Genomic DNA, 114,131 nt, shown 5'->3' with positions numbered 1-114,131 from the left:
TTCATGGATGAGATCGGTGAGTTGCCGCTGGAGATGCAGGCATCCTTCCTGCGTGTACTCGAAACCGGCCGCTTCCGTCCGGTGGGTAGCCAGTCCGAACGGGAATCCGATTTTCGTCTGGTGGCCGCTACCAACAAAGACTTGGAAGAGATGGCTCGTCTCGGCCTGTTCCGCAGCGACCTGCTGTATCGACTACGCGGCGTGACCGTGACCTTGCCTCCGCTGCGCGATCGCCTGGAGGATTTGGAACTGCTGGCCCGCCACTATTTCGAAGCCGCCTGCAAGGAACTCGGCGTGGCCTGCAAGGAGATAAGCGATGAATTCTGGGCCACGCTGCATGCCTATCCGTGGCCGGGCAATGTCCGTGAGCTCAAGCACGCCGTGCGCCGTGCCCTTGCCGCTGCACAGGACGGCCCCATGATCTACAGCCGCCATCTGCCCACACAGGTGCGTATCAAGGCCGCGCAGGCCGGGCTGAACAACACGACCATGTCTCCCTCTGTTGCTCCTGCCGTTGCCGTGTTTCCCAAGCTCAAGGATTACCGCGACAAGGCGGAACGGGAATATGTGGAGATGCTGCTGGATCGCAGTGAGCGCAACATGAAAAAGGCCGCCGAAATCGCCGGGGTCTCGCGTGGATATCTATACGAATTGCTCAAGAAGCATGGGATGAAGCGGTAGGCTAGCTGTCGAGATATTCGCCCTGCAAATAGCCGATGAAATCAGTGACGCCCTTTGAGCGGGCTTCCACGTAGTTGGCCACGTACCGGGCATAGGTCATCTTGCGTCCGTAGATATTGTACTTGGTCTCGGGCGTGGCAAAATCCCAGCCGAAAAAGGCTCCCACTTTGGGATTGATGGGTTGCTCAAATTCCGGGAACGGATCACCCAAGGCGTCGAATGCCTCTGCAGGGGGCGGGGTCATGCCGAGGTGTTCCAGTATTCCCTTGGCCGCATGGTTCATGAGCCGAGGCCCGGGGTGGTTCACCGTGTTGTAGAGACGGCGACTTCCGAACTCCTCTTCGATCACATGCACATATTTGATGGGGGTGTGACTCTCTCGCTCCCGTTCCCGTTTGAGTGATGCTTCCACCAAGCCGGGCAAGTCGTATTTGGACTGCACATCCGAGCGCAGAAAGAGCATGACCGTTTCTTCGGGCGAGAGGCCCATGTCGATGTACGAATCAAGATGGGTGCACCGGTAGTTGAAGCCGCCTGCGCCACTCCACATGGGCCAGTAGCCGGTGAAGAACATGTTGGGAACGCACAGGTGCCGGGCGTTGGCTGGCAGTTTTCCGATCAGGACGTCTGAGGCGAGTTCATTCCATTTGGGCCCGAGATATTGATGCAGGAACAGCGAACAGCGTCCCAGTACATCATCAGGGACCGGCTCCCGGACATAGTTGGTGAACAGTCGGCAGTCATACTGCGCCGCGAATTCCGGGCATGCCATCAGCCGCTCGACCAGTGGTTCGCCCTGACAATTGGCGTGTACTATGCAGAGTTCTTTTGTCATCTGTTTTCCGGAACCTCTTGAAATATCCTGCAAAGAAATACCATGTCCGCGCCAGCCGTTCAACCACACGGTTTACACTGGGCTGGCGACAGTGTATCCACGCCCTACTAACGAAAATTCCATTCACGAGGATATAATGCAGAACCAATTTGACGCTGCCGTGGCAGCCATTCAGCCCGTTGACACTTCCCTCGCCGCCAAAGGCCAGGCCCATCTCGACAATCTGACCAAACCGCAGGGCAGCCTCGGTCGTCTCGAAGACCTCGCGCTCCAGATGTTCCTGATCAACCAGGGCGAGGGGCCCGCCGCCGACCCCATGCGTATCTACACCGTGGCAGGCGATCACGGCGTGGTCGAAGAGGGTGTCTCTCTCTTCCCGCAGGAAGTTACCCGTCAGATGATCCTCAATTTCCTCAACGGCGGTGCGGGCATCAATGTGCTCTCCAAGACCGCCGGAGCTGAACTCTACGTGGTGGACGCCGGTTCCTGCGGCGAAGGCTACGACGAACATCCCAACCTGATCCAGGCCAAGGTGGCTCCCGGCACTGCCAACCTCGCAGTCGGTCCGGCTATGACTCGCGAGCAGTGTCTCGAAGCGCTGCTGCTCGGTATTTCCCTCGCCGACCGCGCCCACGAGGACGGTGTTCGCACTCTCGGCACCGGCGACATGGGCATCGGCAACACCACGCCGTCCACCGCTCTCTACTGCGCGTATCTTGGTCTTGAGCCCGAGGCCATGACTGGTCCCGGCACCGGCCTCGACAAGAACGGCGTTGCTTCCAAGGCCGTTATCATCGGTCGCGGTCTCGAAACCAACAAGGCTGCCATCGAATCCGGCGACCCCGTAGCCATCCTCGCCGCCCTTGGCGGGCTTGAGATTGCAACCCTCGCAGGCCTCATCATCGGTGCGGCCAAGAATCGTCAGCTCGTCTGCGTTGACGGGTTTATTTCCACTGCCGCCTACACTGCCGCATGGAAGATCTGTCCGGCTGTGCAGGATTACTGTGTCATCAGTCACGCCTCCGCCGAGCCCGGTCATATCACCGCTGTAGAAGCCATGGGCCTCAGGCCGCTGCTCTCCCTCGGGTTCCGACTCGGTGAGGGAACCGGAGCCGCCTGCGCCATGTATCTCGTTCGTTCCGCCGCCGACATCTACAACAAGATGGCGACCTTTGCGGACGCGGGTGTAGCCGAAGCGACTGAGTAAGGAATGCCTCCGGCGGGCCGCTTCGCCAGCGGGGCGTCTCCGACGGCTTAAGAACCCTTTGAGAAAAGGGTTCTTATCTCTGCTGTCTTTATCCGTAACCCTCGAAGACTCGGGAACGGCTAAAGCAAGAATCTTCTAAACTTTTTGTAGCTCGCTTCGCTCGAGGATGAACGAGATTGGGAAGTTTTTAAATAAAAGTACTTTGCGGCGAAAGCCGCGAATGGGATTCTTAAGGCACTCGGCCTTAAGCCGGGTGCAGGGCAGGAAGCCCTGCTAGTCCATGCATAATTCCGCCCGTCAGGGCGGCTTCAAGTCCTGATTTCAAAATAAAAGAGCCCCGGAAGTATACGCTTCCGGGGCTCTTTGTCGTTTTTATGTCGCTGGCTAGTCAGCCTTGGCGAGGGGCCAGACCTCGTCGATCTTTTCGATGGTCTTGATGGTGATCTTCTTGAGCAGTTCGTCGGGCACCTCGGCGAGGTCCTTCTTGTTCTGCGAGGGAATGAGCACCTTCTTCATGCCGCGGGATACGGCGGCAAGAATCTTTTCCTTGATACCGCCGACGGGCAGTACGCGTCCGCGGAGCGAGATTTCGCCGGTCATGGCGACCTCGGGGTTGATGGGCGCGTCGGTCAGGGCGGAAATCAGGGCCGTGACCAGCGTGACACCGGCTGACGGACCGTCCTTGGGCGTGGCACCTGCGGGAACGTGTACGTGGATGTCCCGTTCGTCAACGAACTTGGGATCAATGCCGTACTCGTCGGCGCGGGCGCGGGCGATGGACAGAGCGGCCTGAGCCGACTCCTTCATCACTTCGCCGAGCTTACCGGTGAGGATCAACTTGCCCTTGCCGGGCATGGTGGTCACTTCGATGTGGAGCAGCTCGCCGCCGACAGGAGTCCAGGCGAGACCTACGGCAACGCCCGGAGGCAGTGCGGTTTCCTTCTCGTCATCGAGGAAGTGCGGCGGGCCAAGCAGCTTGTACAGGTTCTTGGCAGTGACCTTGAACGGTCCCTTTTCGCCTTCGGCCTTCTTGCGGGCCATCTTGCGGCACAGGGTGCCGATCTCGCGCTCCACGTTACGAAGGCCGGCCTCGCGGGTGTACTCGCGAACGACCTTGGAGACCAGCTTGTCGCTGATGACCAGCTCATCTTCCTTCAGGCCGTTTTCCTCGGTCTGACGGGGGATGATGTAGCGGCGCGTGATGACGGTCTTTTCGTGCTCGGTGTAACCGGGGATGCGGATGATCTCCATGCGGTCGCGGAGCGGGCCGGGGATGGAGTCGAGCATGTTGGCCGTGCAGATGAACATGACCTTGGACAGGTCGAAGGGCACGTTCAGATAGTAGTCGGTGAACGAGAAGTTCTGTTCCGGATCAAGCACTTCGAGAAGTGCGGAGGACGGATCGCCCCGGAAATCGGAACCGAGCTTGTCGATTTCATCGAGCATGATCACCGGATTGCGGGTGCCACACTGCTTGATGGCCTGAATGATGCGGCCCGGCATGGCGCCGATGTAGGTGCGGCGGTGACCACGAATCTCGGCTTCGTCACGCATGCCGCCAAGGGACATGCGATGGAACTTGCGGCCCAGAGAGCGTGCGATGGAACGACCAAGGGAGGTCTTACCCACGCCGGGAGGGCCTGCGAAGCAGAGGATGGGGCCTTTCATCTTCGGATTGAGCTTGCGTACGCTCAAGTATTCGAGGATGCGCTCCTTGACCTTCTCGAGGTCATAGTGATCGGTGTTGAGAATCTCTTCTGCCTTCTTGATGTCGAGACGGTCGCGGGAGAGCTTCTTCCACGGCAGCTCGATCATCCAGTCGAGGTAGGTGCGGATGACCGTGGCCTCGCTGGATTCGGCGTGCATGGATTCGAGACGGCGAAGCTGCTTGTGGGCTTCCTTCATCACTTCCTTGGGCATGCCGGATTTGATGATGCCCTGCTTGAGCTCTTCCATCTCCTCGGTTTCGTCGTTGTCGTCACCGAGTTCACGCTTGATGGCCTTCATCTGCTCGCGCAGGTAGAAGTCACGCTGAGCCTTGTCCATGCCTTCCTTGGCCATGGCCTGAATCTTGTTCTGCATGTTGGCCACTTCCACTTCCTTGAGAAGCTGGGAGTTGACCAGTTCCAGGCGGATCATGGGGTCCTGGCATTCCAGAATCTTCTGGGCAGCGTTGACCTTCATGCGCAGGTTGGAAGCGATGAGATCGGCCAGACGACCGGGGTCGCTGACGTTGTTCAGCACGGACATGATATCCTGCGAGGAGATGCCGCGCAGGGACAGGATGCGTTCGGACTGCTCGCGGGAGGAGCGGACCAGCGCTTCCTGCTCGCTGGTCAGGCTGGGAACTTCGGGCTCGATGATGGGTTCCAGCTCAGCGATGTGGTACGGCTCGTTGGCAGTAAATTTCTTGACCTTGGCGCGGGCCAGACCCTGCACGAGCACCTTGAGGCGGCCGTCGGGCATTTTGAGCATGCGCATGATCATACCCACGGTGCCGGTCAGGTAGAGATCTTCCTCAGCGGGATCTTCCACGGCCTCGTCTTTCTGGGTGAGGATCAGGATATAGCGGTCGTCGTTGAGGGAGGCGTCCACGGCCTGCACGGATTTCTCGCGGCCAACGAACAGGGGCAGGATCATGTAGTTGAAGACCACGATGTCGCGCACGGCCAGCACGGGCAGGACGGACGGGATATCCGAGGGATTGGGCGTAGCCAGATCTTCTCCGTCGGCGAACATGGCGGTGGAGCCGGGGCCGCCGGTCAGGGCTTCAATGATGTCCGGCAGGTCCTCGCCTTGTCCCGGACCCTGCGCCGGTTTCGGCGTGCTTTCGGGTTTGCGGACGGGCTGCTTCTTCTGTTGTGTATCCGGCTTTTTGCGCCTGATTTTCGCCGGTTTGATCGGCGATTTATTTTTCTTTTTGCTCAAGGGTATATCCTTTGATTGCAGTGAAAATGGGTCGGTTAAACCCAAATAAGTCGTAAAATCGGCTTGGCAAGTCCGATTTTCGTGTAATTTATAGAACTTTACGGCCGGACGTTGAAGCTGTCGATTATATCTTCGGCTTCGGACTCGGCGGAATCCACCTGAGTGACCCGTGCCAAGGGTGGTCCGTCATGCAAACGTTCTTTAAATTTAGCTAGTTGGGTGTCCTCTCCCAAGGCCAATCCTTCGACGTTGCCGTCGGATGTGTTGCGCACCCAGCCGGTCAGGCCGAGCTCCTTGGCCAAATCCTGGGTCCAGGCTCGAAACCAGACGCCCTGTACCTTGCCGTGTACGGTGAAATGCATCTGTTTCATATCCTGATCCCCTTTGGAGGTTAGAGTCGTCCCTGTTCGTTGAAGCTGTAGTAGTCGTGGTCCGTGACAACGAGGTGGTCCAGCAGCCGGATGTCCAGCCCTTCTGCCACTTCACGGATGCGGTCGGTGAGGAGCATGTCCTCGGTGGACGGATACGGATCGCCGCCGGGGTGATTGTGCGCCAGAATCAGGGATGTTGCCTCCAGCCGGAGTGCTGTCGCCATGATTTCGCGCGGGAAAACCGGGGTGGCATTGACCGTGCCCTTGGATACCTGCTCCCATGCGATGACCCGGTTTTTGTTGTCCAGAAAGGCGGCCCAGAATTCCTCGGTGCCTTTGTTGCCGATACGGGCCATGGCAGCCTTGGCAACATCGGCCGGATCAGACAGGGGCTGGCGGCTACGCGCACCTGCCTCGCCCAGACGGGCAAAGAGTTCCTGCATGAGCGCCCATTGCGCCTTGACGCCATCGCCCACGCCCTTGATGTCATCCAACTGATCGGGACGGGCCATGACAGCGTCTTTCAAAGAGCCGAACCGCTCGATGATGTCCTTGGCGAGCGGTTTGGTGTCCCTGCGCGGGATCACCAGAGCCAAGGCAAGCTCCAATACCTCATAATCCGCCAGGCTGCGCGGAGTCTGCAACAGCTTCTCCTTGAGCCGCTGGCGATGGCCGAGGTAATGTGGCTTTGCTTTCTCAGTCATATCGGGGATGTCAATCGCAGGAGTATTATTATCCGAGAATTATAACTCTAGAAGCGACGCTGTTGCCGTTTTGGCTGGAACAGGTCGATGAGGCCCGCGATGAGGATGTCGAGCACCTCTTCGTACTTGCGGGCACCGGTCTTGATGGAAAATTCGGCGTCGAGGGCGAGGTCGATCATACGCGCCACGCCTGCGCGGCCCAGTCGCTGGGCTACGGGTGTCTTCTTCTTGATAATGAAAGGGGCGCCCTTGGGCTGCTCGCCTCCCACAATCTGGCCGTACATGCGGGCCTGACTGGCCAGAAAACCGATGAGGTTGAACAGCATCTGGTCTTTGGCGGACTTGGCGTGGTCATCAATGACGCGCTTCCACACGGCTGCCTCGGCGCCGGGCTGGGCCAGCGCATCCATGAGGTCAAAGAAGGCCATCTCGCCGGTCTGGGCAATCAGGCCGATGTGCTCCTTGCGCACCATGCGTTCGTCGCCAGCGGCCAGTTCCATCTTGTCCAGTTCCAGCCGGGCTGCAACCGCATCCACGGGCAGGGCCTGTGTCAGTGCGCGGTCTGCGCCGGGCTCAAAGGTGATGTTGTTCTGCCGGGCCCAGTTGCGGACAAATTCGCCGAGAGAGCGGTAATCCAGTCCCTGCGATTCCCAGATCCATCCGTCCTTTTTGGCCTTCTTGAAAAGATTGCGGCGTGACAGAGTGGCCGGAACCGGAGCCTTCTTGGTCTTCCACTGTCCTTCGAGGCAGAAGATGGGGTAGATGTCCGAGCTGAGTCCTTTGACGCTGGCGTCCAGCTTGTCCCAGTGCTCGGCCTTGAGCGAGTGGGCGCGGCGGATGATCAGGGCCTTGGGCTCCGGAAACAGTGACTTGATGGTCAGGTCGGTCCAGAAGGTTTGCGGCAGCGGATCGTCATCGTCGCCCCAGAAGGTCTTGATGGTCCAGTCGTCCTTGCCGGTGGCCTTGAGCCGCTCGTTCACATGGGACTTGATCAGCTCGGGGTCCGGGCAGACAAGAAAGATATATTTGGGCCGATTCATACTGCGAACCGCCTAGTAGCCTTGGGACATTTTGTCGGCCAGTCGACGAATGCCGAGCTTGGTGACTTCGGCGTCCGCGTCGGCTTCCTCGCCAGAGTAAAAGGGCCAGGACTGGCTGATCTTGCCGGAACTCCACAACACGGAATCGTCCGTGGCGGATTTGACGGTGGCCTCGAAATCGAAAATGGCGCTGGACTGCAATGTCTCGTCGCTGGAACCGGAAACCGTGGTGGGGCGGTAGTACTTGATGATGCGAATACTGATCCACGCATCTGCCTCATGGCGATTGTCGGTCCAGGTAACTTCGCCTCGGTTGGTGAATTCGTCCTTGAGGAGCTTGCGAATACGCGGCTCCAACCACGTCAGCGTGGTGGGATTCTGCACGCCGGCGATGGCAAGTTTGCGATATTCCGGCTTGAGCACGAAATGGTTTTGCTCGCCAAAGCCATAGCCACACGCGGCGAGCAGAAGGGGCAGCAATAAAGCAATATATCGAAGGGATTTCATCCGTATTCTCCACAGATTGATGTCTTGGCGGAGAATGTACGTGGAAATGGGGGAAAGGTCTACTTTGAGGAGAGATGGTTGTACGTTATTTGGGTATTAAAAGCAGGAAATCAAATAAGGAAGCGGCTTATCAGCCGCGATTGACGGAAGAGGTTTGATTCGCCCCGTCCTGGGGCTCACCCCTTTGGGGCGTCGGTAAAGAACCGACGTCCAAATCTGCTGTCCTGCAGATTTGGCGGCCCTGAAGGCCGACTTCTTTTTGTCTTGCGCGACAAAAATGAAGCAAAAAACGCGCTTGAGTTGCTTGGCCGCCTCGTGATTCGTCGGCAAGGATCTGATCCAAGCTGGCAGCTTTTTGCTTGTGATGCTTCGCTGCGCTTCGCCACAATCAAAACAAGACGCTGCCTGTCGCTTGGTCAGTTTCTAAGCCGCTTGAATCAAGGGCTGGTGTAGGTCTTCGTGTGGAGATCGAAGTCATTGAGCGCCTTTAGCATTCTTTTGCTTAAACATACAAAGACCGGACTCAGCATTAAGCCCCATCGTGCTTAGAAGCTGACCAGATCGTTAGCCGTTAAATTTGGATAACTTATCGCAGCGACAAGTCGCGTAGCGCACCTCAAGGCTGACTGTCTGGATCAGATTCTCGCCCGACGGGGCAGCGGGGAGATCAAAAGCCGCGTTTCTTTGGTTCTTTCTTGGGGCGGCTCAGCCAAGAAAGAACCGCCGTCCGCGCAGGACGCCCCCGGCAGGGATAGCTTTGAAATCGGAGCCGAAGGCGACTTCATCATCTTTCTTTATTCCTTTCTCCCAATAAAAAAGGGCCGCCCAATCAGGCGGCCCTTCTTATATTCTAATCTTAACCAATCGCTAGTTAGCAACAATATTCACCAACTTGTTGGGAATCACGATAACCTTGCGAACGGTCTTGCCTTCGATGAACTTGGTGACATTCTCCTGTCCCAGCGCCATCTTCTCGGCGTCCTCTTTGGGCGCGTTGTTGGGGGCCTGGAACTTGCCGCGGACCTTGCCGTTGACCTGAACCACCATGGTGACTTCGTCCTTGACCAGAGCCTTCTCGTCAAAGGAGGGCCAAGCCTGCTTGGTGAGGCCGTCGGTGTGGCCCATGACCTGCCAGAGTTCCTCGCAGATGTGCGGAGCTACCGGAGCGAGCAGGGTGATTGCGGTTGCCACGGCAGAGGACAGGGCCTTGGGATCGGAATCGCCAAGCTTGTCCTTGAGCTGGTACATTTCGTTGACCAGTTCCATGATGGCCGCGATGACGGTGTTGAACTGGAACTCGTTCTCGATGTCGCGGGTGGCACGGCGGATGGTGTCGTGCTCCTTGAAGCGAAGCTGCTTGGCTTCCTCGGTCTGCGGATCGGAGAAGGAGCCGGCCAGCACGGGCTCGAGCTTGCCTTCCTGATCTTCCACCAGACGCCAGAGGCGGTTGAGGAAGCGGAATGCGCCTTCGATACCCTGATCGGACCACTCCAGTTCCTTGACCGGCGGGGAAGCGAACAGGATGAACAGACGGGTGGCGTCCGCGCCATAACGGTTGATCATGGCGTTGGGGTCAACCACGTTGCCCTTGGACTTGGACATCTTGCCGCCGTCCTTGAGCACCATGCCCTGAGTCAGCAGGTTGGCGAAAGGCTCGTCCACCTTGGCAAAGCCGCAATCGCGCAGGGCCTTGGTGAAGAAGCGGGAGTAGAGCAGATGCAGAATGGCGTGCTCGATACCGCCGATGTACTGGTCGACGTTCATCCAGTAGCTGGTGGCCTCATCGCTCATGGGCTCGGCTTCGTTGCGGGGATCGCAGTAACGCATGAAGTACCAGGAGGACTCGAAGAAGGTGTCGAAGGTGTCGGTCTCGCGACGGGCAGCCTTGCCACAGGTCGGGCATTCGCAGTTCACGAATTCTTCCATGGTGGGCAGCGGGGACTTGCCGTCCTTGCGTACCTGAGCGTTCTCCGGAAGCATGACCGGGAGCTGGTCCTCGGGGACCGGAACCGCACCACAGTCATCACAGTAGATGACCGGGATGGGAGCACCCCAGAAACGCTGACGGGAGACGTTCCAGTCGCGCAGACGGTAGTTGACTGCCATCTTGCCACGGCCGGACTTGTCCAGCTCTTCCACGATGGCCTTCTTGGCCGGTTCGTTCTCGGTGCCATCGAACTCACCAGAGTTCACGAGGATACCGGGATCGGTGTAGGCCTCGGTCATGTCTTCAACCTTGAGGACCTCGCCCTTTTCGGCCAGCTCTTTGGGGTTGATGACGACCTGCAGGGGCAGTTCGTACTTCTTGGCAAATTCAAAGTCGCGCTGATCGTGGGCGGGAACGGCCATGACTGCGCCGGTGCCGTAGCCCATCAGGACGAAGTTGGCGACGAAAATGGGGATGTCCTTACCGGTGACCGGGTTCACGCAGTACTTGCCGGTGAAGATGCCTTCTTTCTCAAGATCGTCGGCGCCGCGCTTGATGCGGTCCATGTTCTTGATGTTGTTGACGAAAGCTGCGATCTCTTCCTTGTTGTCGGCGTCGGCGATGAGCTCTTCCACCATGGGATGCTCGGCGGCAACGGACATGAAAGTCGCACCGTACAGGGTGTCGGGACGGGTGGTGAAGACGTCGATGGTCTTATCCATGTCCTTCACCTGGAAGGTCAGCTCAGCACCGTAGGACTTGCCGATCCAGTTGCGCTGCATGGTCAGCACGCGCTCGGGCCAGCCGCCTTCGAGGCTTTCGAGATCCTTGAGGAGCTCGTCGGCGTAGTCGGTGATGCGCAGGAACCACTGCTCCATGTCTTTCTGTTCGACTTCGGAGTCGCAGCGCCAGCACAGGCCTTCCTCGACCTGTTCGTTGGCCAGGACGGTGTTACAGGTGGGGCACCAGTTCTGCGGGGAGTCCTTGCGGTAGGCGAGGCCTTTCTCAAGGAACTTCAGGAAGAACTTCTGTTCCCACTTGTAGTACTCGGGACGGCAGGTCGCCATCTCGCGGCGCCAGTCGTAGGAGTAACCGAGACGCTGCAGCTGTTCGCGCATCTCGGAGATATTCTGGTAGGTCCACTCGGCGGGGTGGGTCTCGTTCTTGATGGCCGCGTTTTCAGCGGGCAGACCGAAGGCATCCCAACCCATGGGGTGCAGCACGTTGAAGCCCTGCATGGACTTGAAGCGTGCCACCACGTCGCCGATGGAGTAGTTGCGGACGTGGCCCATATGGATCTTGCCGGAGGGATAGGGGAACATCTCAAGCACGTAGTACTTGGGCTTGTCCGCATCGACCTCCACCTCAAAGCAGCCGGACTCGTTCCAGACCTGCTGCCATTTTTTCTCAATTTTTTCCGGATCGTATTTTCCTAAAGCCATTGTATTTCCCTTGTCGGCTAGTTGGAAAATGCGCGGTTAAGGCCGATGCCCTAGCCGCGCATTTGGAAACAGTGTTGTTCCGTTAAAACGTCTACTTCTTGAGCGTCTTGGCCGCGCCGTCGAGGATGCCGTTGACGAACCCGCGGGACTTGCCGTCGCCGAAGGTCTTGGACAACTCGATGGCCTCATTGATGGCGGCCTTGACCGGAATGTCGGTAAACATCATCTCGTAGAGCGAAAGTCGCAGGATGAAAAGTTCCATCAAAGCGATGCGCTCAATCTTCCAGTGCTGGGAGTGGGTCTCGATGGTCTTGTCGATCTCAGCCTTCTTGGCTTCGACACCCATGACCAGATCGCGGGCGAACTCACGTGCGGTCTCGGATTCCTGCTCCATCACCAACGGGTTGACGTCGAAGAAGGTTTCCATGTCCATGTCCGCGTCGCGGAAATGGGTCCCGTAGAGCACCTGAAATGCAAGGGTGCGTCCCACCCTGCGGATGCCGGGCCTGTTGCCCTTTTTGTTACCGGCCATGGATTAGAGCTGCTCCAGCACACGAATGGTTTCGAGCAGGGCGGAAGCTGCTTCAACGCCCTTGTTGCCAGCCTTGGAACCAGCGCGCTCAATGGCCTGGTCCAGAGAATCGCAGGTCAGCAGACCGAAGCCCATGGGGACGCCGGATTCCATGCTGGCCTGGGCAACGCCCTTAGCACATTCGTTGCAGACGTAGTCGAAGTGGGGAGTAGCGCCGCGGATGACAGCACCCAGAACGACAACGCCGTCATATTCGCCGGACTTGGCGAGCTTCTGAGCAGCGATGGGCAGCTCAAAGGCACCGGGTAGTCGGATCAGAGTCAGGTTTTCTTCGCTGCCGCCGTGGCGGACGAAGTAATCGGTGGCGCCGGAAACGAGGCGATCAACGATGAAATCGTTGAAGCGGGCGGCCACGATGGCGATTTTAAGACCCTGAGCGTTAAGCTGTCCTTCGATGGTCTTCACGGGCATGATAGTATCTCCCTATTATTATGATATATGCGGTGTTTTAAATTACCAGTTCTATAAAAGTCAAATACCGGCGACGTCCAAAAGGATCGTCGCCGGTGAATCAACTGTCTATGATTAATCTTCGTCGGCCTTGATCATGTGGTCCATCTTGTCGCGCTTGGTCTTGAGATACTTTTCGTTGATCTCGCAAGCACCGACTTCGATGGGCACACGCTCAACAACCTTGAGGCCGTAACCTTCGAGGCCGACCATCTTCTTGGGGTTGTTGGTCATGAGTCGCATGTTGGACACGCCGAGGGATACCAGAATCTGTGCGCCGGTACCGTACTCGCGCATATCCGGCGGAAAGCCGAGTTTCACGTTGGCTTCGACAGTGTCGTAGCCCTGATCCTGCAGGTGGTACGCCTTGATCTTGTTGCCGAGGCCGATGCCACGGCCTTCCTGGCGCATGTAGACGAGCACGCCCTTGCCTTCGTTGCGGATCATGCACATGGCGTCGGACAGCTGGGGGCCGCAGTCGCAGCGCAGAGAACCGAACACGTCACCGGTCAGGCACTCGGAGTGCACGCGGACCAGGGTCGGATCGTCAGGGGTGATGTCGCCCATGTACAGCGCGATGTGAGTCTTGCCGTCGGCTTCGGAATGGAAGGCGGCGGACTTGAAGTCGCCCCAGCGGGTGGGCAGGTTGGCCTCGGCCACCTTCTCCACGGACTGGCCGCCAAACTTCATGCGGTAGGCGATGAGGTCGGCAACGGAGCAGATCTTGAGGTCGTGCTTCTTGGCGTAAATTTCGAGGTCGGGCATACGAGCCATGGTGCCATCTTCGTTCATGATCTCGCAGATGACGCCTGCGGGCTTGAAGCCTGCCAGACGGGCGATGTCGGTGCCGCCTTCGGTCTGACCAGCGCGGACAAGAACGCCGCCGTCTTTGGCGCGGAGCGGGAAGATGTGGCCCGGGGTGACGATGGATTCGGGACCGGCGCCATCAGCCACGGCAGCCAGAATCGTGGTGGCACGGTCAGCGGCGGAGATGCCGGTGGTGACGCCTTCACGGGCTTCGATGGAAATGGTGAAGTTGGTGCCGAAACCGGACTCGTTCTTCTGTGCCATGAGTTCCAGGCCGAGGGCATCGGCCATGTGGTTGCTCATGGGCAGACAGATAAGGCCACGGCCATGGGTAGCCATGAAGTTGATGATTTCAGGGGTTACCGCTTCTGCGGCGCAGACGAGATCACCTTCGTTTTCGCGGTCCTCGTCATCCACCATGATGATCATTTTGCCTTGGCGGATATCCTCAATGGCTTCTTCAATAGTGCACAGTGCCATGCTCATTACCTCGTAAAAATATTTGCCCGCGATCGGTGGAATCTCAATGATCGATCTCCGCCCGCGCGGAACCAAACTACTTATCGTAAATGCCCGTGTCGGGAAAGAGGAAATTTACGGGCAAAAACGGTCGTCAAATCAAGCAGATATAGCGGCTTGTCGCAAAAAGGCCTTCACCGCGAAGGTTGCGACCACGGCATAGGTAGTCACTTTGGGCGGTTTGGCAAGGGCTACTTGAGCTTGAGCTGGGTCTCGCTGCTGGGGACATGGACCTCTATGCGGTTGCGGCCTTCTGCCTTGGCCCGGTACAGGGCACGGTCCGCATTCTGGATGAGCTTGTCCTTCATGTTGCCGCCCTTGGAGCGGAGCGGTTCGATGTCGGCCACGCCCGCGCTGATGGTGACGCGCACTTCGGGGCCGTCCATGACCATGTCGTTGACCTCGATGACATTGCGCAGCTTTTCGGCTGCCTGTCTTGCCTCCGGTGCCGTCTGGGAAGGGATGAGGATGGCGAACTCTTCTCCGCCGTATCGGGCGAGGATGTCTGAGGTGCGGATGTTGGCATTGAGCAGTCGGGCCACTTCCTTGAGGACCATGTCGCCGACGGGGTGTCCGTAGGTGTCGTTGACCTTCTTGAAGTGGTCGATGTCTATCAGGATCAGGGACAGGGTGGAGCCGTACCGTCGCGCCCGGTCCACTTCCTCGTCAAACCGGCGGAAGAAATGGCGTCGGTTGGACAGCCCGGTCAGTTCGTCGGTAACAGCCAGAACAGCAAGCTTTTCCTGAGCGAGGTAGAGTTGCTTTCGCAGGCGCAGGGAGAAGAAAGAGAAGGTCCCCAGAAGCAGTACCGTGGTCACGACTATGAGGCCAATGATGATGTGCTGGTTGGACCGCATGGCGTTTTTGACTTGTGTGATGTCCTTGGCCACGGAGATTCCGCCGCGCACGTCGCCCAATTTGTAATTCTGCTTGGCGTGACAGGGCAGGCAGTCCTGCGTGACAATCAGTGGGGCCATGTAGCGGAAGTAGGTCTTGCCGTCGCGTTCTTCCTCGGTGAAGGCCTCATCCTTGCCGCGCGAGAATTCTTCCAGCGCCTTTCGCTCGAATATGTCGGGCGTGTTGCCGGGGTTGAGCGGATTGAGACTGGTGATGCGGTACTGGAACAGGGAGTGGCGGTCTGCCAGTTCGGAAATTTCACGGGTCATCATGGCCGGATTGCGCTTGGTCAAGATGCGTCCGTCCTTGGTGACGATTTCGGGATTCTCCAGATACGGATTGGTCTCTACGCCCGGCTTTTTCTCGACGTACACGCCGCCGTGCATGGCATTCCACATGCGGGTCAGCACGATGCTTTGGAAGATGGCGCGTGCGTCGGTCTTGATCTGATCCTGAATCAGTTGCTTGTCATGAACATAGACACCGGCATAGAGGCCGGTCACGAAAATGGTGACCAGCAGGCTTACCTGGATCATGTACTGCACCCATCTGTGTTTGGTGCGGGAGCGGGAGGTGGGCGGTGTGTCCGTCATGTGTCAGTCGCTATTCAGGGTTTCGCAAGTTGCCAGAATCAAAAAGGCAATTCTCTTGTTCCGTCTCATAACCCTATATCATGACGGGCTTTGTGGGGAAGTATAACTTGGTCGATGCTGCAACAAAGTACCGGCCCGACGCGCTGGTGACGTCGGACCGGTTTTGCCTATGGCTCTGTTATTAAACAGATATCTATGCGCGAACCGAGCTGAGGGCGGGAGCCATGGGCCGCCCGAGTCCCGTTGCCGGGACGCCCCGTTCGTTGGCGAGCCTGTCGAGCAGGTTCATCTGTCTGCGTGAGAGCGCGCTGTTGTCGAGGTTGCGCCCTGCATCGTAGACGCCGACGATTTCCTCCACCACCGTGAGACTGTGGGCGCGTCGGTGCCACTTGCGAATGTTGAGATAGTCGGCTTCGTACTTGCCCTGGAAGAGCCAGCCACCGCAGCGTTCCACCAGTCGGCGGGAGACGCACAGGTTGAGCGGGTCGATGTTGCCCTGACGCACCAGAGAACCTTCGTCCTCCACCGGCAGATACGGCTTGTCAAAGGCAAGCTGCGTGTCGATGCGACCGATGACCATCTCCGCGTCGAAGTGACGCATGTACAGTCGGAGTGTGTACGGCTTGATGACGTTGTCATCGTCCAGAAAGATGAGCTTCTCGCCGCCAGCGACCTTGAGTAGGGTCTGGCGGATGCCGTTGCCCCAGTCGTTGTCCCGGGGCAGGTTGAAGCATTGCAGTGGATAGGCGGACTGCGGGCGAGTGCCCTTGACGCCGTCAAAGCCTATGATGATTTCCAGTTGTCCCAGTTCCAGCCCGGCGAACCGGCCAGCCTTTTCCACGGATGAAACCGCTTGTTGTAAAGCCTTGGGCCGCTTACCGGTGGAAGGGATGATGATCGAAAAGAGTATGCCGTCCCTGGCCATGATCTTCTCTCCCTCCCCGCGATCCTTGCGGGTTTGTAAGGGTAGCTCCCCAGCCCCCTGATATTTCAAATTGGCAGCCGGGTATATTTCGGCTGTTCACGAGTCGTATCGGACGGGTTTAAGGGAATCTTTAGAGGGTGTGGGTGTTTTTTTTGAGAAGAGGTAAGGAAGGCCGCCCTGAGCGGGCGGCGGTTATATGTAAGATGCGCGCTTTGCAAGCGCGAGAGCCGTCGCTTTCGCTCCTCCATGTCCTGCGCGGACGGCGGTTCTTTTTTGGCTGAGCCGCCCCAAAAAAGAACGAAAAAAGCGCGGCTTTTGATCGCCCCGCTGCCCCGTCGGGCGAGAATCTGATCCAGATAGTCAGCCTTGGGGTGCGCTGCGCGACTTGTCGCTGCCGATAGTTGTTCGGGTTCGGCGGCTAACGATCTGGTCAGCTTCTATGCACGATGGGGCTTAATGCTGAATCCGGTCTTTGTATGTTTAAGCAAAAGAATGCTAAAGGCGCTCAATGACTTCGATCTCCACACGAAGACCTACACCAGCCCTTGATTCAAGCGGCTTAGAAACTGACCAAGCGACAGGCAGCGTCTTGTTTTGATTGTGGCGAAGCGCAGCGAAGCATCACAAGCAAAAAGCTGCCAGCTTGGATCAGATTCTTGCCGACGAATCACGAGGCGGCCAAGCAACTCAAGCGCGTTTTTTGCTTCATTTTTGTCGCGCAAGACAAAAAGAAGTCGGCCTTCAGGGCCGAACCCCTCTTCCGTCTATCGCGGCTGATAAGCCGCCTCCAATTTTGATTTCTGCCTTTCCCTATCTCAAACAAAAAAGCCGCCCCAAAAGGGCGGCCTTCCATAATTCTTCAGCTTCATCAAAGAAAGAAACTAGAATCCATGCTCACGCAAGTAATCCATCGTGATCTTGGACTGCTTTGCTTCTTCCTTGGAACCGCCACCAACCCAAGGGGCGACCATTCTTTCAACATACTTACCGATAACATCAGTCTCCATGTTGACGTTGCGGCCGGCAACCCAACCGGAGATGGTGGTGGCTTTCTGGGTCTCGGGGATGATGTTCACTTCGAGCCAGTCAGGACCGCAGGCGTTCACTGTCAGGGAAATACCGTCCAGCGCAACGGATCCCTTGGGGATGACGTATTTGCCGTGAGCGGTATCAAAGGACAGCTTGTAGATGTTGGATTCACCGGCAGGGCGAACCTCTGCCACCTGTGCGAGGGCGTCGACGTGGCCGGAGACGATGTGCCCGCCAAAGCGGTCGCCCATGGCCATGGCGCGTTCGAGGTTGGCGGTGGAGCCGATCTTGAGTTCACCCAGTGAGGTGACGGACATGGTCTCGCGGGATGCGTAGGCCGTGAACCAGTTGTCGCCAAAGGTCTCTACCGTGAGACAGACACCGTTGACCGCAATGGATTCGCCCAGCTCGATCTCCGGGAGATCGAACAGTGCCTTGATGCGGAAGCGGGTTTCGGCGCCGCGATTATCGGCGGCCTCGATGCGGCCCATGCCCATGACGAGTCCTGTGAACATAATTACCTCGTAAAAGTTGCGTTGGCCGGGTTGTAGCAGGGAGCGGCGCGGGTGTAAATCGCGCCGGCTACTGCGGCATGAGGACCAGCATCATGTCCTTGCCGGTGCGCTCTGAGCGGGAAATACGGTAGTTGATCGCGTCGGCCATGCGGGCCTCGCCTCGACCGGAATAAGCGGCCGGAGCTGCATCGTCGCCAAGAATGCGCGGCGTCACGAAATGCACGATCTCGTCAGCCACAGACTGGGCAGCGCATTGCATGGCCAGCCCGCCACCGCCTTCTACCAATGTATAGTGGCAACCGATCTCGGCGCGCAGTCGCTCAAAACCGACAGAAAGCTTCAACTCTCCCGGTTCACCGGGCAGTGGCCAGACGCGGGTGCCTCGCTCTCGAAGTTTGTCAGCCAGAGGGGTGCGGGCCGTTTCATTATCGGTGAAGAAGATGGTCCGCTCCGGTCGGTCGCAGAGGATGGTGTAGTCGTTTGGTTCCTCTGGCAGATTGGAGGTGACGATCACTGCGTAGGGCTGCTCGAAATTATCGTCCAGATTGTCCAGTCGACAGGTGAGGCTCGGATTGTCTGCGCGGAAAGTCCCGCCGCCGACCACCACGGCATCGACCATGGACCGGAGCAGGTGTACCCGGTTGAAGGATTCCGGGCAGGAAACGGGCTCGGGCACGCGGTGACGCGAGGCGATCTTGCCGTCCAGCGTCGCGGCCATCTTGACGATGTTGTAGGTGGAGTGGGAATGCTGCCAGAGCAGGAAATCCGCGATGAGGTCCTTGCACTCCTGTTCGAGTACACCGGTCTCCACGCTGATACCGTGCTTCTCCAGCTTCTCCACGCCGCCAGCGGCCACGGGGTTGGGGTCGCGAGTGCCGATGAACACCTTGGCGATACCCGCCTCGATGATGGCCTCGGTGCAGGGCGGCGTCTTGCCGTGATGATTGCACGGCTCAAGGGTGACGTACATGGTCATGCCGGTGGGATCGATGCCCTTGGCGCGGGCAGTGGCCAGACATTCGCGCTCAGCGTGGAGCGCACCGTAGCGGGTATGCCAGCCGCCAGCCACGATAAAGCCTTCCTTGTCCACCAGCACGGCTCCCACGCAGGGATTGGGCGCAGTGGCACCACGTCCCTTGCGCGCCAGATCAATGGCGCAGGCCATGTGGTCTTCGTGGCTAGCTGTAGTCGCCCTGCATGTATACATAGTTCACTCCGGCCTCATCGAGCATGGCCTCGGACAGTTCGTCAGGGTAGTTCTCGGAAAAATAGATGTTCTGGACTTCGCAGTTGATCAGCATCTTGGTGCAGAGAATGCACGGCTTGGTGGTGCAGTAGATATCGCATCCCTTGAGATCGAGGCTGTGCGTGGCTGCCTGAATTATGACGTTCTGCTCGGCGTGAAGGCCGCGGCAAAGCTCGTGGCGCTCGCCGGATGGGATACCCATCTTGTCACGAATGCAGCCCACGTCTTCACAGTGGGCGATATTGGTGGGCACACCGTTGTAGCCGGTGGCCAGGACGCGTTTGTCCTTGACGGCAATGGCGCCTACGGCGCGGCGGGTGCAGGTGGAGCGTTGCGCCACAAGGTGGGCGATGCGCATGAAATAGTCGGGCCAGGGTAATCTTTCGTGCATGGTTATTCCTTCAATACACATTGGTGATTCGATGAGGAAAAGACCTACCACTTCTTGCCGCGAAAGGAAACGGCCAGGAAATGGCCGAAAAGTTAGAGTGTTGGGCGGAAATACTTGGATACGATCTGCTGGTATCGTGACATGCCGGTGGCATCCGGCTTTTGAATCTTCTTGAATGACTGCCTGAGGCTTTCGATCAAAGAGTCGTCTGTCTCCACGTTGAAACCGATGGACAACTCCACCGACCTCAATTAAAGGACCATCTCAAAGTCATTGGGGTTCACGTTCTCTTCAAGCATGAGGTAGAAGGCGGAGGACTTGGGAAAGACCAGCAAGTCGATCTCGCCGCCAACGAGCAGGTCTATGGCATTGATGTTGTCCGTGAGCCGGAAGGCCTTCTCAAGGTCGAGTTTCTGCATGTGTGCGACCTTTTCTGATCCGCTATTCACAATGGTGCCGACGCGGTATTGATTGGCATCGCTTACGGAGTTCAGCTCAATATTGCTGCTCTTGGCGGCAAGGAAACCCATGGTAGAGGTATAAATGGGGCCGATCCACTTGAACATGCTGTCGCGTTCTGTCGTACGCATGGTGCCCAAAATGATACCGCCTGGAGTTTCGGTGGCAAGGAGGATTGCATCCTTAAGCGGGAAGAGCTGTGCGTCGCCAGTCTCGAAGTGGATGCCGTTGTCAGCCATGATCTCAATCAGTACGTCGCCGATGATACCGGATGGCAGGCCGTCCTTGACGTCCTTCACCGGCGGGAGGTTGTTGGTCCACACTTTGAACTCCCCGGCCTGAGCACCAAGGGGAAGAATAATTGCGAATACGAGTATTGCTAATCTGACAATGAAGGACATGGTTCCACTTCTATCCCATAAAGCGACTATGTCGCAATAGTTACTGGTTTTATTTAAGGCTGTGTTTGTGAGGCCGAGCGCGTTCCCCCATCCATTCCTCAAGGGCTTACTGACGCATTCGCATCACTGTAGAATTGTTATCTCCAGCGGATATCATGGGCTATTATATTGCTTGTCGCCTATACAAAAGAAAAGGGATTGTCCTCACGGACAATCCCTGAAAAATGATGCGTCCCGGACCGGGACAGCGTGTTAAATGCCTCAGCCGCCACCGCCGCAGCCACCGCCCATGGGGGGCATGGCGCCGAGGTCCGGCATGCCGCCGCCAGAGCCTTCGGTCTGCACGGCGCAGGCACTCATGAGCTTGGCGACCTTCTCGGATTTACATTTGGGACACGGAGGCACGGCTTCCTGGCTGGAGACCAGTTCCTCGAACTCGTGGCCGCACTCTTCGCATTTGTATTCATAGATGGGCATACAGGTATTCCTCCCTTGCTATTGATGTGGCTGATGCACACCAAATGCGACTTCTTTGCACATTGTCAAGGAAACAGGCTTGCACTCGTTACACAAAATGTGCAAAAGTCTGTGCATGGTGTTGCACAAAAAAAGTGCTTTTGTTCTTTGAAAAGTGATGTTGATTCTTAAATATCAGTTGGTTACCTGTTTGGCACAGGGTGTGCTTGTTGATTGGTGAAAGAAGCGAAAACACACTCCTTCTTCTTCCTTCTGCAAGAAACCTTTTACGTATATAGGAGATTACCAATGACTAAAAAGAACATCACCATCACAGCATTGGCTGCCGTCCTCGTTATGGCTATGGCTGCTTTTTCTTTCGCCGGACCCGGCTATGGCAAGGGCTATGGACGCGGTTGCGGAGGCAACGGCTATGGCAACTCTCTTTACAGCCAGCTGACCCCTGAGAAGCAGGCTGCCGTGGACAAGATTTATGAAAAGTACTTCGGCCAGTTCCAGGAGCTTCGCACTGAGATGTGGACCAAGCACTCCACTCTGCAGGCCATGATCAACGGCGGAAACGCTGATGAGAAGGCGATTGGCAAGCTGACTGCTGATATTTCCAAGCTGCGCGACAAGATGGTCGATACCCGCCAGAACATGGCTGCCGAACTGGAAAAGGAAACCGGTGTCGTGGTTGGTAACGGCTTCGGCTCCTGCCCCCGATACGGTCAGGAATCCTGCCCAGGTTATGGCTCCGGTCAGGGTCGCGGTATGGGCCAGGGACAAGGCATGTACTAAAAAACTTTTCCGATAACCCCGGAAAACAGGATAAGGCGGGGCGGCTTTTCACGGGGAAAGGCCGCCCCGTTGTGATGTGAAAATAATGGACCGCAAGGTTGTGACGAAACAGCAATACTGACAGTGCCCGTCGTGAGGGAGACGGGAAACCCCATAACCCGGAGACCGTAATGCTTCGAAAAATCACATCTCTGACCAGCTTCATTTCCTTCATCGTCACGCTCATCACCAGCGTGGTGCTCTATGTCGTGCCCCAAGGCCGTGTCGCCTACTGGGCCGATTGGCATCTTATGGGCCTTTCCAAGGAACAGTGGGGTGACATCCATATCACCGTGGGAACTCTGTTCCTCGTGATGTTGTTCATCCACCTTTGGCTGAACTGGAAGCCCATCATGTCCTACATGAAAAACAAATCCCGCGAGATGGTGGTCATGACTGCGCCCATGATTATCAGCGTGCTCCTCACTCTTTTTGTTGCCGTGGGCACGCTCTTCCATCTTCCCCCCATGCAGCAGCTGCTGGATCTGGGGGCCTCCATCAAGGATGCCGCCGCAGAGACCTATGGCAATCCTCCCTATGGTCATGCAGAGCTCAGCCCTCTCAAGAAATTTTGCGGTTTCCTCGGTTTTGATGCCAAGGAAGCTCTGGCTGCCTTGCAACAGGCTGGCTATGAAGGGGTGACCCTTGAATCAAGGATTGTGGATATCGCCGCCTCCAAGGGCGTGAGCCCGCAACAGGTGCTCAATACGATTCGCGGCGCACTGGGTGGAGATCCCTTCGCCGGACTGCCGGCCATGCCGCCGGAAGGTACGGGCAAGCTCCGGTTCGCCGATCTCTGTACCTCTTTTGGCCTGCCTTTGGACGATGCGCTGAGCAAGCTGGCATCCCTTTCCATTCAGGCTGATGGAGACATGACAATGAAGGAAATCGGCAACAAGAACGGCATCAGCCCCAAGGAAGTATACAACGCCCTACGCGCCAAGTAGCAGGGCATAACGGAACGGAAGTTTATGGAAGTCCACTCCATCGGCAAGGAAAAAGGGCCTCTGGTGGCCCTTGTTCTGGCACTCATCGTGCTGGGTATCGGCAGTCTGTATCTGACGTGGCGGTCCATCGCGCACCAGCGCGAAATCGTCGAGGACCACATGATCATGACAGGCTCGTCCATCCTGCGTGGAGTGGACAACAATCTGAGCCGCATCATGCGTTCTTTGCGCATGAATCCGCAGGCCGTTCCCCTGTTTCCGGCCATGGCCGAGGAGCTTTTCACAGAACTCGCCTCCTCGGAAGATATCATGTTCATCACCCTGTACGGTGATGAAGGCCGTCCCATCGTTACTTCTGAAAGCGACAAGACCAAGCCCTCCATCAATCTGCCTGAGAACGTGACCCAGAATGTGGAAGCGGGCCGCGCCTGGCACGTCATGGCCGAATACGACAAGCATGATGTATTGATCTCCGGCCTCAAGGTGCAGCCCGGCATTTCCTCCCTCCTCGCGGGTGAAGTTCCGCGCGGCATGGGGATGGGCATGCGTCACGGCAAAGGGCAGGGTAAAGGCCGGGAAGAGAACGGCTTTACGGACGACCACGTCTACCTCGTAGTGGGGTTCAACGCGGAAAAGCATCTGGCCCAGTTTCGCCAGTACCGTCGCGCCGCCACCTATCAGACCGGTTACGTTTTTCTCGCAGCCGTAGTGCTCTGGTCTCTGGCCTTCGCCTATCTTCGTCGTCGTGGCGAGGGACGCAGGCTGATCCGGATGGAACGCTTCCAGAACAAGCTGCTCGACAACATGCCCGACGGCATCGTCACCCTGTCCGAGACAGGGGAGATCATGGCCGCCAACCATTCGGCCAAGCGTCTTCTTTCGCCAAAGGACGAGGACGGTGTGCCGGAAATCCTCGGCGCGAACTGGCAGGCTCTTCCCTTTGGTCGTGAGACCGGAGAGTCTCCGGAGTCCGCCGATTACCAGTGGCAGCAGTTCGACTATCAGGGCCGTCAGTTGGAAATCCTCTCGCTGCCCTTCCAGGAGCAGGGCGAGGACGATGCCTCTGATTTGGGCCAGAAGCTGGTGCTCATCCGTGACCGTACCGAGTTGCGCTCCCTTGAGGAAGATTTGAACGAGGCCAAGCGACTGGCCGCCATCGGCTCCCTGGCTGCAGGCGTGGCCCATGAGGTGCGCAACCCCTTAAGCTCCCTGCGCGGGTTTGCCCAACTCTTCGCCAACAAGCTCAAGGGACAGGCGCCCCTCGATCAGTACGCCACCACCATGGTGCAGGAGGCGGACCGCCTCAACCGCGTAGTCACGGACCTGCTGTATCTGGCTCGCCCGCGTCGTCTTGATCCCATGTCTCTTGATCTGGCTGAACTGGGCGATTCCATCAAGCAGCTCATGCGTTTTGATTTCGAGACCAAGCAGGCCGAACCTTTGTTCGACTTCGGCGCGGAGACGGCCTTTGCCGACCCGGATGCGCTCCGGCAGGTGCTGCTCAATCTGATCTCCAACAGCCTCGACGCCATTGTGGCTTGCGACAAGTGCGACAAGCCCGGCCACGTACGCCTCTTCTCCGAGCGAGATGAAAACGGCGTGTGGGTCATCGTGGAAGATGATGGTCCCGGCCTTGACCCGGAGATGGATGAGGATATTTTCAAGCCCTTTGTTACCGGCAAGAAGACCGGTACCGGACTTGGTCTTGCCATTGTCCAGAATATCATGCGTGCCCACAAGGGACAGGTCGTTGTGGACTCCCAGCCCGGCGAAGGCATGCGCGTGAAGCTCTTCTTCCCGAATGGTGAAACCCCTGCGGAGGGAGAGTTCGAATAAACCGTCGGTGACAACCGGCACATTGCTCTTTGCAGATAAAGTATTCAATCGGCTTACCCATTTCGTAAGCCGTAACGATAAGCAGAGCGGACTCCCTTATTCCCCGACCGCGTGAAGGCGCTGCCAAATAGTTTGGTAAAAGGGGGATGGGAACGGAGGCATCTTATGGATGATAGAATTGTACTGATAGTTGATGATGAGCCGGGTCACCGGATGATGGTTCGTGCCGTGTTGGAAGACGACGGCTGGCAGGTCCTTGAGGCCGACTCAGGTGAGCGCGCTTTGACGGTGCTGGCAGAGGAGGCCGAATCCGACACCTTCCCCGATGTCGCCATGGTCGACATGAAGATGCCGGGTATGGACGGCATGCAGCTGCTCAAGGAATTGCAGGTGCGCCGTCCGGGTATGCCCGTGGTCTTGCTGACTGCCTTTGGCAGCGTCGGCAGCGCCGTGGACGCCATGAAGAAGGGCGCCTTCGACTACCTGACCAAGCCCGCGGACAATGACGAACTGACCGCCGTGCTGAGCAAGGCGTATGAATATCACAAGCTGATCAAAGAGAACGCCCGCCTCAAGGCCGAGGTGAGCAGCGAGCCGGATTTCATCGGTGCGAGTCCCGGCATCGAACGAGTGCGCGATCTGATCGGTCAGGCCGGTCCGAGTGAAGCCACCGTGCTGATCCTTGGTCAGTCCGGTACCGGTAAGGAATTGGTCGCCGAGGGCTTGCATCGTGCAAGCAATCGCGCCAACCGCCCGCTCATCAAGGTCAACTGTGCTGCCTTGCCTGATGACCTGCTGGAAAGTGAACTCTTCGGTTACGAAAAGGGTGCATTTACCGGCGCGGTCAAGGACAAGCCGGGGCGTTTCCAGTTGGCAGACGGTGGTACCCTGTTCCTCGATGAAATCGGTGAAATGCCAGCCGCTTTGCAGGCCAAGCTGCTGCGGGCGCTGCAGGAGAAGACCATCGAACCGCTCGGTTCCGTGCAGACCGTGAAGGTGGACACCCGTATTATCGCGGCCACCAACCGCAATCTCAAGGCCGAGGTCGCGGCGGGACGCTTCCGTGAAGACCTGTACTATCGCCTCGCCGTGCTGGAAATCCGCATTCCGCCCCTGTGCGAGCGCAAGGAAGATCTGCCCCTGCTGGTGAGCTTCCTGCTGCGCCGTCTGGGCAACAAGAATCACAAGATCATCCGTACTGTGACGCCTGCATTCCTGGACGCTTTGTCTGGCTACGACTGGCCGGGCAACGTGCGCGAACTGGAGAACGTGCTGGAGCGCGCATTGATCCTGTCGAGGGCCGATGCGTTGGGTCCCGATCTGTTGCCGCCCCAGATCACCGGCGCCCGCGAGGCCGCCGTGGATATGTCTAACGGTTTTGAGCCGGAAGTGGGCCAGCAGAACATGAGTGCTCCGGCGTCCTTGGAAGAGGCTGAGAAGCTCGCCATCATGCGTGCGCTGGAAGAAAACGGCAACCACCGCGAACGCACGGCAGACGCGCTGGGCATCAGCCGCCGTACCCTCCAGTACAAGCTGAAGAAGTTCGGGTTGACGCGACGCTAGCCGTAAGAGACAAAAAGGCATGTCGCAACTTGCCATAGAAACATTCGTCCTTGGTCCCGACGAGACCAACTGCTATCTGCTGACCAAAGGCAAGGAAGCAGTGGTCATCGACGTGGGGCTGGACCCTACACGCCTTATCGAAAAGATCGAAAAGGAGGGGCTGGACCTCAAAGGGGTCTACCTCACCCATTTTCATCTGGATCATGTCGGCGGTGTGAAAGAGCTGCTGGCCCGGTTCGACGTACCGGTCTACGCCAGCGGTGAGGATGAGTTCCTCAAGGAAATATCGCTTGAAGGTGGGGGAATCCGCGAATTCGTTGAATACGTGGATTTCCCTTTCGAGCATCTTGGGCCGGGCATCCGGACCGTGTTGGGTATGAACATGGTGGTGCTGGACACGCCGGGCCATACGCCGGGCAGTCTGTCTTACTTTTTTCCGGCTGGCGGCTGTGTATTCGTGGGCGATGTCATCTTCATGATCGCGGTGGGCCGCACTGATCTGCCCCGGGGCGATGGGCCGCAGCTTATCGGTTCCATCCGGTCCCGCATTTTCATTCTTCCGGATGAGACGCAGATCTATTCGGGGCATGGCCCAATGACTACCGTGACGCACGAGAAGAACAACAACCCTCATTTCGTGCTGTAGACAAATGCACCGTCACAGGGGCGTCTCGGGCCCTTCTCGATAAACAGCTTTTTCTTCTCTTCGTTTTCTTTTAGAGTAGTAAGGCTCAGGTTGTATAAAACTGAATGGGAAGACAGAATGACGAATGATATAGATGTTTCCGGCGACAAGATTGAGGTGGCGCCCGAGACCGTTGAAGCTGCCAAGAAGCTCCTGAACCGACGATTCAAGTTCATTAAGAATCCGGACGATTCGATCAAGCGGCTTGCCCGTCACGGCGCGGTTTACGTGGCCCGCGACATGACGTTGTATCCCGGGCGATATGCTTCGGACGGCAAGGATATGCCGACACCGGAAGTCACCAAGCTCGATCCGCTGGAAATTTTGCGAAAGGAACACCAGCTTCCTGCCTTGCCGCAGGTCTTTTTGGAATTGCAGCAGGCCATCAATGCCGAGAATACCTCGGCGGACGATCTGGCCGAGATCATCAGTCAGGACCCTAGCCTGACCGCCTTTCTTCTGCGCATGGTCAACTCCGCCTTTTACAGTCTGCCCATGCAGATCGATACCATTTCCCGCGCCGTCACCGTCGTCGGCGTGAATCAGCTCTCTACACTGGCCGTGGGTACCTCGGTCATGTCCCTGTTCAACGACGTGCCTGCCGACGTGCTCGACATGGAGCAGTTCTGGAAGCACTCAGTGGCCTGTGGCCTGATTGCCCGCCGCCTCTGCCGTGTCACGGGCAAGGGCGACCCTGAGCGTGCGTTTGTGGCTGGTTTGCTCCACGATATTGGCCAGCTCATTCTGCTGCAGGCCGAGCCCGAGCGTGCCACCGCGGTGCTGGGCCATGCCCGCAGCAAGGATGTATTGCTTTGGGCCGAGGAGCAGAAGCTCCTTGGATTCGATCACGCCACCCTTGGCGGAATGCTGCTCCGCAAGTGGAATTTCCCCTTCGTACTGGTGAGCGCTGTACTGGATCACCATCAGCCCAAGAAGAGCTACAAGGAGCACGAGCCCGCACTGGTTCACTGCGCCGAGACCATTGCCACCGGCCTTGGGATCGGTTCCAGCGGCGAATACTTCATTCAACCGCCGAACGCGGAAATCTGGGAATCCATGGGACTTACCCCGGATCGCGTGGACGAGATGATCGAAGATCTTGACGAGGAACTGGAAGAGGCCTTCGGCATTCTCATCGAAAGCTAGTTCTCCGGTCTGTTTCACTGGTTTTGCGGTCCGCCCATATAATTGACATGGGACGGCCAAAACCGTACTTGTCTCGCTCCGAACGAAATCAACTATAAGGACATAGATCATGCGTGAAAAAGTCGAAGCCGTGCTTAACAAGGTGCGCCCCATGCTGCAATCCGATGGTGGTGATGTGGAGCTCGTCAACGTGACCGATAAGGGTATTGTTCAGGTCCGTCTGACTGGAGCCTGCAAGGGGTGCCCCATGTCCCAGATGACCCTCAAGAACGGCATCGAGCGCATCGTTCTGAAAGAGCTTCCCGAAGTTAAAGCTGTCGAAGCTGTCGACTAGTTGACCGGCTTTCGATAACGGCACATCCGCGTCGTTGCCGGGCACAATTGAATGCTCGACGTAGCGTTGCTACGCCTCCGCTTCAATTATCCCCGTCGCCTAGCGGCTGTACCACTCTCGTAAGCCTTGCGTTGGGAGAGGGCTGATTTCAAGCTCTAGAAAAAAGATTTTCATATTGTTTTCGTAGCGCTTCGAGCGAAGCGAGCTATAAAAAGTTTTGGAGATTCTTAAGAACCTTTTCCAAAAGGTTCTTAAGCCGTCGGAGAGGCTCTCCGGCGAGGAGGCCCCGCTGGTAAGCGCCGTCGGAGGCACAAAAGGAGATATTTACAATGACCAAGATCGTTTCCCGTTTTGCACCGAGCCCGACCGGCTACCTGCATATTGGCGGTGCCCGTACCGCTCTGTTCTCTTGGCTGCTGGCCCGCGCTGCCGGTGGCGAATTCCGCCTGCGTATCGAAGATACCGACCGTGAACGCTCCACTCAGGAAGCCACGGATGCCATCATCGATTCCATGAAATGGCTGGGTCTGGAGCATGACGGCGAGATCGTCTTCCAGTCCACCCGCGCCGACCGCCACAATGAGGTGATCGATACTCTGATCGAGAACGGCCACGCATACTACTGTCAGTGTTCCAAGGAAGAAGTGGACGCCATGCGTGAGAAGGCCATGAAAGAAGGTCGTAAGCCCAAGTACGACGGCACCTGCCGCGCCAAGGGTCTGACCGAAGGCGTTGTCCGCCTCAAGGCCCCGCTGGAAGGTCACACCGGTTTCGTGGATATGGTCAAGGGCCCCATCAATGTCGAGAACACCGAAATGGATGACATGATCATTCGTCGTTCCGACGGCACCCCGACCTACAACCTGGCCGTGGTGGTCGATGACCACGACATGGGCGTGAACACCGTGCTGCGCGGCGACGACCACGTGAACAACACCCCGCGTCAGATACTGATCTACCGCGCCATGGGTTGGGACGTACCCCAGTTCGGCCACGTTCCCATGATCCTCGGCCCGGACAAGAAGAAGCTTTCCAAACGTCATGGCGCACTGTCCGTCATGGAATACGAAAAGATGGGCTATCTGCCTGAAGCCGTGTGCAACTACCTGGCCCGCCTCGGCTGGTCCCACGGCGATCAGGAACTCTTCACCATGGAAGAGATGGTCAAACTGTTCTCCACCGACAACCTCGGCAAGTCCCCGTCCGTATTCGACCTGACCAAGTTCGAGTGGGTCAACGGACAGTACATGCAGAAGGCCGACCCCAAGCGTCTGGCCGCCATGCTCAGCGACTTCCTGACCCGCGAAGTAGGTGACGAAGAAGCTGCCGATGTCTCTGAAGGCGAGTTCGAAAAGGTGGCACCGCTCCTGCAGCCCCGCGCTAAGTCCATCGTGGATATGCTGGAACAGTCCCGTCCCTTCATCGTGCCTGCAGAGTACCTGCCGTACGATGAGAAGGCCGTGAAGAAGTTCCTGAACGAAGAGACTAAGCCCTACCTCGAAGAGATCGCCGAGCGCATCGAAGCCCTCGACGAGTTCTCCGAGAAGTCCCTCGAAGACCTGCACCGCCAGTTCCTCGAAGACAAGGATATCAAGTTCAAGGTCATCGCCCAGCCCATCCGTGTGGCCATCGTGGGCAAGACCCAGTCTCCCGGCCTGTTCGAGACCATGATGGTGCTCGGCAAGGAGCAGACTCTGGCCCGCATCCGCCGCGCCGTGTCTCTCTAGCTCCGGATCACAGATCAATACAAAGCCCCCACCGAATACGGTGGGGGCTTTTTTTGTGTAATCGGGATTATGTAGGGAATGTACAAAGGGCTAGCACAGGTGTCTATGTTAGTTTTATCCTTCTGGAATATTGGGCTTATCGACTTTTACTTTGATTGTGATTGGTCTGATCTTAGCGAAAGCAAATTGGCACAAGTATGTGATTCCACTGAATATGGAGGCCATAAGCAAAGGAAAGATAATCATAGTACCGATTGTATCGATCCAAACATAGGCTTCTGGAAATGGTACTCCAGAGATTGTCGGGTTATTTGAAGCCCAGTAGAGCCACAGAGTCATTGGAATGAAGACCCCCACATTTCCAATGTAATACAACTTGAAAAGGGTCATGAATGAGAATTTTCTAACAGCAAGAGTCTGCATCGATATCTCCATGCGAATTCTTATAAATGTGACGTGGGTGTCTACGTGGTTCGTAAGAATATCCATTTATACTCGCTCTCGCAAGCCGGCAACTAAGAACTGAGAAGCCCCTTTGCCAGGATAATGCAAAGGGGCTTCTACTTGTGAGGAGGTGCGTTTCAACGCATTTCTGATGAGTGTGTTAGTCGAATGTGCCTTTCGACTGGATGTCGCTTTTCATCTGCTCATATGTCGCTTTGTCAATCTCGCCCATGGCGTACCGACGGTTCAAGACATCAAGTGGAGAGGTGGTGCCTGTGTCTGGTGTGGGTCGGCGCACTGAGCGAATGACGAGATATGTAATCAGCCCGATGACGAGCAACATGAGGATCGGAGGAAAGTGAAAACCGTATCCGCCGAACCATCCATTACCGCCCATAAAGAACGGCTGGGTGCACCAGTTGTGATAAATGGCAAGTATATCCATGTTGCTGTCTCCTTGGCTGTTGCTGAAGATAAAGCATATGTCGTGCCAGAAATGAATTGTAGTGATTTAGGGTGGTTGGGCGATTCGTCCTCTCCCGGCGTTGTGCATCTGTGCGAGGGGTTGCACCATGGGGAGGGCAACCTTTTGCACAAGAAGGAGCTAGTCCAGCGGCAATTCGATAATGAAGGTAGAGCCTTCGCCGACCTCTGACTCAACCCAGATGGAGCCGTGGTAGTGAGTGACGATGTCGCGGCAGATGGCGAGTCCGAGCCCTGCGCCACGAGCCTTGTCGTCGGTGGGAACCGTGTCTCCGGCCTGATGGAAGGCATCGAAGATGCGCTCCCGCTCGCGGGGGGCGATGCCGGGGCCGGTGTCGATGACTTCGAAGCGCAGACGATTGAGGTCCGTGACAAACGCCTTGAGGGTGACGGTGCCGAACTGGGTGAATTTTGCGGCGTTGGAGAGCAGGTTGAGCAGGACCTGCAGCATGCGGTCGCTGTCCACTTCAATGTCGGGCAGCTCGTCGTCAATGGCCGTGATAAGGGTCAGGTTGCGTCTGCCGTGGAACTGGCCGCTGACAGAGCTGACCGCACGACGGGCCAGGTCACCGGGATGGACGATTTCCTTTCGCCAGTCAGTGTGCCCCTGTTCGATCTTGTTGAGATCCAGAACATCATTGATGAGCCGGGTCAGGCGATTGCCCTCGTGAATGAGAATGTTCAGGTTCTCCACGATCTGCGCGCCTTTGGTCAGGAGCTTGTGGTCTCCCTTGGCCATGGGCCAGAAGTGCTTGGAAAAATTCTTGAGGATGAGTTGTGAGAATCCGAGCAGTGAGGTCAGCGGTGTACGGAGTTCGTGGGAAACAGAAGAAACCAGCGCGGACTTGGTCTCGTCCAACTCACGCAAACGGCGGCTGACGCGCTCAGCATCTTCCTTCGCCCGGGTTAACCGCTGCTCCATCTCCTTGCGGTAGGTGATGTCACGGACCAGCCAGACAGACCCCTGAACCTCTTCGCTGCCGCCAATGGCCGAGGTGCGGGCCTCAAACCAAATGGTGCCGGACGGGACAGACAGATTGTACTCGATGGTCTGTGTTTCGCCTGTTTCCAGGGCAAGGCGGATGGTCTCAAGAAAACGATCGGCCATATCCTTGGGCATGACGTCATGAAGCAACTTGCCCTTAAGGTCTTCTGGCTTGTCCAAAAGCATCCCTTCGTCAGAAGAGTATGCCTCTTCGTAACGGCCGTCCTTGTCGATGATGAAGACAAGGTCGGGCATTGCCTGAATAAAGGCGGCCAGTCGGTGCTCGCGCTTGCCGATTGCTTCGTTTGCCTCTTCCAATTCATGAATCTTTTGGTTGATGGCTTCATTCATGGCGTTGAAGCTGGTGGCCAGTTTGCCGATCTCGTCCTTGCGATGGATAGGAATGGTCACATCCTCGCCTCGGCGCATGGCATCGGCACTTTCCGTAAGCTCAACCAATGGAGCGATCACTTCCTTGCGCGAGTAGCCGATGATGGCCAGCGAGGTAAGCATGACGCAGATGGCAGAGCCCAGAATGAAGAGGAGGGTTATACGGCCTTTTCGGGCGGCGGTTTCCTTGGTGTCGGCCTTGATAAAGACATGAAAGAACGGTTTGGCCCCCTCGTAGGCCACCAACGGGGTGATGGATACGATGGTGTTGTCATCTTTGCGAATGAGAACCGGGGTCGTGGTGGTTACGGTGAGAAGCTCTATGGTGATGTCCGGGTGGGGAAAAATGGATTCACCGACCACGCCGGGATTATTCGAATAGTATATGCGGCCGTCCGCGCCAATGACCATGGCGTCGAGGAATTCTTCGCCAATCAGCGCTTTCATGACGCTGTCGTCCTCAACGGATTCGTAGCGCAAAAGCTGGCGATTCATGAGTTCGCCGGGGAGCTTGATGGAGCGCTCGAGATTGGCGTCCACCTCGTGAGAGAAGCGTTCAGTATAGAAAAGTCCCAAAGACGTGAGCACGAGGCATTCCACCAGCAGGACGGCGGCACCAATGCTCAGGATCAGACTTTTCTTGAAAAACGGCATGCTGACAATCTCAATTGGGGGCAGAGTTGTTAAAATACGCCTCGGCTTTCTTGTCGAGTTCGATGATTATCTGCCTGTATTCTTTGGGGTTGTACAGGAAAAGTTTGAAGGCATCGAGCCCGAGGTCTGCCACTTCGGGCGGCGTCGCAAGGTCATAGTTGAAAGCCCAGTTCGGTGTGTTGCGAATGGTTTCCAGAATTCGGCGCTGGAGCTTGGTGTAGAACCCTGGCGGAATGGCCCGGCTCGGTGAAAGGGCGCCGGAGCCACTGCTCATCTCCATCTGCGGGCCGGGGTCGGAGAAAAATGCGAGGATTGCATTCACTTCCTGATTACGTCCCTTGCGGGATACTACCATGACATCAATAGGCCCGACTGAGGTGGCTGGTACGCTGCGGTCCATGAGCGGGAAGGGGAAGAAGTCAAAATCGGTCTCCTGCTTCCACTTTAGCTGATCCTGAAAATAGCCGATGACCCACGTCCCCATGAGCGTCATGGCGGCGCTGCCGGAATGGACCATTGATGCAGCATCGGTCCAGTCCATGAGGTTGGGAGAGCTGTTGAAGTAGTCTGCGTACATTAGGGATTTCCACTCTTCGAAGACCATGGCCACTTCTGGGGAGTTGTAACTGACCTTCCCATCCATGAGGCGGTGCCTGAATTCTGGGCCTGCCGTACGTAGCAGGAGGTAGTCGAACCAGAATTGTGCGGGCCACCGTTCTTTGGAGCCAAGGGCCAACGGAGTAATTCCGGCGTTCTTCAGCTTCTCACAGGTGGCCAGAAATTCTTCCCAGTTGATGGGAGGTTCCAAGTGGTATTGGTCGAAGATTTTCTTGTTGTAGAAAAATCCGACATAGTGCTGCGTTACGGGCAGGGCGTACTTGTGACCGAAATAGGTACAGGCGTTGGCAATGGAAGATGGAAAGACATCATAGAGTTTGCTCTCGTTCCATACTTCGTCGATGGGGGCGAGGTGGTTGCCTGCTACCAGTGCTCTGACTTTTGCTCCGGCCCAGTAGGAGAATATATCGGGCGGGCTGTCACTGGCCAGCATAGCTTTGATGCTGACCTTGAATGATTCGTGATCAAATGCGGAGGCGTGGACCTTGTAGTCGGGAGATGCGCGGTTGTAGGCCTGGACCATTTCATCGACGCCACCACCAAGCGGACCACTCCAGTAGTGGAGAAAAACGAGTGGGTTGGCTTGCGTGCCCCAAGCCACTGGAGCTAGAGCGCACGTAAAGAGCAGAGCCAGCAGGCTAGGTTGAATATGAGACCAGACTTGACGCACGGACACCTCCGATGGTGATTCCATAAGTTCAAAGTCGACAGACTTCAACTATGGCACAAAGGGGGGCGGAAAGAAACTGTATTATAGTAACAGTTAAGCGCAGCGTGGGGCGTCCGGTCAAAGGACGCAAAAAAGCTGCCGCCGAATGGAGTCGGCGGCAGCAATGCTCTTAAGCGAAAAGTGTGACTTAAGCGCTCGGCTTTTTGTTGGCCACGGGCTTGATCACGGCACCATTACGGATGCAGCGGGTACAAGCCTTGATGGACACAACCTGGCCGGACTCGAGCTGATGACGAACTTTCTGCAGGTTCGGCATGAAGCGGCGCTTGGTAGTGATATGGGAGTGAGAAACGTTGTTGCCGGTCTGGGGACCCTTTCCACAAATATCGCAAACCTGGGACATTGCGACCTCCTAATGTATTCTAATGAAATTTATACTTTATCTTGTGTTCTCGCCAGTCGGGGTTGGTAGCTCCCCCAGGCAGCGGGAGAGATTCATTAACCAGCCTTCCGGCAAATGGCAAGGGTTTTTTTCTTGACAATGGAAAAACTTCCCATATAGGACACTCCGGTTGCCCTGACAGAGTGGGTGCCTGAAGAGGCATGATCACTTGGCCGACGCGATAGTGTTTCGACCCTCGCGCATGTAATTGATGCGTGGTGGTTTTGTTTTTTTTCGCACCGCTTCCAGCGGGTCCGGATTGACCGGAGGCCATGGAAGGGCTTACGGAGTATATATGATTGATTTGTGGATACCAATTAGCGACATCTCCCACGAGGGGAAGGATTTCGTCTTTGACGACCAGTCCGTATGGCAGGACGGTTGGAAACAGTATTCTGTTCCGGCCAAGGCCAAGGAAGATCTGGTTGCCAACGTGACCATCCTGCCTCAGTCAGACAACGGTGCACTGGTTCGCGGTTCCTTGAAAGGAAGCGTGGTCTTGCCGTGTGATCGTTGCATGGGTGATTTCGTGCTGGACATCAACGAGACTTTCGACGTTTACGAACAGCTTCCCGACGAAGACTTCGACGATGAGCCGCGCGTCCGCAAGGAAAGCGGTCAGTTGCAGCTCAATATCGGAGCCATCCTCTGGGAAGAATTCGCTGTTACATTGCCTGTAAAACCCTTGTGTTCCGAGGGTTGCAAGGGCATGTGTCCCGACTGCGGCAAGGACCTGAATAAAGGTAATTGCGAGTGCGAGCGGGATGAGGGCGACGAAAGGCTTGCAGTTTTCCGCAACTTGAAGATAAAGTAACGCCCCTTGCACGGACGGCGATCTCGAATCGTCGACGAGCAGGTGTAGATAGAACATTACTAAAGAGGTATACATCATGGCAGTCCCCAAGAAAAAAACTTCCCGTTCCCGTAAGGGTATGCGTCGCGCTCACGATCGTGTGGCAGTTCCTAACGTTGTTTACTGCGAATGCGGTGAGCCCAATCTTCCCCATCGTGCTTGCTCCGTCTGTGGCGCCTACAAAGGCCGTCAGGTAGTCAGCGGCGACGATGCCTAAGACTGAAGAACTAGTGACGCCACGCATTGCCGTGGACGTCATGGGGGGCGATTTCGGCCCCCAGGTTGCAGTGCCCGGGGCGGTTGACGCCGCTCGCGAGGGCATTGCAGTTTCTTTGGTCGGCGATGAAACGGCGATCAAGGCAGAGCTTGCCAAGCTCGATACCGATGGTCTGGACATCACAGTTGTCCATACCACTCAGGTGGTCGAGATGGATGACAAGCCGTCTGATGCCTTGCGCCGCAAGAAGGATTCGTCCATCCAGGTAGCCTGCCGTCTCGTGAAGAACGGTGAGGCTGACGGCGTGGTGTCGCCGGGCAACTCCGGGGCCACCGTGGCCTGCGGCATGTTTGTGCTCGGTCGCATCAAGGGCGTTCTGCGTCCTGCCCTGGCTGGCATCCTGCCTACGGAAAAGAACCCCGTCATCCTCATCGACGTCGGGGCCAATGTGGACTCCAAGCCACAGCATCTGGCGCAGTTCGGCCTCATGGCCGATGTGTTGGCTCGCGACGTGCTTGGCTACAAGGACCCCTCCGTGGGTATCCTCTCCATTGGTGAGGAAGAAGGCAAAGGCAACGCCACCGTGCGTGAGGCCTTTGATCTCTTGCGCGATTCCGATCTCCATTTCATTGGCAATGTCGAGGGTCGAGACATTTACACCGGCGATGTGGATGTGGTGGTCTGCGACGGTTTTGTGGGCAATGTTGCCCTGAAGCTGTCTGAAGGACTGGCCAAGTCCATGAGCCGTATCCTGAAAGAGGAGCTGCGTTCCAGTTGGTTGTCCAAGCTGGGTACGTTGCTTTCCCTGCGCGCATTCCGTCGCTTCAAGAAAGTGGTGGATTATGCCGAATATGGCGGTGCGCCGCTGTTGGGCCTCAAGGGAATCGTCATTGTCACCCACGGCAAGTCCAACGAGCTCGCCATCACCAACTGCATCCGTATGGCTGCCACATCTGTGCGCAACCGTATGCACGAGCACCTGGCCGAAGGCCTGGCCGCTCACAAGGCAAAGGCCGATTCCAAGGCTCAGCCCGGAAAGGATGCTGCGTAGAGCTCTCATTCATTAATTTTATATCCTATTCCGTCGGGACGCCTTCGAGCGGCCGCGATGAAATGCAAAAGGCTGCCCCACGCGTTTTTTTATGACGCTGAAGGATGGCCTTTTTGCGTTGCAGCTGTGACAAACGTTTGTTTGAGCGCCCCTTGACCGAACAGGACCAATCACTTACACCACCCACCATGAATACAAACTTCATTATCCGCGGTTTTGGCCACTATGCTCCTGAAAAGGTCTTGACCAATGCGGATCTCGAAAAAATAGTTGAAACCAACGACGAGTGGATCACTACCCGCACCGGTATCAAACAGCGTCATATCGCCGCCGAAGATCAGGCAGCATCCGACATGGCCTGCGAGGCTGCCAAGCACGCTCTCGCTCAGGCCGGAATGAAAGCGGAAGAGTTGACCCACATCGTTTGCGGTACCTTTACTCCGGACTCCATGGTCCCTTCCACTGCCTGCCGTATTCAGGAGAAGCTCGGCATCAAGGGCCAGATGTGTGTGGATGTGGCCGCAGCCTGCTCCGGTTTCCTCTACGCCATGCAGACGGCCCGCGGCTATCTGATGCTGGAGCCGGACGCCAAGATTCTGGTGGTGACCACCGAAGTAATTTCCCGTTTCCTGAACTGGGAAGACCGCACTACCTGCGTCCTGTTCGGCGACGCTGCCGGTGCAGCCATTCTGACCAGCGGCACTGACGACGAAGACGCTCCCCGCGTGGTGGATATCACCCTCGGCGCTGACGGCAAGCTCGGCGACCTGCTCACCGTCAACGGTGGTGGCTCTGCATGGGCCTACGCCAAGGGCGACGTCGTCGGCGATGATCACTTCGTCAAGATGCAGGGACGCGAGATTTTCAAGCACGCTGTGCGCAACATGTGCGCCATGTCGGACAAGGTCCTGACCCGTAACGGCCTCAGCAAAGAGGACGTGGACGTGCTCATCCCGCATCAGGCCAACTGGCGCATCATCGACGCGGTTGCCCGCAAGTTCGAGATCCCTGAAGAGAAGGTCTTCTGCAACATCGCAAAATACGGCAACACTTCCGCCGCTTCCGTTCCCCTTGCCCTGTCCGAGGCCGTCACTGAAGGCTTCATTAAGAAGGGCGATCTGGTACTCATGCCCACCTTTGGCGGTGGTTTCACCTGGGGTGCCGGACTGATTCGTTTTTAGGAAAGTCGAAGAAAAATTACGGCAAGATATTCAAACGTCCGTTTCGCTATACTTTCGTAACAGAGGTGTGCTAGACACCCTCCACCGACCGGACTGCGCAAATTTGCAGTCCTGCACCAATTGGTATATTGGGTGCAAGTCAATTCGAACTTAAAGAGGTAATATATACATGAGTGATCTCCCCAAAGTCGCGTTGGTCACGGGCGGTTCCCGTGGTATCGGTCGCACCGTGTCCGAAAAGCTCGCCGCTGACGGTTTTGAAGTCTACCTGACCTATGTCTCTCGTCCTGAAGAGGCGGAGAAGGTCGTTGCCGCCATCGAAGAGAAGGGTGGCAAGGCCAAGGCTTTCAAGCTGGACTCCGGTGATCGTGACTCCGTGGCTGCTTTCTTCAAGGAAGAAATCAAGGGTAAGGTAACTCTCGAAGCGCTGGTCAACAACGCGGGTATCACCCGTGACGGCCTGATGATGCGCATGAAGGATGATGACTGGGACAAGGTCATCCAGATCAACCTCACCGGTTGTTTTGTCTTCCTCAAGGAAGCATCCAAGATCATGGGCAAGCAGCGCTCCGGTCGCATCATCAATATTACCAGCGTCGTTGGTCAGATGGGCAATGCCGGTCAGGCCAACTACTGCTCTGCCAAGGCGGGCCTCATTGGTCTCACCAAGTCCGCTGCCCGCGAGCTCGCCGGTCGTGGCATCACGGTCAACGCCGTTGCCCCCGGTTTTATCGAAACTGATATGACTGCCGAACTGCCTGAGAAAGTTGTCGAAGGCATGCTGGCACAGATTCCGCTTAAGTCCCTCGGGCAGTCCGAGGATATCGCAGCCGCTGTCGCCTTTCTGGCCGGACCCGGAGCCGGGTACATCACCGGTCAGGTACTGGGCGTGAACGGCGGCATGTACATGTAGAAGACAAACAAAAATTGATACTGGAGGAAATTATGTCCGTTGCAGCAAAAGTTAAAGAAATTATCGTTGAACAGCTTGGCGTTTCTGAAGACGAAGTCGTTGAAACCGCTGCTTTCGTTGAAGACCTCGGCGCTGATTCCCTGGACCTGACCGAACTGATCATGGCCATGGAAGAAGAGTTCGACCTGGAAATCGATGACGAAGAAGCTCAGAAGATCGTCAAGGTTCAGGACGCTATCTCTCACATTGAGAAAGCTCAGGGCTAACTCTCGTCCGACCGAATCCGAAAGAATGTGAGCGTCTTACACACAGAGTTGTGCAGGGCGCTCGCTTTTCATTTATACCAGTAGGACTACATTATTATGAATAGGGTTGTCGTTACCAGTGTCGCTGCCATCACTCCCCTTGGCAACGACCTCGAAACCAGTTGGCAGAATCTGCTTGCCGGAAAGTCCGGTATTGCACCGATCACCAGATTCGACCCCGAAGGCTATGCGACCAAAATCGCTGGCGAGGTCAAGGATTTCGATCCGACCGTCTACATGGACAAGAAGGAAGCTCGCCGTATGGAGATCTTCACTCAGTATGCGGTAGGCGCCACCAGGCAGCTGTTCGAAGCCGCAGGCTGGCAGATCCCCGAGTCTGAAAAGCATCGCGCAGGTACCACCATCGGTGTTGGCCTTGGCGGTCTCCAGACCATCGAGGACATGCACAAGAAGATGCTGGACAAAGGTCCCAAGCGTATCTCTCCCTTCTTCATTCCCATTCTGATTGCCAACATGGCTGCCGGTCAGGTTTCCATTGAGGCCGGTGCCATGGGCCCGACCATCTGTACCACCACGGCTTGCGCCTCCGGTAGTCACGGTATTGGTTCTGCCTACACCGACATCGTTATGGGGCGCGCTGACGTCATGATCTGCGGTGGTTCCGAATCCACCGTCACCAAGCTCGCTATCGGTGGCTTCAACGCCATGAAAGCGCTCTCCACCCGTAACGACGAGCCCGAGCTCGCTTCCCGTCCCTTTGACGCGGATCGTACCGGTTTCGTTCTGGGTGAAGGTTGTGGCTTGCTGCTCCTCGAGTCCCTTGAGCACGCTCAGGCTCGCGGCGCCAACATCCTGGCTGAGGTTGTCGGCTTCGGTGCTTCCGGCGATGCACACCACATGACCGCTCCGCCCGAGGACGGCTCCGGTATGGCTCTCGCCATGGCCGCTGCCTGCCGCGAGGCCAAGATTGACGTCACCGAGATCGACCACATCAACGCACACGGTACCTCCACCAAACTCAACGATCTCTGTGAAACGCGTGCCATCAAGAAGGTCTTTGGCGATCACGCATACAACATCAACATCTGCGCCAACAAGTCCCAGTTCGGACATCTGCTCGGCGCAGCAGGCGGTGTCGAGGCGGTTATGGCCGTCAAGACCCTCTCTGAAGGTGTCATTCCCGGCACCATCAACCGCGACAATCCTGATCCTGATTGTGATCTGGATGTCTGCGCAGACGGCCCGCGTGAAAAGCAGGTCAACTACGCGCTTTCGAACTCCTTCGGATTCGGTGGCACAAACGCCTCCATCCTGTTCAAGCGCTTTACTGGATAAGCTTAAAAAAGGCGGCCAACTGGCCGCCTTTTTTTTCGCGCCGCCCCGGCTTTTGATAGCGGCACATCCGCGTCGTTGCCGGAGTCAATTGAATGCTCGACGTAGCGCTGCTACGCCTCCGCTTCAATTAACTCCGTCGCCTAGCGGCTGCACCACTCTCAAAAGCCTCACATGGGGATTATTGTTCTCGTTTTCATTCATCTTCTTATTTTTATGGGCTTTTTGCATCTGATTGATGGATGAGGGGAAAAGAAAATAACTCCAACTACGCAATACTCTGTTGCAAGGTGGTGGGGTTGAGGGCTACAAGGGCGCATCTTTCATGTTCGTAGCGCCTCGAGCGAAGCGAGCGACAAAAAGTTTTGGAGATTCTCAAGAACCTTTTTCAAAAGGTTCTTGAGCCGTCGGAGACGCCTCTCCGGCGAGGAGGCTCCCGGCAGGGTCGCCGGAGGCATTCTTAGGTAAAACCGGGTCACCGCACGAGTGGCTCGTATCGATATAAGGACGGATCTCCATCCCGCGCGGACAGGTGGGAGCGGGGGTACGCAGAAGGCAAACAGCCGGATGTGTGACTACCGCGAGGAACTGCCTGGACGTGATACCGGGATGGGAAGCCATTCGTATCCACACTCAACGAGAGGGAATAACCCATGGAAGAACTTTTGCTCCAAGATCCGGCAGTAGCCAAGTCTATCATCAACGAGGCCGAACGTCAGGTCACCAAGCTGGAACTGATCGCAAGTGAAAATTTCGTCTCTACTGCTGTGCGTCAGGCACAGGGTAGCATCATGACCCACAAGTACGCCGAAGGCTACCCTGGCAAGCGTTGGTACGGCGGCTGCGAGTTTGTCGATCAGGCCGAGGAACTGGCCCGTGAGCGCGCTCGTGAACTGTTCGGCGCATCTTACGCCAACGTGCAGCCCCACTCCGGTTCTCAGGCCAACATGGCTGTGTACTTCGCAGCCTGCAAGCCCGGCGACACCGTGCTCGGCATGGACCTGTCCCACGGCGGCCACCTGACCCACGGTTCTCCGGTCAACTTCTCCGGCAAGCTCTTCAACATGGTTCACTACGGCGTGGACAAAGAGACCCAGGTCATCGATTACGATCAGGTAGAAGCGCTGGCCAAAGAGCACAAGCCTGCCATGATCATCGCCGGTGCTTCCGCTTACCCGCGCATCATCGATTTCGCCCGCTTCCGCAAGATCGCTGACGAAGTCGGCGCCAAGCTGATGGTCGACATGGCTCACATCGCCGGTCTGATCGCTGCTGGTGAGCATCCGTCCTGCATCGAGCACGCCCACTACACTACCACCACGACCCACAAGACCCTGCGCGGTCCCCGTGGCGGCATGATCCTGTCCAACGAAGATCTGGAGCAGGAATTGAACTCCAACATCTTCCCCGGTATCCAGGGCGGCCCGCTGATGCACGTCATCGCTGCCAAGGCCGTTGCCTTCGGTGAAGCCCTGTCCCCCGGTTTCGTCGAGTACCAGCAGCAGGTCGTCAAGAACGCCAAGCAGCTGGCTGCTTCCCTGATGGAATCCGGCCACAAGCTGGTCTCCGGCGGCACCGACAACCACATGATGCTGGTTGACCTGTCCGACAAGGATTACACCGGTAAGGACGCCCAGATCGCTCTGGACAAGGCTGGCATTACCGCCAACAAGAACACCATCCCGTTCGAGACCAAGTCTCCGTTCCAGACCTCCGGTGTCCGTCTGGGCACCCCGGCTCTGACCACCCGCGGCATGATCGAAGAAGACATGATCGTGGTTGCCGAGGCCATCAACGCAGCTCTGGTTCACATGAACGACGACAAGGCTCTGAAGGAAATCAGCAAAGAAGTCGAAGAATTCGCATCCGAGTTCCCGCTCTACGCTTGGTAGAAATCAGTAAGATAGTAAATCGAAAGGGGGAGACTGCTGTGCAGTCTCCCCCTTTTATTATTGGGTGATGGCGTTGAGGAATTCTATGAAACGCGCCCACGAGAGCTTGTCGGCCCCTTCGTGGTAGCGCTTGCTACCGAACACGGTGAACGCATGCGGTGCGCCGCTGTAGGTCGTCATTTCGTGTGTCACGCCGGTCTCCTCAAGCTCCTCGGCGAGATCGGCAAAGTCGTCCATGGTCACGGACGTGTCTGCGGTGCCGTGGAGGACCAGAACATATCCCTTGGTCTTGGTATAGTTTTGGCCTTCAGGCGTGGTCAGGCCGCCATGGAATGACACGAAGCCCCGGAGGTCGGCTCCTGACCGGGCAAACTCCAATACGGCCGCACCGCCGAAGCAGTAGCCGATGGCAACGCCGTTATCGGTGTTGAGGCCAAGCTGCTTCGCCTTCTTCAATGCGCCATACATCAATGCGCGCATCTTCTCGCGATCCTGATAAAGAGCGCCAGTGAGTTGCTTCTTGTCCTTCACCTCGGTGGGACGTACGCCCTTGCCAAAGAGGTCGGCGGCAAACACCGAATAGCCGAGCTCTGCCAGCATTTGCGCCCGCTTGACCTCGTAGTCGGTCAGGCCGTCCCAGTCGTGAATGAGCAGGACGAACGGGGCCGCCTTGGAAGGGGTGATGTAATAGCCCTGATAGGGCTGTCCATTGACCTCGTACTCCACCGGTCCGCTCATGGCCAAAGCCATGGCAGGAAAGAGGAGCAGCGCGGATATGAATGCAATCATCTTTCTCATGGCAAGTCTCCTTTTGGGGAACCATACCATATTTCTTCCCGGAGAAGATGATTATTGCGCGGCTACTCTACGGGGAAGTTAAAATATGTTTGGGGGAAGGGTTCTTTGCTGAGCGTGAAGTGCCACCACTCCTCTTTCAGTGGCTTGAAGCCGTGGCGTATCATTACAGCGCGCAGCAGGGCACGATTACTTCTGATTTCAGGGGAGAAATCAGGATGGTCAGGCCATGATTCCAGACCGAAATAGTCAAAGGGTGTCCCCATGTTCAGTTCTTGTCCTGTCGCAAGGTCCATAATGGTAAGGTCCACGGTGGAACCTCTTGAGTGACCGGATTTGGCGGCGATATAGCCGTCGCGGAAGAGGTGATCCTTTTCCACGTCCGGATAGTATTGAGGTTTGGTCTTCTGGTCGTCTAGATCCTTGGCCCAGCGGACAAAATGGTCAACGGCTCGCTGCGGACGGTAGCCGTCGAAGAATTTTAGGCCCAGTCCAAAGGGAGCAAGTTCGGCCTGTACCTTAACGAGCGCTTTCGCCGCCTGATCGGTCAGGATGACCAGCGGCTTCTCGTATCCCGTGATGGGAGCCCCAACAAAGTTCTCGTCCGTATAATAGCGAACGTCATAGGTCGCATCAGGGATCAATTCGTTGAGCGTTGTAAAACCCTTGGGGCGTCCATCGGCAAAGGCAGAGGCGCACAGTATGAAACACAGAGCAACAGTGAGGCTGAGATGGCTGAGCCGAAGCATGAACTCCTCCAGGATACTAGGTTGCATGGCAGTGAGACCGATGCAGTCTATAGGAATCTGTTACCAACTGCCAGCAGCGGCATTTAATTGTCTTTGTGCATTTTGTGTGGCAGGTTATATTCGTCATTATTTTGAGGGAAATTATCATGAAAATACGTGTTCTTTTGTTGGCTTTGTTCCTTGTTTGCACGGCAACGATTTGTCGTGCCCAAGAGGAGAAGGAGCCCAAAAGTAAAGACTACTATCTTGAGAATGGCGTGACCATCGTAACGTCAAACCATTCAAAGCCTTATTCTTTTGTAGGTGTCTCGGGGGATCTCGAAGGCTACCTTATTGATGTCTGGAAAAAGTGGTCGAAGAAGACGGGAATACCCATCCGTTTCATATACAAGGATTGGGACGGGACCCTTGAAAGTATGAAAAATGGCGAGGCCGATTTGCATAGCGGCCTTTTTTATTCTGATGAACGAGCCATGTTCATTGATTTCGGCGAGGCTCTTCATTCGTCTTCCGATATATTAATTCTTCGGAACGGGGCCGACGTAGATTGCTCCAATGCCTTGTCTCATGGGAGCGTGGCCGTGGTCTCGGGAAGCCATCCGGATGAATACCTCAGAGCCTATCACCCGGAAGCCAACAGAGTTGAGTTTGCTACTACGAATGAGGCGGTGGACTCGATGCTTGACCGACAAACCGACGCCATCGTCATCTCCTATCCCATGCTGGTTATGAGAGCCCGAGAGAGGAAGATGGAGGATCGATACTCGGTGTGCCGGACGATAAGCTATCGTGATACGCACGTGGGGGTTCAGAAGGGCGAGACCGAACTGTTGGCATTGGTCAATGAAGGCATGGCTGAGATTGATTCGGGCGAATGGAAGCGGATGGAGTCGCGCTGGTTCATCACTGTCGATGAGAAGCCTCGCCTCGCATGGGAAACGGCTGTGATTCCGGCCGTGGCCGCATTTGCCTTGATTATCCTGATGGTGGTGGTCTGGTTCAGGCGTCGAGCTTAGCCGTTACATCTCTTCCACGCCGCAGCCTGCGCATTTTTCACACCCTTTGGGGGAACAGCCGGCGCTGACCTTTGTTTCCTTGGCGCGCAGCCATTCCTTATACAGGTGTTCCCGCTTGACGCCGATGTCGATGACTTCCCATGGGAAGACCTCGTCCTCGCCGCGTTCGTGATCCAGTATGGCTGACGGATCGCCGTCCCACTTCTTGAGGGCCTTCTTCCAGCCGCCGTGCTCTGCGGCCAGGAGGATGTAGTCCGCCATCTCTTCGCCGCCACGGGCCAGCATGCCCTGCAGCCGCGCCTGAAACGGGTTGTCGTGGTGGAAGGTGATGCCTTTGTACGGCTTGACCATCTTGGTCAGTATCTTCATGCGGCGGTTCAGTTCCTGCTCGCTCATCATGGGAGCCCACTGGAACGGGGTGAACGGCTTGGGCACGAGCGAGGAGACGCCGATGGTGATGCGCATGAAGTTCTTCTTTTTGCCGCCGGGCTCGGCCGCACGGATGGCCACGATCTGTTCGAGCAATTCGGCCAGCTCTTCATAATCCTCATCTGTCTCGCCGGGCCAGCCTGCGATGAGGTAGAGCTTGAGGTGGTTCACGCCGTAGCGGGCGCACAGGGTCACTGCATTCAGGAAATCTTCGATCTTGAGCTTCTTGCTCATCATGCGTCGCAACCGCTCCGATGCCCCCTCAAGGGCAAGAGTGACGGTGCGGATACCGCGCTCGCGCAGGTAGACCAGCAGCTCTTCGGTAATGCCGTCGGCTCGCATGGAGGACAGGGAAAACTTTTTCTTCTGGCTGTGAATCCACTTGAGGAACGGAAGCAGATCAGGCCAGTCCGTCAGGGCGGTTCCCACCAGTCCGATCTTGGGCGGATCGGTCAGCTCGACAATACGCTTGAGCTCTTCGATGTCGGCGTGGCGGGGCGGACGATAGATGAAGCCTGCGGCGCAAAAACGGCAGCCGTAGGGACAGCCTCGGTTGACCTCCAGCAGCAGGGTGTCGCGGAAGGTGGCGCGGCCGGAGATGAAACAGGAGAAGGCTGGATCGTTGAGCGTGGAGACGGTCGGCCCGGTGGTCAACAGACGCTTAACCGGGGTCTTGGAGCGGCCCGGGACGTAGATGCCAGGCATGTCCTTGATGGCGTCAAGGATGGTGTCCTTTTCCGCGCCGTCAAAGATGAGCTCCTTGAGCTTCATGAACAGGGGTACGAAATTTACATCCGCCTCGCCCACCCAGAAGAAGTCCACAAAGGGCGCGATGGGCGCGGGGTTGAGAAAGGCTATGGGGCCTCCCACCATTACCAGTGGAAGGCGCGGGCGTTCCGCCGCCAGTGGCGGAACGCCCGCTGCCTGAAGCGTCCTCGGGAGGGTGAGGAAATCCTCCTCAAATGTGACGCTCCAGGCGGTTACAGGGAATGAGGATAGTGGGCTTTTTGATTCGCGAGTTCTCGGTTCACCGCCATCGGTCAATCCCAGCTTGTCCGGGAAGACACGTTCAACGGCAAGGCCGGGTTCCTCGGCAAGAGTCCGATATACGGACTGCCAGCCAAGGGTCGAGAGGGCGTTCTTTTCCCCTCCGGGGACGGCTATCGCAATGGGCAGTCGTCCGCCGAGGTTGGGAGCTTCGGGCTCCTTCACGCCATGGTACAGGGCTCGTTTGCCGATGGTGGCAACCTCACTCGCTTTTCGATTGTCGCGATCGGCCGTCCGTCGCGGGGCGGCACAAGGCCAGCCCCGGTCCGTTAACCGGTCCGTTCAATCCAGTTTGAATACACTCGTAGTGACGTCGGTCCCTAGTTCACATTACGGCGAATGTAAGCCGGGACATCTCGATTTTCGTCGTCACCGGTGTCGAAGATGAAATCCTCTTCGCCGGGGCCTGCGCCGCTGGCTGCCAACCGCTGGCTCACGGCCGGGGAAGGCATGTCTGTGGGAGCCTGACCGCCGGCTTTGCGCACGTATGCCGGGATGTTGCGATCCTGGCTGCGGAGCTGTTCCTGAGTGGTGCGGGGTGCCATGGGGGCGGACGGAGCAGCCTTGGATTCGGGCTGGCTCTGACGGCCGCGCACGCCGAGCAGGAGCTGCTTCTGCATCTCGGCCTTGCTCAGGACAGGTTCTTCCTGTGCGGGCTCGATGCCGGTGGCGATAACGGTGATACGCATTTCGTCGCCTGCATCGGGATCGAACACGGTACCGAAGAAGATCTCGGCGTCGTCATGCGCTTCCTTGTAAATAATGTCGGCAGCGTCGGAGACCTCTTCGATGAGCATGTCCGGGCTGCAGGTGATGTTGATGAGCACGCCCTTGGCGCCATCGATGGTCACGTCTTCCAGCAGGGGAGAGGTGATTGCCTTCATGGCGGCTTCCTTGGCGCGGCCTTCGCCGGAGGCGATGCCGGTACCCATCAGGGCCATGCCTGAGCTGGACATGGCGGCCTTGACGTCTGCGAAGTCAAGGTTGATCAGGCCGTGGACGGTGATCAGGTCAGCGATACCCTTGACCGCGTAGTAGAGCACTTCGTCAGCCTTTTTCAGCATGTCGGAGAAGGCGGCCTTCTTGGCGGCCAGCTGCAGCAGGCGGTCGTTGGGGATGGTGATGATGGAGTCCACCACTTTGGCCAGTTCCTTGGCGCCATTGTCTGCCTGCTCGAGGCGGCGTTTACCTTCAAAGTAGAACGGCTTGGTCACGACACCGACGGTCAGTGCGCCCATTTCGCGAGCCACTTCGGCCACGACAGGTGCGGAACCGGTACCGGTACCGCCGCCCATTCCGGCGGTGATGAAGACCATGTCCGCGCCTTCGAGGGCCTCGCGGATGTGGTCCACGGATTCCAGAGCGGCGTTACGGCCGATCTCGGGGTTGGCGCCGGCGCCCAGACCCTTGGTGATTTTCTCACCGATCTGGATTTTGTGTTCGGCCAGCGATTTGTCGATGTCCTGGTGGTCAGTGTTGGCCACGATGAACTTGACGCCCTTGAGGGCCGACTGGATCATGTTGTTGACCGCGTTGCCACCGGCACCGCCACAGCCAACGACCTTGATCTTGGCGTTGCTTTCGTGTTCGATTTCAAAGTATTCCATTTGTGTCCTCCTAAAAAACGTTCCCTGTTAAACGTTTGTTTCCACTTGTTGCCTCATTCCCTTAGGCGATGTCCGTGAACCACTTCTTCATGCGACCCAGAATCTTGTCGAAGCTGGAGTCGCCCTTGAAGGCGTCGGGTCCGGGGCCTTTGCTCAGACCGCTTTCGTCTGCTCCGTGCAGAAGCAGGCCCACTGCGGTCGCGTACTTCGGCGATCTGACTTCCTCGGTCAGGCCGCCGATTCCCTCGCCGGGCACACCGATACGGACCGGCAGATCGAAAATCTGCTCGGCCAGTTCCTGCATGCCGTCGATCATGCAGGTGCCGCCCGTGAGGACCACGCCTGCTGCGATCAGGTTCTTGAAACCGGATTTGATGAGCTCCTGATCCACCAGGGCGAGGATTTCCTCGCAACGCGGTTCACAAATTTCCGCCAGAACGCGCTTGCTCATGGTTCGCGATTCACGGCCCCCCACACTCGGGACTTCGATGATCTCGTCTGAGGTCACCAGATCGGCCAGAGCGCAGCCGTAATCGATTTTGATCATCTCGGCAGACATCATCGGGGTGCGCAGTCCGTAGGCGATGTCGTTGGTCAGGTTGTGACCGCCCAGCGCCAGCACGGAGGTGTGCTTGATGGAGTCCTTGGAGAAGATGGCTATATCCGTGGTGCCGCCGCCGATATCCACCAGCGCAACGCCGATCTCGCGTTCCTCGGGCGAGAGCACGGCCTGGCTGGAGGCGAGCGACTCCAGTACGATGTTTGACACATCCAGTCCGGAGCGGTTGCAGGACCGGATGATGTTCTGGGCGGAAGTGACCGCGCCAGTGACGATGTGGACCTTTACCTCAAGGCGCACACCGGCCATCCCGAGGGGATCGGCGATGCCGCGCTGGTCGTCCACGATAAATTCCTGGGGCAGGGTGTGCAGCACTTCGCGATCCATGGGGATGGCGATGGCTTTGGCCGCCTCGATAACGCGATCCACGTCGCGTTGAGTGACCTCGCCGCCCTTGACCGCGATGACGCCGTGGGAGTTGAAGCCCTGAATGTGGCTGCCCGCGATACCCGCGTAAACGGTGCGGATGTCGCAGCCTGCCATGAGCTCCGCGTCCTCAAGGGACTTCTTGATGCACTGCACGGTCTTTTCGATATTGACCACCACACCGCGCCTGAGGCCGGTGGACGGGGTCGTCCCGATGCCGATGATGTCGACGCCGTTCTCGCTGGCTTCGCCGACCACCGTACATATCTTGGTGGTGCCGACGTCGAGTCCGACAACTAGATCGCTTTTAGCCATGAAAATGTCTCCTCTGTAGTTCCCTGTAATATCCTCAGAAAACGGCTATCCTTCCGCTGGCCGTTTCTTGATCCACACTTTGTCGCCACTGGCCGCGATGATGGACACGCTCTTGAATTCGTGGCGTCGCATCAGGTCGCGCCAGGCGACCTTGAGCCGTTCCAATTGCAGCTCCCAGCGATCCATGGACAGGCGCACGGTGAGGCCTCTGCCTCCGGCGTGGCCGTCCAGATAGATCTCCAGTTCGTGGGCGCTGGTCAGTTTGATCCATGCCGCCTGGTTCTGGGTGAACGGTGTCTGCTTTTCATCTATCTTCTTCAAAATTCCTGTAAGTACTGCCTGTCCATCATCGATGCCGGGGGCCACTGCCAGCACGGGCAGAGAGGCGATCTCTCCCGGATGCATGGGCGCGATGACCTTGCCGTGGGTGTCAGCGAAGTAGAGACCGTCGCCCTGACGGAGCCAGAAGGCCGGGACTTTCTCGTTGACGTCGATGCGCAGAGTGGAGGGGAAGTCGCGGCGCACGGTCACGGATTCGATCCACGGATTGTCCGAGAGGCGTGCTTCCACCTCGCCTACGTTCATCTCCATGCAGTTGAGCCCCAGCGATACGTCCCCGATTTGGAGGATGTCGCCGTGAGAGAGCTTCTGATTGCCTTCCACATGGATTTCCTTGAGTGCGAAATAGGAGGTGGAGGTGATGAACCGATAGCCGTAGAGCAGCCCCACGCCGAGCACAGCCACCAGCGAGACGGCCAGCATGAACATGATGACGCGTACCACCATCTGCCCTGCGCCCGTGAGCTTGGGGCCGGACGGGGAACGGCGCTTCTTGCGCAGCGAGTTGCCGCGGTTGGAGCCGAGCTTGAGGCGGCTTTGTTTGCCCATGGTCAATGTACTCATAGTATGATCACCTCGGTTTTCAGGGTGATGTCGAATTTGTCCTTAACGGCTTGCTTGCCCAGTTCCAGCAGCTCCATGGCCTCGGCGGAAGTGCCGCCGCCGTTGTTGACCAGGAAGTTGGCGTGGATGTCGGAGAAGCCCATGCCGCCCCGGGTGACGCCCTTCATGCCAGCCTGATCCAGCAGGAGCCCGGCGGATTGGCCTTCGGGGTTCTTGAACACGCATCCGGCGGATCGGGCCGTGACCGGCTGGGTATCCTTCTTCTTGCCGTAGACATCCTGCATGGCTGCTTTCACGGCCTTGGGCGTGGACTCGCTCAGCGCGATCTCGGCCTCCCAGATGAACATCTTGCCCACGGCCTCGGGACAGGCGAAGTGGCGGTAGCCGAAGTCGCAGTCCTTGGCGTTGACCCAGCGCAATCCCTCGGACGGGGTCCAGATGCGGATGCGGGTGAGCACGTCCTTTATCTCGGTGCCGTAGGAGCCCGCGTTCATGGCGACTGCGCCGCCTACGGAGCCGGGGATGCCGGACAAGCCTTCCATGCCGGAGAATCCGGCTTTCTGGGCCCAGCCGAGCAGACCGGGCAGCCGTTGGGATGCACCGCAACGGATGATGAACTTGTCGTCAATTTTCTCCACGCGTTCCGGTCCGGCTGTCTCGCCCATGCGGATCAGAGCCATGTCCAGATGACCGTCAGGGGCCAGCAGATTGCTGCCTTCGCCGATGACAAAGGGGAAGAGCGTATTGGTCGTCAGGAACTCCGAAAGGCCGTCGAGTTCCCGCGCCTCACGCACGATCACCTCGACCTCGGCGGTGCCGCCAAGTCCCAGTGAAGTGCGCTCCGCTAACGACGGATTTCTGATGAGTTCCAGATCCATAAGCCTACTCCTCGCCCTCGGCGGGCTCGTCGATGTCGTCTTCCATGTTCAGCCAGTTCTCACCGATCTGCCAGATGGAGCCCGCGCCCTGTGTCATGAACAGGTCGCCGGGTTTCAGGGTGTCTTTGAGGCGCTTCTCCAGTGCGTCAAAGTCCGGGAAGAACTGGACCTTGGTCTCGGACACCTGCTTGATGCCCTGCGCCAGGGAGAGGCCGGAAACACCCGGGATCGGGGATTCGCTGGCCGGATAAATTTCAGTGAGCATGAGCAGGTCGGCGTCCTTGAAGACTTTGCAGAATTCGCCGAACAGGGCCTGCGTGCGGGTAAAGCGATGCGGCTGGAAGGCTACCACCAGACGGCGGTCCGGGTAGCACTCCTTGGCGGTGCGCAGGTTGGCCTCGATTTCGGCGGGGTGGTGACCGTAGTCGTCCACCACGATGACGCCCTTGTTCTCGCCCTTGCGCTCGAAGCGGCGGCCCACACCGGCAAAGTTGGACAGGCCGTTAATGATGTCTTCCTTGTCCAGACCGGCCTCAAGGGCCACGCCGATGCATGCCAGTGCATTGAGGACGTTGTGGGTGCCGGGCTGGGCCACGGTCACTTCGCCCCATTCCTCGCCGTCCAGATAGACCTTGAACAGGGAGCGGAGGTGGGTGGAAATGATTTCACCGCGCAGCTTGTTGTGCTTGCCCAGGCCGTAGGTCATGCAGGGACGCTTGATGTTGGGCAGGAGACGCTGCACGCCTTCGTCGTCACCGCAGACCACGTTCATGCCGTAGAACGGGATGGAGTTCATGAACTTGGTAAAGGATTCGTCGATGGCGTCCTGATCCTTGTAGAAGTCCATGTGGTCCTTATCCACGTTGGTGACAACGCTGATGATGGGCGAGAGGAGCAGGAAGGAACCGTCGGATTCATCGGCCTCGGCAATGAGGTAGTCGCCGTCGCCCAGACGGGCGTTGGAACCGTAGATGGAGAGCTTGCCGCCGATGATGACCGTGGGATCAAGGTCCGCTTCGGTGAAAATTGTCGCCAGCAGGGAGGTCGTGGTGGTCTTGCCGTGGGTACCCGCGATGGCCACACCGGTGCGCAGGCGCATGAGTTCGGCCAGCATCTCGGCACGGGGAATGATGGGGATGCCGCGTTCGCGTGCTTCCACCAGCTCGGGGTTCTTGTCCGGGATGGCCGTGGATTTGATGAGTACGTCGGCGTCGCCCACGTTATCGGCTCCGTGGCCGATGAACACCTGTGCGCCGAGCTGCTCCAGACGGCGTACGGACGCCGAGGCCGACAGGTCGGAGCCGGTCACCTGGAATCCCATGTTGATGAGAACCTCTGCGATGCCGTTCATACCGGAACCGCCGATACCCACCATGTGAATGTTGTTCACCCGCGCCCGCATTGCCGGACACGCCTCGCCGCCTACTGTCAGGTAAGGGCCTTGTGCTGCTGCCATAATCCTTCTCCTCTGCCTTATGCCACCAGGGCTTCGAGCCCGGTAACTATATGTGCGGCCGCACGTCGCCTTGCGTACATGCGGGCCACTGATCCCAAATCAAGCCGTTTCTCGTCGTTTTCGAGTAGCTCCAGCGCCATGGTTCCCAGCTTCTTTCCAGTCATTTGGTTCTGGGGAAGAAGCATGGCTGCGCCGTTGTCTGATAGGGCCTTGGCATTCATTGTTTGATGGTCGTGGGTGGCTTGGGGAAAGGGCACGAAGATGGCCGGGACCCCTGCCGCCGCTATTTCAAAAACCGTGGATGCGCCGGACCGGCAGATGGCGAGGTCTGCGCGGGCATATTCGCCTGCCATGTCGTCGATGAATCCACGTACCTGTGCCGGGTCTGCCCCGGCTTCCTTATATGCGGCCTGAACGCGTTCGACGTCGGCCCTACCTGCCTGATGGACGATCTTGATGCCTGCTTCCATGAACATGGGCAGGGCCTCGATGACGGCGTCGTTGATGGGGCGTGCGCCCTGGCTGCCGCCGAGGATGAGGAGGTATTTATCCGTATGATCGCCCAGTCGCATGGGGCAGATGTTCATAATATTTTTTCGCACCGGGTTGCCGGTGAGCATGGTCTTGCGCTTGGGGAACGCCTTGGAGGTGTCCGGGAAGCTCAGGAAGACCCGCTTGACGAATCGGCCCAGCACCTTGTTGGTGACGCCGGGGACCGAGTTCTGTTCGTGTACGGCTGTGGGGAAGCCGGACATGGCCGCGCCCAGAACCGGGCAGAAACCTGCATAGCCGCCAAAGCCGATGACCACATCGGGATTGAATTCCTTCACAATAGTCCGGGCTTGCGGAATGGCTTTACCCAGCCAGCCGATGCCGCCGAGAATACCTTTGAGGCCAAGTCCCATGATGCCGCGTGCCGGGAGCTCGCGGAAACGGATCTTGTGCTTGTCGGCCAGCTTCCCCTCAGGGCCGGAGCCGCCGATGAACAGAATATCCACGTTGGGGTTGCGGCGACGCAATTCGTCGGCAACAGCCAGTGCCGGGAAGATGTGGCCGCCTGTGCCGCCCGTGGTGAGTATGACGCGATTCAATACATTCATGCCTTGGCCGTCCTTGAGAGGTTGAGCAGGATTCCTGCGCAGATGAAAGAGACGGTCAGGCTGGAACCACCGTAGCTTATGAAGGGCATGGCGATGCCCTTGGGCGGTACCGTGCCGAGAACAACGGCCAGATTCAGGATCATGCCCAGCGCCACAATGCAGGTGATGCCAAAGGCGGTGAAGCGGTCCTGCAGGTCCTCCTGATACAGGGCCACGCGGAATGCGCGCCAGAGAAAGAAGCCAATGGCGATGAAGAACAAGGACATACCTACAAAGCCCAGTTCTTCACCGACCACGGCCATAATGAAATCGTTGTGTGCTTCGGGCAGGAAGAAGAGCTTCTGCTTGCCTGCGCCCATGCCTGTCCCCCACAGCTGGCCAGAGCCGAATGCGTACAGGGACTGGACCAACTGATAGCCTTCGTTCTGTGCGGATGCGAACGGATCGAGGAAGGCGGTCCAGCGCTTGAGGCGATAGGGCGAAGAGGTGATGAGCAGCCAGCCCGCACCCGCGCCCAGCATGGCCGAGCCGATCAGGTAGATGAGCTTGGTACCGCCCACGAGGCACATGAAAAAGAGCAGACCGGCCATGACAACGGTGCCGCCGAAGTCCGGCTGCAACAGCAACAGGCCGCACAGGAAACCTGTCACGATAAAGGGCGGCAGGAAGCCCACAGAGAAGGTCTTCACCAGTTCCTGCTTCTTGGAGAAGAAATAGGCGAGGTAAAGGACCAGTGCCACCTTGGCGAATTCCAGCGGCTGTACGTTTGCCGGGCCAAAGCTGACCCATCGGCTCGCACCCTTGACGTTGACGCCCAGCGGGGTGAGGCAGAGGCCAAGCAGAATGGCGGCCAGTGCCACCCAAACATAGGTGAGGCCGTACAGCATCTTTCGGGGCATCTGCATGCATGCCAGCATGCAGGTCAGGCCCACGCCGGTGTACATGAGCTGGCGCTTGAAGAAGAAGTACTTGTCTGCAAAGTCGCGCTCGGCAGTGATGCCGCTGGAGGACAGGACCATGATTAGGCCGAAACCACCCAGAAGAAGGGTCGCGGTCAGCAGCCACGGGTCCAGTTTGCCAACGGCGGCAGAGGATTTTTTGGCGTTCAGCTTGGTGCTCATGACAACGCCTCCACTGCCTGCTTGAAGTCATTACCGCGATGCACGTAGCTGTCGTACTGGTCGAAACTGGCCGTGGCCGGAGAGAGCAGGATCACATCACCCTCAACAGCGGCCTCGGCCAGCCGGTTGACCGCGTCTTCCAGTGTTTCGTCCCAGGAAACCGGGAAGACTTGGGAAAGAGGCGCTTCCAAAATATCGCGGCTGCCGCCGAACAGACCCACGTGTACCACGCGGTCTTTCACTTCCTGAGCAAAGGCTTCCACGTCGCCGCCCTTCCACACGCCACCCATGAGCAGACGGATGGGGCGGTCGTAAGTGCGTACCGCTGCCACCACGGAATCAAGGGTGGTAGCCTTGGAGTCGTCTACGTAGAGCACGCCGTTCTTCTCGCCCACAGGCTCGATGCGGTGTGCCAGCGGTTTGAAATTCCGGATGGTCTCGGCTGCCTGTGCTTCGGTGACGCCGAACTGCTTGGCGGCCTGCCATGCCGCCTCGGCATTGGAGCGGTTATGCTCGCCGGGCAGGTACGGAATTTCGAAACGGTCTTCAGGACCGAACCATTCAATGTGGGCGTTGGTGAAGCCGCGATCCTTGAGCGTATTGCGCAGGGAGTCGTGCAGCAGGGCCGTGTCCTCGCCTGTCATGCGCTGGAACAGCATGAGCTTGGCGTCGAGGTACTCGTCCATGTCTGCGTGGTAGTCCAGATGGTCCGGGGCGAAGTTCAGGAAGACGCCCACGTGCGGCTTGAAAGTCATGCAGTTCTGGAGCTGGAAGCTGGAGACTTCGAGGATGACCACGTCAACGGCTTCATTATCCAGTACGTGCTGGCACAGGGGCGTGCCGATGTTGCCACCGGTGAAGACTTTGCGCCCTGCATCCTCCAGAATCTGGGAGACCAGTGTCGTTGTGGTCGTCTTGCCGTTGGTGCCCGTGATGGCGAGGATCGGAGCCTCGATGAACCATGACGCGAATTCCAGTTCGGACACGATCCGTTCAGTGGGGAGGCCTTCCAGCACGTCAGCCAGCTTAGGTACGGGAACGCCCGGAGAGAAGACCACGAGATCGGCGTCAGAGAAATGCTCCTTCTTGTGCGGGCCGGTGATCAGCTCAACCTTGCCTGCCAGTTCACCCAACTTGTCCTCGGTAACGGCTTCGTTGCGGTCCACGATGCGCACTCGAGCACCCACCACGGTCAGGAGACGGGCTGCGGCAAGGCCGGATTTGCCGACGCCGACCACCACGCACACCTTGTCGGTGAGAGTTTTTTGCTCGATGAAGTTGCGGACAGAATTATTCACTGCGTTACCTTCGAATTACCTGAGTTTGAGGGTGGACAGGGCCATGAGGGCCATGAGTATGGAGAGAATCCAGAACCGGACGATGATCTTGGATTCCGGGATGCCTTTGAGCTCGAAATGGTGATGGAGCGGGGCCATCATAAAGATGCGCTTGCCGCCCGTGAGCTTGAAGTAACCAACCTGCAGGATGACCGAGAGGGTCTCGAACACGAACACGCCGCCCACGATGGCGAGGAGCAGTTCCTGTTTGGCGAGAACCGCCACGAAACCGAGCGCTCCGCCGAGGGACAGGGAGCCAACGTCCCCCATGAAGACCTGTGCCGGGTGGGCATTGAACCAAAGGAAGCCGAGTCCCGCACCGACCATGGCGCCGCAGAAAACAGTCACCTCACCGATGCCGACGATGTTCTGGATGGCCAGATAATCAGCAATCTTGGCGTGGCCCGATGCGTAGATGAAGATGGCGAAGCATGCCATGGCAACAATCATGGGACCGATGGCCAGGCCGTCCAGCCCGTCGGTCAGGTTGACCGCGTTGGACGCACCCACCATGACCACCATGGCAAAGGGCAGATATGCCCAGCCGAGGTCGGGCGTGAAATTCTTGAAGAACGGCACGGAGAGTTCCGTGGAGTACGCCGGCTGCTGGATGAGCATGTACAGCGCGGCTCCGGCCACCAAGCACTGGCCGATGAATTTGGCCTTGGCGGACAAGCCGTCGTTCTGTTTCTTGACCACCTTGATATAGTCGTCGGCAAAGCCCACTGCGCCGAAGCCGACGAAGACGAGCATGGTGAGCCAGACATAGATGTTGGTCAGATCGCCCCAGAGCAGGGTGGAGACCACGACCGAGAAGATGATCATGATGCCGCCCATGGTCGGGGTGCCCTGCTTGGCCTGATGCTGCGGGCCGTCCGCCTTGATGGTCTGGCCGCACTTGACGCGCTGGAGCCAGCGGATCATGGCCGGGCCGAGCACAATGGAGATGATGAGCGCGGTAAGCAGTGCCCATACGGAACGGAACGTGATGTAACGGAAGACGTTCAGGACGCCTACTTCCGTGGCCATCGGTGCGAGAAGATTGTAAATCATGCGTTAAGCTCCCATCCCCGCGTCGTCGAGTTCCCGGCACAAGGCATTGGCGAACTCTTCCATTTTGAGTGAGCGCGAGCCTTTGACCAGGATTACAGCCCCGGACAGACCCATGGTGCGCCACTCTTTGATAAAATCTTCCGGGCCAGTGGTGCGGGTGAGGGAGTCCTCGCCCATACCGCAGATCACGTCCCCATAGTGATCGCCCTTGTAAAACATGGCTCTGGGAGCCACGTCCTTGATCAGCCTGCCGAGCTCCTCATGTCGCTTGATGGCTTCTTCGCCCAGTTCGCGCATGTCGCCGAGTACCAGCACCAGCGGGCGGTCCTCAGCCATCTTTGCGGCCGTCTCGATCGATCGGGCCATGGAGAGCGGATTGGCGTTGTAGGTGTCATCAATGACCATGGCGTTGCCGGCGATCTTGCAGCAGAAGCGCTGGCTGTCGGCCGTCAGTGTCTGCACGCCCTTGATGACCTCGTCGCGGGTGATGCCCAACTGGTGGGCAGCCGCCGCAACACAGGCCAGGTTCTCGGCGTAGTGTTCGCCGCAGAACGGGGCAGTGAATTCACCGTCGCCCTCGGGGGTCCGAAGCCTGAAGCGTCCCCACCCTTCGGCTTCGGCCCCGAGGAACGAGGCAACATAAGAGGTGTCGGTGTTCTCTTTCGCAGAAAATCCTATGGGTGCGTCCACGATCTCGCGTGCCGCATCCCAGAGCAGCGGGTAGTCCATGCCCACGATGGCGGTGCCGGACTCGTGCAGGTGCTTGAGCAGCGTGGTCTTGGCTTCGGCCACGCCGTTCTCGTCGCCCAGTCCTTCCAGATGCCCGGCGCCCACATTGGTGATGACAGCGACGTCCGGAGTGGCGATGGTGGCCAGCTCTTCCATATCGCCGCGTACCGAGATGCCCAGCTCCATGATCCACAATTCCTGCTCTTCGGAGGCCTTGAGCATGGACATGGGCAGACCGATCTGGTTGTTGAAATTGCGGTAGTTCTTGGCAGTGGAGTATTTCTGGGAGGCCACGGCATAGAGCATTTCCTTTACCGTGGTCTTGCCTGCGGTGCCGGTGACACCCACCAGCTTGGCGCCGCATTTTTTGCGCCAGCAGGCGGCCAACTGGCCGAGGGCGCGGGTGGTGTCGCGCACCATGACCATGGGCGCATCCAGCTCGAGGAACTGTCCGGAAACCACGGCTGCGGCACCGTTCTTCACGGCCTGTGCCGCGAACTCGTGCCCGTCGAAGTTCTCACCATCAATGCAGAAGAACAGGTCGCCCTTGGACACGGTGCGAGAGTCGGTCTGCACGGTGTTGATGCCGATCTGGTCGTGGCCCTCTTCGGCCATGCCTGTCAGGCAGCGTTCTACGTCAGCAAGGGTCAAATTCACGAGTTCAGTTCCTCTATGGCCTTGAGGGCCGCTTCGTTGTCGGAGAAGTGGATGGTTTCTCCCTTGATGATCTGGTAGTCCTCGTGCCCTTTGCCTGCGATGAGCAGCACGTCGCCGGGCTGCATCTCGGCCACGGCCAAGTTGATGGCGGTCTGGCGGTCAGGGTGCTCGATGATGTGTTTGGCATTCGCAAGGCCGGGACGGACATCGTCCATGATGGCCTCGGGCTCTTCGGAGCGAGGGTTGTCGGAGGTGAGCACGGCAACGTCTGCATAACGGGCCACGGACTGGGCCATGAGCGGACGTTTGGTGCGGTCTCGGTCGCCGCCGCAGCCGAACACGGTGATGAGGCGTTTGAAGTCGAGACCCTTGAGGGTCATCTGAACGTTCTCAAGCGCGTCCGGGGTGTGGGCGTAGTCCACGAAAATGTCGAGGTCCGCATCGTTCATGACGCGTTCCAGACGGCCCGGCACGCCGGGGAAGTCCTTGAGCGCGCGCATGTCCTTGCAGTTCAGGCCCAGCTGAAGGCCGACAGCCTGTGCGGAGAGCAGGTTCATGGCGTTGAACGCACCGATGAGGGGAGAGTGGATTTCCCAGCTCTTGCCCTTGTAGGTGGTTTCGATGGTCATGCCCTTGCCGGTCATGGACGCAATGCGGCCCTGCACCATGGGCTTGTCGCCCACTTCGTGGCGCACGATCTTGGTGTCGCCGATGCCGAAACCGATGCCGCCGTCAGCTTCCTTGAGGATGCGGCGTCCGTACGGGTCGTTGAAATTGACGATGCACTTCTTCTCTTCGCGCGGGTAGCCGGTGAAGAGCTTGGACTTGGCCTCGAAGTAGGTTTCCATGTCGCCATGGTAGTCGAGGTGGTCCTGCGTGATGTTGGTGAACACGGCGGCGTCGAAGTCGAGCCCGGCTACGCGGAACTGGTCAAGAGCGTGGGAGGATACTTCCATGATGGCCACATCCACGTCAGCCTTCTTCATGTTGAAGAGGAGCTCGTGAATCATCCAGCAGCTGGGGGTGGTGAGGGGCGCGGCCATCTCGAAGCCGGGCCAGCGGTAGTTCACGGTGCCAAGTACGCCCACCTTGAGACCTGCGGAGGCGAGCAGGTGTTCGATGATGTAGGTGGTGGTCGTCTTGCCGTTGGTACCGGTGATACCCACCAGCTTGAGATCGCGGTCAGAAAGATGGAAGAAGACTCGGGCCAGTTCGCCGAGGGCCACGGCAGTATTCTCGTGGTATACGGCGACAGCGCGTTTCTCCACCACGGGAGCCACAAGATCACGGGCATCGGCAGGCGCCACGATGTACTTGGCGCCGTTGTCCAGTGCGGCGGGGATGAAATCGATGCCACGCACGGCAGTGCCAGGCATGGCGACAAAGCAATCACCTTCCTGCACTTCACGCGAATCGGTGCGCACCATCATGCCCTTTCGGGCTTTTTTCAACAGTTCCGAAAATTCCATTACGCCTGCCTTCTTCTCGCTAGGAGAGCCAGAGAACAAAAACATCTTCCGTTCCCTCCGAAGTCTTGTCTTCGGGCCATGCCTGCCCTGCCTTGGGCTTCTGGTCCTTGACGGTCATTCCCTCGCCTTTCAGCACAGGGACAATTCCTTTTTTGACGAGCAGCTCGAGCGCGCGGCGCACGGGCATGCCCTTTATGTTCGGCACCGTGGCGGTGACCTGTTGCGGTTTGTGCGCATCCACAGAGCCGGTCAGGGGCTGTTCCACCAGAGCATCCACCGGGACGTCTTCGGCGGTCTCCGCGATCAGCGTCTCGGAGAGCTTGCCGTGGTAGGCGAGGGTGCGCACGGTCACTTCGCGGCATACCGGGGCTGCCACCATGGAGCCGTAGTTGGCCTTCTGGGGTTCATCCACCATGGTGATGACCAGCAGTTCCGGATCATCAGCCGGGACCAGCGCCACGAACGAGGAGAGGTATTGGTCCCCGTAACCACCCTTGGCAGCTTTCTGCGCGGTGCCGGTCTTGCCTGCCATGGTGATGCCCTGAATGCGGGCGGAGCGGCCGGTGCCGTCTTCGTGGACCACGTCCTTCATCATGGAGAGAACCTTGTCCACGGTATCTTTACTGAAGACCTGAACCGCGTTGTTGGGGCGCTCCTGCTCAGGCATATTGACCAGATTGAGTTCCTTGGTGACGCCGCCGTTGGCGAGGCAAAGGAAGGCCCGTGCCATCTGGAGTGCGGTGGTGCCGATGCCCTGGCCAAAGCTGATGGCGGCCAGGTCCACACTGGTCCACTTGCCCGGGGGCATGAGGATGCCGCCGGATTCGCCCGGCAGCCCGATGTTGGTCTTTTCGCCGAAGCCGAGCTTGGTCAGGTAGTCGTGATAGACACCTGCACCCAGGTCCATGCCGATTTTGGCGGAACCGATGTTGGAGGAGTAGCGCAGTACCTTGTGGGCGGGCAGCCACTTCTCTGGATGGGTGTCACGAATGACCTTGCGGGCCACTTTCCAGCGACCGTTCTCGCAGTTGATGAGCGTGTCCGGCTCAATGACCTTTTCCTCCAGGGCAGCTGCCATGAGGAAGGGCTTCATCGTGGAGCCGGGCTCGTACACATCTGTCAGGGCACGAAGCCTGCGCTGGGATGCCTTGGAGCGGGAGACGGCGTTGGGGTTGAAAAACGGCTGGTTTGCCATGGCCAGGATGTCGCCGGAGTCCACATCCACAACGAGAACGATGCCTGCGCGGGCGTCGTATTTGGAGATGGATTTGGCAAGGGCCTGCTCGGCGGCGTGCTGGATGTGAGTATCAATGGTCAAGCGTACGTCGAGTCCGTTTATGTCCATTTCGCGACCCTGCGCATCAAGGTACAGGCGGGCGCCCTTGGCGTCGCGTTGTACCACGAACTCGGCTTTGCCCGGTTTGAGGCGGTCGTTGTAGACGTACTCGATACCTTCCAGCCCCTTGCCGTCGATGTTGACGAAGCCGAGGGTCTGTCCGGCCAGATGACCGTTGGGATAGATACGGGAAAATTCGCTGACCAGCCGCACACCCTTGAGGTCGGCGTTGGCAATGGCTGTGGCCTCTCGGTCCGTGACCTGCCGCTTGATCCAGAGGAAGCGTTTTTTGGATTTGAGGCGTTTGTAAACTTTCTTGCGGGAGACGTTGAGAATACGCGAAAGCTTGTCGGCAGCCACATCGATATTTTCGATTTCGTAGGGGCGAATAAAGACAGACTTCGCCTCCACGCTGGTGGCGAGCATCTCTCCGTTGCGGTCGAAGATACGGCCCCGCTCGCCGTATTCAAACTCGGCTGCGTGACTCTGCTTCGATGCTTTGCTGAGCAGGATGTCGCCCTCATGGAGCTGTACCCATCCTGCGCGTGCCCAAAGACCAACAAGAGCAAACGCGAAGAGGACCATAACGGCCCCGATCTTCACCTTGCTGTGATCTTTGCGCCCCTGGCTTCCTTTAGCCATGAATATTCCCTGTATCCCACTAAAGGCGCTTCAATTATTTAAAGCGCCCGAATTACCTTGTGTCGGCTATGCGTCGTATCTGACCCGGCGCAGCCACACCCAGACCATGACGGCCTGCGAGCTTTTTGAGCTGGTAAGGTGAAACTAGGTTGTTCCTCTCAACCGCCAGTTTCACTGCCAGATCCTCTTTCTGGCCCAAGCTCTTTTCCATCTTGCGCAGGTCATATGCCAGATCCATGCGCTCGATGTTCAGCCAGACCGCTCCCATTCCCAAAGTCAGAGCCGCACCGAGTAAGGTGAGGATCATCCACAGGAGTGTCTTGTCTGCTTTGCTCATACTTCCTCTCCGTCGGTGGCGAGCTTCTCGGCAACACGGAGCTTTGCGCTGCGGCTGCGGGAGTTCACCTTCATTTCATCTTCGGACGGCAGTTGCGGTTTTTTGGTAAGCACTTTCACTTCGGGTACACCGCCGCAGGTACAGTGGAGCTGATGCGGGGGGCATTTGCAGCCTTTGGCGGCGTCCCGAAATGCATGCTTCACGGCCCTGTCCTCCAGGGAGTGAAACGAGATGATCGCAACTCGGCCGCCCGGTTTAAGGCGTCCGACTATGGTTTTAAGGTAGTATTCCAGTTCCTCTAGTTCCCTGTTGACTGCGATTCGCAGTCCCTGAAAGGTTCGGGTTGCGGGGTGGTTCCGGGCCGTGTGCCGCATCTTGGGCGGGTAGGCCAGTCGCACGATCTCCGCGAGTTGAAGAGTCCTCGTAATCTCTTCTTTGTCCCTTGCTTTCAAAATGGCAGACGCTATCTTCCCGGCCAGGGGGTCTTCCCCGTAGACTCGGATGATCCGCGCCAGATCTCCATGTTTGAGCGTATTCACCAGGTCGGCGGCGGATTCGCCGGCGTCCGGGTTCATGCGCATATCGAGCGGCCCGTCATGGATGAAACTGAATCCTCTTTCAGCTTCATCGAGTTGCAGGGATGAAACGCCGAGGTCCAGGACCGCGCCGTCTATCTCATCCCAGCCCAGCTCGTCCAGTGCTTCTTCGAACTCGGAAAAGGGCAGGTGGAACAGGTGTGCGACGTCAGCGAATTCCTCAAGACGCTTTGTCGCCAGTCCCAGTGCCATTTTATCCCGGTCGAGTCCGCAGAGCTCGGCCTTGCCGCCTGCCGCTTGCATCAGCGCCAGGCTGTGACCGCCCATGCCAAGGGTGCCGTCCATGTAACGTCCCCCTGCCTTGGGCCGAAGCCACTCGATCACTTCATGTAAAAGAACCGTTGTATGCAGGGATTCCGGTCTGACTTGATCCGACATCCCTAAATCCCCAGGTTGGCGTTGTTTTCGCGCAGCTCGCCCGAAACATCGCGTTCCTTATTGAGCATGTTGGTGTACTTCTCCTTCGGTCGTATCTCGAAGCGGTTGCCCGCGCCGAAGACCACTACTTCCATTTCGGTCCCGATATTGCCGTTCTGTCGCAGGTGCGCGGGAATGGCGATGCGTCCCTGTTTGCTGACCGGCGCTTGGACATAGTTGGAGTAGAGAAGCATCTTGGTCTCTTCCAGCTCATTGGACGGAGCCTTGATCCGGTCGAGTTCCTCAACGATGTGTTCCCACTGGGCAGGGGTGATGCCGATGATCTGATTGTTGTAGATGGTCAGCACTACATACCCCTCGGGAATGTCCGAGAGGATGCTGTCCCGGAACTCGGGCGGCAAAAGCAGCCGGCCCTTGGCGTCCAGGTTTCTGTATGCAAGACCAAAAAACTTCATTCGTGTCCTCGGTGTGTCCTTTTCTGTCCAGTTTTGGTTCTTTCTGTCACTTTATGCCACTTATTCCCACCGATGCATGGAAATCAAGAGAAAGTCAACCACTGAAAATAAAATGGATCAGTAAAATAACAGGACGATTATTGATTTTTTGTCCACAGCGGCCTAGGATTGGAGCAGTGCGGCGTTTGGCGCGTGTTTTTTAATCCTGTAAAATCAACATATAAGCCCGAACGATTTTCGGTGCCCCAGGAAAAGGCGCGCCGCAAAGCAATCAAAATGTTAAAATCCCAAGCAGGGGGAGATTATGGACAGGCACATAAAAATTATTGCGACGTTGGGACCGGGAACCGGCACGTACGAAGGCGTCAAGGAACTGGTTGAGTCGGGTGCGAAGATCTTTCGCCTCAACTTTTCTCACGGCGGACGCGAGTTCTTTGAGGAGATGGTCGCCATCATTCGACGCTTGGAGAAAGAGACCGGCCTGACCCTGACAGTACTGCAGGACCTCTCTGGTCCGAAGATCCGTACCTGTGATGTCGGCCTTGGTGCTATCGAGGTCAACAAAGGCACCGAAGTGCTGCTGGGTACACCCGACAAATTCGAGAAGATCGATGAGCCGTTCATCTGTCTGGATATCCCCGAGCTGTTCCATGGCGTGAAGGAAGGGGACCCCGTAGCCTTGTCAGACGGCATGATCCGCTTCAACGTGGTCAAGATCGAGGAAGAGAACCTTATTCGCCTCAAGGCCACCAACTCCGGCATGTGCCCGCCGCGCAAGGGTATCACCTTCCCCGGTACCAAGACGCCGCTGGCTCCCTTGACCGAAAAGGACAAGAAGGACCTCGCCACCGGCATGGAGTTGGGTGTGGACGTGGTTGCCATGAGCTTCGTGCAGAAGCCCGAAGACATTTGCAACCTGCGCGCCGAAATGATCCAGTATGGGCGTCGAGTGCCCATTATCGCCAAGCTGGAGCGTACTGCCGCTCTGGAGGTTCTGGACGAAATTATTGACGAGGCCGACGGCCTCATGGTCGCACGCGGCGATCTCGGACTGGAGCTCGATCTGGCCGAATTGCCCGTGGCCCAGAAGCGCATCATCAAGGCGTGCAACCTCGCGGGCAAGCCTGTCATCGTGGCCACCCAGATGTTGCTCTCCATGTGCAACTCGCCCATGGCAACCCGCGCCGAGACCACAGACGTGGCTAACGCCATTCTCGACGGCGCTGACTGCGTGATGCTGTCTGAAGAGACCGCCATCGGTAACTACCCCGGCGACACGGTCAGGTTCATGCGCAAGATCGCCTACGAGATCGAAGCCTTCATGTTTGAGTCCGGCCTTGCCAAGGGCATCAGCGATGGTGAAAGGGATCATCCCTCCACCTTCCTGGCCCACGCCGCCGCCATGCTGGCTGGCAAGACCGACGCCAAGGCAATCGTCTGTCACTCCACGTCCGGAGCGACTTCGCGCATCCTTTCTTCCTGTCGTCCGGCGCAATCTGTCTATGCATTAAGTTCGGATTCCACTGTACGGCACTTCACAAATCTGTCATGGGGAGTTATTCCGGCGGAACCGTTGGATGTTATCGATGACCATCAGGAGCGTGCCGAAGTGTTCGTTCGCCAGTCTCCCGCCTTCAAGGAAGGAGATATTGTCATCGTCACCGCAGGCCAGCCTGAGAGGGGTAAGTCTGTTACGCAGACGAATGTGGTCAAGCTGTATGAAAAGTTAGCCAAAGAAGTGAGTTGATGAGTTCCAAACACGATATTCCAGACGGGCTGAACGAAGAGTATTACCAGATAAGCCAGAGCATCCTCGGTAGTTTCAACAAGTACCGTCCTCCGCTGAATATTTTCAGCTTCAAGGAGGACGTGGCGCGAGTCATGCCGTACTACAAGGTCGGTGGTAGACTGACCAATGAACAGATCGAGCAGCTCGCAGAGTTGACTGATCAGGGGCTTATTTTCGTCTCCCGTGCAGATCATCCGGTCTACGTCAAGCATATCAGTTACCAGCTTGACCTGGTGCTCGTGGACAAGAACCTCAAGGAAAAAGAGATCGCCGATATCTTTGCCCAAGCCCTCACCCGACGACTGGCCGAGTTCTTTGACCAGCCCGTTCCCGCGGTGTTCGACAAGCTTTGGGTGGATTTGATGGTGCTCACCGAATACCTCTATCAGGATATCCGTCGCTCACGCGCCCTTGTTCGTCGACTGCATACTGAGCATTCCCTGGAGAATCACAGTCTCAACTGTGGCTTCCTCGGTATCGGGCTCTGGTCCAAGATCAAGGATAAGGGGTTTTCTGAAGGTGTTAAACGCAAGACCTTTGATCGCGTCGTAGCTGGCCTCTTTCTGCATGACATGGGCATGGCAAAGGTGCCTGCCTTCATTCGGGACAAGACCAAACCGCTGACCGGTGATGAGCGAACCAAAGTCAACACCCACACCAAGACAGGGTTTGAAATGCTCAACAAGCTCAACCTGCGCTACCCCGAAGTGGAGCAGTGCGTGACCGAGCATCATGAGCGCATCAACGGCACCGGCTATCCCATGAAATCCGTCAAGCAGGAGTTTGCAGGCCGTCTGTGCGGCATCGCTGATTCCTTCTGCGCCATGATCACCAAGCGTCCTTACGCTGAAGCCAAGACCATGATGCAGGCTGCTCAGGAGTTGGCCGGTGATGCTCGCTATGATCGTGAAATGACCAAGGCGCTTCAGTCCTTCCTGGTGATGGATATGAAGATGAAGCCGTAAGATTTGATTAAGTCAGTATGACAAGAGCCCCGGAGAGTTTGTCTCTCCGGGGCTCTTTTTATTGTTAGGCTAATTCCATATGAAGGATGGGGTAAGGTTTCCCCATGCCGTCGGTTTCTGATCGGCCGACCTGTTTGAACCCCATGTGCTTATAAAAGCCTACCGCATCGGGGTTTTGTTCATTCACATCGACCTTGCTGGCTTTCATGACGTCGATTCCATGCATGAGTAGACTCTTGCCGACTCCGGTGCCACGGTTTTGGGGCGCGATGAAGAGCATTTCCACATTTCCTTCTGCCACACCTATGAACCCGACAATGTTACCGGAGTCATCGATTGCGCATTTGAGGGCCACTGCATCCAGATATTCATTCAGGATGAGCGGTTTGTAGAAAGCAATATCCGCCTCGGAAACGAAATCATGCGTGGCACGAACAGAGGCTTCCCATACTTCGAGGATCTCTGAGTAGTCGTTTTGGCTGGCGTCTGACAGTCGCACTATTTCTTGACCAGCAGCGCCACAGTCTCGATGTGGTGCGTGTGGGGGAACATGTCCACCGCGCGGACACGTTTTACCTCGTATTTGCCGGACAGTCGTTTGACGTCGCGGGCAAGGGTAGAAGGATCACAGGACACGGCGATGATCTTCTTCGGGGCAAGGCGGAGGATGGACTTGGCAGTCTTCTCCTGCATGCCGGAACGGGGCGGGTCCACGATGATGGCGTCAGGGGTGGGCAGGTCTTCCACGCCTTCGATACCTGACTCGAGGGACAAGTTGTGGAACTCGCAGTTGTTGATGCGGTTCAGCTTGGCGCTGGCCCATGCCTTGCCGATGGCTTCTTCGTTGATCTCGTAACCGACGACATGGCCGACTTCATCGGCGAGGTAGATGCCGATGGCGCCTGCGCCGCAGTACAAGTCGAGGATGGTCTCATGGCCGGAGAATTCGCCGAACTCGGAGATGGCGGAGAAGAGCTCAGATGCGCCGCCGGTATTGGTCTGGAAAAAGGTGTTCTGTGCGAGATGGTACCGTACGTTGTCTTCACCCTTGGGCAGGCGCTCTTCCACGAACTTGTGGCCGAGGCGGTAGATCATCTCTTCGCCGTAGGCAATAGTGGAGCGCTTGTTGCGGATGGAGTGGATATAAGAAACGACCTCCGGGAAGCGGTCGACAAGAGCATCGCCCAGTTCTTCGGGGAGGTTGTATTTGCGCTCATCCGCGGTGGTGATGAGATGCACCTGCACCTGACCGATGGAGGTGTGGCGCAGCACGAGGTGACGCCAGAAGCCGGTGTCGGTGGGCGGATGATAGGAGACTACGTTGGACTCGGCGCAGAAGTCGCGCACAAAGTTCATGATCTCGAGGTCGCGGACCGCGCAGATGTGGCACTCTTCCATCTCAAGGACGCGGCCGAGGCGCTCGCCCTTTGCCGGGATGGCGCGCAGGCCGAGGCAGAGCTTGCCATCCTGCTGCTCAAAGGCGAATTCCATCTTGTTGCGGTAACGCCAGATGGCAGGGGAGGCCACCGGGGCATCCATTGCCACATTGTCCAGTCCGCCGATGCGGGACAGGGCGTTTTCAACCTGGCTGCCTTTCTGGGCAAGCTGTTCGGCGTAATCCAGATCCTGTGCAGTGCAGCCACCACAAGTGCCGAAGTGGGGGCACTGGGGCTCAACGCGATGCTCGGAGGGGGTTACGATCTCCTCGAGCACGGCTTCGGCAAAGCGTTTTTTGGCTTTGATCACGCGGGCGGTGACAGTGTCGCCGGGCAGTCCGCCGGCCACGAACACGGCCATGCCGTCAACGCGACCAACGCCGCGGCCGCCATAGGCCAGAGATTCGATGGTACATTCAATTACGCTATCTTTTTGAAGGGACATATTGGTCTCCCGTGGGTATCTTTCTTCGCCCGGGCTGGTGTTTTGGCAGGATCGCCCTGGTCCGTCCGGTGCGGTTGGCTCGTTTGACACGAATTCCCGCTACTGTCTATTGTAATATGCATGATCGACAAGGCCACCGCCATCCCCGCCATTATGAACAAGCTGAAAAAGTTGCCCGTGGGCCATGCCATAGACCTGCGGACCTACAAGCGGAATCGTTCCGTGGTCATCGCCCGTGTGGCGGATGATGAGTTCGACGTGGTTGAAAAGGGCTTTCATGAGGAACGCTTTCTGGTGCCGCTTTCGCGTATGAAAAAGCTGCTCAAGAGTCTGCTGAAGAAAGAGTTCCCGCGCTCCACCAAGATGCGCCTCTATGATCTGGGTGAATCCGACGCCGACGTTCACATCCAGCGGAAGAAAATATGATCGACATCGCCGGGGCCATCCCCACTATTACCAGCAAACTGAAGAAATTGCCCGTGGGAAAAGGATTGGACCTGCGGACCTACAAGCGGGACCGATCAGTGGTCATCCTGCGCACGGCGGAAGATGGCTATATGGTAGCGGAAAATGGGTTTGAAAAGAATCAGTTCGAATCGAATTTCAAGGGCTTGAAGAAGCTGCTCAAGACGCTGCTGAAACGGGAATTCCCGCGCAGTAACAAGATACGCGTCTATGAAACGACGGCAGGCAAAGAAGAATAGGGATTGTTAGCTCCCGTCGCGACCGTTCTTGATCTGATTGAGGATGGACACGACCCATTCCGGGTCTTCGAATACCGCCCGGCGCACCTCTTCGGAGATCTTGCCGTTCATGGCCAGAAGCAATTCGGGATCGGTCCCCAGTTCGTCGGCAAGTGCAACCATTTTCTTTTCAGAAAGAGAAGCGGGTTCTCCGCGTTCAATCTTGCTCAGGTAGGAATGGTGAATGCCTATTCTTTTGGCGACTTTTCTGATGGAAAATTCTGGACTGTCTTTGCGCAGGGCTTCGCGTTTCGCTCGAATGTAGTCCCCAAATAACTTACTCACAACAACCTCATTAAGTAGGAATATCTATATCCCGCCAGATTTCGGAAAACTCCGTCTACTATACAGTAGCCAGCAACCCGCTGACAAGATTGAATAAGTCTGAATCCTTTATAAATTTGGCGTAAATGAAAACGACCATTGGACATTCTATGTCCAATGGTCGTTTGGTTAATCAATCAGCGATGACTGTTTGGTTAGTTGGAGGCTTGCTCCGTAGGTGGTTGATAATCCACAAGTTCGAGGGTGAAGTGACCGACCTTGACCTTGGAACGGACTTTCACCGGGATACGTCGATTGTCAGCGGAAAACCAGACTACGAGTTCCGCGTCCTTGCTTTTTTTGAAAACGCCGGACAAGTGCTTGGTGTTGAGATTCACCTTGAAGGCGCGGATTTTGCCCATTGGCGTTTCCACATCCTCTACACCAGCAACATAGGCCTCGCCCACTACGCTCTTTTTGCCATCGGTGACATTGGCTCCAAACTCCATGGTCTTGTACAGAATCTGCTTGCGGAAGCTGTAGAGGATGGACATGGGGTCGAAAACATTGAGGGGCTGTTCCAGTGTGTGTTTCAGCTCTCCACGAACGTATCGAAGGGACTGGTTCGTATCCTTGTCAAAGATCAGGTCCACGTTTTTGTGGTAGGTGCCTTCGTTTTGGTCTTTCTTGTAGCGCAGGGCGTAGTTCACATCCATGTCAGTCCACGCTTCAAGGGTGTCGCGAACCTTATAGATCTTGTCCACCCACGGGACGGTCTTGGCCGTGGCTTTGAAGTGGCGTGCCGGGACCCCGTTCATTTCGGTATCAGGCATGACTTCCAGTATGGCGTCGCCCGCGTGGATAAAAGTCCAGTGGATTTCATATGTCAGCTTTTCGCCCGGTCCGAAGGGGACCCTGACGCCGGCCTGTGCCGTGGCCGCTGCCATCAGTATCGCCAGTGTCGTTATCAGGAAAATAATTTTTTTCATGAATGGTTTGTCCTACCCTTTTTACGTCAAGTCAAGCATTGCACAAGCTGCACCGCTAGTTGTGGACAAAAATTATGAGAGAAGCTAGAAGGATATCGAGGAGTTGTTCCGATACTACACACGGAGACCATAAGGAGAAATAACGTATGATGCTCAGAAAGCGCGCCTGGGATATGATGCGCGACGATTTCCCGGTAGTTCAGGAAGACGCTAGCCTGGCCGAGGCCATCCGAGTCATGCGCAAGAGCATGGTGGAAGATCCGGACTCTCAGGTGGTCGTAGTTCGTACCAAGTCCGGCAAGCTGAAGGGTGCCATCAATCTGTGGAAGCTCTTCAAGGCCGTAAAGAAGTCTGTGCTCAAGGACGAGAACCTCAAGGTAGATGGCAACGTGGACTGGGATCAGCAGTTTGCCAACGCCTGTCTCATCTGCACGCAGATGCGTCTGGACGATTATCTGATCACTGATCCGCCCATCCTCAAGCCAAATGAGCCCATCCTGCTGGTGCTCGATCTCTTCATCAAGTCCCGCCGCGACTGGGCGCTGGTTGTAGAAGGTGATCGCGTCATGGGTGTGGTGTATGTGACTGACGTTTATCGGGAGATGACTCGCGATATGGTTCAGGTTTTTTAGGTTTAGCTTATTATTAAAAGTAAGGCCCGCTCCTTTGGAGCGGGCCTTTTTTTGTTTAATGGAGGTCGCCTTCGGCTCCGATTGATGGATGATTGCTGCCGGGTGGCCGCCTCCGCGGCGGGCGGTCTATTTTTTGGCTGAGCCGCCCCAAAAAATAGACGAAAAAAACTCGGCTTAAGAAGTAGCTTGGCCGCCTTGTGAGTTCTTGCCAAGAATCTGATCCAAATAGAATGCCTTGGTGTGTACTGCGCGACATTCGTCGCTGCTGAATGCTGCGGTTGCGGCGGCATTCGATTTGGTCAGCTTCTAGACGTCGAGCTCAAGGGCTGATGCAGGTCTTGGTTTGAAAGGGTGAAGTGCTGGGAAAAGGGTAACGGCATTCGTAGCCGTACGGCCTCGAGCGAAGCGAGCGATAAAAAGTTTTGGAGATTCTCAAGAACCTTTTACAAAAGGTTCTTGAGCCGTCGGAGACGCCCCTGCGGCGAGCAGCCGCCGGAGGCTGGCTAATCGAAGTCTGCCAAAAGGGCGCTGACCTGGACGCCGGCGATGACCGGGGTTTCGTTGTAGCGGTTCCGGATTCGGTAGAGCGCGTGGTGCAGCTGGTCCGAGGAGATGCCGTTCTTGAGTGCGGTATGCGCTTCGATGTAGGCGGCGAGAGAGTCGCAGACCTTGAGGAGCGGGCCATCCTTGGGGTCGAGGGTGTCCTGATTGTGTTGGGAAATCTCGTCTTCGGCCAGTTCGATGGTCTTGCCGTCGCGGACGATGGTGGCCTTGAATTCGCTGCCGACCTCGAGGCCAAGGAAATATTCGAGGCGATCGGTGATGTCGGTGTAGCCGCCTTCTTTGAGAGGCTCGAGCACCACGCGGTTGAGCTCGCGGATTTCGTATTCATGAATGAGATCGCCGATCTCCTGGGATGCACCTTTGACGGGCGAGATGATGTCGCGGGTCAGCAGTTCGGGCAGGTCGTGGAACAGGCCGGCGAAAAAGTTGTTCTGGGCGCGGGCGCGGCAGGCGCCGACTTCGATGCTGAAGAACCAGGAGTAGGCGGCCACGATGAACATGTGGCCGAGGACCGAGGTCTCGGGCACGCGGGGCGTCTGGGACCAGCGCTTCTGGAAGCGGAGGCGTCCGCACATGCGGGCAAAACGGCCGAGCACGTTGTTGTCGTCATCGAGCAGTTCCGGGACACCTTTGAGGTCGCGCATGTCCTTGAGACGATCGATGAAACTGTCCTCGATCTCGGTGAGTTCGTGGTCCATCTGGTTGATGGATTTGAGGAGCTTGAATTCGGAATAGCTGGCGTAGAGATGGGCGGCGTGGAGGATGCGACGGGCAAGGCCCTTGTCCTCGGGCTGCATGAGATAGTCTCCCATGCGGTTCATGAAGTCTTCGCCCAGCGGCATGATGCGCGGACGGAGCTCATTGAGCACCCAATTGGTCAGGGTGCGGTAGTCGTCCGGGTTTTCCTTGATGCGGTAAAAGACGGGCGGTTTGATGTCCGTGATGACGAGACGGTAGAGATAGTCGAAGAGGCCACCTTCCACGATGGATTCGCCAAGGGCGCGTTTTCGGGCCACGTCCATGTCCCGCGAGTTGAGCAGGAAGAGAAGCCAGGCCACGATCATTTTGTGCGCCTGCTTATCCACCTCCACCAATTCCATGGGGCGGAGCTTGTCGTTCCAACGCTTCATGAACGCGCCGGAAAAGAGCAGTTCAAGAAGACTCTTTCTGATGATGACTGACATTGCTGCTCCCCTTTATAGGTTTGTATGAATTTGCCGAAAAGGACGGATAAACGCAACCCATTGGTGAGACGGTATTTTCCACTCTTTTACAAACACCACTTGTAATAAATGGCGACGGGGTGTATACGGATTCGGAATTATTCACACGCTGTCAAAATTGTTTGCAACGCCGGTGAATCATCCATTTCGATTGAATGAAGCGGGAACGACCATGCATATTTCAGAAGGCGTTTTATCCGGACCGGTGCTCCTTGGCGGAGCCGGACTGGCCGTGGCGGGGACTGCCATCGGCCTCAAGAAAATCGATTATGACCAGATCATGACCGTGGCGATTCTGTCCGCCGCGTTTTTCATCGCCTCCCTGGTGCATGTTCCCATAGGTCCGGCCAATGCGCATCTTGTCCTGAGCGGTTTGCTCGGCGTGGTGTTGGGGTGGGCTGCGTTCCCGTCCATTCTGGTGGCCTTGTTGCTACAGGCGGTGCTGTTTCAGTTCGGTGGCTTGACCGTGCTGGGGCTGAACTGTTTTACCATGGCTGCCCCTGCCGTCCTGTGCTGTTACATTTTTCGCCCCATGTTGACCCGCGGTAACGGTAGCCGTTTTGCCGCGGCATTTGCCTGCGGTTTTCTCGCCATATTGGTGAGTGCATTACTTACCGCCGGAGCATTGGCTCTGTCTGGCGAAGCCTTTGTGGGCGTGGCCAAGGTTATAGTCGCTGCCCACCTTCCCATTATGGTCGTCGAAGGAATTATCACTGGATTCGCTTACTCATTTCTCGCCAAAGTCAAACCTGAAGCTCTGGCAGTCTCATCTTCATAGGAGTCCTCATGCATCGCCTCATTCTTTCCATCTGTCTGGCCATGGCGCTCACCCTGTGTCTTTCTGCTGTCTCTCATGCTCATAAAGTCAACGTCTTTGCCTATGTCGACGGGAACCTCGTTGTGACCGACAGTGGGTACAGCCGCTCAAAGCGTGTCCATGATGGCGTGATCGAGGTCTACGACGTGGCTTCGGGTAAGATGCTGCTCTCGGGCAATACGGACACGAACGGCAAGTTCGATTTCGTCATCCCGGACGAAGCCCGGGCCGGGAAAATGGATTTGCAGATCCTGCTCAAGGCGGGAACCGGGCATCAGGCTACATGGACCGTGAAATATAATGAATATGGTGCTGCCAAAGGGCCGTTTGCCGCCACCGAGGAAGAGCATGGTCATAAGGAAGTTGCCACTTCGCAGGGGAGCGTACCGGCCAGCGAAGTCGAAGCCGTGGTTCGCCGCGAGCTGGAGCCGGTCAAGCGGATGCTGGCTGAAATGCACGATGCAGGACCGAGCGTCACTGAAATCATTGGCGGCATCGGGTATATCATAGGTCTGTTCGGCATCGCCGCCTACATGAAGAGTCGCAAAGCGTGATCGTTCAAACCAGTGTCTGACATCTATTTGGGGCCGACTTGTTGTCGGTCCTTTTTTTTTGTGGTAATTCCCCTACAAAATGAGTCGTTTTTATGTGGAATCCAATTATTCCACACGCTCAAGGGGCATATATCTTGACTTTAACAGTACGGATTCCCTTGTGAATGCTGATTTTGAAGGGGTCGGCAAAGCAGGAATTCATACGATAAGGGTACAACCATGAGACTGACGACACGTAGCCGTTACGGCACAAGAATGGCGGTTGATATCGCCCAGCACTGCAACAATGGGTTGGTCCGTATTCAGGACATCGCAGAGCGCCAAGGCGTTTCCGTGAAGTATCTGGAGAAGCTTATCCGCAAACTCAAAGACGCAGGCTTCATCAAATCCAAACGCGGCCCCCGTGGTGGTCACGCGTTGGCGCTTCCGGCTTCTGAAATACCTATGGGTGAGGTCGTGCGCGTCCTCGAAGGTGATGATTCCCTGGTGGATTGTCGCAATGGCAACGAGCACTGCGATCGCATTGAAGTTTGTCTGACTCGTCGCCTGTGGGCTGAGGCCGCTGAAGCCATGTATGATCGCCTCAACAGTTTCTCGCTGGCCGACATGCTGGAGGATGCAGAGAAGTGCTCTTCCAAGGATGTGTCGACCATGTTGATGGACTAAGGGCATAGGGACGCCGTGTATACGGTCTACCTGGCCTGCGCTGCGCTTGCCGTCGCCCTGATGCATATTCTGGTGCTGGGCGGCGGCGTGGCCGAATCCCTGCTCCTTTGGCTGCTGGTGATTCCCGTCGGCCTGGGAGGGCTTTGGGCCTTCATGGGCCACTACTTTGCCGCTGACAAGGTGGCTGGCTATATCGGTTGGCCTCCCGGGAATCCGTTTCAGCAGGAAGTGGCCTTTGCCAACCTTGCGCTGGGGATCTCCGGGCTACTCTGCTTCTTTATACGTGGCGACTTCTGGCTGGCGACCATCCTCTTTGTCACCATCTTTCTTGTCGGCGCGTTCTCCGTCCATGTCCGTGATATCCGCGCCAGCGGCAATATGAATCCCGGAAACGCAGGACCGGTCTTTTTTGCCGACCTGCTGCTGCCCATCTCCTTGTGGGCGCTCTATCTTATTTCCTGATATACAGGCTACGCGTTTAAACGCTTGTTTAGGTGAAGGAAAGCCGCTACCCTAGAGTTCGGACTATTTCAAATATGGGGGAACAATGGTTTTTAGTTTACGTGATCCGGTCAGCGGTCTGACACATCTCATCGGAGCGATTTTGGCGGTTTTCGCCACTGTCCTCCTCATCATGCGGTCTGTTGATCCGGCCATGCCGTGGCATATCGTGACCTTCTCCATCTTTGGAGGAGCCATGATCCTGCTGTATACGGCCAGCACGCTCTATCACTGGCTGCCCGTCTCCGAGAAATGGGTTCGCTTCCTGCGCCGTGTGGATCACTCCATGATCTTTTTCTATATCGCGGCAACCTACACCCCCATTTGTTTGATCCCTCTGCGCGGCCCGTGGGGTTGGTCCATCTTCGGCGTAGTCTGGGGATTGGCACTGGTAGGCATTGCCATGAAGATCTTCTGGCTGCATGCCCCTCGCTGGTTATCTACAGGCATCTATCTCGGCATGGGATGGCTGGTGTTGGTGGGCATCTATCCGTTGATGCAGAATATGTCCCTTTCCGCTGTGGCGTGGCTTGCCGGCGGCGGTGTCGTCTATTCTTTGGGGGCGGTAATCTATGCCCTTAAATGGCCAAACCCCATTCCCAAGTATTTTGGGTTCCACGAGATATTCCATCTGTTCGTCATAGGCGGGAGTGCCTGCCACTTTGTGGTGATGTATTGGTATGTATAGACGATGAGAGTTTGAGGTATGAGAAAGGCCGTTCCAAAAGGGACGGCCTTTCTTTTAATGCGTGAGAAGTCTCCAGCTAGTTGAGAGCAAACTGGTATTTGTGGTGAGCTCCGAACATGTGGGTTCGAAGCAAGAGTTCCTTGGGAGAGCCGAAAAAGACGCCTTTGTTTTGGTGCTCTTTAAATACCATGGTGAATTTTCGTGATTGTCCTGGGGAAAGGATTATTCTGGCTCCAGGGTGTTCTCGTTCTCCATGGACGATTTGACTTGTCGGTTCGAAAATGAAGCCCTCTGTGTTTTCAAATGTGCTCTTGGCCAAGTTTGTAATGTGGACTGTGCGACTGCTGTCCATATTTTTTGCTATAAAATTGAATAGCAATTCATTTCCATTCCGTTTTGTTCCCAATAGCGTCAAAGAGGTGTTCGAATGTTCTTTATTGTTATGACTATCCTTTCTTCCGTCAAGAATTACACCTGGATAGCTAAATGTCATCTTATCGCCGGCGCAATAGCACTTTACATTGAGCGTCCTCAGTCCTTCAATCGGATGGTTCAAAGGCATAATGAACCGAGCAATCACTCTTTTCTTCACATTACAGGGAAGTAATATCCTTTTTTGAGGATGCTCTTGTTTGTTTGACTCCCATATGTGATCAAGTTCGGAAGTTATTTCTCCTTCCGGATCTACGATAAAGGTGCCATCGGCAAAGTGGAAATTTACATCACTTTTTCTCTGATTCATTATATCAAAGTAACAAGTGATTTCGTCGCCAGATCTCCAGCTTTTGGCAAGGGAAAAGAGAATACCCCCAACTTCCTGAGTGCGGGCACCCGGATGTTGCTTGTCCAGATCCAGTCCACCGTTTGTTAGCTGGGCAGAAAGTCCTGTCTTGGTGTTCCACTCTGTTATGTATTTTTGCGGTTCCGGAGCGGTTTCGTCTATAAATGCAGCCATGAAGAAATGGCCAAGGGCATTACTGTACTGTTGTTGGTTCAGGGCTGTTCTTCCCAAATCCATGTGCTTGTCAAATTCACGCTGCATCGCTTTTTGGGCTCTCAATTCAACAAAAGTGATTGCAGCTTCCTCTTCGTTTTCGAAGAAGTCTTCAACGCCCTTTTGGCTTGCGGTAGCAATCACTTCCTCGGGAACGCCCATTCTCTTGGCAATTTCTTTCAGAGCGGCGACTTCCTCTTTCAGGTCTGCTGTTTCAGATAAGCTTTCAGCATTCTGTTCGCTTAATGAATCCGTTTTATTCCGCCATTCGGCCTTGTCCTCTTGATAGGACTCTTCTGCGTTCAGCTTTTCAATGTATGAATATACGTTGTAGCCAATACTGATAAACAGGCTAAATACTGCTATCCAGAACATTACCATGTTGCTTTCAGCGAGTTTGCGCATGAGATCTCCAATAGTGCTTCAAGTTGTGTGTAGTGCTCACTGTTTAAAATATCAGCAGTTAGATACACGTGATGCCGTGTTTTGTCACTCGCATTCACGAATCTTACTTGGTCTAGTCAGTGTAGTTGCTGTCAAACTGTTTGAAATCACATAAAAAAAGGACCGCTCTTTCGAGCGGCCCTTTCTTTATAGCAATTACGATGTGTAATTAGTCCTGTTTCTTCATGGCGAGACGCATGCAGAAAGTAGCACCACCCCAGGTGACGCCCAGGCCAATAACCATCATGATGATAGCTGCTGTAGACATAGTTATCTCCTAGCGGTTGTTGCTAAAGCCGGGAGCGGCTTGCTTCTGCTTCAGGACCAGAGACAGGATGAAGGCCACGGGCAGGAGGGACCAGCCGAGGGCGATCAGGTCTGCGTTGGCGTAGCCGCCGTACGGGGTGCCGGAGTCGGTGATCACGTTCATGATGAAGGTGTAGCCGAGCACGCCCACGGTGACGACCTTGAGGCAGATGTTCCAGAGGTTGCCGACAGTGAAGTCGGAGGTGGCGTTGGCGTGGCTGCGAATATCTTCGAGGCCGACGACGTAGCTCATCAGGATGATCTCTGCCAGCGCCAGGCTGAGGATGCAGAGGTTGTTGATGAAGTGGTCGACGATGTCGAGGATCAACAGGCCGCCGCCAGTGGTGAAGATCACGGTCAGGGCGAAGCCGAGGCCGCAAACGATGCTTGCGGTCTTCTTGCGGTCTATGCCGAACTTATCAATGAAGGAAGAAGAGACAGCTTCCACGATGGAGATGTGGGAGCTGACGCCAGCCATGGTCAGGCACAGGAAGAACAGGGTGCCGAAGAAGACCGGAGCGGGCATGGTGTTGATTGCCGTCGGGATGGTGATGAAGGCAAGGCCGACACCAGCACCAGCAACGTCGGACACGGCCTGGTTGGTCTCGTGAGCCATGTGGCCGAGAACGGCGAAGATCATGACACCGGCAAGCATGGAGAAGCCGCAGTTGATGAACACGGTCATGGCGGCGTTATTGTTGATATCTGCTTCTTTGGGCAGGTAGCTGGAGTAGGCCAGCATGATGGCGAAACCGATGGACAGGGAGAAGAAGATCTGTCCGTAAGCATCAGCCCAGACGGAGAAGTCGGCCAGCTTGGAGAAGTCAGGCTTGAACAGGAAGTCCAGACCGGTCATGGCGCCGGGCAGGCTGACCACGCGGAAGATCAGGACCAGCACCAGGACGAACAGCAGAGGGATGAGCACTTTACATGCGCGCTCGATACCTTTGCGAACACCGGAGGTGATGGCAAGCCAGGTTACGCCCCAGGCCAGGGTGCAGGCGCCGAGGATGGACCAGCGGATGCCGCCCAGTTCCATGGGGGAGCCCGTCAGGCCGAGGTATTCGCCGAAGAAGAAGCCTTTGGGGTCAGCTCCCCAGGCCTGATTCAGCGCAAAGCCGGTATAGTTGATGGTCCAGCCGATGACTGCCACGTAATAAACGGAGATGACAAAGGCGACCAGCACCTGCATCCAGCCGAGAAATTCCCATTTGGAGCCGAGAGAACGGAAAACTTTGGGTGCGGAACCACGGAATTTGTGGCCGAGGCCGAATTCCATGATCATGAAAGGAATACCTGCGGTGAGCAGAGCGAAGATGTACGGGATGAGGAAGGCGCCGCCGCCGTTCTCGTAAGCCATGTATGGGAAACGCCAAATATTTCCCAAACCAATTGCGGAACCTACCGCTGCCAGCACGAAGCCGACGCGGGAGCCCCACTGTTCACGTTGAGCCATTATGTCACCTTGTATGGTTTTGATATGTCTTCCCGTCGTCTCAGGCGGGCAAATAAGCAGGCGCACTCGCGGACATCGTCAAGTCGCCCGATACGGAAAAGCGATTAGGATCAAGAGCTTTGTGCAGAAATCCGTAGCCTTTTCCAGTTTTTCTCCCCGAAAAACGGCTTTTCACTAAGAAAAATTCGGGAAAAAGTAAACTATACAACCCTGAAAAAGCCAAATTTGTTAAAACTGAATTGCTAGACTCTGGAATTGTTGGGGATGTTGGGCAAACTCAACAGCGACAATAGTGTTGGCGGTGTGGTCCGGGAGGTACGCCTCGCCTTGCTTGCGACTGGTTGGTCAGGTGATTTGCATATGGAAAACAGCCCATAAGCAAAGCCCCGAAGATTATTCTATCTTCGGGGCTCGTTGTATACGTATGGTTCAGACTAGAAGGTGATGATCGTATACCCCTTGTCTGCATATGCGGCCATGGACGGATGGCCGGACATGTCGTCCAGCAGGGGGAGGCCTGATGCCTGCACCTCTTCCATGACTTTCATTTTAGCGGAGCATGCCTTGCACACGCCGTCAATGAGACCGGCTTCCTTGGTCTTCATATAGAGAGCATGGAAGGGGCAGCTTTCCTTTTCAAGTTCCCCAACCAGTTTGACGGCTGCGCCTTCGATGACGATGAGCGGGGATTTTCCTTTTTCATTCATGTCCAGGGCGTTGAGCAGAACATGGACGAAGCACATGAGTTCGCCATTGAAGGCGTAAAGACAATACACGTGAGACTCCAGGGTGTTGATGTTCGACAATCCCGGCATGGGCTTTGGTGCACCAATGCTTAGGAATGGTTCCTGTTCATACAAATGACTACATGATCATATGTCTTTTGTGAAGGCGCCAGAGAAAAATGATAAGCAGACAAGAAAGTATCTCGCCCATGGAGTACGGCACGGACGAGATACAGGAGTGGAAGGTTCGGGTTACGCATCTTGCTGTTTGACTTCTGCAAGGCGTCTCTTGATAGCGCCTTCGCTCATAATGGGAGCGTGATTGTTTCCGGTAAAGTAGGGAATCCCTTTGTGTGGACTCCCGTCGCTACCGTGTATCGCGCTCAGGAAGATGAGGAGGACAATGGCGCTATCACAGTGCTGCGGGAGTTCCCAGTGCCATAACATAGTGAGGCCGATAGGCATCATAAAACAGAAGGTTATGTAAGCTCCCACATGATAGATGAATCGTATTAGTTTTTCCCTTTTGCTCAATGAGTTGAATCGGGAGTGAGGTGATGCGACGGTAAGTCGGTACAGTATACTCAGCATGATGAGTATTATGACCGGTATTCCTGCGTAAACAGCGTTGTCTGTGTTCTCTTGAAAGAAAAGTATAGTGATGGTGAAAACTGCTGCTACTGCAATAAATTGATACAAGAGCGCGTACTTGAAGCCGCGCCATTTGCCGTCGGTTTTGGGATTCAATACCGGGGTAATAACCCTGACTCCACGTATCATGTGTTGCAGCAGGACAGCAGGCAATAAGCCGGTAATCCACGAGTATTGCGTTCGTATTTCGACTCCAAGTATTACGGCAGCGAGCCATACGAAAAGAATGTAACTGCATTGGTACACGAGAAATCGCATCCACCGCTGTTTCCTGCTTAATTCGAAACGAGGGTGAGGTCGTGCCACGATCAGGATGTAACTCATGATCATAAACACCGGGATGAGTATGAAGGTGGCCAGAGCCGGAATGGCAGTGTCCGGCATCCCCTGTGGTGGGTTGATGCGAATGGAGACGGCAGCGGCAGTGAAAATAATCCAGTAGATCAGATAATAGCAGAAAAAGCGGATGAACGGCATGATGCTTCCTCCATGGAAGGCGCAAAACTGGACGGAAGCAAAAGGGAATAGAATATGATGCACAAAAAGCGAACATTTTGTGCCAGAGCAGGCACAATAGATAGCCTAAATATGAATATATAGTCAACGCGATAAAAAAGCCCCCATGCATAAGGCATGAGGGCTTTCGTGCTTCTCAAAAGGCGGGAGGTGATCCCTTTGACTAAGGCGTCTCCTAGGATTCCATCTTACGGCGGAGGCCAACCAGACCAAGCAGGCCGGAACCGAGGAGCAGGGCTGCGCCCGGAATCGGGGTGGCGTTCATTTTTGCGGAAAAAGATTCAAATGTGTTGGCAATACCATTTGTAATATAGCCTGAGAGCATGAATCCTTCTAAAGTCGAGTCAAAGGTAAGCCATGCAGACGTAGCGTCAAAGGTCGCGAAGTTATTGTTGCTAACAAACAACACGTTGTCCTGCTGGAGGTTGCCGTTGTAAAAGTTGATAGCGCCATCGTTTTCCCACTGTCCGCCCCATCTGGCGTCTTCAGGGGCGACGTACAAGTATACGTTGTTGCCATCCAACCCTGTTCCAAGCGGATCGTTACCAATGGTGATGGTGAGTTCAGAACTCGGCGAGCCTGACGCGAACTCCAGTGTTCCGGTGTAGGTCCCATAGAAATTAGAATTGTCGTAAGCTGCATGTGCTGCACTCGCAAAGGCGATAACTGCAACGAAGCAGAGAATAATGATCTTTTTCATGTTGGAAGGCTCCCAAATATAGTTTTTCAACAATTTGCAAAGCGTGGACCAATCTGAAAAACGTCATGTTTACAATTGGTTGGGAGTACTGCCTGCGTAGGTAGGTTTGTTTTCCGAAAGAAACAGACTGATTCGAGACTTCAAGGTGGTCATTTGTTGTTTGAGGAAAATGGACACCCAAACCTTAGAAGCTGCTTCTGCAAATGTTTTAGTGTATTGCAATGGCGTTGGAGTCTTCCGGAAAAGGCAGAGCCCACTTTGTCACAAATAACAGGATAGCTTGAAACTATATAAGCGGAATTAGAAAAGCCCCCATGTATAATACATGAGGGCTTTCGTGCATCTCAAAAGGCGGGAGGTGATCCCTTTGACTAGGCGTCTCCTAGGATTCCATCTTGCGGCGAAGGCCAACCAGACCAAGCAGGCCGGATCCGAGGAGCAGGGCTGCGCCCGGAATGGGGGTGGCGTTCATGTTGCCGGTAGTGGCTCGGATCAACATGCCCGAGGCGTCGGCTTGCGTGATAACGTTGGTGAAAAAGAAAGAACTGAAATCTTTTGCGAAAAGCAATGAGGCAGAGAAGGCCTGATGGTTAGCATTCGTGAAGCCCAAGAAATGGTCATTCTCCATATGTGCAATGTAGGCGTTGGAGCGATCGTTGGAATCTTCCCAGTCAACCTGCCAGTCATCAGAAGGACCAGCGATTAATTCAGGAACATAAAGATAATAATTGTTGCCTTCAAGGTTTTGCAAAGAGGCATCATTACCAATGGTGATTTGGAAATCTTGAGAAGGCTCTGCAACGCCGGTTAGGACATTCGTGTAAGTGAGAGCACCAGAGTAGGTTCCATAAAGGTTGGTTCCATCATAGGTTTCTACGCTTGCATGGGCCGCACTGGCAAAAGCGATAACCGCGACAAAGCAGAGAATCAAAATCCGTTTCATATCTAATTCCTCCCAAAAATTGTTTTGCCAATAACAGCAAAGAGTGGGCCAAAATAAAAAGTACTTTGGTTGCTGGGTGTTATAAGGGGAAGCTTGGGGTTGTCGGAGTTATTCTGAGAGAAACAGACATATTTAAGGTGAAAGTGTGAGTGTTTACTCATGTGAGTAAAATGGATCGAGTGATGCTTGAAGCCTAGATGTGTGCATTTATGTGTATTATTCCAATCTGTTGTGGCGGGTATGGTCTTGTCCGATTAATCTAGAAGTCGTTTTGTCTCGAAAAGCAAGAAGGGAAAAAAGTATGAAAAAAGCCTCTCACTGGAGCGATCCTGTGAGAGGCTTCATTGTATCCGTGAAGACTTGGTTAGGCAGTCATCTTGCGTCGGAGCCCGACGAGTCCGAGCAGGCCGGATCCGAGAAGCCATATTGCACCGGGAATGGGCGTTGGGGCTGTTGTGCCGAGCAGAGCCACGGCGTCGATTTCTTCCCAAGTAGTGCTTGCGTTAATGTTGATGGTTATCCTCAGGGCGTCGACCAGAAAGCTTGTTAAGGCCCAGCTGGCATAAAAGTTCTCTACATTTCCAATTGGAGTATTGTCGATTCCTGCCCAGACAGGGTGCCAGCCTTCGTTCCGGTCTATTTGGCTCGAATCGTGCGCCTCAATCAGTGCGACGAAGCCGTTGCCATAATTCTCACGGACGACTGCGCCCAGAGATTGTGTGGCCGAAGAGTATCCGAGCGTGATTGATTCGTAAGGGGATGCCCCTGGACTGGCGTTTTTTCGGTCGGTCGCCCAAGCTCCAGGATTGTCAGAATAGTTCCAGACGTTTGGAGAGCCTATGGCGTCATTGGCAGTCCAGTGACTGTTGTATTGTGAAGAGTAGGCCCAAACATCTGAAGCCCACTGCGCGTCGGCCGGGATGTCATCTAGTCCAATGGTCGCCGCCTGTGCGCCAGTTGTCATAATCAGGATTGTCACTAGTGCCCATGCAATGCGTTTCATATGTCCCTCCCTTTGCTATATTGCTGCACTTCACACTGCATGAACCATTCCTGTACAGAAATCTCAGATTGTTAAGCAAACTCAATATCCGAATAACTGCTTGGTCTGAGATTTCTGGACAGATGGAACAACGAAAAACCGCGTAATGCTTTGGGGTCAGAAGAAGGCCATGAAAGGCGAGGAGGAGGAGGTTGTCTTAGTAGCCACTGCCAATGGCAGAGAACGGCAGTGATACATTCAACTGAGGAGTTTGCTTGAGTACCCAAGCAGTAAAGGTGTTGCTGTTCGGGCCGGGGAACACCTTGTACTGGTTGGGCCAGGGATATGACCGTGCGGCAGCATCAATTTGCGCGATGAGAGCGTCAACCCCAGCACCTCTCTGGTCTGCCAGCAACTCTGGTCGTTCACCAAACCAGTATCTATCAGGCGCGTCCTTTTCAATCCGCAACACAGGTAAACCGCTTTTCTGCCGCCATCCAATTACTTCATATACGGTGTACTGATCATCTCCAGTCCCCTTGGTTGAAATCCATGTGTGGACAGCAAACCAGCCACGCCATCCCCATGCGGGGGCAGCGTATATTTGGACTACAGCTTCTGGCGTAGAGGTTGGATCTGGAGCAATACCAGCGGGCTCTCTGCTCGCCGTTCTCCAGTCTCCCCCTGTGCAGCCAGCAAGGACTAATGCCAAGAGGAATGCATACGTCTTTTTCACTTGGCCTCTTTGGGTTGAAAGTGGCTATTCAAAGCTTGTTTCTTGAATTGTAGCGAATGAGACGATGCGAGTATAGGGCTAAAGGATTTGATGCTGGGAAAAAAGTAGTGAGTTGTGGTGATGATAAGACAAAAGAAAAAGCAGGCCAAACTAACTGCTTGATCTGCTTTGATCTTCCTGGTCGGGGCAGAGAGATTTGAACTCCCGGCATCCTGCTCCCAAAGCAGGCGCGCTACCAGACTGCGCCATGCCCCGTCAGATTCTTGAGGATTCCCACTGGCTGCGTTGCTGCGATTTATTCAGATCCTTGCGTATAGGAATACGCGGCGGCCCTGATTAAATCTTGCGCCTTGCCAGAGGAAATCCTCAAGAATCTGACAAATGCGCGGAAAGGCAATTCAGCCGAGGGAGGTTAACTACTGAAAAAGAACTCGCTTGGCAAGCATTCTCCTACTTGTTTATCCCATTTCTATTCCGTGGATGGTTTCGCCGCAAAAATCGCACTGTCCTTTGGTTACTGACGGGCGGGTGGAAGTGAAGCCGGAGCGGTTGATAACTTCCTTGCCACAGCCGGGGCAGATGGTGTGTTGCATGTCGAGGCCCGGCATGTTGCCGATGTATACGTATTTCAGTCCTTTCTCGCGTCCCATACGGTAGGCGGCGGTCAGAGAATCGCTGCCCGTCACAGGGACATTGTTCATCTTGTAATCCGGGTGGAATCGGGAAATATGCCACGGCGTGTCCGGGCCGATCTCTTTGGCGAGGAAATTTGTGAGCTCATCCAGCTCTTCCGGCGAGTCGTTCTTGCCCGGAATCAGCAGGGTGGTGACTTCGAGCCACCAGCCAAGGGTGTGTTTGATATATTTGAGGTTCTCCAGCACCGGCTTGAGGTGCGCACCAGAAATCTCATGGTAGAACTCCTCGGTGAAGCATTTGAGATCCACATTGATGGCGTCGATATCCGGGGCAAGTTCGTCCAGACACTCCCGGCTCATGAAGCCGTTGGATACCATGATGTTTTTTAGCCCCTCCTTGCGCGCCAGCTTGGCCGTGTCCTGCATGAGCTCGAAAAAAATGGTCGGCTCCGAATATGTATAGGATATGGACGCGGCTTTCACGCGGACGGCTTCTTCAACAAGTTGTTCGGGCGTGGCGTCGCGGCCGTCAATGCGGCGGCTCTCGGACGGACTTTGTGAGAGAGACCAGTTTTGGCAGAAGGTGCAGCGGAGGTTGCAGCCCATGGTGGCAAAGGAAAAGGTCCGTGTGCCGGGTTGGAAATGATAGAGCGGCTTTTTCTCCACCGGGTCGAGGTTGATGGCGGCGATCTTGCCGTAATTGAGCGAGTAGAGTGTGCCGTCGTTGTTTTCGCGCACACCACACTTGCCGCGTTCACCCGGTTTGATGGCGCAGTAGTGGTTGCACAAGCGGCATTGAACAGAGCCGTTCTTCAGCGGTTTCCAGAGCCGTGCTTCCTGCATGAGAAAACCCTCCTGGCGGGAGTATGCCAGAAGGGTTCTGTTTCGTCATGGTAAATGCTTCGACTACTTGATTTCCTGCGTGGTGGTCGTGGTAGTCTGGGTGTCCGTGGCGTTGTCGTATTCCGTGGTAGTGGTCGTGGTAGTCTGATCCGTGGGCCATCTGGTGGTCGGATTTACCGTGATGATGACCTTGTCGTACCAGTCTACGGGTTCTTCCTTTGGACGTGACTTGGACTTGATGGTGGTGTCGCCCGAGTCATTGGTGCCGAAGGTGGTGGTAGCGGTCTTTTCGGTTTGATCCGTACCAAACGTATTGTCCTGCCTGTTCTTGGCGGTGTCTTCGTTCTTGAACTTTGTGCCTGCCAGGGCGAGGGAGAGTGTCAAAACCACAACAGTAGTGACTATTATGAGTATTCTGCTAAGATGACGCATGGTTGCCTCCGATAAACGACAGTGTTGCCCATATTGTTCTGTATACTCGTCGGGCGCATGGTTGGCAATGCAATTGGTGGGCCGGAAAGTCTATACTTGAACTTGTTCCTGCAACAACATATAGACCCTCCATCTTGAACGCATTCTAGACGTGAACGCACATTAGGGAGAGAGACATGAGCAGCAGCGCCAAACGTTCCCAGGCATACACCGACGCCGGTGTTGATATCGAGGCAGGCAATCAGTTTGTCAGCCGCATCAAGGACATGGTTAAGTCCACCTTTACGCCCGGCGTGGCCACCGAGATCGGCGGCTTCGGCGGTCTGTTCAAACCTGAAATTTCCGGCATGGAAGCACCCATGCTTGTGGCTGGCGCAGACGGCGTCGGTACCAAGCTGAAGCTCGCCTTCATGTTCGACAAACACGACACCGTGGGTATCGACCTCGTGGCCATGTCCGTCAACGACGTACTGGTTCAGGGCGCGGCCCCGTTGTTCTTCCTCGACTACTTTGCCACCGGCAAGCTGGAATCCGGCGTTGCCGAGCAGGTGGTGGCCGGTGTGTGCGAAGGCTGCAAGCAGTCCGCATGCGCCCTCCTTGGCGGTGAGACCGCTGAGATGCCCGGCTTCTACCCGGATGGCGAGTACGACCTGTCCGGTTTTGCCGTCGGCATGGTCGACAGCCCCAAACTGGTGACCGGCAAATCCGTGGCCCCTGGCGACGTGATTATCGGCCTGTCTTCCTCTGGCGCCCATTCCAACGGCTGGTCTCTGATCCGCAAGATTCTGGGCGAATCCGGTCTCAAGAATGACGACACCTTCCCCGGTACTGACAAGACCGTGGCCGAGGTCCTCATCGAGCCTACCAAGATTTACGTGAAGCCCGTACTGGAGCTCATGGAATCCCTGACCATCAAGGGCATGGTCCATGTGACCGGCGGCGGTTTCTACGACAACGTGCCCCGCGTCCTGCCCGAGGACACCGTGGCCAAGATCGAGTTCGGCTCCTGGCCCATGCTGCCGATCTTTGACTGGCTGCAGAAGGAAGGCGATCTGTCCTGGCCTGAAATGCTCCAGATCTTCAACTGCGGCGTCGGCTACATCCTTATCTGCGACGCAGATAGCGCAGAGAAAGCGCTGGAAATGCTCGACGCCCGTGACGACGTGGATGCCTTCCGCATCGGCGAGATCGAGGAGCGCAAGGGCGCAGCCGAACAGGTAGAAGTCATCTTCCCTTAATCGGCATCCCCGCATGTACTTGTAAGCCCCGGCTGTTCGCAGTCGGGGCTTTTTTGTGCCAATTCTGATTGGTGTTGTCGGGATTGAGGCCGCTGTGTTATGCTGACGTATGTATTATTCATGGGAGGAAAGACTATGAAGATAAGATACGTAATAATAACGACATTGGTCCTTCTGTTGCTGATGGCGACATCGGCAATGTCCATTGCTGGCGGGGCGTTTGCCGGTGACAGGGTGCCGCGTATGACAACCTCTCAATTGGCGGGAATGCTCGATTCCCCCGATGTTGTGGTCATCGACGTGCGCCGCGACACTGACTTTCAGGGTAGTGAAATGATGATCAAGGGCGCCCAGCGTCGAGCCTATAATGATGTAGACGGTTGGGCCGGGGAATTGTCCAAGGAAAAGACGTTGGTCCTCTATTGCGCCTGACCGAGCGAATACACCAGCGCCCGTGTGGCGCAGGCACTGTTGAAGAAGGGGTTTGCCAGAGTCTACGCCCTCGAGGGAGGTTGGGAAGGCTGGCTTGACGGCGGATATCCGACTGAAAATAAGTGAGGCGCGAAAAAATATAGCTTCTACGGGAGTGACGAGTACGCTGTCACTCCCGAATTTGTCGTGATGATGCGGATTTGTTCCGTATTTACTGTTGAGTATATGGGGAAGGCTGAGCGGTTTGTGCAATTCCGAATTGACTTGACCACAAGCCGAGGATGATTTAACGATCGTCTTTCCAGACATGGATTATCAATTGCAGGGGCGCGGACCCTCACAAGAGAAGCCGCGTGATCTGCAAATTTTTTTTATTTGAAGAGAGGATTTAAACATGGATCGTATTCCCATTTCCAAGCAGGGTTATGAGAAGATCAAGGCTGAACTGGAAGACCTGAAGGCTCAGCGTCCGGCCATTATCCAGGCCATCAAGGAAGCTCGTGAAGAAGGCGACTTGAGCGAAAATGCAGGTTACGATGCAGCCCGCGAGCGTCAGGGTATGCTCGAAGCGCGCATCACCTACATCAATTCCCGCATGCCGCTTTTCGACGTCATTGACTTGGACTCCCTCGACGATGAACGCGCCATTTTTGGTGCCACTGTCGTGGTTGAGGACATCGACACCGAGGAGACCCGCACCTTCCTGTTGCTCGGTCCCGACGACGCCGATCACAAGAATGGTTCCATCTCCGTGCTGTCCCCCATGGGCAAAGCTATCCTCGGTAAAGAGGAAGGTGACGAAGTCATCGTCGACGCCCCCCGCGGCCGCATCGAGTACGAGATCGTTTCCGTGGAATTCCGCGGCAGCGACGCTCTTCCGAGCAAGTAATTATTGCTTGTTTCACAGGGTAAAGAGTGTACACTGGCCCCACTGTGCAAAACAGTGGGGCTTTTTGTTTGGGCGTTGCCCGGCCTGGTTTTGGCGGTGAGTCTTTTTATAAAAGATTCTTCTTAAGTTTTATGTCGTACTATCACTTGCTCCCTTTGACGTTTCGCTAATCAGGTGGGCTCGATCAAAGTTGTAGTAAATGGACCTGTGCCAGTGGCACATAACGGCACTCTTACCAGACTTCTTCTATGTCCTTGAAAACCGTACAAATATCTTCTCCTTTTGATACCCGTGTTGCAGCTTCCGGGCTGTGCGAACGATGCGGTGTGAAGCATTCCATGGTGCTGGGCTATAGTGTGCCGTTTGCCAAGGAGTTGTTTCAGACGATTACCGAAGCCGGGCGTATTGATTTTGATGTGCCTGAAAGTGAAGCCGATCCCCGCCTGTCCACCCGTTATCTTTTTGGCCCCGCGCGCGGGCAGATGTTTGGTGTGCTTGTGGTGCGCGATATGGATGGCAGGACAGGTGTGCTTAAGGCTTTTTCAGGTCAGTACAACGGCGTCTGGGACGTGGATGGCTGGGTGCCTCCATTGATTGATGCCGACGAATTCTGGTCTGCGACCACTGGTGTGGAGCGGTTGATCAAGCGACTCAGTCGCAAAATCGACAGCCTCCCCGGTGGTTCCCATGAACGAAAGCAACTGGTCGAGCGACGCAAGGCGTACTCCCAGGCGCTCATGAAGGACATTCATAATATGTATATGATTCCCGATTTCTGCGGCAAAGTGACTCCGTTGCCGCAGGTGGTCACCGAGGGGAACGGCATTCCTACCGGAACAGGTGATTGCTGCGCTCCAAAACTGCTGGGATATGCGGCTCGCAATTCTCTGACCCCGTTGGGACTGGCCGAGTTCTATTTCGGCAAGGAAAACAGGTCCAAAACCAAGAAGCATGGCGGTATGTATGTTTCCTGCAAAGATAAGTGCGGGCGAATAATCGGTCACATGCTGTGCGGGGCGTGCGAGGTATGAGCAATATCCCCGACGGTCTCAAGCTAGTGCATGAAGACCCGGTCTTCGTGGTGGTGGACAAACCCTCCGGTCTGCTTTCCGTGCCGGGCAAGGGCGAGGCTAATCAGGATTGCGTGGTCAGCCGCGTGAAAGAACTGTACCCCGATTGTATCGAGCAGCCATCTGTTCACCGCTTGGATCAGGATACCTCTGGCCTGCTGGTGCTGGCACTGACTGAAGACGCGCATCGAAACCTGTCGGTTCAGTTCATGGACCGGCTGGTGGGCAAGCGTTATGTCGCGCTGCTGGATGGTGAGGTGAAGGAGAATGGCGGGCTCATCGAGTTGGCCTTTCGTCTGGACCCGGACAATCGCCCGTATCAGGTCTATGACCCCGAGCGCGGCAAGATGGGCGTGACTCGTTGGCGTAAACTTGGTGTCGAGAACGGACAGACCCGGGTGGAGTTCATGCCGCACACCGGACGAACTCATCAGCTTCGTCTTCATTCGGCCCATGAAAAGGGGCTGGGATTTCCTATTGTTGGAGATCGCCTCTACGGGACCGGGACTGGCCCCGGACAGCTGAAACTCCACGCGTCGACCTTGCGATTTCGTCACCCTCAAAATCGTAAACCATTGGAATTCTTTTCTGAACCTCCATTTTAATGATGGGAGAGGCGCGGTCACTATTATAATATGTAGTGATTGCTAAAAGTGGCATTTTGAATATGCCGCAAAATGGGAAAAATGGTGGTAGAATTGGTCGTTTTGCGGCCTTTTTCCTTTTTGGATAAACGGTATTCCCATTTATGTTATGAAATAGTCCTTTGTTTACAGCGTCTTGTAAAAAAGCCTATTTTTTTTACCAATTTTGTATCGTAAAAGTCGGGAAAAAAGCAGTTTAAACTACATTTTTGTGTGAAGTTTAAGGGTGCATAAAATGCAGACTCTTGTAATAGTCTGTTTTAATGATTCTTTTGCTGTTTGGCACGTAACTTGGTAAGAGGGGCGGCAGACAATAAAGGGCCAGGCACCCTTAGATTCGGACTAGCCGGAAAAACCAAATTTTTGCCTGTAAGGAGATTTTCATGAGCGGATACCAGACTCGTCAGACTGCCATCGCAGCGGTGACCAATTTTAAATCTGACCTGAAGCCCCTGAACTTCACCGAGACATCCCCCACCGATGTCTTCGGTTCCAACGTCTTCAACGACAAGGTTATGAAGAACATGCTTCCCAAGGACGTCTACAAGTCCTTGATGGCCACCAAGAAAACCGGTGAGAAAATGGATCCTGCCATTGCCGGTCCGGTTGCCGCAGCCATGAAGGAGTGGGCGATCTCCAAGGGCGCCACTCACTACACCCACGTTTTCTACCCGCTGACCGGCCTCACCGCCGAGAAGCATGATGGTTTCCTGTCCCCCGACGATGAAGGCGGCGCCATCGCCGAATTCGATGCCAAGCTCCTCATTCAGGGTGAGCCCGATGCATCTTCCTTCCCGTCCGGCGGCCTGCGTGCCACCTTTGAAGCCCGTGGTTACACCGCTTGGGACGTGACCAACCCGGCTTACATCCTCGAAAACCCCAACGGCACCTTCCTGTGCATCCCCACTGCCTTCGTTTCCTGGAAAGGTCATGCACTGGATAAGAAGACCCCTCTGCTGCGCGCCAACCAGGCTATCAACAAGGCCGGTCGCCGTTTCCTCGATCTCTTCGGTAACGATGATGGCAACATGGTCGTTTCCAACGCCGGTCCCGAGCAGGAATACTTCCTCCTGGATCGCAACTTCTACTTCGCCCGTCCTGACCTCATGGTCTGCGGCCGCACCCTCTTCGGCGCCAAACCCGCCAAGGGTCAGGAACTGGATGATCACTACTTCGGTGCCATCCCCCGCCGCGTGCTCGCTTTCATGATGGAAGTTGAACGTGAACTTTACAAACTCGGTGTGCCGGTCAAGACCCGCCACAACGAAGTTGCTCCCGGTCAGTTCGAAATCGCTCCGATCTTCGAACAGGCTAACCTGGCCACTGATCACAACCAGATGATCATGACCACTCTGAAATCCGTTGCCAAAAAGCACGGTATGGCCTGCCTGCTGCATGAAAAGCCGTTCGCTGGCATCAACGGTTCCGGTAAGCACCTGAACTACTCCCTGTCTTCTGCTACTCAGGGCTCCCTGTACTCCCCCGGCGACACTCCGCACGAGAACATGCAGTTCCTCTGCGTCACCGCCGCCACCATCCGTGCAGTGGAAAAATACTCCGCTCTGCTCCGTTCCGTGGTTGCTTCCGCAGGTAACGACCACCGCCTCGGCGCCAACGAAGCTCCGCCGGCCATCATCTCCATCTTCCTCGGTGAAGAACTGGCCGAGATCTTCAACCAGATCGAACTGGGCGACCTCAAGGGTTGCAAGTCCAAGGGTTGCCTGGAAGTGGGTGTCGACACCCTGCCCGCACTGCCCATGGATTCCGGCGACCGTAACCGCACCTCCCCGTTTGCTTTCACCGGCAACCGCTTCGAGTTCCGCGCAGTCGGTTCCAACCAGTCCATCGCTGGCGCACAGGTTGCACTGAACACCATCATGGCTGACTCCCTCGACTTCGTCAGCGACGAAATCGAGAAGCTGCTCAAGAAGAAGATGCCCCTCAACGAAGCCTGCCAGAAGGTTATCCAGGGCATCATGAAAGAACACGGTCATGTCATCTTCAACGGCGACGGTTACGCCGATGCATGGCAGAAAGAAGCTGCCAAGCGCGGCCTGCCCAACCTGAAGACCACTGCCGATGCACTGCCTGCCATGATCGCACCGGAAGTCGTCGATGTCTTCGAGAAGTACGAAGTCCTGACCAAGGATGAGCTGCACTCCCGCTGCGAAATCTACCACGAGCAGTACAACCAGCACATCCAGACCGAGTCCGCTCTGGTCGTCAAGGTCGCCAAGACCATCATCATGCCTTCCGCCGTCCGTTACCAGGGCGAACTGGCTGCCACCGCTGCCAGCCTGAAGGCCGCCGGCATCAAGTCCATCACTCCGGCTCTGGCCGAAGTCACTGAACTGGTCGGCAACCTCGACACCGCTCTCGTGGCCCTCGAGAAGCTGATGGAAAAAGAAGACTTCAAGTCCATCGAAGAAGAAGCAGCCTACAAGACCTCCAAGATCCTGCCCGCCATGCTCGCTGTCCGCGAAGTCGCAGACGCCATGGAAGGTATCGTCGCAGACGATCTGTGGCCGCTGCCCAGCTACCAGGAAATCTTGTTCATCAAGTAATTCCTTCGTAAGCCAGTAAGTTCAAAGGGCCTTGTGCAAATGCACAAGGCCCTTTTTAGTTGTCCAGGCTTTGGGGGAGGCTGCGTATTTGAGAAGTTTCGTTTTCTACTGGCCTAATATAATCGACAGGATGTATCAGGCAGTACAGATTGGGGATAAGGGATGAACTTGTCGGTTGCGGGGAGCTCGATCATGAAAAAGATGTTGTTGTGGGTTGTGTGTTTGGGGTGTTTGTTGGTGGCCTCGTCGGCATTTGCTTTCGACCTCACTATTCTGCACGTCAATGATTCACACTCCTATTTGGCAGCCACCGGGGATCGGTTGGTTGTTGATGGGAAGAAGACCTATGTGGATCTGGGCGGTTGGCCCCGATTGACCACAGCGGTGAAGCACGCCCGGCGGGATAGCTCGGCATCGTTGCTGTTGCACGCCGGGGATGCCGTGCAGGGCGACCTCTATTTCATGAAATATGACGGTAGGCCGGAGATGGAGTTTTTGAACCGTCTCAAGTTCGACGCCTATGTGCTGGGCAATCACGAGTTCGATAAGGGTGCAAAGTTTCTCGCCAACTTTTTGGAGTATGTAGGAATCCCGGTTCTCGGGGCGAACGTGGATGCGGCTGGGATGCCTCGGCTGGCAGACCATCTGAAGCCGTATGTGGTGCGGTGCTTTGGCCAGGATAGGGTGGGCGTCATCGGCTTGGTGACCAGCGACACCCAATATATTTCCAGCCCCGGGAAGGGTGTAGATTTCAAGGATGTGGCCGAAACCGCACGTCGTTACGTGAAAGAGTTGCAGGATCTTGGCGTCGACAAGATTGTACTGCTGACTCATGTAGGGTTGGAGGCGGACAAAGAGTTGGCTGCTTCCATCCCCGGCGTGGATATTATCGTGGGTGGTCATTCCCATTCCTTGCTGGCCAATCCAGAAGAGATGCATGCGCTGGGCAAGGGTGTTGATGACGACTATCCCGTGGTTGTCAAAGGCCCAGATGGGAATGACGTCTATGTGGTTCAGGCCTGGAAGTGGGGCCGTGTGCTGGGGCGTCTTGATGTTACCTTTGATACTGATGGGCAGGTTGTTTCCGCCATTGGCAAGCCTGTCATGTTAGTGGCCGATGGATTTCAGCGGAAGGACAAATCCCGCAAGCGGGTGGAGTTGACCGGAGAAGTCCGGCAGGCTGTGGTTGACGCCCTCACCCGGAGTAAAGTGACTGCTGTCATGGCCGAGGATGCCCCTGCTGCTGCATTTTTGGAGCCCTACACAAAGGGTGTTCAGGCCATGCGTAAGGATGTCATCGGCAAGGCCCCCAAGACCTTGTGGCATATTCGTGCTCCGGGTGTGAATAAGGACGGAGTAAAACTGCAGCAGGGCAGCATGATTGCTCCTTTGGTGGCCCAGTCTATGTTGGATAAGATCGCAACAACCGGTGACCCTGCCGACATCGCCCTCGTCAATGCAGGTGGTGTGCGAGATAATTTGAAGGCCGGAAAGATTTCGGTGGGCGAGATTTATACCCTGTTACCCTTTAACAACACGCTCTTTCTGCTGGAAGTAACAGGGGCACAGCTCAAGGCCGCATTGGAATATGGCGTCAACCGAAGTGGAGGCGCGTTCCCCTATGTGGCTGGGGCGCGATACACTGCGAACATGAAGCGCGAAAAGGGTGATAGGATTGAATCCGTAGAACTACAGGGACGCGATGGCAAGTGGCATGCGTTAGATCCGACCAAATCTTACCGGGTCGTCACCAACGCCTACATGGCCGGTGGCGGCGACGGGTATACGATGCTCAAAGAGATCGCTGACCGATATGACACCGGTTTCGTGGATTCCGAAGCATTCATCGAGTTCGTGAAAAAAACAAAGGTGCTCAAGCCGCCGAAGAGAACTGGTATCACCTACATCCCGGCGTATAAATGATGTTAGCTAGTTCGGGGTTTCGGTGAAATACCCGTGTACCATGCAGAGGATGCGCTTGAGATCGTCCAGCTCCATGGGCTTAGAAATGTAATCATCCATTCCCATCTCAAGGAACTTTTCGCGGTCGCCCATCATGGTGTAGGCCGTCACTGCACAGATGAAAATATCCTTGTTGGTGTCGCCGGTTTCTCCGGCACGAATTGCCTGGGTGGCCTTGGCGCCGTCCATGATGGGCATCTGAACATCCATGAACACGGCGTTGAAATCCCCTTCGCGTAACATGTCCAACGCTTCTCGCCCATTTTGAGCAACTTCTACTTTGGCTCCTGCCTTTTCGAGAAGTCGCTTGCACACGATGGCATTGATGCGGTCATCTTCGGCAACAAGAATGTTCAGGCCGTGGCCTAAATCGTCATCATTGCCGATAGAACAGAAGAGAGGCGTTTCCAGCCGGTCGCACTTTCCAAAGGAAAGAACCACATGGGCGGTGGTGCCATGATCCTGCGTACTCTCGACGGCCATGTGACCGCCCATGAGGCTGATGAGACGTTTGCAGATGGCGAGTCCCAGTCCTGCTCCCTGATATTGGCGGGTGTAGCCTTGGCTCCCCTGAAAGAATGGGGCGAACAGCTTGTCTATGACAGGGTCGTCAATGCCGATTCCCGTATCCGTTATGGCGAAGTATATGCGCTCTTCATTATCCTTGATGGGCGAGAGACGGGATACTTCCAGTCGAACTTCGCCTGAATCGGTGTATTTGAGGCCATTCCCCACCAGATTGGTGAGTATCTGTCGGAGTCGGGCGCTGTCGCCGGAGACATACTGCGGCACATCGTCATACACGTGACAGCTCAGGGTGACTTTGGCGTTGTCCGAGGTCAGTTGGAATAGTCCCTTCACCTGTTGAGCCAGTCCCGGCAGATCAAATTGTTCATTGCCCAGCACCAGCTTGCCTGCCTCTACCTGTGAGATGTCGAGGATGTCTGACAGGAGTTCGCCGAGCCGGTCCACGGACTCCAGTCCGGCTTGTGCATACTCGGCCTGCTGTTCATCGAGGTTGCTGCTTTGGATGAGTGCCAGCATCCCTTTGATGCCGTTCAGCGGCGTGCGAATTTCATGGCTCATGTTGGCGAGAAATTCTGACTTGGATTTGTTCGCAGCCTCGGCTTCATCCTTTGCCTGAATCAGTTGGTTGTGGATACGCTTGATTTCAGAAAGGTCGACATCGATACAGTACATGTATTTTTCGCCGGTGGAGGTCTTTTGCATTACATGTGAAGAATAGACCGGCACCGAACTGCCGTCCTTGTGCTGCAGGAATAGCTCTCCAGCCGGAATGGCCGGGCCGCCATTCATCCATGCGTCCACATCGCGCTGCACAATTTCCTTCATGGGATCGGGGATGATGAGTTCGTCCAAAAGTTGGCCGATTGCTTCTTCGCGGGTATATCCATACAGGGTCTCACTGGCGGGATTCCAGTACATGACCCGGCGCTCTCTGTCGTAGCCCTGCACTGCGATGATATCTACGTGTTCAAACAGCTCGCGGAAGCGGGCCTCGCTGTGGCGGATGGCTTCTTCCGTTCTCTTGCGGTCCGTGACATCCATGGCGGCAAAGGCTGCTCCGGCCGATGGATCGTTGGAATCCATTGGCGTCAGTGTGACGAGGACATCCAACTCCGTGCCGTCCTTGCGACGCCATCGAACTTCATAGGTGTCGCCTGCCTCCTGATTCGTGCCATGATAGAAAAAGTCCCCGGCTGCGTCGAAATCTTCCTGGGTGACATAGAGTTTGTTGATGTTGTGTCCGATGATTTCCGACCAATCATAGCCGACCATGTCAAAGAGATAGTCGTTGGCCGTGACAAATACCCTGTCGCGGATGATGCCAAGGCCTGCTCTTGTGGCCTTGAAAATACTGCTCAGTTCTGCCTGCTTGGCATGCAGCGTGGCCTCAGCTTCCTTTTGATCAGAGACATCAAGCATGTGCCCGAGGACTTGTTGGACCTGCCCGTTATCATCAAGGACAGGGGCGGAGGCGAAAAAGAACCAACGTTCCAACGCGGTGTTGTAAAATTCATTGCTGAAACGTTCGCCAGTGGCAAACGACCTTTTGACGATGCAGTTCTCACAGGGAGGGGTGTTCTGGTGGAGGACTTCGTAGCACTTGTCGCCGAGGGTGATGGGGGTATGGGTGAATGAGTTCATCTGGCGATTGTGCCACTGAATCGTCATGTCGGGGTTGAACAGCATCAACCCCACTTCCGAAGCAGAAAGGATGTTGTCGTACCGTTCGGTCTTTTGCAGCAACTCCGCTTCAAGCTTCTTGTTATCCGTGGTGTCGCGGGCGATGATGAAGACACCCTTCACATTGCCGTCTTCATCATGGCGGGGAGTATATTTGACGTTCACATGGCGTCGACCTGTGCCCGGGAAATCGATCCACTTTTCGTAAGCGATATTTTCACCCCGAAGGCAGCGCTCCATGTTCGGGCCAATGGCCTTGTCGTATGCCTCTTCGCCGACGATTTCCCTGACGGGGCGATTTACCACATCATCCCGCTGCACACCCCAATACCTGCACAACTCAAGGTTGACGCCCACATACCTCAGGTTTTGATCGACGATGCCGATTATGTCCTGGGATTGGTCAAAGAAGAGGGTAATGTCCTGGGAATTCATTATATTTACTTCGCTTGTCGTCGTTGGAGTCGTCTGGATGATAACGTTTCCGAGTTACATACTATGTTTTCAAGACTTCGGAAAGGCGATGATTATATTTGTTGTACTCTATAATTTCGTCAGGCCGTATTGAATTGACGCTCTGTTGAATATTGGTAAAGTATACTCGCCGATAATGGATTCCGGGAGGAGATGATGGGGGATAAGAAGAACATATCACGCGTGGAAGAGCTGGAGCGATTGTTGGAAGAACAGCATTTGCTGGCAGATGCCGCTTTTGAAGCGTTAGGGTTATTCGATGAAGACCTCAATTGTCTGGTGGCAAACAAGGCTACGGAAGAGGTGTTCGGCTATACTCAGGAAGAATTGCTGACCATGAATGCCCTTGATGTGCTGGCCGAAGAATCTCACGCCACTGTTATGGAGAATGCCAAGCTCGAAATTAACGACCCCTATGAGGTGATAGGGAAGCGGAAGGGGGGTGCCACCTTCCCCGCTGAAATAAGAAGCGGTTGTGTCATGCTGGGCGGCAAGCCTGTTCGAGCCGGTGCCATCAGAGATATTTCCCGTTCCCGTGCAGCCGAGGACGAACTCAAAGCCGCTCTGAATGAATTGGAGATCATCTTTGCCACCAGCAAGGTGGGCATGCTGTATCTTCAGGGCGGACGAATCCTCAAGCGGTGCAACCAGACCATGGCTGATATTGTTGGCTATGGTTCTCCAGAAGAAATGGATGGGCTCGACATGCGAGAACTCCATCTCAGCGAGGAACGTTATCTCGAGTTTGGTAAAAAACATTTTGCTGCCCTGACCAACGGTGCGCAGCTGAATGTTGAGTACCTTCTTCGTCGCAAGGATGGCTCGCCTGTTTGGTGCTCCCTGTCAGGGCAGGCCGTTGATACGAACCGTCCGGCCAATCTTGATCTGGGCGTGTTGTGGGTGGTCGACGACATCACGGAACGTAAAGCCGCTGAGAATCGACTCAGGAAAATGGCGACCACCGATGATTTGACGGGAGCGCTTAATCGTAAGGAGTTCTTCCGTCAGGTTGCGTTTCTCTCCCAACGTGATCAGCGGTGTCCGGCCGGGCCTGCCGTGCTCATGGTGGATATCGACCATTTTAAGCAGATCAATGACACCTATGGGCACGAAGCCGGAGACATGGTGCTTCAGAATTTTGCCGAAAAGTGCCGTGAACTCTTGCGCGGTGATGACCTTCTGGCACGAATGGGCGGCGAGGAGTTTACCATCTTCCTGCCCGGTGCGGATCTGGGGGGCGCCATGAACGTGGCGGAACGGTTGCGCCACAAGATCGCCAATTCCGAAATCGAGACCCGAAGAGGAGTTGTTCAGTGCTCCATCAGCATCGGTGTCGCTGTAACGTCTTCAGGCTACCTGTCCATTGAGGAGCTCCTCCGCCGGGCGGATGAGAGCCTCTACGAGTCAAAGCGGGAAGGGCGTAACCGGGTCTCCTTCTACGATTAGGGCTTTTACCCCCTAACAGATCATCCACTCTCCCTTGGCGGCGCTTTCACGCAGTACCTCCAATACGTGCATGTTGGCCCATGCGTCGGTCAGCGGCGTGGGGACGGGCGTGTCATCCAGTATAGCCTTGGCGAACAGGTCGCCCTGAACCGTGTACTGGTCGCAGATGCCGAACGTGACGTTGCGCACCCGGTCCTCTTCATCTTCCATATAGTCGCGCTGCACAATGAGTTGCGTGGGGCGATCCGGCGGGGCGTTGAAAGGAATGAGAATTTCAACACGTCCTTTGGTGCCGAGAATGTTGACCCTTTGGTAGGGTGACATCTGAGTGGAGCAGGTGAAGGTTGATATCCTGCCGGAGAAATCCAGCATTCCAGAGAAATGCCTGTCCGTACCGAAATCCGGGTCGACATCTGCCACGCCGCAGACGCGGGTCGGCTCTGCATTGAACAGCAGTCTTGACAAGGAGATGTTGTAGCAGCCGATGTCCATCAGTCCGCCGCCGCCAAGCGCCGATTGGTTGCGAATGTTGTCCGGGTCGGCATTGAAGTAGGAAAAGAAGGATTGAATGGTGATGAGTTCACCTATCTCCCCTTCATCAACCAGTCGTTTGGCCTCGAGCCATTGCGGATGGTGACGGTACATGAAGGCTTCCATGACCTTGAGGTCAGGGTAGCGGCTGGTGGCGTCAATGAGGCGGTTGGCTTCTTCCGTATCCAGTCCGATGGGCTTTTCACACAGGACATGCTTCCCCGCTGCCATGGAGTTGATGGCCCAGTCCACATGCATGTGGTTGGGCAGGGGGATATAGACGGCATCGATGTCCGGATCGGCCAGAAGGGCCTCGTAGCTGCCATAGGCTTTGGGGATGCCGAGGTCGTCGGCAACGGCGCGGGCCGCGTCTTCATTGCGGGAGCAGATGGCGGTCACTTCCGTATATTTGCCCTGCTGCATGGCGGGGATAACCTTGGTGCGGCCAATCTTGGCGGTGCTCAGAATGCCGAATCGAACTTTTTTCATGGCGGGGTCCTTTTTGTGTTTGCGGAAGAATCTACAGCATATTTTGTCGCAATGGCAATAAGGTAGGTACATTTCATTAAATAATATTCCTATTTGACTGTCACAGGTGTCCTTTTTCGGCGTTCATGCAGAATAGGCAAGGGCTGGCGGACAGGGCGTAAACTTGACGGCCAGACCCGCTCGCCAGTATGTTTCGGGTTCACATTTCCATGTGCTGACCGATTGTCAACATTTCACCAGAGAGGAGTCTTCATGTCCGAATTCGCAGGGGTCACTGTGACCAAGAAAGCCAACGTCTATTTTGACGGCAATGTTACCAGCCGTGTTATTACTTTCGCCGATGGTACGGTGAAGACGCTCGGCATCATGCTACCCGGCGAATATGAGTTTGGCACCGACAAGCCCGAGGTCATGGAGATCATGGCTGGCGAGTTGACCGTAAAGTTGCCGGGAAGCGACGAATGGGTTGCCATCAAGGGCGGCGAGTCCTTTGACGTTCCGGGGTCGGCAAAGTTTCAGCTCAAAGTCACTGCAGTGACGGATTACTGCTGTTCGTACGTAGACTAGGGGAGAACGATATGTCCGATGAAGGATTGAGGATCGAGTTTGGCGACAAAGGGCCATACCTGTTTCAGGTGCTGGATACGGAGCCGGAGGCCATGCTGCTTGAGGAGCACGGCATCTGCCTGCTGCAGTTCGGCAAGCTGTATCTTCCGGTAAACCTGTCTGCATGCAATGCCATGTCGAATGGCCTGTCCAATATGAATGGTGCCGAGATGGGGCCTGAGCGCGAGGGCATGATTCCCGTGGAATTCGATCTTGAGGAGTCCACGGAGTTGCCGGTGGTGACCGGTGGAGCGTCGGATGCCTCCCAGTTTGGCGATATGATCTATTATGATGTGCAGTTTGGCGATACCGATGCGCGTCTTTGCTTTTCCGGCAGGACCGCAGCGGCCGTGGTCGATATCCTTTCACAGATCCCAGCCGAATAATCTGACTATGTGATTGAATAGTAATCGCCTGATTTAAAAGATTATCGATAGGTGTCGGATGCGTCCGGCACCTTTTTTTTGCCCTTGGCACATGGGCGGATTCCGTTGTCCCACCTTGACAGAAACGGTTTGGTGTGATTTGTTTCAAATGAGTGTCGCAAACGTTTGCGGTAACGTTTGCGAAAGCCTCCAGATCAGGATGATGACCCCGGTGGAGTGGGGACGTTTTCCAGGAGGTGGACAGCCATTCGTTGCGGGGGAAGCGTAATGAATTTCGACGATCATCCTCACCGGCGGTTCAATCCGTTGTCGGGTGAGTGGGTATTGGTGTCGCCGCACCGGACCAAGCGGCCCTGGCAGGGGCAGCAGGAAGAGCCGGATCGCGCGACGCTGCCCGAATATGATGAGGGGTGCTACCTCTGTCCCGGTAATGAACGGGCAGGCGGTGCCGTGAATCCCCACTATGACGAGACGTTCGTCTTCACCAACGACTTTGCCGCGCTTCTGCCCGAAGGGCCTGATTTCCACGACAATGATCATCACTTGTTACGCGCTGAACCCGAAACCGGGGTCTGCCGCGTCATCTGTTATTCTCCGCGACATGATCTGAACATGGCCCGCCTTGGTGTGGAGCGAGTGAAAAAAGTGGTGGATGTCTGGTGCCGCGAGTTCAAGGAACTCGGCAGTCGTGCCGACATCGGCTACGTCCAGATTTTCGAGAACCGTGGCGCCATCATGGGGTGCTCCAATCCCCATCCCCATGGACAGATATGGGCCACCAGCAATATGCCCATGCTGCCTGCCGCCGAGGACCAGCGTCAATTGGCTCACCTGCAGGAGCGGGATGAATGTCTGCTCTGCTGTTATTTGAAACGGGAACTGGACGGCGGCGAACGACTTGTTCTCGAGAATGACTCTTTTGCCGTGCTCGTACCGTTCTGGGCCACATGGCCGTTCGAGACCATGGTTCTGCCCAAGGCGCACATGGGGTCCATTGTGGAGATGGATGAAAAACAGCGTGGAGATCTGGCCGATGCCCTTGTGCGGCTCGGTAGTCGCTATGACAATCTTTTCCAGACTTCGTTCCCCTATTCCATGGGAATTCATCAGCAGCCTACTGACGGGGGCGAGCATCCTCACTGGCATTGGCACATGCATTTCTATCCGCCTCTCCTCCGTTCCCGCTCCGTGAAAAAATTCATGGTCGGCTTCGAGATGATGGCCATGCCTCAGCGCGACCTGACGCCCGAGGCTGCCGCAGTGCGCCTGCGCGATCTGTCTGAGATTCATTACCTGGAGACCGTATAGATGCTGCGCATCAGCTCCTATATAAATGCTGTCGAGATGGGCAAGCTGGATACAGTCCTTGCCGAACTCTATGGGGAAAAGGATATCCCCTTGCAAAAACAGCGATATCTTTTTTTGCTCCGGCGCATGGAAAAATGGGCCGGGGATGATCTCACCCTGATGGTAAGCGCACCGGGCAGGACCGAGTTGGGCGGTAATCATACCGACCACAACAAGGGCGTGGTGTTGGCTGCCGGCGTGAGCTTTGACTGCTTGGCCGTGGCAATGCCCACTGGTGGCAATGTTGTGCGTGTCCGCTCAGAGGGTTTTCCGGATGTCATTGAAGTTGATCTGACAGAACTGGAACCCCGCGAAGGCGAGGAGGGCACCCCTGCTGCGTTGATTCGTGGGGTGGCCGACGGATTCGTGCAGGCCGGGTATACAATCGAAGGCTTTGACGCATGCATCTCCGGCGAGGTGCCGGTTGGTGCCGGACTCAGTTCCTCGGCAGCCTTTGAAGTGTGTATCGGAAGAATTTTCAACGAGCTGTTCAACGACGGCACAGTCTCCCGAGTGGAGCTGGCTCGCATTGGCCGACGGGCCGAGAATCTACACTTCGGCAAGCCATGCGGGTTCATGGATCAGCTCGCCTGCGCCGTGCAAGGTGTCCTGTCCATCGACTTCAAAGATGAGCAAAATCCGAAAGTCACGGAAGTCGACGTGGATTTCGAGAGCTTCGGGTATCAACTCTGTGTGGTGGACACCGGCGGTGATCACGCTGACCTGACGCCCGAGTATGCAGCCATTCCCGAGGAAATGTGCAGTGCCGCGCGGGTTTTGGGGCAGGAAACGGCGCGCGGATTGACCATGGAGCTGGTGCTTGAAAAGGCCGCCGAGATCAGAAGGCTGGCTGGCGGGCGCGGATTGCTGCGACTTATCCACTTCATTGAGGAGAGCGAGCGGGCACAGTTGCAGGCAGATGTGCTGCGACATGGGGACATCCACAAATTTCTGCGGCTGGTCAATGCCTCCGGCGATTCTTCCTGGAAGCTCCTTCAGAATTGTATTTCTTTGAAACATGCTAACGAGCAGCCCATCACCGTGGCGTTGACTTTGACCGAACGGTTTCTCGAAGGGCGCGGAGCATGGCGTATTCAAGGCGGCGGTTTTGCCGGAACCATTCAGGCTTATGTGCCGTCCGAAATGTTCGAGTCCTACACTGCGTATATGGAAACCGTCTTTGGCTCCGGTTCCGTTGTGCCGCTGCGTATCCGCAAATCCGGCAATGAAGTCATCCTGCCCAAAGGGACGGAGGCGTAACCCATGGCCCAGTTCACCATCAAGGATCTTGCCCGTGAGCTGGGAATATCTCCGTCCACAGTGTCCCGCGCCCTGCGGGATCACCCCGATATCAGCAAAGCGACCAAGAAGCGCGTGACCGAAGCGGCGCGTAAGCACAATTACCAGCCCAATCAGCTGGCGCAGTCACTCCAGAAAAAACGCTCCAACACCATCGGCGTCATCGTGCCGGAGATTCGTCACGACTTTTTCTCCACCTGCATCAGCGGTATCGAAGAAGTGGCCTATGAAAACGGCTACATCATCATGGTTTGTCAGTCCGATGAAAAATTGGAGCGGGAGGTCATCAACACGCAGGCGCTGGTGGCCAACCGGGTGGCCGGAGTGCTCATTGCCATTTCTTCTGAAACCACCAAGTACGACCATCTTCAGGGGTTGCTTGATCAGAACGTGCCACTGGTTCAGTTCGACCGCGTGGTGGAAGAACTTTCCACCAGCAAGGTGGTGGTGGATGATTACGCCGCTGCTTACAATGCGGTCTCCCATCTGGCCGAGTCGGGCTACAAGCACATTGGTCACATGGCCGGACAGGAAGGCATTGCCCTGAACTTCCGCCGTTACGAGGGGTATCGCGACGCCTTGCGGGATCATGGCCTTCCCTACAAAGAAAAATTTCACCTGCATGGTGGGTATCGTGAGGATGACGGCCGCAAGGGTGCGGCGCGTTATCTTGCCATGGATGAGATGCCCGATGCCATCCTGGCCATCAATGATCCTGTGGCCGTGGGGCTGTATGCGGCCTTCAAGGATGCGGGGTTGCGCATCCCGGACGATGTGGCGCTGGTCGGGTTTTCCGATAATCCCGTATCCGCACTTATCGATCCCGCACTGACCACGGTGCGTCAGCCGGCCTTTGAGATGGGACGCACAGCAGCGACGCTTTTAATGAAGCAATTCCGTTCAGAAGATGATACATTCACTCCCGAAACTGTAATTCTCGAAACCGAGTTGCAGATTCGTGGCTCTTCCAGGCGAGGGGGGAAGTGATGGAAATCATGAGGAAACCTTGGGGAGAACTGCCCACTGGCGAATCCGTGGAGCTTTTTACCCTGACCAACAAGCGCGGCATGAACGCCACGGTGACCAATTACGGGGCAACCCTCGTTGGGCTTACCGCGCCGGATCAGAACGGTGCCATGACCGACGTGGTGCTTGGTTACGATACCGTGCAGGAATACGTGCAGGGGCGCGGGTATTTCGGGGCCACTGTCGGGCGGGTCGCCAATCGTCTCAGGTCCGGTTTCCAGCTTGGCAACGATGTGTGCGAGCCGAAAAAAAACAAACCTAAATTTCAATTGCACGGTGGCGAGAATGGATTCCACTCCAAACTGTGGGCGCCTGAGATCGTAGAGGACATCGACGGTCCCAAGTTGGTGCTGACCTATCGCAGCGAGGATGGAGAAGAAGGGTATCCCGGCAACCTCGAAGTGACCGCGACCTTTGTGTTGCGTGAGGCCGGTTTGCGCATCGAATATCGCGCCACCACGGACAAGACCACAGTGGTCTCCATGACCAACCACGCCTATTTCAACCTGAGCGGCTCCTTTACCGAAGATGTATTGGGTCATGTGGTGACCCTCAACGCGGGACAGTATCTGGTCACGGATGACGACCAAGTTCCCACGGGCGCGTTGGCAGATGTATCTGATTCTCCCCTCGATTTTACTCGGCCCAAGGCAATCGGGTTGCATATCGATGCGGAAGATGAGGCCATCGCCATCGGTCAGGGCTTTGATCACTACTTCGTAATTGATGGCGACGCGCATGAGTTAACGCCTGCTGCGCAGATTTTTCATGGCCGGACCGGACGGGTGCTGGAGGTATGCACCACCGAGCCCGGCTTTCAGTTTTATACCGGCAATCACATGGCGGACCGCACCAACGGAAAGTTGGGAGCGATGTACGGATTCCGTGGTGGGTTTTGCGTCGAGCCGCATGGCTACGTTGATGCCCCTAACAATCCGGGATTCCCGTCCATAGTGCTGGAGCCGGGCGAGACATACGAACACATAACCGAGTACCGCCTCTCCTCCATGTAGGCGGGAACCAGGCTTTCAAGGGTAGACAATGGCAAATGTCGAATTGAAACAGGTCGTCAAAAGGTACGGCAGCGTGGAAGTGGTCCACGGCATCGATCTTGAGATCAAGGACAATGAATTTATCGTGCTGGTCGGCCCATCCGGCTGTGGCAAGTCCACGGTCTTGCGCATGGTCGCGGGGCTGGAAGAGATCAGCGGCGGTGAAATCCTTATCGACGACCGGGTGGTGAATCAGGAATCGCCCAAGGATCGTAACGTGGCCATGGTTTTTCAGAACTACGCCCTCTATCCGCACATGACTGTGCGCGAAAATATGGGCTTCTCCCTCAAGATGCGCGGGCATGACAAGGCTGACATCATCGCCAAGGTAGATGACGCCGCTCGTATTCTGGAGCTGGGGCCATATCTGGATCGCAAGCCGTCCGAGCTTTCCGGCGGTCAGCGCCAGCGCGTGGCCATGGGCCGCGCCATGGTGCGCAAGCCGGACGTCTTCCTGTTCGACGAACCTCTTTCCAATCTGGATGCCCAACTGCGCACCCAGATGCGCATGGAGTTGCGTAAGATGCATCTGCGTCTGGCGACTACTACTATTTATGTAACCCACGACCAGATCGAAGCCATGACGCTGGCCGACCGTATCGTCATCCTCAAGGATGGCTATATTCAGCAGGTCGGTTCGCCCATCGAGGTGTTCGAGAAACCGAACAATGTTTTCGTGGCTCAGTTCATTGGTAATCCGCCCATGAATATCCTTGAAGGCAAGGTGAAAATCGAGGGCGGCAACCGCTCCGTGGTCGTCGGCAAGTCCGTCTTCCCCATAGTGGATGGCAAGGCCGAAGGGGTTACCGATGGCCAGCCGGTGTTGGCGGGTATCCGTCCCGACTCCATCAAGATGGGCGACAATATCGAGAAGTTGCCCAAGGAATGGTGGTGTAAGGGCGAAGTCGTCGTGTCCGAAATTTTGGGTGGCCAGTCCCATCTGGAAATTGTGGTTGATGGCGAGAACGAGTTGATCGCCGAAGTGGCAGGCCGCATCGTGGCCCATCCCGGCGAGATCGTGCCCATCGGCTTTGAATTTGATCGCATGGTTCTTTTTGATCCGGAGACAACCAACGCGCTTCCGTAGTTGCGGTGTAGGAAGTGGTTGTTTTGATACGTACTTTGTTGTTGGAGGAATATTTGCAAACCCTAGGAGGAAACATGAAAAAGGCTTTTGCAAAAATTTGCATCGTCATGGTCGCAGCTCTGCTGCTGTCTGCTCCGCAGATAGCTCAGGCAAAACAGTTGACCGGCGAACTGGAAATCTTTTCCTGGTGGGCAGGTGACGAAGGTCCGGCTTTGGAAGCCCTGATCGATCTGTACAAAAAACAGAATCCCGAGGTGAAGGTGATCAATGCCACCGTCACCGGCGGTTCCGGCGTTAACGCCCGTGCCGTTCTCAAGACCCGTATGCTTGGTGGTGAGCCGCCGGATTCTTTCCAGGTTCACGCTGGTCAGGAACTGATCGGTACCTGGGTCAAGTCCGACCGCATGGAAGACCTGACTCCGCTGTTCAAAGAGCAGGGTTGGATGGACGTTTTCCCCGAAGGTCTGGTCAAGCTGATCGGTACTGACAAGGGTATCTGGTCCGTTCCCGTGAATATCCATCGCTCCAATGTGATGTGGTATTCTCCTGCCAACATGAAGAAGTGGGGTATTGAAGCTCCCAAGACCTGGGACGAATTCTTCAAGATCGCTCCCCAGTTGAAGGCCAAGGGCGTGACCCCGCTGGCTCTCGCTCAGAACTGGACCGCCAACCACCTGTGGGAATCCGTTGCTCTGGCCTCTCTTGGCCCGGACAACTGGGATGCCCTGTGGGCCGGCAAGCTGAAGTTCGATTCCCCTGAAGTCGTCAAGGCATGGGAACTCTTCGGCAAGGTTCTGGAATACACCAACGCCGACGCTGCTTCACTTTCCTGGCAGCAGGCAACCGACATGGTGCTGGACGGCCGCGCTGCCTTCAACATCATGGGTGACTGGGCCGCCGGTTACATGGTGACCACCAAGAAGCTGGTGCCCGGCAAGGGCTTCGGCTACATGGCTTCCCCGGATACCACCGGCGAATTCATGTTCCTGGCTGACTCTTTCGGTCTGCCTAAGGGCGCTCCGCACCGCGACAACGCCATCGCATGGCTCAAGGTGCTCGGCTCCCGCGAAGGCTCTGATGCCTTCAACCCGCTGAAGGGTTCCATCTCCGCTCGTAAGGACTCCGACCTGAGCAAGTACAACGACTACCTCAAGTCCGCTGCCAAGGATTTCGGCAAGGACCGCGTAGTTGGTTCTCTGGCTCACGGAGTTGCCGCCAACGAGACCTTCATGTCCGGTTTCGCTTCCGTGATGGAGATGTTCCTGAAGTCCAAGAACCCCAAGGCTGCCTCCATGGCTTGCGCTCAGCTCGCCAAAAAAGCAGGCATCTAGTTAACTGAAAACGTGTTGTGCGCCGGACATGGTTCGGCGCACAACATTGAACACAAAAGGGAGGCTGTTCAAAAAGTGACAGCTGCTAGGCGGCAGTTGCAAAGGGACCGGAGGCGTAGCAACGCTACGGTGAGGATCACTTTGCAACTGACAACGACGCAGATGGTGCTTTTTCAACAGCCGTGGGAAAAAGTATGCGGGAAGCATCACTCGACAGACTTAAAGCGTTCCTTACGCTGTTGCCATCCATGATCCTGATAGGCATCTTCGTCTACGGATTCATCGGCAACACGATCTGGACGTCCATGACCGACTGGGGCGGCACCGGGGCTTTGGCCGTGGAGCCGGAAAAGAATTTTATCGGCCTGCAGAATTACGTGGATCTGTTCACGGGATTCTTAGGCGGCGGCTTTCGTCAGGATCTGGTGAACGCCGTGTATTACTCGGTCATGCTTTTGGCCGGAGCCATCGGACTGGGCATGTTTATCGCCATCCTGCTGGATCAGAAACCCAAGGGCGAAGACTTTTTGCGCACTGTGTTCCTGTATCCCATGTCCCTGTCCTTCATCGTTTCCGGTACCATCTGGCGCTGGTTGTTGGCTCCGCAGGGCGGCGTGAACGTACTGCCGACCTATCTGGGCATGGAACCGTTGAACTTCGAGTGGCTGTCGAGTACGGCCGCGATCCTCGAGTTCAACTGGCAGAACCTGTTTGCCATCATGTTGTATGTAGTGGCGTTCATCCTGATCATGACCGGCCTGTTCGTGCTGAAAGGCGACCCGCAGCGTGCCATGAAACGGTGGCTCGGCCCCGGTGTTGTCATCGGCGCAGCTACATGGATGTTTGGCGGCCTGCTGCCGGAAGCCCTGTTCATGGAAGAAACCCACGGTTTCAACATGGCTACACTGGGCATCATCATGGCTACGATCTGGCAGTATTCAGGCTACACCATGGCGCTGTATCTCGCCGGATTCAACGGTATCTCGCAGGATCTGCGTGATGCGGCCATGCTCGATGGCGCGAGCGAAGTGGGCTACTATCGCCATGTGGCTATCCCCATGCTCAAGCCCATCACCATCAGTGCGGTCATCATTCTGTCTCACATTTCACTGAAGATGTTTGACCTCATCTTCGCCATGACCGGCCCGGACAATGCCGAGACCGGCCACCCGGCTCTGAACATGTACCTGACCACCTTCCGTGCCAACGATTTTGCCGTGGGCGCGGCCATTGCCATCGTACTGTTCCTGGTGGCGGCCACGTTCATCGTGCCGTATCTGGTCAGTCAGTATCGCCAGCGGAGGAGAGGATAAGCCATGAAGCGTTCCATTACTTTGGGCTCTGTCCTGCTCTATTCGACCCTCGCGGTGCTGGCCCTGTTCTTTCTGATGCCTGCCTACATGGCTGCGGTCACTGCGCTGAAAATGCCGGGCGACATCAGTCTGCCGACTGCATGGGAACTCCCGGTCACTTTCAACTGGGCAAGCTTCTCCCAAGCCATTGATCTGCTCAAGCCGAACTTCGTCAATTCACTGATCCTGACCCTGTGCGCCACCGCCGGTTCCACCGTGCTCGGTTCGCTCAACGGATATGTCTTCTCCAAGTGGAAGTTCTACGGCAGTGAAGTCGTGTTTACCCTGTTCCTGTTCGGTATGTTCATCCCGTATCAGGTCATCCTGATCCCGCTGTTCCAGACCTTGCGCGCTATGGACCTGTACGGCGGTCTGCCGGGGCTGATTCTGGCCCACGTTGTCTATGGCTTACCGATCACTTCACTGATCTTCCGTAACTTCTATTCCCAGATTCCCACGGCTCTCATTGAGTCTGCCCGGCTGGACGGCGCTGGATTCTTTTCCATTTACCTGCGCATCGTGTTCCCCCTGTCCATTCCCGGGTTCGTGGTCACGTCCTTGTGGCAGTTCACCCAGATCTGGAACGAGTTCCTCTGGGGTATCTGCCTTACCCGTCACGCCGATAATCCGATCACCGTCGGCCTTGCCCAATTGGCAGGTGGACAGGCGGTCAGCTGGAACCTCCCCATGGCAGGTTCCATCATGGCAGCCGTGCCGGTGCTGGCGATCTATATCTTCCTCGGCAGATACTTTATTCGCGGGCTGCTGGCCGGTTCAGTCAAGGAATAGCGCGCTACATATCGAGACAAAAAAAGGCCACTCCATTTGGAGTGGCCTTTTTTGTCTTGTCTGTATCAATCATGCCCTGTGTACTTGTGGGCGATGCGTTTGATAGTCCCATCGTCCAGCATGTCTTGTATGACCGTCTCGATTTCCTTCATCCTGTACTTGAACCTTGATTTCTTGGACATGCCGAAGAAAAGGTCGACCTTCTTGTTGGGTCTGTAGGATGTCTTGATGATTTTCTTATGCAGTTCGAGTCGCTTTATATCATAGTCTACCTGACAATCAGTCCCGATGATCACATCCCATCTTCCCTCGATCAGCATGTTGAGCAGCAGGGCTTCATTGGTGGCTGGAATCTTGTCCAGCTTGGTGTCTGAATCGAAAGGCTCGAAGTAAGCGGACCCCCGTGTGTAGCCGATGGATACGTTTCGCAGGTCATCGTAATGCTTGATGGGCCGCCCCTCGCGTTCTTTTCGTTCGTAGAATGCAGGTGCACATTGGTAGTAGAAAATAGAGGTATAATCGATGTACTTTTCGCGTTCAGATGTCCTTGCCAAACCGGTCATCATGTCAGCCTGCCCACTCTCCATATCCAGCAGGCACCTGGCCCATGGTGCGATCCGAATTTCAAAATGTACACCCATGCGCTTACCGATCTCTTCCAAGAGGTCGACGTCGATGCCGATGACACCTTCCTCAGTCTTGATACGAAACGGGGGCCAGTAGTCGGTAACCACAACCAGCGTGTCGTTGGCGAAGACAGGTGAGGACGTCATCAACAATAGTGCGATGGAGAAAAACCAGGAAAGCGCTCTCATTGATACCTCTTATGAAAAGCCTACATAGACCTTCCACTGTGAGGAATTATAAATACCTCCCGAAGAGGGCGGTGCAGAGAGCGTGAGTGTTTATGGAAAGGGTTAGTTCTGGTCCACGTAGTAGGTGATCTTGGTTCGTGGCGACAGGTAATCCAGTACCTCTTGCGGAAGGTGGGCGAGTCGGATGGACTTTTCCACGCGCAGGTCGGATTCATCGGCGAGGTCCACGATCAGAGCTTCCTTCTTGGGCACTTCTTCGTCGTACAGCACCACGCTCGGATTGAGCTGGTTCCGCGGATTTACGGACATGACCATACCCACGGCGCCGTTGGAGAGCTCGACCACGGTGCCGGGCGGATAGACACCGAGGCAGCGAATGAACAGGGCCAGTACTTCCACATCGAAGAGAGCCTTCTGCTGACCGAACATGAAGGAAAGGGCCAGATACGGAGTCAGGGACTCGTCCGCATCTGCGGCGTTGGTGTGGTTGTCATAGGCATCTGCGATGGCCACGATACGAGCCATGGCGTCGATGTCCCCGCTGCAAAGTCCTTGCGGATAGCCTGAACCATCCATGCGCTCATGGTGGTGGGCCACAATGCGAGCCACTCCCTTGGGGAAGAGGTCGATTTCAGACAACAGGGCGGCACCGAATTCAGAATGTTGTTCGATGATTTCCTGTTCCGGCTTTGTCAAAGCTCCGCGCTTCTTGAGCAGCTTCTTGGGGATGCGGGACTTGCCTATGTCGTGAAAGAGGGCGCCTAAACCAAGAGCTGTCATCTGCTCTTCATCATACCCCGCTTCCTTGCCCACCATCATGGCGAGAACCGCCACGTTCATGGGGTGGGAGTATGCAGATTCGGCCTGATCCACCACGTTCATCAGGTGCAGTGTGGATTCTCTGTCCTCAAGGAAATACTTGGACAGCCGCTTCACGAAGGCGATGGCGTCTTCCAGCGAATGGAGATTGCCGCCGAGTACGCCCTTGAGAATGTTGTCGAAGGTACGGATACAGGTGGTAAACCGCTCTTCACATTCTGCAATGCGCTGCTTCTTTTCACGCAAACGCCGGGTGCGTTCCTTCTTAATTTCCCAAAGGTGGTCAATAACATCCTGTGAGAGCGCTTTTTCCGGTGTTGCCTGTTTGGCTTTGGTCTCGGTAGGGCGCAGGGGCAGAACATCACTTTTTTCTGGGATGCAGGAGACTTCAGTGACGCCTAGCTTCTTAAGCAGGGCGATCTGTTCCTCATCCTTGATCTTGAAATGATTGAACAGAAAAGGGTGATCGAACCAACTGGTTCGTTTCAGTCGGATGAATACTCCTGGACGGAGTTGATCCACCGACACGCGAAATTCCGGCATGCTTTTGTTGACCATAGAAATGAATATTTATCGTATCGGATTAAAAGGCACAACACCTTAGAGGAGTATCTCGTGATATAAATTAAGGAATGAGCTTTACGAGGGGCCGTCGTAGGCCGGTTTGAGGTGAAGGCGTTGAGCTTTTGTTGTTATACATGTTGCGAGTTAGGTTCAAAGTTAAATGATGAAAAGGTCGCTTGTACAAAAAATGAAAATTAAGTATTATATAAAATTTTCCTGATTATGTAATGGTTTTGAGCCGAAAATGCTGGAAAGTTGGCAGGGAGGAAGAGTTGAGAGCCATTGCCAAGAGAGATTAAATGGTTTACCGCTGTGTCTCTGGCGGTGATTGCAACTGTGGCAATGTGAAAAATCAAGGGCTTTTACACATGGGAAAGAACTCCGGTTCCAACAAAGTTTTGAAAGCTTCGTTGCTTTCAATAATCTTTTTTACTCTTGCGGGAGTGCTTGTCTTCAAGACAGGGTTGATCAAGTCCAGTGCAGCGGACAGTGATGGTCTTTCTGGTCTTGTGGCCGTGAAAGGTACGGTCGATGTGGCCGAACTTGATCTGACGGGCAACGAGGTCAAGAGGATCAACCGAGCTGTCAATGATCACAAGAGTATGTTTACTCAGGTCGACATCTTCCTGGATGCAAAGGAAGGTAGTAACCCCGGTAACTCCAAGACCATGTTGGTTATGGCCATGGTGCTCGAGACCAACGGTGACTGCGAAGTGCGCTCCTGGAGTCGTAAAATCTCTCGAAAAGAGCTGGTCCCGCAAATGATCCTTTACATGAAAAAAGCGGCGGAAGAGTATTCACAATTCAAAAAATTTCCGGATGTTAAGCAGAACTTCAAGTGCTTGTACATCTAGTTTACAGTCGTAAGTAAAGGCCCCGGACATCAGTCCGGGGCCTTTTTTCATGTCTTACGAATGGTTGTGTTTGAGGTATGGGGAGTGGCCGGGAAATTCTCCCGATCTGTGTGGTCAGAATTTGGGAAAAAACACCATTTTGATCTAACGGTATTGCATGGATGAAAGGGCCGGTCCATAGTGGAATCGGAGTTGTCACCGCCGAGAATTGATTCGGTGGTAAAAAGGAATAAGATCATGGCCATGAAGCGTAGTTCAAATATGAAGCCCAGCATATTGCTGATTTCCGTGCTGCTGTTGGCAGTGGGGGCGATTGCTGCGTTTCAGACTGGACTAGTCGATCGTGCTTTTGCCACAAAGGCTCCTTCGTACAGTCGAGAACTGTTGGATATGGTCAAGATGAGCGGCTCTGTGAAAGTGTCGGACCTTGGTTTGTC

General features: G+C 55.9%; 112 protein-coding genes and 1 tRNA gene (2 of these 113 cut by a window edge). 50 read left to right on the top strand and 63 right to left on the bottom strand.

The features are described from left to right. Positions 1-681 carry the end of a sigma-54 dependent transcriptional regulator gene (locus HFN16_RS03130; protein WP_168889308.1) on the top strand. Its footprint begins 696 nt before the window's first position, so only the last 681 of its 1,377 coding nucleotides appear in the window; its start codon lies beyond the left edge, outside the window; its stop codon occupies positions 679-681. Between the two features lies 1 nt (position 682). Here HFN16_RS03130 and HFN16_RS03125 read toward each other — a convergent pair whose 3' ends face one another. Next, the gene (locus HFN16_RS03125; RefSeq protein WP_168889307.1) at positions 683-1,516 is read right to left on the bottom strand and encodes a WcbI family polysaccharide biosynthesis putative acetyltransferase; all 834 of its coding nucleotides are present in this window, start codon (positions 1,514-1,516) and stop codon (positions 683-685) included. A 136-nt stretch (positions 1,517-1,652) separates the two neighbouring features. Here HFN16_RS03125 and cobT point away from each other — a divergent pair, with 136 nt between their 5' ends. Continuing rightward, positions 1,653-2,723: a nicotinate-nucleotide--dimethylbenzimidazole phosphoribosyltransferase gene (gene cobT / locus HFN16_RS03120; RefSeq protein WP_168889306.1), complete on the top strand. Its 1,071-nt coding sequence runs from the start codon at positions 1,653-1,655 to the stop codon at positions 2,721-2,723. A gap of 384 nt (positions 2,724-3,107) precedes the next feature. On the opposite strand, the gene lon is transcribed toward cobT, so the two are convergent. From lon to lptE, 5 genes are all read right to left on the bottom strand, one after another. Next, positions 3,108-5,651: an endopeptidase La gene (lon, locus tag HFN16_RS03115; protein WP_168889305.1), complete on the bottom strand. Its 2,544-nt coding sequence runs from the start codon at positions 5,649-5,651 to the stop codon at positions 3,108-3,110. A 98-nt stretch (positions 5,652-5,749) separates the two neighbouring features. Beyond that, complete coding sequence (locus HFN16_RS03110) at positions 5,750-6,022, bottom strand: acylphosphatase (protein WP_168889304.1); 273 nt, start codon at positions 6,020-6,022, stop codon at positions 5,750-5,752. 20 nt (positions 6,023-6,042) lie between these two features. Then, a complete protein-coding gene (radC, locus tag HFN16_RS03105; protein WP_168889303.1) occupies positions 6,043-6,726 on the bottom strand; it encodes a DNA repair protein RadC in 684 nt (227 codons plus the stop codon). Between the two features lie 47 nt (positions 6,727-6,773). Then, positions 6,774-7,766: a DNA polymerase III subunit delta gene (locus HFN16_RS03100; RefSeq protein ID WP_168889302.1), complete on the bottom strand. Its 993-nt coding sequence runs from the start codon at positions 7,764-7,766 to the stop codon at positions 6,774-6,776. A gap of 12 nt (positions 7,767-7,778) precedes the next feature. Further along, a complete protein-coding gene (lptE, locus tag HFN16_RS03095; protein WP_168889301.1) occupies positions 7,779-8,273 on the bottom strand; it encodes an LPS assembly lipoprotein LptE in 495 nt (164 codons plus the stop codon). Between the two features lie 264 nt (positions 8,274-8,537). Between lptE and HFN16_RS03090 the strand changes: the two genes are divergently transcribed. Then, positions 8,538-8,726 (top strand): hypothetical protein, encoded by a 189-nt coding sequence (locus HFN16_RS03090; RefSeq protein ID WP_168889300.1) that lies wholly within the window; start codon positions 8,538-8,540, stop codon positions 8,724-8,726. Between the two features lie 414 nt (positions 8,727-9,140). On the opposite strand, the gene leuS is transcribed toward HFN16_RS03090, so the two are convergent. From leuS to HFN16_RS03025, 13 genes are all read right to left on the bottom strand, one after another. Next, positions 9,141-11,642, bottom strand: coding sequence for a leucine--tRNA ligase (gene leuS / locus HFN16_RS03085; protein WP_168889299.1), 2,502 nt, complete (start codon positions 11,640-11,642; stop codon positions 9,141-9,143). A 91-nt stretch (positions 11,643-11,733) separates the two neighbouring features. Then, a complete protein-coding gene (nusB, locus tag HFN16_RS03080) occupies positions 11,734-12,174 on the bottom strand; it encodes a transcription antitermination factor NusB (RefSeq protein WP_168889298.1) in 441 nt (146 codons plus the stop codon). Between the two features lie 3 nt (positions 12,175-12,177). Further along, entirely contained in the window at positions 12,178-12,648 is a 471-nt protein-coding gene (gene ribE, locus HFN16_RS03075) for a 6,7-dimethyl-8-ribityllumazine synthase (RefSeq protein ID WP_168892244.1), read from the bottom strand. Between the two features lie 111 nt (positions 12,649-12,759). After that, positions 12,760-13,971 carry a bifunctional 3,4-dihydroxy-2-butanone-4-phosphate synthase/GTP cyclohydrolase II gene (locus tag HFN16_RS03070; protein ID WP_168889297.1) on the bottom strand — a complete coding sequence of 404 codons (1,212 nt, stop codon included), beginning with the start codon at positions 13,969-13,971 and terminating at the stop codon, positions 12,760-12,762. Positions 13,972-14,201: 230 nt separating this feature from the next. Continuing rightward, on the bottom strand, positions 14,202-15,500 hold the full coding sequence (locus HFN16_RS03065; RefSeq protein ID WP_168889296.1) for a diguanylate cyclase: 1,299 nt from the start codon (positions 15,498-15,500) through the stop codon (positions 14,202-14,204). Positions 15,501-15,693: 193 nt separating this feature from the next. Further along, on the bottom strand, positions 15,694-16,425 hold the full coding sequence (locus HFN16_RS03060; RefSeq protein ID WP_168889295.1) for a glycosyltransferase: 732 nt from the start codon (positions 16,423-16,425) through the stop codon (positions 15,694-15,696). Between the two features lie 533 nt (positions 16,426-16,958). Then, entirely contained in the window at positions 16,959-17,147 is a 189-nt protein-coding gene (locus HFN16_RS03055) for a hypothetical protein (RefSeq protein WP_168889294.1), read from the bottom strand. A gap of 159 nt (positions 17,148-17,306) precedes the next feature. Continuing rightward, positions 17,307-17,969 (bottom strand): riboflavin synthase, encoded by a 663-nt coding sequence (locus tag HFN16_RS03050; RefSeq protein WP_168889293.1) that lies wholly within the window; start codon positions 17,967-17,969, stop codon positions 17,307-17,309. Positions 17,970-18,036: 67 nt separating this feature from the next. Beyond that, a complete protein-coding gene (gene ribD, locus HFN16_RS03045) occupies positions 18,037-19,176 on the bottom strand; it encodes a bifunctional diaminohydroxyphosphoribosylaminopyrimidine deaminase/5-amino-6-(5-phosphoribosylamino)uracil reductase RibD (protein ID WP_247648422.1) in 1,140 nt (379 codons plus the stop codon). After that, the gene (locus HFN16_RS03040; protein WP_168889292.1) at positions 19,148-19,606 is read right to left on the bottom strand and encodes a cytidine/deoxycytidylate deaminase family protein; all 459 of its coding nucleotides are present in this window, start codon (positions 19,604-19,606) and stop codon (positions 19,148-19,150) included. Before HFN16_RS03040 ends, ribD begins: the two co-directional genes overlap by 29 nt. Positions 19,607-19,698: 92 nt before the next feature. After that, complete coding sequence (locus tag HFN16_RS03035) at positions 19,699-19,848, bottom strand: hypothetical protein (protein ID WP_168889291.1); 150 nt, start codon at positions 19,846-19,848, stop codon at positions 19,699-19,701. Between the two features lie 9 nt (positions 19,849-19,857). Next, positions 19,858-20,466: an ABC transporter substrate-binding protein gene (locus HFN16_RS03030; protein WP_168889290.1), complete on the bottom strand. Its 609-nt coding sequence runs from the start codon at positions 20,464-20,466 to the stop codon at positions 19,858-19,860. A gap of 261 nt (positions 20,467-20,727) precedes the next feature. After that, entirely contained in the window at positions 20,728-20,943 is a 216-nt protein-coding gene (locus HFN16_RS03025; RefSeq protein ID WP_168889289.1) for a zinc ribbon domain-containing protein, read from the bottom strand. Positions 20,944-21,231: 288 nt separating this feature from the next. Between HFN16_RS03025 and HFN16_RS03020 the strand changes: the two genes are divergently transcribed. From HFN16_RS03020 to gltX, 8 genes are all read left to right on the top strand, one after another. Beyond that, the gene (locus HFN16_RS03020) at positions 21,232-21,723 is read left to right on the top strand and encodes a Spy/CpxP family protein refolding chaperone (protein ID WP_168889288.1); all 492 of its coding nucleotides are present in this window, start codon (positions 21,232-21,234) and stop codon (positions 21,721-21,723) included. Positions 21,724-21,893: 170 nt separating this feature from the next. Further along, on the top strand, positions 21,894-22,709 hold the full coding sequence (locus HFN16_RS03015) for a DUF4405 domain-containing protein (protein WP_168889287.1): 816 nt from the start codon (positions 21,894-21,896) through the stop codon (positions 22,707-22,709). Between the two features lie 24 nt (positions 22,710-22,733). Beyond that, positions 22,734-24,545, top strand: a complete 1,812-nt coding sequence (locus tag HFN16_RS03010) for an ATP-binding protein (protein WP_168889286.1) — start codon at positions 22,734-22,736, stop codon at positions 24,543-24,545. A gap of 165 nt (positions 24,546-24,710) precedes the next feature. Further along, positions 24,711-26,108: a sigma-54 dependent transcriptional regulator gene (locus HFN16_RS03005; protein WP_168889285.1), complete on the top strand. Its 1,398-nt coding sequence runs from the start codon at positions 24,711-24,713 to the stop codon at positions 26,106-26,108. Positions 26,109-26,127: 19 nt separating this feature from the next. After that, positions 26,128-26,754, top strand: coding sequence for an MBL fold metallo-hydrolase (locus HFN16_RS03000; RefSeq protein ID WP_168889284.1), 627 nt, complete (start codon positions 26,128-26,130; stop codon positions 26,752-26,754). A gap of 117 nt (positions 26,755-26,871) precedes the next feature. Then, positions 26,872-27,939, top strand: a complete 1,068-nt coding sequence (locus HFN16_RS02995; RefSeq protein ID WP_168889283.1) for an HDOD domain-containing protein — start codon at positions 26,872-26,874, stop codon at positions 27,937-27,939. 109 nt (positions 27,940-28,048) lie between these two features. After that, the gene (locus tag HFN16_RS02990; protein ID WP_168889282.1) at positions 28,049-28,273 is read left to right on the top strand and encodes a NifU family protein; all 225 of its coding nucleotides are present in this window, start codon (positions 28,049-28,051) and stop codon (positions 28,271-28,273) included. Positions 28,274-28,602: 329 nt separating this feature from the next. Next, entirely contained in the window at positions 28,603-30,000 is a 1,398-nt protein-coding gene (gene gltX, locus HFN16_RS02985; protein WP_168889281.1) for a glutamate--tRNA ligase, read from the top strand. Between the two features lie 114 nt (positions 30,001-30,114). Here gltX and HFN16_RS02980 read toward each other — a convergent pair whose 3' ends face one another. From HFN16_RS02980 to rpmB, 5 genes are all read right to left on the bottom strand, one after another. Beyond that, on the bottom strand, positions 30,115-30,423 hold the full coding sequence (locus tag HFN16_RS02980; RefSeq protein WP_168889280.1) for a hypothetical protein: 309 nt from the start codon (positions 30,421-30,423) through the stop codon (positions 30,115-30,117). A 181-nt stretch (positions 30,424-30,604) separates the two neighbouring features. Beyond that, positions 30,605-30,889, bottom strand: coding sequence for an SHOCT domain-containing protein (locus tag HFN16_RS02975; protein ID WP_168889279.1), 285 nt, complete (start codon positions 30,887-30,889; stop codon positions 30,605-30,607). Between the two features lie 159 nt (positions 30,890-31,048). Further along, a complete protein-coding gene (locus HFN16_RS02970) occupies positions 31,049-32,956 on the bottom strand; it encodes an ATP-binding protein (RefSeq protein WP_168889278.1) in 1,908 nt (635 codons plus the stop codon). 10 nt (positions 32,957-32,966) lie between these two features. Beyond that, positions 32,967-34,244 (bottom strand): extracellular solute-binding protein, encoded by a 1,278-nt coding sequence (locus HFN16_RS02965; RefSeq protein WP_168889277.1) that lies wholly within the window; start codon positions 34,242-34,244, stop codon positions 32,967-32,969. A 187-nt stretch (positions 34,245-34,431) separates the two neighbouring features. Then, positions 34,432-34,647, bottom strand: coding sequence for a 50S ribosomal protein L28 (gene rpmB, locus HFN16_RS02960; RefSeq protein WP_168889276.1), 216 nt, complete (start codon positions 34,645-34,647; stop codon positions 34,432-34,434). A 334-nt stretch (positions 34,648-34,981) separates the two neighbouring features. Here rpmB and HFN16_RS02955 point away from each other — a divergent pair, with 334 nt between their 5' ends. From HFN16_RS02955 to glyA, 8 genes are all read left to right on the top strand, one after another. After that, positions 34,982-35,500, top strand: a complete 519-nt coding sequence (locus HFN16_RS02955) for a DUF177 domain-containing protein (protein WP_168889275.1) — start codon at positions 34,982-34,984, stop codon at positions 35,498-35,500. Positions 35,501-35,576: 76 nt separating this feature from the next. Further along, the gene (rpmF, locus tag HFN16_RS02950) at positions 35,577-35,756 is read left to right on the top strand and encodes a 50S ribosomal protein L32 (RefSeq protein ID WP_168889274.1); all 180 of its coding nucleotides are present in this window, start codon (positions 35,577-35,579) and stop codon (positions 35,754-35,756) included. Beyond that, a complete protein-coding gene (gene plsX / locus HFN16_RS02945; RefSeq protein WP_168889273.1) occupies positions 35,749-36,807 on the top strand; it encodes a phosphate acyltransferase PlsX in 1,059 nt (352 codons plus the stop codon). The genes rpmF and plsX overlap by 8 nt, the downstream gene beginning before the upstream one ends. Before the next feature lie 188 nt (positions 36,808-36,995). Beyond that, on the top strand, positions 36,996-37,988 hold the full coding sequence (locus HFN16_RS02940) for a beta-ketoacyl-ACP synthase III (protein WP_168892242.1): 993 nt from the start codon (positions 36,996-36,998) through the stop codon (positions 37,986-37,988). 169 nt (positions 37,989-38,157) lie between these two features. Continuing rightward, positions 38,158-38,901: a 3-oxoacyl-[acyl-carrier-protein] reductase gene (gene fabG / locus HFN16_RS02935; protein ID WP_168889272.1), complete on the top strand. Its 744-nt coding sequence runs from the start codon at positions 38,158-38,160 to the stop codon at positions 38,899-38,901. Positions 38,902-38,933: 32 nt separating this feature from the next. After that, on the top strand, positions 38,934-39,167 hold the full coding sequence (locus HFN16_RS02930; RefSeq protein WP_168889271.1) for an acyl carrier protein: 234 nt from the start codon (positions 38,934-38,936) through the stop codon (positions 39,165-39,167). A gap of 96 nt (positions 39,168-39,263) precedes the next feature. Next, positions 39,264-40,502, top strand: a complete 1,239-nt coding sequence (gene fabF / locus HFN16_RS02925; RefSeq protein ID WP_210772228.1) for a beta-ketoacyl-ACP synthase II — start codon at positions 39,264-39,266, stop codon at positions 40,500-40,502. 650 nt (positions 40,503-41,152) lie between these two features. Next, positions 41,153-42,391, top strand: coding sequence for a serine hydroxymethyltransferase (glyA, locus tag HFN16_RS02920; protein WP_168889270.1), 1,239 nt, complete (start codon positions 41,153-41,155; stop codon positions 42,389-42,391). A 57-nt stretch (positions 42,392-42,448) separates the two neighbouring features. On the opposite strand, the gene HFN16_RS02915 is transcribed toward glyA, so the two are convergent. Further along, entirely contained in the window at positions 42,449-43,189 is a 741-nt protein-coding gene (locus HFN16_RS02915) for a dienelactone hydrolase family protein (protein WP_168889269.1), read from the bottom strand. Positions 43,190-43,251: 62 nt separating this feature from the next. Continuing rightward, positions 43,252-43,935, bottom strand: a complete 684-nt coding sequence (locus tag HFN16_RS02910; RefSeq protein WP_168889268.1) for a M15 family metallopeptidase — start codon at positions 43,933-43,935, stop codon at positions 43,252-43,254. A 146-nt stretch (positions 43,936-44,081) separates the two neighbouring features. On the opposite strand from HFN16_RS02910, the gene HFN16_RS02905 reads away from it, so the two are divergent. Beyond that, complete coding sequence (locus tag HFN16_RS02905) at positions 44,082-44,951, top strand: transporter substrate-binding domain-containing protein (protein ID WP_168889267.1); 870 nt, start codon at positions 44,082-44,084, stop codon at positions 44,949-44,951. A 3-nt stretch (positions 44,952-44,954) separates the two neighbouring features. Here HFN16_RS02905 and HFN16_RS02900 read toward each other — a convergent pair whose 3' ends face one another. The 16 genes from HFN16_RS02900 to HFN16_RS02825 form a co-directional block, all read right to left on the bottom strand. Beyond that, positions 44,955-46,592, bottom strand: a complete 1,638-nt coding sequence (locus tag HFN16_RS02900) for a radical SAM protein (RefSeq protein ID WP_247648421.1) — start codon at positions 46,590-46,592, stop codon at positions 44,955-44,957. A 155-nt stretch (positions 46,593-46,747) separates the two neighbouring features. Continuing rightward, on the bottom strand, positions 46,748-48,034 hold the full coding sequence (gene ftsZ, locus HFN16_RS02895) for a cell division protein FtsZ (RefSeq protein ID WP_168889266.1): 1,287 nt from the start codon (positions 48,032-48,034) through the stop codon (positions 46,748-46,750). A 61-nt stretch (positions 48,035-48,095) separates the two neighbouring features. Continuing rightward, a complete protein-coding gene (ftsA, locus tag HFN16_RS02890) occupies positions 48,096-49,334 on the bottom strand; it encodes a cell division protein FtsA (protein ID WP_168889265.1) in 1,239 nt (412 codons plus the stop codon). Between the two features lie 45 nt (positions 49,335-49,379). Beyond that, positions 49,380-50,237, bottom strand: a complete 858-nt coding sequence (locus HFN16_RS02885) for an FtsQ-type POTRA domain-containing protein (RefSeq protein WP_168889264.1) — start codon at positions 50,235-50,237, stop codon at positions 49,380-49,382. Continuing rightward, entirely contained in the window at positions 50,234-51,115 is an 882-nt protein-coding gene (gene murB, locus HFN16_RS02880) for a UDP-N-acetylmuramate dehydrogenase (RefSeq protein WP_168889263.1), read from the bottom strand. The genes HFN16_RS02885 and murB overlap by 4 nt, the downstream gene beginning before the upstream one ends. A gap of 4 nt (positions 51,116-51,119) precedes the next feature. Continuing rightward, a complete protein-coding gene (gene murC, locus HFN16_RS02875; protein ID WP_168892239.1) occupies positions 51,120-52,517 on the bottom strand; it encodes a UDP-N-acetylmuramate--L-alanine ligase in 1,398 nt (465 codons plus the stop codon). Positions 52,518-52,588: 71 nt separating this feature from the next. Continuing rightward, on the bottom strand, positions 52,589-53,671 hold the full coding sequence (gene murG / locus HFN16_RS02870; protein WP_168889262.1) for an undecaprenyldiphospho-muramoylpentapeptide beta-N-acetylglucosaminyltransferase: 1,083 nt from the start codon (positions 53,669-53,671) through the stop codon (positions 52,589-52,591). After that, entirely contained in the window at positions 53,668-54,792 is a 1,125-nt protein-coding gene (gene ftsW, locus HFN16_RS02865; protein ID WP_210772227.1) for a putative lipid II flippase FtsW, read from the bottom strand. The genes murG and ftsW overlap by 4 nt, the downstream gene beginning before the upstream one ends. After that, positions 54,789-56,090, bottom strand: coding sequence for a UDP-N-acetylmuramoyl-L-alanine--D-glutamate ligase (murD, locus tag HFN16_RS02860; RefSeq protein ID WP_168889261.1), 1,302 nt, complete (start codon positions 56,088-56,090; stop codon positions 54,789-54,791). Before murD ends, ftsW begins: the two co-directional genes overlap by 4 nt. Positions 56,091-56,105: 15 nt before the next feature. After that, positions 56,106-57,182, bottom strand: coding sequence for a phospho-N-acetylmuramoyl-pentapeptide-transferase (gene mraY, locus HFN16_RS02855; RefSeq protein ID WP_168889260.1), 1,077 nt, complete (start codon positions 57,180-57,182; stop codon positions 56,106-56,108). A gap of 3 nt (positions 57,183-57,185) precedes the next feature. Then, positions 57,186-58,568, bottom strand: coding sequence for a UDP-N-acetylmuramoyl-tripeptide--D-alanyl-D-alanine ligase (gene murF / locus HFN16_RS02850; RefSeq protein WP_168889259.1), 1,383 nt, complete (start codon positions 58,566-58,568; stop codon positions 57,186-57,188). Next, positions 58,565-60,082, bottom strand: a complete 1,518-nt coding sequence (locus HFN16_RS02845) for a UDP-N-acetylmuramoyl-L-alanyl-D-glutamate--2,6-diaminopimelate ligase (RefSeq protein WP_168889258.1) — start codon at positions 60,080-60,082, stop codon at positions 58,565-58,567. The genes murF and HFN16_RS02845 overlap by 4 nt, the downstream gene beginning before the upstream one ends. Then, positions 60,057-62,015, bottom strand: coding sequence for a penicillin-binding transpeptidase domain-containing protein (locus HFN16_RS02840; RefSeq protein WP_168889257.1), 1,959 nt, complete (start codon positions 62,013-62,015; stop codon positions 60,057-60,059). Before HFN16_RS02840 ends, HFN16_RS02845 begins: the two co-directional genes overlap by 26 nt. Before the next feature lie 52 nt (positions 62,016-62,067). Further along, a complete protein-coding gene (locus tag HFN16_RS02835; protein WP_168889256.1) occupies positions 62,068-62,352 on the bottom strand; it encodes a hypothetical protein in 285 nt (94 codons plus the stop codon). After that, entirely contained in the window at positions 62,349-63,326 is a 978-nt protein-coding gene (gene rsmH / locus HFN16_RS02830; protein WP_168889255.1) for a 16S rRNA (cytosine(1402)-N(4))-methyltransferase RsmH, read from the bottom strand. Before rsmH ends, HFN16_RS02835 begins: the two co-directional genes overlap by 4 nt. Positions 63,327-63,328: 2 nt before the next feature. After that, on the bottom strand, positions 63,329-63,781 hold the full coding sequence (locus HFN16_RS02825) for a division/cell wall cluster transcriptional repressor MraZ (RefSeq protein WP_168889254.1): 453 nt from the start codon (positions 63,779-63,781) through the stop codon (positions 63,329-63,331). A gap of 304 nt (positions 63,782-64,085) precedes the next feature. On the opposite strand from HFN16_RS02825, the gene pyk reads away from it, so the two are divergent. Continuing rightward, positions 64,086-65,528: a pyruvate kinase gene (gene pyk / locus HFN16_RS02820; protein ID WP_168889253.1), complete on the top strand. Its 1,443-nt coding sequence runs from the start codon at positions 64,086-64,088 to the stop codon at positions 65,526-65,528. After that, the gene (locus HFN16_RS02815) at positions 65,528-66,535 is read left to right on the top strand and encodes an HD domain-containing phosphohydrolase (RefSeq protein ID WP_168889252.1); all 1,008 of its coding nucleotides are present in this window, start codon (positions 65,528-65,530) and stop codon (positions 66,533-66,535) included. Before pyk ends, HFN16_RS02815 begins: the two co-directional genes overlap by 1 nt. Before the next feature lie 64 nt (positions 66,536-66,599). Here the strand turns inward: HFN16_RS02815 and HFN16_RS02810 are convergent, their stop codons facing one another. Beyond that, positions 66,600-67,034 (bottom strand): acetyltransferase, encoded by a 435-nt coding sequence (locus HFN16_RS02810; RefSeq protein WP_168889251.1) that lies wholly within the window; start codon positions 67,032-67,034, stop codon positions 66,600-66,602. After that, positions 67,034-68,416: a 23S rRNA (uracil(1939)-C(5))-methyltransferase RlmD gene (rlmD, locus tag HFN16_RS02805; protein ID WP_168889250.1), complete on the bottom strand. Its 1,383-nt coding sequence runs from the start codon at positions 68,414-68,416 to the stop codon at positions 67,034-67,036. The genes HFN16_RS02810 and rlmD overlap by 1 nt, the downstream gene beginning before the upstream one ends. Positions 68,417-68,536: 120 nt before the next feature. Between rlmD and HFN16_RS02800 the strand changes: the two genes are divergently transcribed. Both HFN16_RS02800 and HFN16_RS02795 read left to right on the top strand, forming a co-directional pair. Further along, entirely contained in the window at positions 68,537-68,842 is a 306-nt protein-coding gene (locus HFN16_RS02800; RefSeq protein ID WP_168889249.1) for a hypothetical protein, read from the top strand. Further along, entirely contained in the window at positions 68,839-69,120 is a 282-nt protein-coding gene (locus tag HFN16_RS02795; protein WP_168889248.1) for a hypothetical protein, read from the top strand. Before HFN16_RS02800 ends, HFN16_RS02795 begins: the two co-directional genes overlap by 4 nt. 6 nt (positions 69,121-69,126) lie before the next feature. Here the strand turns inward: HFN16_RS02795 and HFN16_RS02790 are convergent, their stop codons facing one another. Then, complete coding sequence (locus HFN16_RS02790) at positions 69,127-69,444, bottom strand: helix-turn-helix transcriptional regulator (RefSeq protein WP_168889247.1); 318 nt, start codon at positions 69,442-69,444, stop codon at positions 69,127-69,129. A 194-nt stretch (positions 69,445-69,638) separates the two neighbouring features. Further along, positions 69,639-70,412 (bottom strand): DUF3108 domain-containing protein, encoded by a 774-nt coding sequence (locus tag HFN16_RS02785; protein WP_168889246.1) that lies wholly within the window; start codon positions 70,410-70,412, stop codon positions 69,639-69,641. Positions 70,413-70,558: 146 nt separating this feature from the next. Here HFN16_RS02785 and HFN16_RS02780 point away from each other — a divergent pair, with 146 nt between their 5' ends. Continuing rightward, positions 70,559-71,044 carry a CBS domain-containing protein gene (locus tag HFN16_RS02780; protein WP_168889245.1) on the top strand — a complete coding sequence of 162 codons (486 nt, stop codon included), beginning with the start codon at positions 70,559-70,561 and terminating at the stop codon, positions 71,042-71,044. A 503-nt stretch (positions 71,045-71,547) separates the two neighbouring features. On the opposite strand, the gene HFN16_RS02775 is transcribed toward HFN16_RS02780, so the two are convergent. Then, entirely contained in the window at positions 71,548-72,792 is a 1,245-nt protein-coding gene (locus HFN16_RS02775; protein ID WP_168889244.1) for an HD domain-containing protein, read from the bottom strand. A 211-nt stretch (positions 72,793-73,003) separates the two neighbouring features. Here HFN16_RS02775 and cbiM point away from each other — a divergent pair, with 211 nt between their 5' ends. The 5 genes from cbiM to HFN16_RS02750 all read left to right on the top strand — a co-directional run bounded on the left by cbiM (position 73,004) and on the right by HFN16_RS02750 (position 76,057). After that, positions 73,004-73,609 carry a cobalt transporter CbiM gene (gene cbiM / locus HFN16_RS02770; RefSeq protein WP_168889243.1) on the top strand — a complete coding sequence of 202 codons (606 nt, stop codon included), beginning with the start codon at positions 73,004-73,006 and terminating at the stop codon, positions 73,607-73,609. Between the two features lie 8 nt (positions 73,610-73,617). Beyond that, positions 73,618-74,202, top strand: a complete 585-nt coding sequence (locus tag HFN16_RS02765; RefSeq protein ID WP_168889242.1) for a hypothetical protein — start codon at positions 73,618-73,620, stop codon at positions 74,200-74,202. A 219-nt stretch (positions 74,203-74,421) separates the two neighbouring features. Beyond that, entirely contained in the window at positions 74,422-74,868 is a 447-nt protein-coding gene (locus tag HFN16_RS02760) for an Rrf2 family transcriptional regulator (protein ID WP_168889241.1), read from the top strand. Between the two features lie 15 nt (positions 74,869-74,883). Beyond that, positions 74,884-75,330, top strand: coding sequence for a DUF6790 family protein (locus HFN16_RS02755; RefSeq protein ID WP_168889240.1), 447 nt, complete (start codon positions 74,884-74,886; stop codon positions 75,328-75,330). 85 nt (positions 75,331-75,415) lie between these two features. Further along, complete coding sequence (locus HFN16_RS02750) at positions 75,416-76,057, top strand: hemolysin III family protein (protein WP_168889239.1); 642 nt, start codon at positions 75,416-75,418, stop codon at positions 76,055-76,057. Positions 76,058-76,133: 76 nt separating this feature from the next. Here the strand turns inward: HFN16_RS02750 and HFN16_RS02745 are convergent, their stop codons facing one another. The 12 genes from HFN16_RS02745 to HFN16_RS02690 form a co-directional block, all read right to left on the bottom strand. Continuing rightward, positions 76,134-77,456, bottom strand: coding sequence for a hypothetical protein (locus tag HFN16_RS02745; RefSeq protein ID WP_168889238.1), 1,323 nt, complete (start codon positions 77,454-77,456; stop codon positions 76,134-76,136). A gap of 208 nt (positions 77,457-77,664) precedes the next feature. After that, positions 77,665-77,763: a MetS family NSS transporter small subunit gene (locus HFN16_RS02740; protein ID WP_168889237.1), complete on the bottom strand. Its 99-nt coding sequence runs from the start codon at positions 77,761-77,763 to the stop codon at positions 77,665-77,667. Positions 77,764-77,772: 9 nt separating this feature from the next. Next, positions 77,773-79,257: a sodium-dependent transporter gene (locus tag HFN16_RS02735; protein WP_168889236.1), complete on the bottom strand. Its 1,485-nt coding sequence runs from the start codon at positions 79,255-79,257 to the stop codon at positions 77,773-77,775. Between the two features lie 434 nt (positions 79,258-79,691). Next, complete coding sequence (locus HFN16_RS02730; protein ID WP_247648420.1) at positions 79,692-80,033, bottom strand: cytoplasmic protein; 342 nt, start codon at positions 80,031-80,033, stop codon at positions 79,692-79,694. 201 nt (positions 80,034-80,234) lie between these two features. Then, a complete protein-coding gene (locus HFN16_RS02725) occupies positions 80,235-81,110 on the bottom strand; it encodes a hypothetical protein (RefSeq protein ID WP_168889234.1) in 876 nt (291 codons plus the stop codon). 214 nt (positions 81,111-81,324) lie between these two features. Then, positions 81,325-81,849 (bottom strand): hypothetical protein, encoded by a 525-nt coding sequence (locus HFN16_RS02720; RefSeq protein WP_168889233.1) that lies wholly within the window; start codon positions 81,847-81,849, stop codon positions 81,325-81,327. 382 nt (positions 81,850-82,231) lie between these two features. Then, positions 82,232-82,792 (bottom strand): hypothetical protein, encoded by a 561-nt coding sequence (locus tag HFN16_RS02715; protein ID WP_168889232.1) that lies wholly within the window; start codon positions 82,790-82,792, stop codon positions 82,232-82,234. A 364-nt stretch (positions 82,793-83,156) separates the two neighbouring features. Next, positions 83,157-83,795, bottom strand: coding sequence for a hypothetical protein (locus tag HFN16_RS02710; protein ID WP_168889231.1), 639 nt, complete (start codon positions 83,793-83,795; stop codon positions 83,157-83,159). 196 nt (positions 83,796-83,991) lie between these two features. Continuing rightward, the gene (locus HFN16_RS02705; RefSeq protein ID WP_168889230.1) at positions 83,992-84,510 is read right to left on the bottom strand and encodes a DUF3750 domain-containing protein; all 519 of its coding nucleotides are present in this window, start codon (positions 84,508-84,510) and stop codon (positions 83,992-83,994) included. Between the two features lie 178 nt (positions 84,511-84,688). Beyond that, positions 84,689-84,765 (bottom strand) — tRNA-Pro (locus tag HFN16_RS02700). Positions 84,766-84,968: 203 nt separating this feature from the next. After that, positions 84,969-85,988, bottom strand: a complete 1,020-nt coding sequence (gene amrS, locus HFN16_RS02695) for an AmmeMemoRadiSam system radical SAM enzyme (protein WP_168889229.1) — start codon at positions 85,986-85,988, stop codon at positions 84,969-84,971. A 63-nt stretch (positions 85,989-86,051) separates the two neighbouring features. Further along, positions 86,052-86,420, bottom strand: coding sequence for a hypothetical protein (locus HFN16_RS02690; protein ID WP_168889228.1), 369 nt, complete (start codon positions 86,418-86,420; stop codon positions 86,052-86,054). 176 nt (positions 86,421-86,596) lie between these two features. On the opposite strand from HFN16_RS02690, the gene purM reads away from it, so the two are divergent. The 7 genes from purM (at position 86,597) to HFN16_RS02655 (ending at position 95,180) form a co-directional block, all read left to right on the top strand. Continuing rightward, complete coding sequence (gene purM, locus HFN16_RS02685) at positions 86,597-87,658, top strand: phosphoribosylformylglycinamidine cyclo-ligase (RefSeq protein ID WP_168889227.1); 1,062 nt, start codon at positions 86,597-86,599, stop codon at positions 87,656-87,658. 183 nt (positions 87,659-87,841) lie between these two features. Continuing rightward, the gene (locus HFN16_RS02680) at positions 87,842-88,216 is read left to right on the top strand and encodes a rhodanese-related (seleno)protein (RefSeq protein WP_282097911.1); all 375 of its coding nucleotides are present in this window, start codon (positions 87,842-87,844) and stop codon (positions 88,214-88,216) included. A gap of 268 nt (positions 88,217-88,484) precedes the next feature. Then, entirely contained in the window at positions 88,485-88,979 is a 495-nt protein-coding gene (greA, locus tag HFN16_RS02675; RefSeq protein WP_168889225.1) for a transcription elongation factor GreA, read from the top strand. A 248-nt stretch (positions 88,980-89,227) separates the two neighbouring features. Beyond that, positions 89,228-90,010: a hypothetical protein gene (locus tag HFN16_RS02670; RefSeq protein ID WP_168889224.1), complete on the top strand. Its 783-nt coding sequence runs from the start codon at positions 89,228-89,230 to the stop codon at positions 90,008-90,010. After that, positions 90,007-90,654, top strand: coding sequence for an RluA family pseudouridine synthase (locus tag HFN16_RS02665; RefSeq protein WP_168889223.1), 648 nt, complete (start codon positions 90,007-90,009; stop codon positions 90,652-90,654). Before HFN16_RS02670 ends, HFN16_RS02665 begins: the two co-directional genes overlap by 4 nt. A 422-nt stretch (positions 90,655-91,076) precedes the next feature. Then, the gene (locus HFN16_RS02660; protein ID WP_168889222.1) at positions 91,077-93,257 is read left to right on the top strand and encodes a glutamine synthetase III; all 2,181 of its coding nucleotides are present in this window, start codon (positions 91,077-91,079) and stop codon (positions 93,255-93,257) included. A gap of 192 nt (positions 93,258-93,449) precedes the next feature. Then, on the top strand, positions 93,450-95,180 hold the full coding sequence (locus HFN16_RS02655; protein WP_168889221.1) for a 5'-nucleotidase C-terminal domain-containing protein: 1,731 nt from the start codon (positions 93,450-93,452) through the stop codon (positions 95,178-95,180). 6 nt (positions 95,181-95,186) lie between these two features. On the opposite strand, the gene HFN16_RS02650 is transcribed toward HFN16_RS02655, so the two are convergent. After that, positions 95,187-97,862, bottom strand: a complete 2,676-nt coding sequence (locus HFN16_RS02650; RefSeq protein WP_168889220.1) for a PAS domain S-box protein — start codon at positions 97,860-97,862, stop codon at positions 95,187-95,189. Positions 97,863-98,057: 195 nt separating this feature from the next. Here HFN16_RS02650 and HFN16_RS02645 point away from each other — a divergent pair, with 195 nt between their 5' ends. Beyond that, positions 98,058-99,347 (top strand): sensor domain-containing diguanylate cyclase, encoded by a 1,290-nt coding sequence (locus HFN16_RS02645; protein ID WP_168889219.1) that lies wholly within the window; start codon positions 98,058-98,060, stop codon positions 99,345-99,347. 12 nt (positions 99,348-99,359) lie between these two features. Here HFN16_RS02645 and HFN16_RS02640 read toward each other — a convergent pair whose 3' ends face one another. Further along, the gene (locus tag HFN16_RS02640) at positions 99,360-100,367 is read right to left on the bottom strand and encodes a Gfo/Idh/MocA family oxidoreductase (RefSeq protein ID WP_168889218.1); all 1,008 of its coding nucleotides are present in this window, start codon (positions 100,365-100,367) and stop codon (positions 99,360-99,362) included. A 252-nt stretch (positions 100,368-100,619) separates the two neighbouring features. Between HFN16_RS02640 and HFN16_RS02635 the strand changes: the two genes are divergently transcribed. From HFN16_RS02635 to HFN16_RS02590, 10 genes are all read left to right on the top strand, one after another. After that, complete coding sequence (locus HFN16_RS02635; RefSeq protein WP_168889217.1) at positions 100,620-100,934, top strand: pyrimidine/purine nucleoside phosphorylase; 315 nt, start codon at positions 100,620-100,622, stop codon at positions 100,932-100,934. Between the two features lie 11 nt (positions 100,935-100,945). Further along, the gene (locus tag HFN16_RS02630) at positions 100,946-101,359 is read left to right on the top strand and encodes a hypothetical protein (protein ID WP_168889216.1); all 414 of its coding nucleotides are present in this window, start codon (positions 100,946-100,948) and stop codon (positions 101,357-101,359) included. A 267-nt stretch (positions 101,360-101,626) separates the two neighbouring features. Further along, a complete protein-coding gene (locus HFN16_RS02625; RefSeq protein WP_168889215.1) occupies positions 101,627-102,667 on the top strand; it encodes a UDP-glucose--hexose-1-phosphate uridylyltransferase in 1,041 nt (346 codons plus the stop codon). Further along, the gene (locus tag HFN16_RS02620) at positions 102,668-103,966 is read left to right on the top strand and encodes a galactokinase family protein (protein ID WP_168889214.1); all 1,299 of its coding nucleotides are present in this window, start codon (positions 102,668-102,670) and stop codon (positions 103,964-103,966) included. A gap of 3 nt (positions 103,967-103,969) precedes the next feature. After that, positions 103,970-104,992, top strand: coding sequence for a LacI family DNA-binding transcriptional regulator (locus HFN16_RS02615; RefSeq protein WP_168889213.1), 1,023 nt, complete (start codon positions 103,970-103,972; stop codon positions 104,990-104,992). After that, positions 104,992-106,044, top strand: a complete 1,053-nt coding sequence (locus HFN16_RS02610; RefSeq protein WP_168889212.1) for an aldose epimerase family protein — start codon at positions 104,992-104,994, stop codon at positions 106,042-106,044. Before HFN16_RS02615 ends, HFN16_RS02610 begins: the two co-directional genes overlap by 1 nt. A 28-nt stretch (positions 106,045-106,072) precedes the next feature. Next, complete coding sequence (gene ugpC / locus HFN16_RS02605) at positions 106,073-107,170, top strand: sn-glycerol-3-phosphate ABC transporter ATP-binding protein UgpC (RefSeq protein ID WP_168889211.1); 1,098 nt, start codon at positions 106,073-106,075, stop codon at positions 107,168-107,170. Positions 107,171-107,244: 74 nt separating this feature from the next. Beyond that, entirely contained in the window at positions 107,245-108,501 is a 1,257-nt protein-coding gene (locus HFN16_RS02600) for an ABC transporter substrate-binding protein (protein ID WP_168889210.1), read from the top strand. Between the two features lie 194 nt (positions 108,502-108,695). Then, positions 108,696-109,814: a sugar ABC transporter permease gene (locus HFN16_RS02595; RefSeq protein ID WP_168889209.1), complete on the top strand. Its 1,119-nt coding sequence runs from the start codon at positions 108,696-108,698 to the stop codon at positions 109,812-109,814. Positions 109,815-109,817: 3 nt separating this feature from the next. Then, complete coding sequence (locus HFN16_RS02590) at positions 109,818-110,642, top strand: carbohydrate ABC transporter permease (protein ID WP_168889208.1); 825 nt, start codon at positions 109,818-109,820, stop codon at positions 110,640-110,642. A 65-nt stretch (positions 110,643-110,707) separates the two neighbouring features. Here the strand turns inward: HFN16_RS02590 and HFN16_RS02585 are convergent, their stop codons facing one another. Further along, positions 110,708-111,457, bottom strand: coding sequence for a transporter substrate-binding domain-containing protein (locus tag HFN16_RS02585; RefSeq protein ID WP_168889207.1), 750 nt, complete (start codon positions 111,455-111,457; stop codon positions 110,708-110,710). Positions 111,458-111,559: 102 nt separating this feature from the next. Further along, positions 111,560-112,834 carry an HD-GYP domain-containing protein gene (locus HFN16_RS02580; protein ID WP_247648419.1) on the bottom strand — a complete coding sequence of 425 codons (1,275 nt, stop codon included), beginning with the start codon at positions 112,832-112,834 and terminating at the stop codon, positions 111,560-111,562. 374 nt (positions 112,835-113,208) lie between these two features. On the opposite strand from HFN16_RS02580, the gene HFN16_RS02575 reads away from it, so the two are divergent. Both HFN16_RS02575 and HFN16_RS02570 read left to right on the top strand, forming a co-directional pair. Further along, complete coding sequence (locus HFN16_RS02575; RefSeq protein WP_168889206.1) at positions 113,209-113,694, top strand: hypothetical protein; 486 nt, start codon at positions 113,209-113,211, stop codon at positions 113,692-113,694. A 237-nt stretch (positions 113,695-113,931) separates the two neighbouring features. Next, positions 113,932-114,131, top strand: the 5' end (the start) of a protein-coding gene (locus tag HFN16_RS02570) for a hypothetical protein (protein ID WP_168889205.1). 307 nt of this gene lie beyond the right edge of the window; only the first 200 of its 507 coding nucleotides appear in the window; it begins with the start codon at positions 113,932-113,934; its stop codon lies off the right edge, out of view.

The sequence above is a fragment of the Pseudodesulfovibrio sp. zrk46 genome, assembly GCF_012516435.1.
Taxonomy (GTDB): domain Bacteria; phylum Desulfobacterota; class Desulfovibrionia; order Desulfovibrionales; family Desulfovibrionaceae; genus Pseudodesulfovibrio.
This window is presented reverse-complemented; position numbering and strand designations above follow the sequence as displayed.

Excerpts from the sequence above, each read along its gene's own strand:
- HFN16_RS02630 (WP_168889216.1), top strand. The coding sequence starts at position 100,946 with ATGTCCGATGAAGGATTGAGGATCGAGTTTGGCGACAAAGGGCCATAC.
- HFN16_RS02975 (WP_168889279.1), bottom strand. The coding sequence starts at position 30,889 with ATGGATATACTTGCCATTTATCACAACTGGTGCACCCAGCCGTTCTTT.
- radC (WP_168889303.1), bottom strand. The coding sequence starts at position 6,726 with ATGACTGAGAAAGCAAAGCCACATTACCTCGGCCATCGCCAGCGGCTC.
- HFN16_RS03125 (WP_168889307.1), bottom strand. The coding sequence starts at position 1,516 with ATGACAAAAGAACTCTGCATAGTACACGCCAATTGTCAGGGCGAACCA.
- fabF (WP_210772228.1), top strand. The coding sequence starts at position 39,264 with ATGAATAGGGTTGTCGTTACCAGTGTCGCTGCCATCACTCCCCTTGGC.
- HFN16_RS02990 (WP_168889282.1), top strand. The coding sequence starts at position 28,049 with ATGCGTGAAAAAGTCGAAGCCGTGCTTAACAAGGTGCGCCCCATGCTG.
- HFN16_RS02615 (WP_168889213.1), top strand. The coding sequence starts at position 103,970 with ATGGCCCAGTTCACCATCAAGGATCTTGCCCGTGAGCTGGGAATATCT.
- HFN16_RS02590 (WP_168889208.1), top strand. The coding sequence starts at position 109,818 with ATGAAGCGTTCCATTACTTTGGGCTCTGTCCTGCTCTATTCGACCCTC.
- HFN16_RS02650 (WP_168889220.1), bottom strand. The coding sequence starts at position 97,862 with ATGAATTCCCAGGACATTACCCTCTTCTTTGACCAATCCCAGGACATA.
- HFN16_RS02930 (WP_168889271.1), top strand. The coding sequence starts at position 38,934 with ATGTCCGTTGCAGCAAAAGTTAAAGAAATTATCGTTGAACAGCTTGGC.
- HFN16_RS02970 (WP_168889278.1), bottom strand. The coding sequence starts at position 32,956 with ATGCCGTTTTTCAAGAAAAGTCTGATCCTGAGCATTGGTGCCGCCGTC.
- lptE (WP_168889301.1), bottom strand. The coding sequence starts at position 8,273 with ATGAAATCCCTTCGATATATTGCTTTATTGCTGCCCCTTCTGCTCGCC.
- HFN16_RS02610 (WP_168889212.1), top strand. The coding sequence starts at position 104,992 with ATGGAAATCATGAGGAAACCTTGGGGAGAACTGCCCACTGGCGAATCC.
- HFN16_RS02640 (WP_168889218.1), bottom strand. The coding sequence starts at position 100,367 with ATGAAAAAAGTTCGATTCGGCATTCTGAGCACCGCCAAGATTGGCCGC.
- HFN16_RS02670 (WP_168889224.1), top strand. The coding sequence starts at position 89,228 with ATGTCCTTGAAAACCGTACAAATATCTTCTCCTTTTGATACCCGTGTT.
- HFN16_RS02690 (WP_168889228.1), bottom strand. The coding sequence starts at position 86,420 with ATGCGTCATCTTAGCAGAATACTCATAATAGTCACTACTGTTGTGGTT.
- murB (WP_168889263.1), bottom strand. The coding sequence starts at position 51,115 with ATGGATCTGGAACTCATCAGAAATCCGTCGTTAGCGGAGCGCACTTCA.
- plsX (WP_168889273.1), top strand. The coding sequence starts at position 35,749 with ATGCCTAAGACTGAAGAACTAGTGACGCCACGCATTGCCGTGGACGTC.
- amrS (WP_168889229.1), bottom strand. The coding sequence starts at position 85,988 with ATGCAGGAAGCACGGCTCTGGAAACCGCTGAAGAACGGCTCTGTTCAA.
- cobT (WP_168889306.1), top strand. The coding sequence starts at position 1,653 with ATGCAGAACCAATTTGACGCTGCCGTGGCAGCCATTCAGCCCGTTGAC.
- HFN16_RS02620 (WP_168889214.1), top strand. The coding sequence starts at position 102,668 with ATGCTGCGCATCAGCTCCTATATAAATGCTGTCGAGATGGGCAAGCTG.
- HFN16_RS02750 (WP_168889239.1), top strand. The coding sequence starts at position 75,416 with ATGGTTTTTAGTTTACGTGATCCGGTCAGCGGTCTGACACATCTCATC.
- HFN16_RS03015 (WP_168889287.1), top strand. The coding sequence starts at position 21,894 with ATGCTTCGAAAAATCACATCTCTGACCAGCTTCATTTCCTTCATCGTC.
- HFN16_RS02980 (WP_168889280.1), bottom strand. The coding sequence starts at position 30,423 with ATGCAGACTCTTGCTGTTAGAAAATTCTCATTCATGACCCTTTTCAAG.
- murC (WP_168892239.1), bottom strand. The coding sequence starts at position 52,517 with ATGCGGGCGCGGGTGAACAACATTCACATGGTGGGTATCGGCGGTTCC.
- HFN16_RS02915 (WP_168889269.1), bottom strand. The coding sequence starts at position 43,189 with ATGAGAAAGATGATTGCATTCATATCCGCGCTGCTCCTCTTTCCTGCC.
- murG (WP_168889262.1), bottom strand. The coding sequence starts at position 53,671 with ATGAATGTATTGAATCGCGTCATACTCACCACGGGCGGCACAGGCGGC.
- HFN16_RS02795 (WP_168889248.1), top strand. The coding sequence starts at position 68,839 with ATGATCGACATCGCCGGGGCCATCCCCACTATTACCAGCAAACTGAAG.
- greA (WP_168889225.1), top strand. The coding sequence starts at position 88,485 with ATGGATCGTATTCCCATTTCCAAGCAGGGTTATGAGAAGATCAAGGCT.
- cbiM (WP_168889243.1), top strand. The coding sequence starts at position 73,004 with ATGCATATTTCAGAAGGCGTTTTATCCGGACCGGTGCTCCTTGGCGGA.
- HFN16_RS03050 (WP_168889293.1), bottom strand. The coding sequence starts at position 17,969 with ATGTTCACAGGACTCGTCATGGGCATGGGCCGCATCGAGGCCGCCGAT.
- HFN16_RS02595 (WP_168889209.1), top strand. The coding sequence starts at position 108,696 with ATGCGGGAAGCATCACTCGACAGACTTAAAGCGTTCCTTACGCTGTTG.
- HFN16_RS03060 (WP_168889295.1), bottom strand. The coding sequence starts at position 16,425 with ATGGCCAGGGACGGCATACTCTTTTCGATCATCATCCCTTCCACCGGT.
- HFN16_RS02735 (WP_168889236.1), bottom strand. The coding sequence starts at position 79,257 with ATGGCTCAACGTGAACAGTGGGGCTCCCGCGTCGGCTTCGTGCTGGCA.
- HFN16_RS03110 (WP_168889304.1), bottom strand. The coding sequence starts at position 6,022 with ATGAAACAGATGCATTTCACCGTACACGGCAAGGTACAGGGCGTCTGG.
- HFN16_RS02835 (WP_168889256.1), bottom strand. The coding sequence starts at position 62,352 with ATGAGCAAAGCAGACAAGACACTCCTGTGGATGATCCTCACCTTACTC.
- leuS (WP_168889299.1), bottom strand. The coding sequence starts at position 11,642 with ATGGCTTTAGGAAAATACGATCCGGAAAAAATTGAGAAAAAATGGCAG.
- fabG (WP_168889272.1), top strand. The coding sequence starts at position 38,158 with ATGAGTGATCTCCCCAAAGTCGCGTTGGTCACGGGCGGTTCCCGTGGT.
- HFN16_RS02745 (WP_168889238.1), bottom strand. The coding sequence starts at position 77,456 with ATGCGCAAACTCGCTGAAAGCAACATGGTAATGTTCTGGATAGCAGTA.
- HFN16_RS03070 (WP_168889297.1), bottom strand. The coding sequence starts at position 13,971 with ATGGCACTGTGCACTATTGAAGAAGCCATTGAGGATATCCGCCAAGGC.
- HFN16_RS02780 (WP_168889245.1), top strand. The coding sequence starts at position 70,559 with ATGATGCTCAGAAAGCGCGCCTGGGATATGATGCGCGACGATTTCCCG.
- ugpC (WP_168889211.1), top strand. The coding sequence starts at position 106,073 with ATGGCAAATGTCGAATTGAAACAGGTCGTCAAAAGGTACGGCAGCGTG.
- rsmH (WP_168889255.1), bottom strand. The coding sequence starts at position 63,326 with ATGTCGGATCAAGTCAGACCGGAATCCCTGCATACAACGGTTCTTTTA.
- gltX (WP_168889281.1), top strand. The coding sequence starts at position 28,603 with ATGACCAAGATCGTTTCCCGTTTTGCACCGAGCCCGACCGGCTACCTG.
- rpmF (WP_168889274.1), top strand. The coding sequence starts at position 35,577 with ATGGCAGTCCCCAAGAAAAAAACTTCCCGTTCCCGTAAGGGTATGCGT.
- HFN16_RS02655 (WP_168889221.1), top strand. The coding sequence starts at position 93,450 with ATGAAAAAGATGTTGTTGTGGGTTGTGTGTTTGGGGTGTTTGTTGGTG.
- HFN16_RS03025 (WP_168889289.1), bottom strand. The coding sequence starts at position 20,943 with ATGCCCATCTATGAATACAAATGCGAAGAGTGCGGCCACGAGTTCGAG.
- HFN16_RS02740 (WP_168889237.1), bottom strand. The coding sequence starts at position 77,763 with ATGTCTACAGCAGCTATCATCATGATGGTTATTGGCCTGGGCGTCACC.
- HFN16_RS03040 (WP_168889292.1), bottom strand. The coding sequence starts at position 19,606 with ATGCACGAAAGATTACCCTGGCCCGACTATTTCATGCGCATCGCCCAC.
- HFN16_RS02575 (WP_168889206.1), top strand. The coding sequence starts at position 113,209 with ATGGGAAAGAACTCCGGTTCCAACAAAGTTTTGAAAGCTTCGTTGCTT.
- HFN16_RS03000 (WP_168889284.1), top strand. The coding sequence starts at position 26,128 with ATGTCGCAACTTGCCATAGAAACATTCGTCCTTGGTCCCGACGAGACC.
- HFN16_RS03005 (WP_168889285.1), top strand. The coding sequence starts at position 24,711 with ATGGATGATAGAATTGTACTGATAGTTGATGATGAGCCGGGTCACCGG.
- HFN16_RS02995 (WP_168889283.1), top strand. The coding sequence starts at position 26,872 with ATGACGAATGATATAGATGTTTCCGGCGACAAGATTGAGGTGGCGCCC.
- HFN16_RS03030 (WP_168889290.1), bottom strand. The coding sequence starts at position 20,466 with ATGTCCTTCATTGTCAGATTAGCAATACTCGTATTCGCAATTATTCTT.
- HFN16_RS02955 (WP_168889275.1), top strand. The coding sequence starts at position 34,982 with ATGATTGATTTGTGGATACCAATTAGCGACATCTCCCACGAGGGGAAG.
- ftsW (WP_210772227.1), bottom strand. The coding sequence starts at position 54,792 with ATGAGCACCAAGCTGAACGCCAAAAAATCCTCTGCCGCCGTTGGCAAA.
- HFN16_RS02775 (WP_168889244.1), bottom strand. The coding sequence starts at position 72,792 with ATGTCAGTCATCATCAGAAAGAGTCTTCTTGAACTGCTCTTTTCCGGC.
- HFN16_RS02710 (WP_168889231.1), bottom strand. The coding sequence starts at position 83,795 with ATGAAACGCATTGCATGGGCACTAGTGACAATCCTGATTATGACAACT.
- HFN16_RS02760 (WP_168889241.1), top strand. The coding sequence starts at position 74,422 with ATGAGACTGACGACACGTAGCCGTTACGGCACAAGAATGGCGGTTGAT.
- ftsZ (WP_168889266.1), bottom strand. The coding sequence starts at position 48,034 with ATGGAATACTTTGAAATCGAACACGAAAGCAACGCCAAGATCAAGGTC.
- pyk (WP_168889253.1), top strand. The coding sequence starts at position 64,086 with ATGGACAGGCACATAAAAATTATTGCGACGTTGGGACCGGGAACCGGC.
- rlmD (WP_168889250.1), bottom strand. The coding sequence starts at position 68,416 with ATGTCCCTTCAAAAAGATAGCGTAATTGAATGTACCATCGAATCTCTG.
- HFN16_RS03020 (WP_168889288.1), top strand. The coding sequence starts at position 21,232 with ATGACTAAAAAGAACATCACCATCACAGCATTGGCTGCCGTCCTCGTT.
- ftsA (WP_168889265.1), bottom strand. The coding sequence starts at position 49,334 with ATGGCTAAAAGCGATCTAGTTGTCGGACTCGACGTCGGCACCACCAAG.
- glyA (WP_168889270.1), top strand. The coding sequence starts at position 41,153 with ATGGAAGAACTTTTGCTCCAAGATCCGGCAGTAGCCAAGTCTATCATC.
- HFN16_RS02585 (WP_168889207.1), bottom strand. The coding sequence starts at position 111,457 with ATGAGAGCGCTTTCCTGGTTTTTCTCCATCGCACTATTGTTGATGACG.
- HFN16_RS02940 (WP_168892242.1), top strand. The coding sequence starts at position 36,996 with ATGAATACAAACTTCATTATCCGCGGTTTTGGCCACTATGCTCCTGAA.
- HFN16_RS03100 (WP_168889302.1), bottom strand. The coding sequence starts at position 7,766 with ATGAATCGGCCCAAATATATCTTTCTTGTCTGCCCGGACCCCGAGCTG.
- rpmB (WP_168889276.1), bottom strand. The coding sequence starts at position 34,647 with ATGTCCCAGGTTTGCGATATTTGTGGAAAGGGTCCCCAGACCGGCAAC.
- HFN16_RS02720 (WP_168889233.1), bottom strand. The coding sequence starts at position 81,849 with ATGAAAAAGATCATTATTCTCTGCTTCGTTGCAGTTATCGCCTTTGCG.
- HFN16_RS02815 (WP_168889252.1), top strand. The coding sequence starts at position 65,528 with ATGAGTTCCAAACACGATATTCCAGACGGGCTGAACGAAGAGTATTAC.
- HFN16_RS02665 (WP_168889223.1), top strand. The coding sequence starts at position 90,007 with ATGAGCAATATCCCCGACGGTCTCAAGCTAGTGCATGAAGACCCGGTC.
- HFN16_RS02840 (WP_168889257.1), bottom strand. The coding sequence starts at position 62,015 with ATGGCTAAAGGAAGCCAGGGGCGCAAAGATCACAGCAAGGTGAAGATC.
- ribD (WP_247648422.1), bottom strand. The coding sequence starts at position 19,176 with ATGTATACATGCAGGGCGACTACAGCTAGCCACGAAGACCACATGGCC.
- HFN16_RS02725 (WP_168889234.1), bottom strand. The coding sequence starts at position 81,110 with ATGCCGTTCATCCGCTTTTTCTGCTATTATCTGATCTACTGGATTATT.
- HFN16_RS02910 (WP_168889268.1), bottom strand. The coding sequence starts at position 43,935 with ATGCTTCGGCTCAGCCATCTCAGCCTCACTGTTGCTCTGTGTTTCATA.
- HFN16_RS02660 (WP_168889222.1), top strand. The coding sequence starts at position 91,077 with ATGAGCGGATACCAGACTCGTCAGACTGCCATCGCAGCGGTGACCAAT.
- HFN16_RS02645 (WP_168889219.1), top strand. The coding sequence starts at position 98,058 with ATGGGGGATAAGAAGAACATATCACGCGTGGAAGAGCTGGAGCGATTG.
- HFN16_RS02600 (WP_168889210.1), top strand. The coding sequence starts at position 107,245 with ATGAAAAAGGCTTTTGCAAAAATTTGCATCGTCATGGTCGCAGCTCTG.
- HFN16_RS02580 (WP_247648419.1), bottom strand. The coding sequence starts at position 112,834 with ATGGTCAACAAAAGCATGCCGGAATTTCGCGTGTCGGTGGATCAACTC.
- HFN16_RS02825 (WP_168889254.1), bottom strand. The coding sequence starts at position 63,781 with ATGAAGTTTTTTGGTCTTGCATACAGAAACCTGGACGCCAAGGGCCGG.
- purM (WP_168889227.1), top strand. The coding sequence starts at position 86,597 with ATGAGCAGCAGCGCCAAACGTTCCCAGGCATACACCGACGCCGGTGTT.
- HFN16_RS02715 (WP_168889232.1), bottom strand. The coding sequence starts at position 82,792 with ATGAAACGGATTTTGATTCTCTGCTTTGTCGCGGTTATCGCTTTTGCC.
- HFN16_RS02905 (WP_168889267.1), top strand. The coding sequence starts at position 44,082 with ATGAAAATACGTGTTCTTTTGTTGGCTTTGTTCCTTGTTTGCACGGCA.
- HFN16_RS02885 (WP_168889264.1), bottom strand. The coding sequence starts at position 50,237 with ATGAGTACATTGACCATGGGCAAACAAAGCCGCCTCAAGCTCGGCTCC.
- HFN16_RS02785 (WP_168889246.1), bottom strand. The coding sequence starts at position 70,412 with ATGAAAAAAATTATTTTCCTGATAACGACACTGGCGATACTGATGGCA.
- mraY (WP_168889260.1), bottom strand. The coding sequence starts at position 57,182 with ATGATTTACAATCTTCTCGCACCGATGGCCACGGAAGTAGGCGTCCTG.
- nusB (WP_168889298.1), bottom strand. The coding sequence starts at position 12,174 with ATGGCCGGTAACAAAAAGGGCAACAGGCCCGGCATCCGCAGGGTGGGA.
- HFN16_RS02765 (WP_168889242.1), top strand. The coding sequence starts at position 73,618 with ATGCATCGCCTCATTCTTTCCATCTGTCTGGCCATGGCGCTCACCCTG.
- HFN16_RS03065 (WP_168889296.1), bottom strand. The coding sequence starts at position 15,500 with ATGACGGACACACCGCCCACCTCCCGCTCCCGCACCAAACACAGATGG.
- HFN16_RS03010 (WP_168889286.1), top strand. The coding sequence starts at position 22,734 with ATGGAAGTCCACTCCATCGGCAAGGAAAAAGGGCCTCTGGTGGCCCTT.
- HFN16_RS02635 (WP_168889217.1), top strand. The coding sequence starts at position 100,620 with ATGTCCGAATTCGCAGGGGTCACTGTGACCAAGAAAGCCAACGTCTAT.
- HFN16_RS02800 (WP_168889249.1), top strand. The coding sequence starts at position 68,537 with ATGATCGACAAGGCCACCGCCATCCCCGCCATTATGAACAAGCTGAAA.
- HFN16_RS02625 (WP_168889215.1), top strand. The coding sequence starts at position 101,627 with ATGAATTTCGACGATCATCCTCACCGGCGGTTCAATCCGTTGTCGGGT.
- HFN16_RS02845 (WP_168889258.1), bottom strand. The coding sequence starts at position 60,082 with ATGTTTTTGTTCTCTGGCTCTCCTAGCGAGAAGAAGGCAGGCGTAATG.